The 115,343-nt window shown below is 34.3% G+C and carries 111 protein-coding genes, 1 tRNA gene, 2 pseudogenes and 4 riboswitches (1 of these 118 cut by a window edge); of the genes and pseudogenes, 65 read left to right on the forward strand and 49 right to left on the reverse strand.

Annotated features, from left to right (window positions below; all coding sequences use genetic code 11):
* Positions 1-666, reverse strand: the 5' end (the start) of a protein-coding gene (locus LPC09_RS07460) for a YjiH family protein (protein ID WP_098795338.1). It extends 696 nt beyond the left edge of the window; 666 of the gene's 1,362 nt are visible here — the first part of the coding sequence; the start codon lies at positions 664-666; its stop codon lies off the left edge, out of view.
* A 411-nt stretch (positions 667-1,077) separates the two neighbouring features.
* On the opposite strand from LPC09_RS07460, the gene LPC09_RS07465 reads away from it, so the two are divergent.
* Complete coding sequence (locus LPC09_RS07465; protein ID WP_098795330.1) at positions 1,078-2,175, forward strand: GntR family transcriptional regulator; 1,098 nt, start codon at positions 1,078-1,080, stop codon at positions 2,173-2,175.
* Between the two features lie 56 nt (positions 2,176-2,231).
* On the forward strand, positions 2,232-2,954 hold the full coding sequence (locus LPC09_RS07470) for an HAD family hydrolase (RefSeq protein WP_098795331.1): 723 nt from the start codon (positions 2,232-2,234) through the stop codon (positions 2,952-2,954).
* Between the two features lie 35 nt (positions 2,955-2,989).
* Here the strand turns inward: LPC09_RS07470 and LPC09_RS07475 are convergent, their stop codons facing one another.
* Positions 2,990-3,247, reverse strand: coding sequence for an alpha/beta-type small acid-soluble spore protein (locus LPC09_RS07475; protein ID WP_098795332.1), 258 nt, complete (start codon positions 3,245-3,247; stop codon positions 2,990-2,992).
* Positions 3,248-3,395: 148 nt separating this feature from the next.
* Between LPC09_RS07475 and LPC09_RS07480 the strand changes: the two genes are divergently transcribed.
* The 3 genes from LPC09_RS07480 (at position 3,396) to LPC09_RS07490 (ending at position 6,228) form a co-directional block, all read left to right on the forward strand.
* The gene (locus LPC09_RS07480; protein WP_098795333.1) at positions 3,396-3,626 is read left to right on the forward strand and encodes a hypothetical protein; all 231 of its coding nucleotides are present in this window, start codon (positions 3,396-3,398) and stop codon (positions 3,624-3,626) included.
* A 173-nt stretch (positions 3,627-3,799) separates the two neighbouring features.
* Positions 3,800-5,002 (forward strand): alanyl-tRNA editing protein, encoded by a 1,203-nt coding sequence (locus tag LPC09_RS07485; RefSeq protein ID WP_231309329.1) that lies wholly within the window; start codon positions 3,800-3,802, stop codon positions 5,000-5,002.
* A gap of 74 nt (positions 5,003-5,076) precedes the next feature.
* A complete protein-coding gene (locus LPC09_RS07490) occupies positions 5,077-6,228 on the forward strand; it encodes a glycerate kinase (RefSeq protein ID WP_098795335.1) in 1,152 nt (383 codons plus the stop codon).
* A gap of 410 nt (positions 6,229-6,638) precedes the next feature.
* On the opposite strand, the gene LPC09_RS07500 is transcribed toward LPC09_RS07490, so the two are convergent.
* The 3 genes from LPC09_RS07500 to LPC09_RS07510 form a co-directional block, all read right to left on the reverse strand.
* Positions 6,639-7,796: an ROK family transcriptional regulator gene (locus LPC09_RS07500; RefSeq protein WP_098795125.1), complete on the reverse strand. Its 1,158-nt coding sequence runs from the start codon at positions 7,794-7,796 to the stop codon at positions 6,639-6,641.
* 368 nt (positions 7,797-8,164) lie between these two features.
* A complete protein-coding gene (locus LPC09_RS07505) occupies positions 8,165-9,067 on the reverse strand; it encodes a VanW family protein (RefSeq protein WP_231309330.1) in 903 nt (300 codons plus the stop codon).
* A gap of 8 nt (positions 9,068-9,075) precedes the next feature.
* On the reverse strand, positions 9,076-9,921 hold the full coding sequence (locus LPC09_RS07510) for a hypothetical protein (RefSeq protein ID WP_098795127.1): 846 nt from the start codon (positions 9,919-9,921) through the stop codon (positions 9,076-9,078).
* Between the two features lie 163 nt (positions 9,922-10,084).
* Between LPC09_RS07510 and LPC09_RS07515 the strand changes: the two genes are divergently transcribed.
* The 7 genes from LPC09_RS07515 (at position 10,085) to LPC09_RS07545 (ending at position 16,648) form a co-directional block, all read left to right on the forward strand.
* On the forward strand, positions 10,085-10,609 hold the full coding sequence (locus tag LPC09_RS07515; protein ID WP_098795128.1) for a CBO0543 family protein: 525 nt from the start codon (positions 10,085-10,087) through the stop codon (positions 10,607-10,609).
* Positions 10,610-10,816: 207 nt separating this feature from the next.
* A complete protein-coding gene (locus LPC09_RS07520) occupies positions 10,817-11,791 on the forward strand; it encodes a bile acid:sodium symporter family protein (RefSeq protein WP_231309331.1) in 975 nt (324 codons plus the stop codon).
* Between the two features lie 92 nt (positions 11,792-11,883).
* Positions 11,884-11,984, forward strand: a riboswitch (TPP riboswitch).
* Positions 11,985-12,123: 139 nt separating this feature from the next.
* Positions 12,124-13,416 (forward strand): acetylornithine deacetylase, encoded by a 1,293-nt coding sequence (locus tag LPC09_RS07525; protein WP_098795130.1) that lies wholly within the window; start codon positions 12,124-12,126, stop codon positions 13,414-13,416.
* Positions 13,417-13,454: 38 nt separating this feature from the next.
* Positions 13,455-14,129, forward strand: a complete 675-nt coding sequence (tenA, locus tag LPC09_RS07530; protein ID WP_098795131.1) for a thiaminase II — start codon at positions 13,455-13,457, stop codon at positions 14,127-14,129.
* Complete coding sequence (locus LPC09_RS07535) at positions 14,122-14,892, forward strand: ABC transporter ATP-binding protein (RefSeq protein ID WP_098795132.1); 771 nt, start codon at positions 14,122-14,124, stop codon at positions 14,890-14,892. The genes tenA and LPC09_RS07535 overlap by 8 nt, the downstream gene beginning before the upstream one ends.
* Complete coding sequence (locus LPC09_RS07540; RefSeq protein ID WP_098795133.1) at positions 14,889-15,641, forward strand: ABC transporter permease; 753 nt, start codon at positions 14,889-14,891, stop codon at positions 15,639-15,641. The genes LPC09_RS07535 and LPC09_RS07540 overlap by 4 nt, the downstream gene beginning before the upstream one ends.
* Positions 15,638-16,648 (forward strand): ABC transporter substrate-binding protein, encoded by a 1,011-nt coding sequence (locus LPC09_RS07545; RefSeq protein ID WP_231309332.1) that lies wholly within the window; start codon positions 15,638-15,640, stop codon positions 16,646-16,648. Before LPC09_RS07540 ends, LPC09_RS07545 begins: the two co-directional genes overlap by 4 nt.
* Positions 16,649-16,770: 122 nt before the next feature.
* Here LPC09_RS07545 and LPC09_RS07550 read toward each other — a convergent pair.
* Positions 16,771-16,856, reverse strand: a tRNA-OTHER gene (locus LPC09_RS07550).
* Between the two features lie 85 nt (positions 16,857-16,941).
* Complete coding sequence (locus LPC09_RS07555; RefSeq protein WP_231309333.1) at positions 16,942-17,694, reverse strand: SurA N-terminal domain-containing protein; 753 nt, start codon at positions 17,692-17,694, stop codon at positions 16,942-16,944.
* A gap of 385 nt (positions 17,695-18,079) precedes the next feature.
* Between LPC09_RS07555 and proC the strand changes: the two genes are divergently transcribed.
* From proC to LPC09_RS07575, 4 genes are all read left to right on the forward strand, one after another.
* Positions 18,080-18,928: a pyrroline-5-carboxylate reductase gene (gene proC, locus LPC09_RS07560; RefSeq protein ID WP_098795136.1), complete on the forward strand. Its 849-nt coding sequence runs from the start codon at positions 18,080-18,082 to the stop codon at positions 18,926-18,928.
* An 84-nt stretch (positions 18,929-19,012) separates the two neighbouring features.
* A complete protein-coding gene (gene proB, locus LPC09_RS07565) occupies positions 19,013-20,143 on the forward strand; it encodes a glutamate 5-kinase (protein ID WP_231309334.1) in 1,131 nt (376 codons plus the stop codon).
* 14 nt (positions 20,144-20,157) lie between these two features.
* Positions 20,158-21,420, forward strand: a complete 1,263-nt coding sequence (locus LPC09_RS07570) for a glutamate-5-semialdehyde dehydrogenase (RefSeq protein WP_231309335.1) — start codon at positions 20,158-20,160, stop codon at positions 21,418-21,420.
* A 170-nt stretch (positions 21,421-21,590) separates the two neighbouring features.
* Positions 21,591-21,923, forward strand: coding sequence for an antibiotic biosynthesis monooxygenase (locus tag LPC09_RS07575; protein ID WP_231309336.1), 333 nt, complete (start codon positions 21,591-21,593; stop codon positions 21,921-21,923).
* Positions 21,924-22,056: 133 nt separating this feature from the next.
* Here the strand turns inward: LPC09_RS07575 and LPC09_RS07580 are convergent, their stop codons facing one another.
* On the reverse strand, positions 22,057-22,218 hold the full coding sequence (locus tag LPC09_RS07580; RefSeq protein WP_231309337.1) for a DUF1540 domain-containing protein: 162 nt from the start codon (positions 22,216-22,218) through the stop codon (positions 22,057-22,059).
* 207 nt (positions 22,219-22,425) lie between these two features.
* Between LPC09_RS07580 and LPC09_RS07585 the strand changes: the two genes are divergently transcribed.
* Positions 22,426-22,803 (forward strand): P-II family nitrogen regulator, encoded by a 378-nt coding sequence (locus LPC09_RS07585; RefSeq protein WP_231309338.1) that lies wholly within the window; start codon positions 22,426-22,428, stop codon positions 22,801-22,803.
* 3 nt (positions 22,804-22,806) lie between these two features.
* Complete coding sequence (locus tag LPC09_RS07590) at positions 22,807-24,111, forward strand: ammonium transporter (RefSeq protein ID WP_231309339.1); 1,305 nt, start codon at positions 22,807-22,809, stop codon at positions 24,109-24,111.
* Between the two features lie 61 nt (positions 24,112-24,172).
* Here LPC09_RS07590 and LPC09_RS07595 read toward each other — a convergent pair whose 3' ends face one another.
* Entirely contained in the window at positions 24,173-25,255 is a 1,083-nt protein-coding gene (locus LPC09_RS07595; protein ID WP_231309340.1) for a copper resistance D family protein, read from the reverse strand.
* Between the two features lie 3 nt (positions 25,256-25,258).
* Positions 25,259-25,852 carry a copper resistance CopC family protein gene (locus LPC09_RS07600; protein ID WP_231309341.1) on the reverse strand — a complete coding sequence of 198 codons (594 nt, stop codon included), beginning with the start codon at positions 25,850-25,852 and terminating at the stop codon, positions 25,259-25,261.
* Positions 25,853-26,077: 225 nt separating this feature from the next.
* Between LPC09_RS07600 and LPC09_RS07605 the strand changes: the two genes are divergently transcribed.
* Positions 26,078-26,182 (forward strand): YjcZ family sporulation protein, encoded by a 105-nt coding sequence (locus LPC09_RS07605; protein WP_121661060.1) that lies wholly within the window; start codon positions 26,078-26,080, stop codon positions 26,180-26,182.
* A gap of 135 nt (positions 26,183-26,317) precedes the next feature.
* A pseudogene (locus LPC09_RS27560) lies at positions 26,318-26,389 on the forward strand (YjcZ family sporulation protein); the annotation flags it as partial.
* A 168-nt stretch (positions 26,390-26,557) separates the two neighbouring features.
* Here LPC09_RS27560 and LPC09_RS07615 read toward each other — a convergent pair.
* Positions 26,558-26,776 (reverse strand): hypothetical protein, encoded by a 219-nt coding sequence (locus LPC09_RS07615; protein WP_231309343.1) that lies wholly within the window; start codon positions 26,774-26,776, stop codon positions 26,558-26,560.
* Positions 26,777-26,964: 188 nt separating this feature from the next.
* Between LPC09_RS07615 and LPC09_RS07620 the strand changes: the two genes are divergently transcribed.
* Together LPC09_RS07620 and LPC09_RS07625 are read left to right on the forward strand one after the other, a co-directional pair.
* Positions 26,965-28,002, forward strand: a complete 1,038-nt coding sequence (locus tag LPC09_RS07620) for a M42 family metallopeptidase (RefSeq protein ID WP_231309344.1) — start codon at positions 26,965-26,967, stop codon at positions 28,000-28,002.
* Positions 27,999-28,865, forward strand: a complete 867-nt coding sequence (locus tag LPC09_RS07625) for a PhzF family phenazine biosynthesis protein (protein ID WP_231309345.1) — start codon at positions 27,999-28,001, stop codon at positions 28,863-28,865. Before LPC09_RS07620 ends, LPC09_RS07625 begins: the two co-directional genes overlap by 4 nt.
* Positions 28,866-29,201: 336 nt before the next feature.
* On the opposite strand, the gene LPC09_RS07630 is transcribed toward LPC09_RS07625, so the two are convergent.
* From LPC09_RS07630 to LPC09_RS07640, 3 genes are all read right to left on the reverse strand, one after another.
* Positions 29,202-29,492, reverse strand: a complete 291-nt coding sequence (locus LPC09_RS07630) for a YxcD family protein (protein WP_231309346.1) — start codon at positions 29,490-29,492, stop codon at positions 29,202-29,204.
* Positions 29,480-29,920 (reverse strand): hypothetical protein, encoded by a 441-nt coding sequence (locus LPC09_RS07635; protein WP_231309347.1) that lies wholly within the window; start codon positions 29,918-29,920, stop codon positions 29,480-29,482. The genes LPC09_RS07630 and LPC09_RS07635 overlap by 13 nt, the downstream gene beginning before the upstream one ends.
* A 223-nt stretch (positions 29,921-30,143) precedes the next feature.
* A complete protein-coding gene (locus tag LPC09_RS07640) occupies positions 30,144-30,659 on the reverse strand; it encodes a GNAT family N-acetyltransferase (RefSeq protein ID WP_231309348.1) in 516 nt (171 codons plus the stop codon).
* Positions 30,660-30,956: 297 nt separating this feature from the next.
* Between LPC09_RS07640 and LPC09_RS07645 the strand changes: the two genes are divergently transcribed.
* Genes LPC09_RS07645 through LPC09_RS07655 form a run of 3 tightly spaced genes read left to right on the forward strand, consistent with a single transcriptional unit; the run spans position 30,957 to position 33,319 of the window.
* The gene (locus LPC09_RS07645; protein WP_231309349.1) at positions 30,957-31,829 is read left to right on the forward strand and encodes an ABC transporter ATP-binding protein; all 873 of its coding nucleotides are present in this window, start codon (positions 30,957-30,959) and stop codon (positions 31,827-31,829) included.
* A gap of 18 nt (positions 31,830-31,847) precedes the next feature.
* Entirely contained in the window at positions 31,848-32,642 is a 795-nt protein-coding gene (locus tag LPC09_RS07650; protein ID WP_231309350.1) for a DUF2705 family protein, read from the forward strand.
* 38 nt (positions 32,643-32,680) lie between these two features.
* Positions 32,681-33,319, forward strand: a complete 639-nt coding sequence (locus LPC09_RS07655; RefSeq protein WP_231309351.1) for a TetR/AcrR family transcriptional regulator — start codon at positions 32,681-32,683, stop codon at positions 33,317-33,319.
* A gap of 110 nt (positions 33,320-33,429) precedes the next feature.
* Here LPC09_RS07655 and LPC09_RS07660 read toward each other — a convergent pair whose 3' ends face one another.
* On the reverse strand, positions 33,430-35,097 hold the full coding sequence (locus LPC09_RS07660; RefSeq protein ID WP_231309352.1) for a ribonuclease J: 1,668 nt from the start codon (positions 35,095-35,097) through the stop codon (positions 33,430-33,432).
* Positions 35,098-35,286: 189 nt separating this feature from the next.
* Here LPC09_RS07660 and LPC09_RS07665 point away from each other — a divergent pair, with 189 nt between their 5' ends.
* The 3 genes from LPC09_RS07665 (at position 35,287) to LPC09_RS07675 (ending at position 40,967) form a co-directional block, all read left to right on the forward strand.
* Positions 35,287-36,123, forward strand: a complete 837-nt coding sequence (locus LPC09_RS07665) for a tyrosine-type recombinase/integrase (protein WP_231309353.1) — start codon at positions 35,287-35,289, stop codon at positions 36,121-36,123.
* A 335-nt stretch (positions 36,124-36,458) separates the two neighbouring features.
* Entirely contained in the window at positions 36,459-39,236 is a 2,778-nt protein-coding gene (locus tag LPC09_RS07670) for a bifunctional diguanylate cyclase/phosphodiesterase (RefSeq protein WP_231309354.1), read from the forward strand.
* A gap of 87 nt (positions 39,237-39,323) precedes the next feature.
* Entirely contained in the window at positions 39,324-40,967 is a 1,644-nt protein-coding gene (locus tag LPC09_RS07675) for a thiamine pyrophosphate-binding protein (RefSeq protein WP_231309355.1), read from the forward strand.
* Between the two features lie 90 nt (positions 40,968-41,057).
* Here the strand turns inward: LPC09_RS07675 and LPC09_RS07680 are convergent, their stop codons facing one another.
* Positions 41,058-41,654: a class D sortase gene (locus tag LPC09_RS07680; RefSeq protein ID WP_231309356.1), complete on the reverse strand. Its 597-nt coding sequence runs from the start codon at positions 41,652-41,654 to the stop codon at positions 41,058-41,060.
* Positions 41,654-42,610, reverse strand: a complete 957-nt coding sequence (locus tag LPC09_RS07685; RefSeq protein ID WP_231309357.1) for a processed acidic surface protein — start codon at positions 42,608-42,610, stop codon at positions 41,654-41,656. The genes LPC09_RS07680 and LPC09_RS07685 overlap by 1 nt, the downstream gene beginning before the upstream one ends.
* 162 nt (positions 42,611-42,772) lie before the next feature.
* Between LPC09_RS07685 and LPC09_RS07690 the strand changes: the two genes are divergently transcribed.
* From LPC09_RS07690 to LPC09_RS07705, 4 genes and pseudogenes are all read left to right on the forward strand, one after another.
* Positions 42,773-44,104 carry a spore germination protein gene (locus LPC09_RS07690; RefSeq protein WP_231309358.1) on the forward strand — a complete coding sequence of 444 codons (1,332 nt, stop codon included), beginning with the start codon at positions 42,773-42,775 and terminating at the stop codon, positions 44,102-44,104.
* Between the two features lie 67 nt (positions 44,105-44,171).
* Complete coding sequence (locus LPC09_RS07695; RefSeq protein WP_231309359.1) at positions 44,172-45,263, forward strand: GerAB/ArcD/ProY family transporter; 1,092 nt, start codon at positions 44,172-44,174, stop codon at positions 45,261-45,263.
* A complete protein-coding gene (locus LPC09_RS07700; RefSeq protein ID WP_231309360.1) occupies positions 45,260-46,378 on the forward strand; it encodes a Ger(x)C family spore germination protein in 1,119 nt (372 codons plus the stop codon). The genes LPC09_RS07695 and LPC09_RS07700 overlap by 4 nt, the downstream gene beginning before the upstream one ends.
* Before the next feature lie 54 nt (positions 46,379-46,432).
* A pseudogene (locus LPC09_RS07705) lies at positions 46,433-46,892 on the forward strand (YmaF family protein).
* A gap of 29 nt (positions 46,893-46,921) precedes the next feature.
* Here LPC09_RS07705 and thiC read toward each other — a convergent pair.
* The 5 genes from thiC to LPC09_RS07730 all read right to left on the reverse strand — a co-directional run bounded on the left by thiC (position 46,922) and on the right by LPC09_RS07730 (position 51,041).
* Positions 46,922-48,679 (reverse strand): phosphomethylpyrimidine synthase ThiC, encoded by a 1,758-nt coding sequence (gene thiC / locus LPC09_RS07710; RefSeq protein ID WP_231309361.1) that lies wholly within the window; start codon positions 48,677-48,679, stop codon positions 46,922-46,924.
* A gap of 130 nt (positions 48,680-48,809) precedes the next feature.
* Positions 48,810-48,925, reverse strand: a riboswitch (TPP riboswitch).
* 91 nt (positions 48,926-49,016) lie between these two features.
* Entirely contained in the window at positions 49,017-49,667 is a 651-nt protein-coding gene (locus LPC09_RS07715; protein ID WP_442920019.1) for an MOSC domain-containing protein, read from the reverse strand.
* Between the two features lie 93 nt (positions 49,668-49,760).
* Positions 49,761-49,931, reverse strand: a complete 171-nt coding sequence (locus LPC09_RS07720; protein ID WP_231309363.1) for an aspartyl-phosphate phosphatase Spo0E family protein — start codon at positions 49,929-49,931, stop codon at positions 49,761-49,763.
* A gap of 251 nt (positions 49,932-50,182) precedes the next feature.
* The gene (locus LPC09_RS07725; protein WP_231309364.1) at positions 50,183-50,521 is read right to left on the reverse strand and encodes a MerR family transcriptional regulator; all 339 of its coding nucleotides are present in this window, start codon (positions 50,519-50,521) and stop codon (positions 50,183-50,185) included.
* 247 nt (positions 50,522-50,768) lie between these two features.
* Positions 50,769-51,041, reverse strand: coding sequence for a hypothetical protein (locus LPC09_RS07730; protein ID WP_231309365.1), 273 nt, complete (start codon positions 51,039-51,041; stop codon positions 50,769-50,771).
* A gap of 173 nt (positions 51,042-51,214) precedes the next feature.
* On the opposite strand from LPC09_RS07730, the gene LPC09_RS07735 reads away from it, so the two are divergent.
* The gene (locus LPC09_RS07735) at positions 51,215-51,400 is read left to right on the forward strand and encodes a Fur-regulated basic protein FbpA (protein ID WP_231309366.1); all 186 of its coding nucleotides are present in this window, start codon (positions 51,215-51,217) and stop codon (positions 51,398-51,400) included.
* 54 nt (positions 51,401-51,454) lie between these two features.
* Here the strand turns inward: LPC09_RS07735 and LPC09_RS07740 are convergent, their stop codons facing one another.
* Positions 51,455-52,207 carry a nucleotidyltransferase domain-containing protein gene (locus LPC09_RS07740; RefSeq protein ID WP_231309367.1) on the reverse strand — a complete coding sequence of 251 codons (753 nt, stop codon included), beginning with the start codon at positions 52,205-52,207 and terminating at the stop codon, positions 51,455-51,457.
* A 136-nt stretch (positions 52,208-52,343) separates the two neighbouring features.
* Between LPC09_RS07740 and LPC09_RS07745 the strand changes: the two genes are divergently transcribed.
* Complete coding sequence (locus tag LPC09_RS07745; RefSeq protein WP_231309368.1) at positions 52,344-52,802, forward strand: MarR family winged helix-turn-helix transcriptional regulator; 459 nt, start codon at positions 52,344-52,346, stop codon at positions 52,800-52,802.
* Positions 52,803-53,304: 502 nt separating this feature from the next.
* Here the strand turns inward: LPC09_RS07745 and LPC09_RS07750 are convergent.
* Complete coding sequence (locus LPC09_RS07750) at positions 53,305-54,744, reverse strand: DDE-type integrase/transposase/recombinase (protein WP_098795475.1); 1,440 nt, start codon at positions 54,742-54,744, stop codon at positions 53,305-53,307.
* Between the two features lie 164 nt (positions 54,745-54,908).
* On the opposite strand from LPC09_RS07750, the gene LPC09_RS07755 reads away from it, so the two are divergent.
* Complete coding sequence (locus tag LPC09_RS07755; protein ID WP_231309369.1) at positions 54,909-58,175, forward strand: efflux RND transporter permease subunit; 3,267 nt, start codon at positions 54,909-54,911, stop codon at positions 58,173-58,175.
* Positions 58,176-58,218: 43 nt separating this feature from the next.
* On the opposite strand, the gene LPC09_RS07760 is transcribed toward LPC09_RS07755, so the two are convergent.
* Positions 58,219-60,045 (reverse strand): DNA ligase D, encoded by a 1,827-nt coding sequence (locus tag LPC09_RS07760; protein ID WP_231309370.1) that lies wholly within the window; start codon positions 60,043-60,045, stop codon positions 58,219-58,221.
* Between the two features lie 88 nt (positions 60,046-60,133).
* On the opposite strand from LPC09_RS07760, the gene LPC09_RS07765 reads away from it, so the two are divergent.
* Entirely contained in the window at positions 60,134-60,652 is a 519-nt protein-coding gene (locus tag LPC09_RS07765; RefSeq protein WP_231309371.1) for a D-glycero-alpha-D-manno-heptose-1,7-bisphosphate 7-phosphatase, read from the forward strand.
* 195 nt (positions 60,653-60,847) lie between these two features.
* Entirely contained in the window at positions 60,848-66,484 is a 5,637-nt protein-coding gene (gene pulA, locus LPC09_RS07770; protein WP_231309372.1) for a type I pullulanase, read from the forward strand.
* Positions 66,485-66,650: 166 nt separating this feature from the next.
* On the opposite strand, the gene ku is transcribed toward pulA, so the two are convergent.
* Entirely contained in the window at positions 66,651-67,556 is a 906-nt protein-coding gene (gene ku / locus LPC09_RS07775) for a non-homologous end joining protein Ku (RefSeq protein WP_098797749.1), read from the reverse strand.
* A 117-nt stretch (positions 67,557-67,673) separates the two neighbouring features.
* Entirely contained in the window at positions 67,674-68,453 is a 780-nt protein-coding gene (locus tag LPC09_RS07780; RefSeq protein ID WP_098797750.1) for an undecaprenyl-diphosphate phosphatase, read from the reverse strand.
* A 93-nt stretch (positions 68,454-68,546) separates the two neighbouring features.
* On the opposite strand from LPC09_RS07780, the gene LPC09_RS07785 reads away from it, so the two are divergent.
* The 3 genes from LPC09_RS07785 to LPC09_RS07795 all read left to right on the forward strand — a co-directional run bounded on the left by LPC09_RS07785 (position 68,547) and on the right by LPC09_RS07795 (position 71,640).
* Positions 68,547-69,176 carry a DedA family protein gene (locus tag LPC09_RS07785; RefSeq protein ID WP_331275807.1) on the forward strand — a complete coding sequence of 210 codons (630 nt, stop codon included), beginning with the start codon at positions 68,547-68,549 and terminating at the stop codon, positions 69,174-69,176.
* Positions 69,177-69,754: 578 nt separating this feature from the next.
* Positions 69,755-70,501 carry an RNA polymerase sigma factor SigI gene (sigI, locus tag LPC09_RS07790; RefSeq protein WP_098797751.1) on the forward strand — a complete coding sequence of 249 codons (747 nt, stop codon included), beginning with the start codon at positions 69,755-69,757 and terminating at the stop codon, positions 70,499-70,501.
* The gene (locus LPC09_RS07795; RefSeq protein WP_098797752.1) at positions 70,498-71,640 is read left to right on the forward strand and encodes an anti-sigma-I factor RsgI family protein; all 1,143 of its coding nucleotides are present in this window, start codon (positions 70,498-70,500) and stop codon (positions 71,638-71,640) included. The genes sigI and LPC09_RS07795 overlap by 4 nt, the downstream gene beginning before the upstream one ends.
* Before the next feature lie 33 nt (positions 71,641-71,673).
* On the opposite strand, the gene LPC09_RS07800 is transcribed toward LPC09_RS07795, so the two are convergent.
* The gene (locus LPC09_RS07800; protein ID WP_231309373.1) at positions 71,674-71,874 is read right to left on the reverse strand and encodes an alpha/beta-type small acid-soluble spore protein; all 201 of its coding nucleotides are present in this window, start codon (positions 71,872-71,874) and stop codon (positions 71,674-71,676) included.
* Positions 71,875-72,053: 179 nt separating this feature from the next.
* Positions 72,054-72,737 carry a DUF1836 domain-containing protein gene (locus LPC09_RS07805; protein WP_098797754.1) on the reverse strand — a complete coding sequence of 228 codons (684 nt, stop codon included), beginning with the start codon at positions 72,735-72,737 and terminating at the stop codon, positions 72,054-72,056.
* Between the two features lie 207 nt (positions 72,738-72,944).
* Between LPC09_RS07805 and htpX the strand changes: the two genes are divergently transcribed.
* From htpX to LPC09_RS07825, 4 genes are all read left to right on the forward strand, one after another.
* The gene (gene htpX / locus LPC09_RS07810; protein WP_231309374.1) at positions 72,945-73,823 is read left to right on the forward strand and encodes a protease HtpX; all 879 of its coding nucleotides are present in this window, start codon (positions 72,945-72,947) and stop codon (positions 73,821-73,823) included.
* Between the two features lie 233 nt (positions 73,824-74,056).
* The gene (locus tag LPC09_RS07815; protein WP_098797756.1) at positions 74,057-75,403 is read left to right on the forward strand and encodes a TrkH family potassium uptake protein; all 1,347 of its coding nucleotides are present in this window, start codon (positions 74,057-74,059) and stop codon (positions 75,401-75,403) included.
* Between the two features lie 225 nt (positions 75,404-75,628).
* Positions 75,629-75,781, forward strand: a complete 153-nt coding sequence (locus LPC09_RS07820; RefSeq protein WP_098797757.1) for a hypothetical protein — start codon at positions 75,629-75,631, stop codon at positions 75,779-75,781.
* 2 nt (positions 75,782-75,783) lie between these two features.
* Positions 75,784-75,963: a hypothetical protein gene (locus tag LPC09_RS07825; protein ID WP_098797758.1), complete on the forward strand. Its 180-nt coding sequence runs from the start codon at positions 75,784-75,786 to the stop codon at positions 75,961-75,963.
* Between the two features lie 32 nt (positions 75,964-75,995).
* Here LPC09_RS07825 and LPC09_RS07830 read toward each other — a convergent pair whose 3' ends face one another.
* Both LPC09_RS07830 and LPC09_RS07835 read right to left on the reverse strand, forming a co-directional pair.
* On the reverse strand, positions 75,996-77,762 hold the full coding sequence (locus LPC09_RS07830) for a B12-binding domain-containing radical SAM protein (RefSeq protein WP_098797759.1): 1,767 nt from the start codon (positions 77,760-77,762) through the stop codon (positions 75,996-75,998).
* Positions 77,763-77,981: 219 nt separating this feature from the next.
* Complete coding sequence (locus tag LPC09_RS07835) at positions 77,982-78,992, reverse strand: acyltransferase family protein (RefSeq protein ID WP_098797760.1); 1,011 nt, start codon at positions 78,990-78,992, stop codon at positions 77,982-77,984.
* A 457-nt stretch (positions 78,993-79,449) separates the two neighbouring features.
* Here LPC09_RS07835 and LPC09_RS07840 point away from each other — a divergent pair, with 457 nt between their 5' ends.
* Complete coding sequence (locus LPC09_RS07840; protein ID WP_269217425.1) at positions 79,450-81,639, forward strand: PAS domain-containing sensor histidine kinase; 2,190 nt, start codon at positions 79,450-79,452, stop codon at positions 81,637-81,639.
* 27 nt (positions 81,640-81,666) lie between these two features.
* Positions 81,667-82,158 (forward strand): methylated-DNA--[protein]-cysteine S-methyltransferase, encoded by a 492-nt coding sequence (locus LPC09_RS07845; RefSeq protein WP_098797761.1) that lies wholly within the window; start codon positions 81,667-81,669, stop codon positions 82,156-82,158.
* 367 nt (positions 82,159-82,525) lie between these two features.
* Here LPC09_RS07845 and LPC09_RS07850 read toward each other — a convergent pair.
* The 4 genes from LPC09_RS07850 to LPC09_RS07865 form a co-directional block, all read right to left on the reverse strand.
* Positions 82,526-83,877 (reverse strand): IS1182 family transposase gene (locus tag LPC09_RS07850; RefSeq protein WP_176551265.1). Its coding sequence is split into 2 segments (ribosomal slippage): positions 82,526-83,310 and positions 83,310-83,877, totalling 1,353 coding nucleotides; the frame shifts between segments, so codons are not numbered across the junction.
* A gap of 162 nt (positions 83,878-84,039) precedes the next feature.
* A complete protein-coding gene (gene mtnA, locus LPC09_RS07855; protein ID WP_098795969.1) occupies positions 84,040-85,092 on the reverse strand; it encodes an S-methyl-5-thioribose-1-phosphate isomerase in 1,053 nt (350 codons plus the stop codon).
* A 78-nt stretch (positions 85,093-85,170) separates the two neighbouring features.
* The gene (mtnK, locus tag LPC09_RS07860) at positions 85,171-86,373 is read right to left on the reverse strand and encodes an S-methyl-5-thioribose kinase (protein ID WP_098795968.1); all 1,203 of its coding nucleotides are present in this window, start codon (positions 86,371-86,373) and stop codon (positions 85,171-85,173) included.
* Between the two features lie 96 nt (positions 86,374-86,469).
* A riboswitch (SAM riboswitch) is annotated at positions 86,470-86,615 on the reverse strand.
* A 156-nt stretch (positions 86,616-86,771) separates the two neighbouring features.
* Positions 86,772-87,560 (reverse strand): carbon-nitrogen family hydrolase, encoded by a 789-nt coding sequence (locus LPC09_RS07865; RefSeq protein ID WP_098795967.1) that lies wholly within the window; start codon positions 87,558-87,560, stop codon positions 86,772-86,774.
* Between the two features lie 104 nt (positions 87,561-87,664).
* Here LPC09_RS07865 and LPC09_RS07870 point away from each other — a divergent pair, with 104 nt between their 5' ends.
* From LPC09_RS07870 to LPC09_RS07890, 5 genes are all read left to right on the forward strand, one after another.
* A complete protein-coding gene (locus LPC09_RS07870; RefSeq protein WP_098795966.1) occupies positions 87,665-88,846 on the forward strand; it encodes a pyridoxal phosphate-dependent aminotransferase in 1,182 nt (393 codons plus the stop codon).
* A 74-nt stretch (positions 88,847-88,920) separates the two neighbouring features.
* A riboswitch (SAM riboswitch) is annotated at positions 88,921-89,027 on the forward strand.
* A gap of 181 nt (positions 89,028-89,208) precedes the next feature.
* On the forward strand, positions 89,209-90,450 hold the full coding sequence (mtnW, locus tag LPC09_RS07875) for a 2,3-diketo-5-methylthiopentyl-1-phosphate enolase (protein ID WP_098795965.1): 1,242 nt from the start codon (positions 89,209-89,211) through the stop codon (positions 90,448-90,450).
* A complete protein-coding gene (locus LPC09_RS07880; RefSeq protein WP_098795964.1) occupies positions 90,447-91,112 on the forward strand; it encodes a 2-hydroxy-3-keto-5-methylthiopentenyl-1-phosphate phosphatase in 666 nt (221 codons plus the stop codon). Before mtnW ends, LPC09_RS07880 begins: the two co-directional genes overlap by 4 nt.
* Entirely contained in the window at positions 91,109-91,732 is a 624-nt protein-coding gene (locus tag LPC09_RS07885; RefSeq protein WP_231309375.1) for a methylthioribulose 1-phosphate dehydratase, read from the forward strand. The genes LPC09_RS07880 and LPC09_RS07885 overlap by 4 nt, the downstream gene beginning before the upstream one ends.
* A gap of 58 nt (positions 91,733-91,790) precedes the next feature.
* A complete protein-coding gene (locus LPC09_RS07890; RefSeq protein ID WP_231309376.1) occupies positions 91,791-92,333 on the forward strand; it encodes a 1,2-dihydroxy-3-keto-5-methylthiopentene dioxygenase in 543 nt (180 codons plus the stop codon).
* A 42-nt stretch (positions 92,334-92,375) separates the two neighbouring features.
* Here LPC09_RS07890 and abc-f read toward each other — a convergent pair whose 3' ends face one another.
* Positions 92,376-94,070 carry a ribosomal protection-like ABC-F family protein gene (abc-f, locus tag LPC09_RS07895; protein WP_231309377.1) on the reverse strand — a complete coding sequence of 565 codons (1,695 nt, stop codon included), beginning with the start codon at positions 94,068-94,070 and terminating at the stop codon, positions 92,376-92,378.
* 291 nt (positions 94,071-94,361) lie between these two features.
* Positions 94,362-94,868: a GNAT family N-acetyltransferase gene (locus LPC09_RS07900; protein WP_176551002.1), complete on the reverse strand. Its 507-nt coding sequence runs from the start codon at positions 94,866-94,868 to the stop codon at positions 94,362-94,364.
* Positions 94,869-95,019: 151 nt separating this feature from the next.
* On the opposite strand from LPC09_RS07900, the gene cbpA reads away from it, so the two are divergent.
* Positions 95,020-95,655 carry a cyclic di-AMP binding protein CbpA gene (gene cbpA / locus LPC09_RS07905; RefSeq protein WP_098795959.1) on the forward strand — a complete coding sequence of 212 codons (636 nt, stop codon included), beginning with the start codon at positions 95,020-95,022 and terminating at the stop codon, positions 95,653-95,655.
* 142 nt (positions 95,656-95,797) lie between these two features.
* Here cbpA and LPC09_RS07910 read toward each other — a convergent pair whose 3' ends face one another.
* Positions 95,798-96,568: a divergent polysaccharide deacetylase family protein gene (locus tag LPC09_RS07910; RefSeq protein WP_098795958.1), complete on the reverse strand. Its 771-nt coding sequence runs from the start codon at positions 96,566-96,568 to the stop codon at positions 95,798-95,800.
* A 299-nt stretch (positions 96,569-96,867) separates the two neighbouring features.
* Between LPC09_RS07910 and LPC09_RS27310 the strand changes: the two genes are divergently transcribed.
* Complete coding sequence (locus LPC09_RS27310) at positions 96,868-97,116, forward strand: aspartyl-phosphate phosphatase Spo0E family protein (RefSeq protein WP_269217426.1); 249 nt, start codon at positions 96,868-96,870, stop codon at positions 97,114-97,116.
* 48 nt (positions 97,117-97,164) lie between these two features.
* On the opposite strand, the gene LPC09_RS07920 is transcribed toward LPC09_RS27310, so the two are convergent.
* A complete protein-coding gene (locus LPC09_RS07920) occupies positions 97,165-97,896 on the reverse strand; it encodes a ZIP family metal transporter (protein WP_098795956.1) in 732 nt (243 codons plus the stop codon).
* 300 nt (positions 97,897-98,196) lie between these two features.
* Between LPC09_RS07920 and LPC09_RS07925 the strand changes: the two genes are divergently transcribed.
* Positions 98,197-98,658, forward strand: coding sequence for a MarR family winged helix-turn-helix transcriptional regulator (locus tag LPC09_RS07925; RefSeq protein WP_098795955.1), 462 nt, complete (start codon positions 98,197-98,199; stop codon positions 98,656-98,658).
* A 71-nt stretch (positions 98,659-98,729) separates the two neighbouring features.
* On the opposite strand, the gene motB is transcribed toward LPC09_RS07925, so the two are convergent.
* The 6 genes from motB to LPC09_RS07955 all read right to left on the reverse strand — a co-directional run bounded on the left by motB (position 98,730) and on the right by LPC09_RS07955 (position 104,463).
* Positions 98,730-99,491, reverse strand: a complete 762-nt coding sequence (gene motB, locus LPC09_RS07930; RefSeq protein WP_231309378.1) for a flagellar motor protein MotB — start codon at positions 99,489-99,491, stop codon at positions 98,730-98,732.
* Positions 99,484-100,284 carry a flagellar motor stator protein MotA gene (gene motA / locus LPC09_RS07935; RefSeq protein WP_231309379.1) on the reverse strand — a complete coding sequence of 267 codons (801 nt, stop codon included), beginning with the start codon at positions 100,282-100,284 and terminating at the stop codon, positions 99,484-99,486. The genes motB and motA overlap by 8 nt, the downstream gene beginning before the upstream one ends.
* Positions 100,285-100,467: 183 nt before the next feature.
* Complete coding sequence (locus LPC09_RS07940; protein WP_098795951.1) at positions 100,468-100,668, reverse strand: hypothetical protein; 201 nt, start codon at positions 100,666-100,668, stop codon at positions 100,468-100,470.
* Positions 100,669-100,799: 131 nt separating this feature from the next.
* Positions 100,800-101,069 (reverse strand): hypothetical protein, encoded by a 270-nt coding sequence (locus LPC09_RS07945; protein WP_098795950.1) that lies wholly within the window; start codon positions 101,067-101,069, stop codon positions 100,800-100,802.
* Between the two features lie 108 nt (positions 101,070-101,177).
* Positions 101,178-102,197 (reverse strand): potassium channel family protein, encoded by a 1,020-nt coding sequence (locus tag LPC09_RS07950; protein ID WP_231309380.1) that lies wholly within the window; start codon positions 102,195-102,197, stop codon positions 101,178-101,180.
* Positions 102,198-102,339: 142 nt separating this feature from the next.
* Positions 102,340-104,463 (reverse strand): ATP-dependent Clp protease ATP-binding subunit, encoded by a 2,124-nt coding sequence (locus LPC09_RS07955; protein ID WP_231309381.1) that lies wholly within the window; start codon positions 104,461-104,463, stop codon positions 102,340-102,342.
* Between the two features lie 279 nt (positions 104,464-104,742).
* Between LPC09_RS07955 and LPC09_RS07960 the strand changes: the two genes are divergently transcribed.
* The 4 genes from LPC09_RS07960 (at position 104,743) to LPC09_RS07975 (ending at position 108,712) form a co-directional block, all read left to right on the forward strand.
* Positions 104,743-105,771: a YkvI family membrane protein gene (locus LPC09_RS07960; RefSeq protein WP_231309382.1), complete on the forward strand. Its 1,029-nt coding sequence runs from the start codon at positions 104,743-104,745 to the stop codon at positions 105,769-105,771.
* A 109-nt stretch (positions 105,772-105,880) separates the two neighbouring features.
* On the forward strand, positions 105,881-106,615 hold the full coding sequence (locus LPC09_RS07965; protein WP_098795947.1) for a metallophosphoesterase family protein: 735 nt from the start codon (positions 105,881-105,883) through the stop codon (positions 106,613-106,615).
* Between the two features lie 460 nt (positions 106,616-107,075).
* Positions 107,076-108,419, forward strand: coding sequence for a hemolysin family protein (locus LPC09_RS07970; RefSeq protein WP_231309383.1), 1,344 nt, complete (start codon positions 107,076-107,078; stop codon positions 108,417-108,419).
* Positions 108,420-108,592: 173 nt separating this feature from the next.
* A complete protein-coding gene (locus tag LPC09_RS07975) occupies positions 108,593-108,712 on the forward strand; it encodes a DUF6254 family protein (RefSeq protein WP_231309384.1) in 120 nt (39 codons plus the stop codon).
* Between the two features lie 26 nt (positions 108,713-108,738).
* Here LPC09_RS07975 and LPC09_RS07980 read toward each other — a convergent pair whose 3' ends face one another.
* The gene (locus LPC09_RS07980; protein WP_231309385.1) at positions 108,739-110,076 is read right to left on the reverse strand and encodes a DUF2254 domain-containing protein; all 1,338 of its coding nucleotides are present in this window, start codon (positions 110,074-110,076) and stop codon (positions 108,739-108,741) included.
* 301 nt (positions 110,077-110,377) lie between these two features.
* Between LPC09_RS07980 and queC the strand changes: the two genes are divergently transcribed.
* From queC to queF, 4 genes are read left to right on the forward strand one after another with little or no spacing between them, the layout of a single operon-like run.
* Positions 110,378-111,040: a 7-cyano-7-deazaguanine synthase QueC gene (gene queC / locus LPC09_RS07985; RefSeq protein WP_098795944.1), complete on the forward strand. Its 663-nt coding sequence runs from the start codon at positions 110,378-110,380 to the stop codon at positions 111,038-111,040.
* Entirely contained in the window at positions 111,037-111,474 is a 438-nt protein-coding gene (gene queD, locus LPC09_RS07990; protein WP_098795943.1) for a 6-carboxytetrahydropterin synthase QueD, read from the forward strand. Before queC ends, queD begins: the two co-directional genes overlap by 4 nt.
* Positions 111,475-111,476: 2 nt before the next feature.
* Positions 111,477-112,205: a 7-carboxy-7-deazaguanine synthase QueE gene (gene queE, locus LPC09_RS07995; protein WP_098795942.1), complete on the forward strand. Its 729-nt coding sequence runs from the start codon at positions 111,477-111,479 to the stop codon at positions 112,203-112,205.
* 23 nt (positions 112,206-112,228) lie between these two features.
* Entirely contained in the window at positions 112,229-112,726 is a 498-nt protein-coding gene (gene queF / locus LPC09_RS08000) for a preQ(1) synthase (protein ID WP_098795971.1), read from the forward strand.
* Between the two features lie 145 nt (positions 112,727-112,871).
* Here queF and LPC09_RS08005 read toward each other — a convergent pair whose 3' ends face one another.
* Both LPC09_RS08005 and LPC09_RS08010 read right to left on the reverse strand, forming a co-directional pair.
* Positions 112,872-113,021, reverse strand: coding sequence for a hypothetical protein (locus LPC09_RS08005; protein WP_176551001.1), 150 nt, complete (start codon positions 113,019-113,021; stop codon positions 112,872-112,874).
* A gap of 115 nt (positions 113,022-113,136) precedes the next feature.
* A complete protein-coding gene (locus tag LPC09_RS08010) occupies positions 113,137-113,301 on the reverse strand; it encodes a hypothetical protein (RefSeq protein ID WP_176551000.1) in 165 nt (54 codons plus the stop codon).
* Positions 113,302-113,412: 111 nt separating this feature from the next.
* Between LPC09_RS08010 and LPC09_RS08015 the strand changes: the two genes are divergently transcribed.
* A complete protein-coding gene (locus LPC09_RS08015; protein ID WP_098795941.1) occupies positions 113,413-113,598 on the forward strand; it encodes a hypothetical protein in 186 nt (61 codons plus the stop codon).
* Positions 113,599-113,645: 47 nt separating this feature from the next.
* Here the strand turns inward: LPC09_RS08015 and LPC09_RS08020 are convergent, their stop codons facing one another.
* Entirely contained in the window at positions 113,646-113,834 is a 189-nt protein-coding gene (locus tag LPC09_RS08020) for a YkvS family protein (RefSeq protein WP_098795940.1), read from the reverse strand.
* 285 nt (positions 113,835-114,119) lie between these two features.
* Between LPC09_RS08020 and LPC09_RS08025 the strand changes: the two genes are divergently transcribed.
* Both LPC09_RS08025 and LPC09_RS08030 read left to right on the forward strand, forming a co-directional pair.
* Positions 114,120-114,971 (forward strand): patatin-like phospholipase family protein, encoded by an 852-nt coding sequence (locus tag LPC09_RS08025; RefSeq protein ID WP_098795939.1) that lies wholly within the window; start codon positions 114,120-114,122, stop codon positions 114,969-114,971.
* Positions 114,972-115,093: 122 nt separating this feature from the next.
* Positions 115,094-115,288, forward strand: coding sequence for a hypothetical protein (locus LPC09_RS08030; protein ID WP_098795938.1), 195 nt, complete (start codon positions 115,094-115,096; stop codon positions 115,286-115,288).
* Positions 115,289-115,343: the final 55 nt, after the last annotated feature.

Raw genomic sequence — 115,343 nt, forward strand, 5'->3', positions numbered from 1 at the left:
GGTTGTACCGATGACCGCTGCTTCGCGTTTTGTATAATAGCCATCTTCATATTGTTTATTAGTTAAAAGTACTCCTATCGTACCATCACCGAGCCAAGAGGCTAAGCAATCAATAGATGATCGTCCAGGAAGTGTGAATAGTGGTCTCATTACTTTTGTGAAAAGTGCTCCACATAACTCTAATAATCCAAAATCGAGAAGCAGCGGTAGAAGTATACCTGCAAAGAGAAAGACTGAAAACAAAACAGGAATTAAATCGTATAAAAGCAATCCACCTGTATTTTCACTCCACACAGCGGAAGGACCTATACGAAATAAAGCAGATACTGAGAAAATCATCCCTAATACTCTCGTTATTTGCCAAATCCAGGAAACATTAAAAAGTTTATTTAAAAATGATTGGTTGATTATTTTTTTTGGTTGAAAAACCTTCGTATACAAAGAGACTACAGCAGTTAAAAATATAATAAATGTTGCGATAAAGGGTAATGTTTCTCCGAGAAGAGTTTGAATAAAATTTGCTAGTAGAGCAACTGTAACAGATATTTCTCCGTTAATTGATATAGGAATGACAAAAAGTAAAATTCCTAGTAATGATGGAATAATGAACTGTAAATAATCGATTGTCTTATATGTATTTCTTTGCTCAACTTCCTTTTTTAACATTTTTTCCACAAAAACACCTCTCCTTTTATACGTGTTCTCCGACGTATTAACTAATCTTAAATATGAAGCTTCTTAAGGTCTTTATCGTATATTTGATAAAAATCCTTCTTAATCTCTAAGTAAACCTAATATCGTATTTCTACTAAATATCATGCAATTTTTATGCCAAGAAAGAACCAATCTATTTTCTCACTTATTTTATTTGAAAGAAAGATAAAATGCCAAATAAGGTGGCATTTATGTGCAAAAAAATTTTGCTGATGAAATGTTTTCTTTTAAAATAAAGTGGATATATCTAACAGTTTGCTATAATAATTAACGTTTTATTAATAGTCCTTAGTAGTATATAATAATGAAAGCAGTTGTACGAATAAGTTATACGGTAACATACAAGCTGAAAGTGGTGACATAATGGCGCAACAAACGAAAGTCGGGATGGTAAAACAAAAAATTAAAGAATGGATTAATGAGGGAAAGGTTTTACCAGGGGAAAAGATTTATTCGGAAAATGAACTTGTCAAAATGTTTGAAGTTAGTAGACATACAGTTAGACAAGCTGTAGGAGATTTGGTACATGAGGGGTATTTATATCGAGAACAGGGTGCAGGAACGTTTGTCGCAAACCGCAGAACAGAAGCTAAACGTATGCCTCCAACCGGTAAAAATATTGGTGTTATAACAACATATATTACTGATTACATATTTCCATCCATTATTAAAGGAATTGAATCACATCTCTCACAACAAGGTTATTCGTTAACCTTTGCTTGTACTGATAACAATCCTGAAAAAGAAAGGCAATGCCTTGAAACAATGATAAATAGAAATGTAGATGGCTTGATTGTAGAACCAACTAGAAGTAGTAGTTATAATCCAAATTTACATTACTATCTGCAAATGGAGCAAAATAATACACCTTTTTTAATGATCAATCAGTACTACCCACAATTAAATCCGCCGCATATTATTTTAGACGATGAAAAAGGTGGATATATTGCAACAGATCATCTTATTGGTCTAGGTCATCGAAAGGTGATCGGCTTATTCAAAAGTGATGATATTCAGGGTTTAAATCGTATGCAGGGGTTCATTAGAGCTTTTAGAGAAAAGAATATTGCGTTCTTTCCTGAAATGATTATTACGTATACAACAGAGCAAAAAGAAGAGGAGTTTCTAAACAAACTTAAAGGTGTTCTATTATCTGGCGAAAGACCAACTGGAATTGTGTGTTATAACGATGAGGTAGCTATTAGTGTTCTTAATTTATTGCGTGAACTAGGACTAAAGGTTCCTGAAGATATTTCTATTGTAGGTTATGATGATTCTTATTTAGCTGAAGCTTCTGAGACAAAGATTACGTCTGTAACTCATCCGAAAATGGAAATGGGAGTTGAAGCGGCAAAATGGGTTGTTTCTGCAGTAGAAAATAGAGATAAAGCTGGTACTTATCAAAAAGTTTATCAGCCTGAATTAGTTATTCGAAGTTCAACCAAAGCTATTTCAAAATAAAGCCTACTCTTTTTTTATTATTTAAAAAGGGATATAGAGATACGGGAGTGCGGGATATGAATAGTATAAAAAATTCTGAAGCAGTTTTTTTCGATTTGGACGATACTTTATATGATTCATTATTGCCTTTCCAAAACGCCCTTGAATATTATCAAGTTGGTTTACCTCGTTCAAAGGCAGAAGAGTTTTATAAAAAAGTCAGACATTATAGTGACCTACTTTGGAAGGAACATGTAAAAGGTGAATTAAGTCTTGAAGAGTTAAGAATACAACGACTAACACGTACATTCTTAGATTATCAAATATCTATTACAGACGATCAAGCATTGGCTATACAAGAGCGTTATGAACAAGAGCAACAACAAATAAAGCCATTTGGAACTGTTCTCTTATTGTTAAAGCAATTAATAGAAACTAAACCGTTTGTTGGAGTTATTACAAACGGACCTGTGAACCATCAAATGAACAAGTTAAAGGCACTAAAAATAGATCAGTTAATTCCAATTGAGCACATTTTTATTTCAGATGGAATTGGAATGGCTAAGCCTGATAGCCGTGTGTTTGAACATGTTCATACGAAAATGAATATTAACCCAGGTAAATGCCTGTACATCGGAGATACTTGGGAAAATGACATTGTTCCGCCGATTGAAGTAGGATGGAAGTGTGTTTGGTTTAATCATCGAAATCGACAACCACAAACAAAGCATGTACCAAATGAGATTATTATGAATGAAAAAGAGTTTTTACTTTTTGATGAAAAACAAGGGCGTAATTAAACCCTTGTTTTTTGTTTTTATAAGAAAATAATGATTCAATTTCTTTCATTCTTCAACTGTTGCTCAGCTAGCTTAATCATTTCTCGGACCATATCGCCACCAAGCTTGCCACCAACTTTACCGGCTTGTTTGGATAATAACTTTCCATTGTCCCCCTCATGCAAAGGAATTCCTAATTCTTTTGCTGCTTCATATTTAGCCTGCTCCGGTTTAGTTGTATTTGTAACTCTTGCTTTTAATTGGTTTACTTGTTCTCTTGCCTCAGGGACAAGTAACTTATTTCTATTTGCCATTATATAACCCCCTTGATATCAGTTTCCCTATCGTAAGTTTTTTCTATGAGAAAATATTTTATTAATATTTTTCTGTCATAAATGAATGATTTTTATTACTTAATAAGTCAACAATAAAAAATAGTAATAAGAAAAAGGAGGATTTTCATTGAAACATTGTCATGATTTTTTAAAAAGTAAAAGGTGGCTTGATCAAGACCTTGATTCAAGATATATAAATGTTGAGCATCCTTATGCGATATTGCTTTCAGAAGATGAGGGTCAAATCACATTAAGAGGAAATGCAGGGGACGATAACGGTCAAAACGGAGAAGAAATATTCACGTTTACATCTTTAGAACAATTACAGGAGTGGTTTGAGAATAATATAGGTGAGTAGTCCCGAAGATCTCTTGTTCTTATGCTATAGTAAAAATAAAGAAAACTTGTCAATTGATAGGCGTGTGTTGGATGGTACCAATACACTTTATTCTTAATATTGAAGATTACGTGTTTCATGATTTTTTCTGACAAAGTTTTCTTAAATAAGAACTGTAGAAGAGAGTGGGCTATATGACTAAAAAGCTATACTACGATGATGTTTATCAAACTGAATTTTCATCGAAAGTGATTAAGAGCAACCATGATGAATCCGGCTATTTTGTTGTATTACAAGAAACTGCCTTTTATCCAACAGGTGGTGGGCAACCATTTGATAAAGGAACATTACATGATATAAACGTGCTAAGGGTGGAAGAGGTTGATGGTGAGATTCGTCACTATATGGAAACTAGTATAAATGTGAAAGAAGTAAACGGTGTGATTGATTGGGATCGAAGGTTTGATCATATGCAACAACATGCCGGGCAACATATTCTAACTGCGGCTTTTGAGGACAACCTAGGCTATAAAACATTAAGCTTTCACCTTGGTGAAGAAATATGTGCGATCGATCTTGATACGTCATCCCTTACAGATGAAGAAATACATATAGCGGAAACATTGGCAAATAAAATCATCTTAGAGAATAGACCCATTTTGACAAAATGGGTGGATAAAAAAGAGGAATTATCAGGTTTCCACCTTCGGAAAGAATTAGCCGTTAGTGAAGACATTCGTCTTGTGATAATTCCAGAATATGATTACAACGGCTGTGGTGGAACTCACCCTAGATCAACAGGTGAGGTTAGCTTATTAAAAATACTAACAAGTGAAAAACAGAAAAAATATACGCGTGTTCAGTTTGTTTGTGGTGGTAGAGTAACAAGACAGCTTCATCAAAAAAATGAAGTAATACAAACATTGACAACACAATTAAGTGCTCGGCAGGAAATGATTCCTAATGCTGTTTTAAGGCTTTTACATAATACTAAGGAATTAGAAGAGCAGGTAAAAGACTTATCAAATAAATTAATTCGATATGAAGTAAAAGAAAGATTAGACAATGCGGTAAAATGGAATGGATTTTTTTTAATTTCTACCATATTTCAAGATCGTACATTAAGTGAATTGCAAACTTTAGCAAGGGACTTAATTACATATCCAGATGTTATTGTTATGTTTATAACTGAACATCAAGAGAAGCTACAACTTGTTTGTGCTAGAAGTGAAAATACTAACATTAATGTGAATTCTGTCTTAAAAGAGGTATTATCGTTGATTAACGGTAAAGGTGGAGGAAAGCCTTTCTTTGTACAAGGAGGCGGAGATCGACTGTTACCACCAGATCAGGTGATGGAAGAGCTAATGAGAGTGTTAACTCATCAGGTATTGTAAGGTGATTTAGCCTAAGTGTAAGAGTGTGCTTCAATGACTGTTTTAACAATAGAATTAAAAAGGAGACGATCAAGTTGAAAATAATCGTTGCTCCAGATTCATTTAAAGGATCAATTTCAGCGTATGATATTTGTCAAGCCGTTAAAGAAGGAATTCTACGCGTTCATCCAAATGCAAAAATTTGTCTCCTGCCTCTAGCTGATGGAGGGGAAGGGACTGTTGACAACCTGGTGGCTGCGTGTAATGGTCAGTTGAATCGTGTTAATGTCCGTGGTCCTTTAAATGCAGAAGTTAATGCAGTTTATGGGGTTTTAGGTGATAAAAAAACAGTTGTGATTGAGATGGCACAAGCATCAGGACTTCCCCTTTTAAAAGATACAGAAAAAAATCCGATGATTTCAACTAGCTTTGGTACTGGTGAACTAATAAAGCACGCCTTAGACGCGGGTTATCGTCAATTCATTATTGGACTTGGTGGTAGCACAACAAATGATGGTGGTGTTGGAATGCTTAGGGCACTAGGAGTAGAATTCTATAATAGCTTTAATGAAGTCCTAAAAGATGGTGGTGCTTCCTTAATAGATCTTGCGTTTTATGATGACACAAATTTAGATCCAAGATTATTTGAGTCAACAATAACAATTGCTAGCGATGTAACAAATCCTCTTTGTGGACCGAATGGTGCATCAGCAGTTTTTGGACCTCAAAAAGGAGCCACACCAGAAATGGTACATCAGCTTGATCAAGCTTTGTTTCATTTTAGTGAAATTGTGTTAAAGCAAAAAAATATCAATATGAGAGAGTTTGTTGGTGGAGGTGCTGCTGGAGGTATGGGAGCTGCACTAATTGCCTTTTGTAATGCAAAACTAAGATCAGGAATTGATGTAATATTAGAAGTAAGTCAGTTTGATAATTTGCTAGATCAAACTGATTTACTTATCACAGGTGAGGGGAAATTAGATTCGCAAACATTATCCGGGAAAGTAATAAAAGGAGTTGCGAATAAAGCTAGAGAAAAGAAGATTCCAGTTATAGGTCTCTGTGGAACAATTCAACTGAGCCAAAAAGAGCTAGATGAATTAGGAATATATGCTGCCTTTTCAATTGTTCCTGGCCCTTGCTCCTTAGAGGAAGCTTTTGAACATTCTGCCCAGTGGATTGCTGATCGTGCTGAATCTATTATGAAATTGCTTACCTTACCTATAATCACTATTAAAAAGAGTTAATAGGCAAGCAACATGAATTTATAAAAAGGTTTATCCCTAAAGTAATGGGGTGGAAAAATCTCCTATTGCATTCACCTACAATTTCTAGTATTATAACTATACAAGCTGCGCTGTACGCATTTTTTATAAAGTTTTAACCTTTAAGCTGAAATAGGGAGTTTTACATTGAAGACGGACTATCAAGCCTCCATTATGAAGAGGACGATATGAAACCTTCTGCGAACACCCACTTGTAGGAGTGGTGGTTTAAAACTCTATAACTTACGATGCGGCAATTGCGGCACCTTACTTTAACATTTAATCCGGTTCCCAATGGGAGCCGGATTTTTAATTTTGTCTATAGTCTGAACCGATTCTATGAATTGGTTTTCTTGACGTTTTAACTATTTAGGAAAATAACTTGAAAAGATTTAATAATCCTGTAATTCCCGTTGTATAAAGCTCTCGGTTGTAATGGCTGCTACACCTAAAGCTGCCGAATGGGTTGAATGCTTAGAAAAACTAATTTGTAGGTCTTGCTGTTGAAAAGAAAGTGAATGTGAATAAATAATATCCAACATGGATTGCTTTATCCATGTTTGGGCCATTGCTAAACGATTTCCTATAATAATTTGTTCGGGGTTAAATGTGTTTATAATATTGTTGATTCCGTATCCTATATATTGGCCTGTTTCTTTAAAAAGCGCGATTGCTTTTTCATCTTGGTTTTGTGCTTTGTCTATTAATGATTCAAGGGTCGAATCAGAGCCTGCACTCTTTAAAAGAGCGTGTTCAGATGCATAAGCTTCCCAACATCCTTTACTTCCACAGCTACAAGGGATTCCATTCATATTGATGACCATATGTCCCATTTCGCCAGAGAAACCATGAAGACCTTGATACAGCTCATTATTTAATATAAGTCCAACACCAATTCCAATTCCTGCGCTTACATAAACAATATTCTTATAATCCTGACCAACTCCAAATTGCTTTTCTCCATATGCTCCAGCATTCGCTTCGTTCTCGACGATAACAGGAATCTGAAATTCTTCTTCTAAGAGGGTTTTTATATCGCTGTTTTTCCAACCGAGATTTGGAGCAACTCGTATTTCACCTTGTTTATCAACAATTCCAGGTATGCCTAAGCCGATTCCTATGATTCCGTAAGGTGTTTTAGGGAGTTCTTTTATTAAAGAATGGATTACCTGTTTAATTTGTTCTGTGACTTCTATGAAAGTGTGTTCATTTACTTTTACTGTTTTTTCTAATAGTATCTTTCCTTTTAGATCTGTTACAACCCCCAAGATATAATTAACACCCAAATCTATGCCAATAGAATATCCAGCATTCACATTGTAATGAAGAAGTACAGGTCTTCTTCCTCCGCTAGATTCTCCTGGTCCTGATTCATAGACTAAATTCTTAGTTAATAGCTCATTAACAAGAGAAGAAACAGTTGCTTTATTTAAACCTGTTTGTTGAGCAATATCGGCCCTAGAAATGGGCTCTTCATTTGTTATTGTTTGAAAAACAAGCAAGGTGTTATTTTTCTTCACAATTTGTTGATTCCATGTAAGTTGACTCAATTTTTTCACCTATTTCCAAAGTTTTCGGATAAATATAATTATAATACAAACTTAGTTTAATAAACAGACGAACTTTTTCACCTTCATATCATAAACTAGTTTCCTTATTTATAGGTTCTGGTAAGTTATAAGTTAAAGTTTTTTTATACGATCAAGGAAATATGCAGCAAGTATATTTTCAATACATATCTTTGCAAACACATATGTAATAGAATAAGAGGTTTATATAGTAAGGGTCACTTAAACAGGATTATAACATGAACAAAGAACTTTTATTCATTTTTATTCTATTTAGTTGAAATGCATAAGGAATAAAGATCAGAATTCTAATTTGTAAACAGATCTTTATTCCTTTATTTGAATCACTATTATAATCTTTCCTCTTTTGGTAGTTGATTTGGAGCACTTTGGATATTTTGTTGCTTAATTTCTAATGTTTCTGAGGAATAAATTTTAATCACTAGTTGTCCCCCGTACACTTTAGATTGAATAAGTAACGGTTGATTATGTTCGTTCTCAAATGTAAAATCAGGTCCATACCAGCTGACAGTAGCATCGCGTTTTGAAGGAACATAAGGGACTATACGACTATGCGAGTATCGTTCAATAATTTTTACTCCGGCTTGATCAACTGCATTAAACAATGTTGAAGAGACTTGACAAATACCTTCACCAATCCCTTCTGAGAGTTCTCCTCTTACAATTACCGGAGCAGGCAAATAGCCTTTTTCAATGGTTCGTTTACCAACAACCGCATTAAATGAAAAAGTCTCTCCAGGAAAAACGACATGGTTATTAATTGCTTCAGATGCTAACTTAATATTATGTGACCGTTCCATGTTTCTACTATTAAAATAAGTTACGTAATGACTAATTAATTTTGCTTTAATAGATGCTAGAAGTTCACTGTCAACCTTTGGATAGACCGTTTTGACAGGCACTTCAATAGAGGTTGAGCCTTTTTGTAAATATGTAGCATAAACAATTGATTTCCATTTTACTTGATCGAGTTTATGCCCCATTTTTTCACTCTTTATTTGACCATGATCATCTAAGTATGCATTAGTAGGTGGTTCATAAACAATTGATTCTAAAGAAGCAGTAAATTCATCTAATTTTTCTTGGTTAATAAATTCTCCTTCAAAAGATGGTAGGGCAAGCTCTGAACGATGAAGAGATGTTATTTCTTTCCCTTCAAATGTTACAGATAAGTTTTCAGATTGAACAGAAGGCTGGATCATTATCATAAAAATGGCTAATAGATATTTCATAGAAAAACTCACCTCCCATTTTCTGCTAACTCAGTTACGAATGGATCTCTCATTACTTTCCATGGAGAAAAGAGTGAAGTTCTTATTAAGGTGAAGGTTTGCGTTATTTTAACAGGACCAACTTCATCTAGGTATATTTTCGTTTCAACAGGAAAGGTCGATACTAAAGGAAAGTCATGGTCTTCTTGACTCTTTTTTATTGTCCATTTCATCCCTTCAATATTGTTGAGGACATTGTAAGAGCCATCATTTTTATTCATATTTGAAATGCTTATTCCTTCCATTAATTCCTTGTCATGATTTTTGGCTGTAATAAGAAAGATATTTAGTATTTCTTCTGCTGAAAGTGATGCTGTATAGTCATCGAATTTTCCAGCAGCTTTTAAGATCATAACATGATGAGAAAGGTCGAATTTTCGGGTGCGATGTGTTGTACTACCAGAGAAATGAATGCAAAAATGTCCGGGAAATCCATTTTGAATTGCCCCCGCTCCGTGTGGCATCCCATGCATTGATGCGGGAATTAACTGATCGTCTATGAGAATAAAAACGGCTCGTCTTCGCCAACTCCATTTTCCGTTATAAATTTTCTTCATAATTTTAGTATCATCTTTCGTTAAGGGTTGTACATCTGCATGACCACTTCCAGCTCTTCTTTGAACTTTAAAGCTTTGCCCACTATCAATATCAATAACAGCAAAAGATGATTTTCTTGGAATAATTTCATTTACTACATCCCAACTTAGCAACACTGGTTGAAAACTAATGTGGGGACGTGGTTGATCATTTGCCGCTAATGCTTGTTTTTGGGAAAGGCAAATAAAAAGAAAAACAAGTAACAATGTTTTTTTCATAAAAAGTCACTCCAAATTAATCTTGTTTCACTTATTTTGTGTAAAAAACTTTATATCATAGCTATATATAAATGGGAATATAAGGTATCAATTGTAAAGAAATGAAACAGAATAAATGAAACGGAGAGTTATACGTAAAAAAAGAAAATATTGGAGAAGTATAATGAATTTTGTTTATGGGTTTCTGTATATATTTGCTGCATGGAAGTGGGGAGATTGGAAAAATTGGAGAAAATATTATCCAACTATCTTATTTTTTATCATTGGTGACTTGTTATATCATTTTTTATTTTATGATTATTTTCCATTATGGAAGTTTAATCCGATTCCTTTTGATGAAAAATTGGGAATTACAGGCACTCATATCTCTTTATTTATCATGTTTATCAAATATCCATGTACAATTCTTTTGTATTTAGGGAATTTTCCTATTGAGCGCTTGAAACGCTTTATGTATATTGGGATTTGGATTTTAATTTATACAGCAAATGAGCTTTTAACACATTCTTTTGGAGGAATAAATCATTATAATGGATGGAATGAATGGTGGTCGGTATTGTTCAATTGTGCTATGTTTTCTCTATTAGCATTGCATCATTATCGTCCATTAATAACATGGATCCTTTCCTTTGTTTTTATTTTGTTTTTATGGACGGTTTTTGGTGTACCGTCATCAGTTTTTCGTTAAAACAAGAAAATGGGTTCAGGATCTTTATTTCATTTTTAAAGAAACAAGATTTTTTGTTCCTCATCAGGATTATTATATACAAGAGGTAGTAGAAAAATATAGAGGAATTAGTTTACTTAATTAAATATTTTCTGATACTCATTCTTCTTAATTCTGTTACAATGTCATATACATAGTTTTTATCAGAATAGATTAGGAGAATGATTCATGCTTCAAACAGTTAATCGGCAGCTGGAAAAATGGATGCCAATCATCACGCCAATAAGCGTAATTATAGGGGTGATGCTGGCTGAAAATCTTTTACCCCTTACATTTTTAATTCCGTGGCTATTTGCGTTTATGACTTTTTCAGGTAGCCTTAACTCCACTTTTACTTCTTTAACAGGAGCATTAAAAAAGCCACTGCCTTTATTCATTATCTTACTGCTGTTGCATATTGTTATGCCGCTTCTTGCTTGGACAATAGGACACGCATTTTTTGTAAATGATCATTTAACAATGACAGGATTAGTGCTAGCTAGCGTTATTCCAACAGGGATTACAAGTTTTATTTGGGTAACAATCTATAAGGGGAGTATAGGCTTAGCATTATCTATTATCTTGTTTGACACAATATTGTCGCCGTTTCTTGTTCCGTTTACTTTATCTTTTCTAGTTGGTCAAAAAATTCAAATAAATACAATGGATATTATGTATGGGTTGTTATTTATGGTTGTTATTCCGTCTATTTTAGGAATGTTTACAAATTTTGTGACAAAAGGGAAAAGTGTTAAAGCAGGGAAAAATCTTGCGCCGTTTTCAAAACTTGCTCTTGCTTGCGTTGTTATGATGAATGGAGCTGTTATTTCTCCCTATCTAAAGCAGTTCAGTTTAAAATTGGTTATGATTGCTATTGTTGTTTTTACACTTGCTTCTTTTGGATATTTCTTAGCATGGATGCTGTCAATTCTGTTAAAAAGAGACCGCGAAACAAAAGTAGTCATGATGTTTACCGGTGGAATGCGGAATATAAGTGCAGGAGCTGTAATTGCGGTTCAATATTTTCCTCCGGCTGTAGCTGTACCTGTAGTTTTGGGAATGTTGTTTCAGCAAGTGCTTGCATCAATCTTTGGTCTTATATTTAATCTTTTTGATCAGAAACAAAAACAACATTTTGAGGGTAATATCCCTGCTTCACAATAAATTATTCTCGTGTATTTTAAAAAGAAGATGTTGCCAAATATTTCTGAGTGTGTTAAAAATAATGTGAATTACTAATTTCATATACGATAGATTTTCACCACTAGGGGAGCTTTAAGCTGAGAGAGGCAGTGCGCCTTGACCCTTATTACCTGATCTAGATAATACTAGCGGAGGGAAGAGGTGTTTGAATAAATAGACTTTAACGAAATTTGGCTATAATTAGTAGCAGTATAACTAATTTTTATACCATTATTCGATTCAAACCACTTCTTTTCTTAAAAAAGAAGTGGTTTTTTTATTTTACTGCATTTTTAAAAAAGGAGGGAAAAACATTGTCTATTCCAATAGAACGGTTAATTAATATCGTTGATGAACGCAAGGAGGATTTGGTTTCCTTATTAAAAAGATTAATTGAATATAAAACACCTGCACCACCTGCTAGAAATACAAATGAAGCACAACAATTTATTGCAGAGTTTTTAGAAGAGAAAGGTTTTACCATTGATCTGTGGGATGTGTATCCAAACGATCCTAATGTTGTTGGTGTGTTAAAAGGGAAGGAACCCGATCTATATAACAGCTTGATTATTAACGGTCATATAGATGTGGCCGAAGTTAGTGAGGATGAAAAATGGGATGTTGATCCGTTTATCCCTGTTGTGAAAGATGGTGTGATTATTGGGCGTGGTGCAGCTGATATGAAGGGTGGATTAGCTGGTGCATTATTTGCTATTCAGTTAATACACGAACATGGTATTACCCTTCCTGGTGATTTGATTTTACAATCTGTGATAGGTGAAGAAGTTGGGGAAGCTGGGACTCTTGAATGTTGTAAAAAAGGATATAAAGCAGATTTTGCTGTTGTGGTGGATACAAGTGATTTACATATTCAAGGGCAAGGGGGCGTTATTACTGGTTGGATCACTGTAAAGAGTGACAAAACGTATCATGACGCAACGAGAAGGCAAATGATACATGCCGGCGGAAAACTTTTTGCTGCCAGTGCTATCGAAAAAATGACAAATATTATTCATGGATTACAAGACCTTGAAAGGCATTGGGCAATTTCGAAAAGCTATCCTGGATATCCTCCTGGTACAAATACAATAAATCCAGCAGTAATTGAAGGAGGAAGACATGCTGCATTTATTGCTGATGAATGCCGTTTATGGATTACTGTTCATTATTATCCAAATGAAACACATGAGCAAATTATAAAAGAAATTGAAGAGCATATTCTCCATGTTGCTCATGCAGATCCTTGGCTAAGAGAGAATCCTCCAACATTTGAATGGGGAGGAAAATCAATGATCGTTGATCGGGGCGAGATTTTTCCGTCATTAGAGATAGATCAAAATCATCCTGGGGTGAAAGGTTTAGCCTCAACCCATGAACAGCTTTTATCAACACAAGCTATGGTTGATGTTTCACCAACCGTAACCGACGGAGGATGGTTAGGAGACGCAGGAATTCCAACCGTCATATATGGACCTGGAAAATTACAACATGCACATGCAGTAAACGAACAACTATCCATTCAAGAACTTGTCGAGTACACAAAGGTCATTTTAGCTTTCATCTATAAATGGTGTCATTCAAAGAAGAGTGACCAAACTGTTGATTAGTTATTACACTTTAAATAATAGAAAGTAGGGGAAAATAAATGAAATTTAGTCAAAGGCTGTACGAAAAGGTTCTACCGATCTGGGAAAGTAATCATAATCATCCATTCGTTAAGGGAATGGGGAATGGAACTCTTGAAAAAGATAAATTTCGGTTTTACATGATACAGGATTATTTGTATTTGATTGAATATGCAAAAGTATTTGCCCTAGGTGCTGTGAAAGCTACAGATTTAAACACAATGGGTAAATTTGCAGCATTACTGAATTCTACTTTAAATGAAGAGATGGAGCTACATCGACAATATGCCAAAAAATTCAAGATTACTGTAGATGAGCTTGAAGAAGCTAAACCTTCTCCAACAACTCTAGCCTATACTCACTACATGCTTCATGTTAGTCAAAATGGAACACTTGCCGAATTGGTATCTGCTTTACTTCCATGTATGTGGAGTTATTGGGAAATTGGTAAAGATTTAAAGAAAATAGATGGTGCAAGCGAACATGAATTTTATGGAGAATGGATTTCGATGTATTCATCTGATGAATTTGGTCAACTAGCTACATGGTGTATTGAGTTAATTGATGAACTCTCAGATGGTAAACCAGAATCAGAATTAGTGAAATTAGAAGAAATCTTTCTAAATACAACTAGATTCGAGTACATGTTTTGGGAAATGGCCTACCACGAAATGATGTGGCCAACAAATGGATAAATCAATTCTTGAATTTAAAAATATAACCTTTCAATATAGGGAGCACCCTAGTGGAGAACCTATCTTGAAAAATATGAATCTACATATTCGTGAAGGAGAATTTATAAGCATTATTGGACCAAGTGGTTCAGGAAAAAGTACATTATTTAAGCTAATAACAGGGTTGGAGCAGCCTTCAGAGGGAGAAATTTTCCTGAAGAATCAACTAGCCATAAATCGACTTGGGCAAGTAGGGTATATGCCTCAGCAGGATTTACTTTTGCCTTGGCGCACAATTATTGAAAATGCATTACTTCCATTAGAGATAAAAGGAGTAAAAAAACACCTGTCTCTTCAAAAGGTTAGTGAATTATTAGAAGAGTTTGGGTTGAAAGGTGTAGAGGATTGCTATCCTGGTGAATTATCTGGAGGAATGCGGCAGAGGGTCTCGTTTTTAAGAACAATATTAAGCGGGTCAAATATTCTCCTTCTGGATGAACCGTTTAGTGCTTTAGATGCTATCACTAGATTATCGTTACAGGAATGGCTACTCTCACAATGGCAAAAAAGAAAAGAAACAATTGTTTTCATAACTCATGATGTTAATGAGGCATTGTTTTTATCTGATCGTATTCTTCTATTTACAGAAACTCCTGTAACGACCTTGAAAGAAATTATAGTTCCACTAGAACGCCCTAGAATCTTAAAAGATTTAAACCGGCCAGAGGTAATCTCTTTAAAAGATGAGTTGCTTGAAGACTTACGAACGAGGATGAAAACATGAGTATTTTTAAAAAATATGGTGCATCCAGTACGTTAACTATTTTACTTCTCGTTGTTTGGGAAATTGGTGCAAGGCTTTTGAATATGGGATTCATTCTGCCAACACCAACTGATGTTGTTTTAAAGATATGGGAATTAAGAGTACCTTTGTTTTTAGAACACTTACCTGCTACATTTCTTATTATCTTGATTGGACTCTCCCTTTCTATTTTATTTGGGGTGGGGCTAGCTGTATGGATGAACATAAATAAAACAGTAGAAAAAACCTTCTATCCTCTTATGATATCGTCACAAACAATTCCAATTATCGCATTGGCACCGATTTTTGTTTTATGGTTCGGCTATACGATTTGGAGTAAAGTTGTTGTAACTGTGCTTATCACCTTTTTTCCAATAACAGTAAATACGTATGATGGCCTTCGTGCAACAACTAAGGAATATAAAGATCTTTTGCGAACCATGGGAGCAACAAAAAAAGACATTTTCTTTAAACTGCAAGTACCTGGAAGTGCATCTTATTTTTTCTCTGGATTGAAAGTGGCTGTAACGCTAAGCGTAATCGGTGCTGCAATTGGCGAATGGATCGGTGCTCAAGCTGGGTTGGGGTATTTTAGCAGAAGAATGATGACTCAGTTTGATGGAGCAGGGGTTTTTGCACCAATTATCATATTATCTGCAGTTGGTATATTATTATTTGTCATCGTAAGTTCATTAGAGAAAAAAACATTAAAATGGAGGAAAACAGAATGAAGAAGTTATTATTAATGTGCCTATGTTTAGTATTTGGATTAATTACAGCTTGTGGTACTAACAACAGCACATCAACAGAAGCAAATGAAGAAACGAAAGATCTAAAGGATGTTAGTATTATGCTTGATTGGTATCCTAATGCTGTACATAGCTTTTTATATATTGCAAAGGAAAAAGGATACTTTGAAGACGAAGGATTAAATGTTGATATTCAATTTCCTGCTAATCCAACAGATCCGATCAACTTGGCAGCTGCAGGGAAAATCACGCTTGGCATATCGTATCAACCAGATGTTATTATTGCTCGTGCCAATCAAGATGTTAAGATAAAATCAGTTGGTGCTATTGTCCGTTCACCATTAAACAGAGTTATTTTTATGGAAGAAAGTGACATTCAATCTCCAAAGGATTTTGAAGGAAAAACAGTCGGATTTCCTGGTATTCCGCTAAATGAATCATTAATTCAGTCTATGGTTAAAGCTGATGGTGGAAACCCTGAAAATGTTGAAATGATAGATGTTGGCTTTGAATTAGGCTCTTCTATTGTTAGTGAAAAAGTAGATGCTGTTATTGGGGCATATATAAACCATGAAGTACCTGTATTAGCTTATGAGGGACACAACACACGAAATATTAACCCGACAGAATATGGAGTTCCTAGTTATTATGAGTTAGTTGCAGTAACAAGTGATAAAACATGGGAAGAAGAACAAGAAAGTATTGCAGCCTTTTGGCGTGTTGCTACAAAAGGCTATGAATTTACAGCAGAACATTCTGAAGAAGCTTTAGAAATTCTTCTAAATAATCAAGATGAAGCAAACTTTCCTTTAGTAAAAGAAGTGGAAACAGAAAGCTTAGAAATATTATTGCCACTGATGAAATCTGAGAATGGATTTGGAAGTCAGGACCAAGAGCAATGGGAAAGCACAATAAGCTGGATGAAGGAAGCAGGTTTAATTACTACAGAACCTGAGGCTGAAGATATATTTGTGAATATTAAAGAGTAACTTTATAATGGCGTACTCCTTAGTTTATTGAGGAGTACGCTTTTATAATATAGTGTTTTAAACACATCATAAGAGAGAATCCAAGAAAGCTGTTTTACCATAACCCCTAGTGTAACTGAAAAAGGACTTGGTGGGATTTGAACCCACAAGATGTACAACAATTTACGACAAAACTGTTGACTGCTCTAACCACTTGAGCTACAAGTCCAATTATATTATGTTCATAATAATTCATTTTATAACACCAAATAAAATAAATAAAAAAGAGATGTGGGATTCACATCTCTTAGCAATTAAATTTTTAATTCAACGTCAGCTGCTTTACGAAGTTCTTCCACTTTTGTAGCTACTTTTTCTTGTGTTTTTTGTTGTGCAAGATTCGCTTTTAAAGTATCTTTTACATCCTCGAATTTTGGAGTTTCCTCAGATTCACCAGCTGAACTTACCATTGAATCATAATATTCTTTTATTTCTTCATCTTTTACTTCTTCTACCTTCAAATCATTTTTAACAAATTGATCATATTTTACCGTATCTTCAATTTGTTCTTTTAGCTTGTCCAAGGTTAAGTTATTCGTTTTTAACGCTTCCTCAAATTCTTCTTCGGTTTTATAGCTAGCTTTTAAAGTTTCTAACTGTTTGTTAATTTCTTCTTCTGAAGCTTCATAGCCTTTTTTGTCGATTTCTTGTAATAATAATGTTTGTCCAACAAGACTTTCAAGCGTATAGTCTTTAATTTGCTTTGCCATATCATCTGTTGTTAAGTCTTGTCCTAATTGTGAAAATTGCATTTGAGAAATACTTAAGGCGTCATTATATTGATTTCCTTTGATTTCCTCACCATTTACAATAGCAACAACTTTTCCTTCTTCCACTTTTTGAGCTTCAAGCTTTTTTTGCATTTCCTCAGCATCTACATCAGCTGTTTCTTCTGTTGCTTTTTCAGATGTGTTAGTTTCTTCACTAGCTTTTTCCTCATCGTTATTACACGCTACAAGAGAGAGTGAAAGCAACCCGATTAAAACCGTTAATAAATATTTTTTCATTTTGTATACCCCTTTCGTCCCTATAGAAGGACATATCTTATGTACATAATTGGAATTGTATAACAACTAAAGGAAAAATAAAAGGTTTACATATAAACCATACAGATTTTCAAAGAAAGTTTACACATTTAGGCTGATGGGTGAATATCATAAAAATTTCGAATAATAACTCAAAACAAATCCTTAAATAAACGGATAAGAAGCGTTAAAGTCGTCTGAGAAGCTTTTAAGAGTAATTACCTATTGATGGTAACGCTTACACTAACTAATTGGAAGAAATACTCACAACATTTCTCTAAGACCTTGATTATGAAAATCATCATGTTAGTATTAAATCGTGAGTTAAAAATACGAACAAAAATACGAACGATATTGGAGAGATGAGATGCTACACGATAAGACAGTTGCATTTTTAGGCGCAGGTTCGATGGCAGAAGCTATGATATCAGGATTAGTCAAATCTGAATTTCCAACAGAAAATATCATTGCGACAAATCGTTCCAATGAAGAACGGTTATCTGCACTAAACGAAAATTATGGTATCAAAGGAATCAAACTTAAAGATTTACCGTTTGACCAAATAGATGTCTTTATATTGGCAATGAAGCCAAAAGATGTTGATACAGCATTAAAGGGTATTAAAGATCATATCAAACCAAATCAACTCATATTATCAGTTCTAGCTGGAATTACAACAACATATCTTGAAAAAAACCTTCATAATGGCCAGCAAGTAGTTCGAGTAATGCCGAATACGTCAAGTGCGATCGGTGAGTCAGCTACTGCCATATCCCCAGGTCATGAAACATCAGAAAACAATGTTCGACTAACTCAAGATTTATTAGGTTGCATCGGTGAAGTTTATACAATAGAAGAAAAAGATATGGATATCTTTACTGGTCTAGCAGGAAGCGGCCCAGCTTATTTCTATTATTTGATGGAGCATATGGAAAAGCAAGGATCACAAGCAGGCTTTGACTTGGAAACAACAAGAGAAATCATTGCTCAAACGATTGTTGGTGCAGCCAAAATGGTTCAAGAGCAAGATTACACGCCTACTGTACTAAGAGAAAAAGTTACTTCACCAAACGGTACAACAGCAGCTGGATTAAACGCATTGGATGAAAATGGTGGGGGTAAAGCCATTGCGAAGGCAGTTGAGCATGCAGCAAAACGTTCAAAAGAAATTAGTGAACAGATTCAAGAGAGTTTACTAGTTAGCTTATCAAAATAAATGAGATTTTGTTTACGAAAATGAAAGACTAATAGAGAGAAACAAAGAATTTGAGAGAGATAAATACGACTCAGGAGTGATATCATGACGACCCTAGACAACGAAAAAAAACGGGTTGTAATAAAAGTAGGAAGCAGTTCTTTAACAAGTCGACACGGGGAAATTAGTCGACGTAAACTAGAGAAATTAGCTGATGAAATTGCCTTACTAAAGGACGAAGGACATGAAATTGTCTTTGTTTCTTCAGGTGCTGTTGCAGCAGGCTATCGTAAGCTAGGTTGTATTGACCGTCCAACATCTTTACCTGAAAAGCAAGCTGCTGCTTCAATTGGGCAAGGATTATTAATTGAGGCATATTCAGAGATCTTTCTATCACACGGGTATGTGGCATCACAAATCTTAATTACACGAAGTGATTTTTCGGATGAAAAACGCTACAACAATGTACGAAATACACTAAATGTTTTATTAGAACGTGGCATTATTCCAATTGTTAATGAAAATGATACCGTAACAGTTGATCGCTTAAAGTTTGGTGATAATGATACATTGTCTGCAAAAGTTGCTGGCTTAGTGGAAGCAGATCAATTAATGATTTTATCTGATATAGATGGTTTATACGATTCAGATCCTCGAAAAAATGAAGAAGCAAAATTACTTGAGAAAGTATATGAAATTACTCCTGAAATCGAAGAGGGAGCTGGGGAGTCAGGCAGCAATGTTGGAACAGGTGGGATGAGATCCAAAATCGATGCTGTTAAAATTGCTATGGCTTCAGGGATTTCTACTTTTCTAGGTAAAGCAAGCTTACCAAATATTCTAGGAGATGCTGTTCGCGGGGAAGCAAAGGGCACTTATTTTGAAGTAACAAATGAGACGGTGAATTTAAATCAGAAAAAACAATGGATTGCCTTTCACTCAGGTCCTGAAGGTGAAGTTACCATTAACAAAAATGTTAGAACGTCCATTGTTGATCACAAACATAGTATTTACTCATCGGATATTGAAAAAGTAGAAGGACAGTTTGAGAAGGGTGCTGTTATTCGAATAATTGATCATAAAGGAGAAAGAATTGGTCTTGGCGTGGTCAACTTTTCAACAGAAGATCTAGAAAAAATGACAAAGGCGTCAGACGAAGGTGTGAAAAAGCAAGAGGTTGTCCATTTTGATGATCTAGTATGTGAACTTGAATTATCGTTACCTGTAGGAGTATAAAAAGGAGGAATTAGATGTCTGTAACAAAAGAACAACCAAACGTCGAATCACAAGCAATTGCCGCAAAAAAAGCCGCAAAAAAATTAAGTTTATTATCAACTAAAGAAAAAAATGAAGCATTACACATTTTAGCTGACACTTTAGATAAAAACACACAAGTTATTCTTGAAGCAAATGAGCTTGATCTACAAGCAGGCCGTGAAAAAGGCTTTGATGCAGCATATATGGACCGCCTTGCCCTTTCAAAGGAACGTATCTATGATTTTGCTGAAGGCTTGCGTCAAGTAGCAAAGTTAGAAGATCCGACAGGAAAAATTCTTTCAAATTGGACTCTTGAAAATGGATTATTAGTTGAAAAGGTAACTGTGCCATTAGGTGTTATCGGTATGATCTATGAAGCGCGACCAAATGTCACAGTAGATGCAACAGGTCTTGCTCTTAAATCCGGAAATGCCATTGTATTAAAAGGCGGATCATCTGCTTTATCATCAAACAAAGCAATCGTGCAGGTTATGCATGAGGCATTAAAAGAAACAAAAATCCCACAAGAAGCTGTACAATTTATTGCCAGCACAGACCGTGAAGCAACACAACAACTGTTCACTATGAAAGAACATATTGATGTGTTAATTCCAAGGGGTGGGGGTTCACTAATAAATGCAGTTGTAAATAATGCTACTGTTCCAGTACTTGAAACAGGTGTCGGAAACTGCCACTTATATATTGATGTTGAAGCAGATGTTGAAAAAGCATTAAACATTCTTGTTAATGCAAAAACGGACCGTCCAGCTGTATGTAACGCGTTAGAAACGGCTATTATTCACGAGTATTGGCTAGAAAAGAACCGAGATATCCTTGTGAAAACTCTGCAGGAGAATGGAATTACAGTCCATGGAGATGAAACAGCTTTAACCTATATCCCTAACTCGGTACTTGCAAACGAAGAAGACTGGGCAAATGAATATTTAAGCTTGGACTTAGCTGTTAAAACAGTTAGTAACGTTGAAGAAGCAATTGATCATATTGAAGAATACGGTACAAAACATTCAGAGGCGATTGTAACTGAAAACAAAGAAACAGCCAAAACATTTATGAGCTTAGTAGATGCTTCAGCTCTTTATCACAATGCGTCTACTCGCTTTACTGACGGTGGAGCTTTAGGGTTTGGCGCTGAGATCGGTATTTCCACTCAAAAGCTCCATGCGCGTGGACCAATGGGATTACCGGCTTTAACAACAGTGAAATTTATGATGTCGGGTAATGGGCAGACAAGATAAGTGAAAAAGAAGTGACCGAAATCGGTCACTTCTTTTTCATTTGAGCAAGAATTGGCTTTCTTTCCTTTTCTTCATTATTCTATTTGAAATATCCACTTAATAATAGACAATGATAATCATTATCGCTTATAATATTAGTAGAACAAAAAATAATTGATTGGAGAGGTTACATGTTTGTTCAAGTGAAAAAGATTACAGTCACAGAGGGAAATTCAGCCCAAGTTGTTGATCGATTTAGTAAGCCTGGTATTATTGAAGAGCAAGAGGGCTTTATTGATGCAACAGTAATGGTGAAAAAAGTCAGACGTGGTGAAGAAGAGGTAATGGTCCAGATTCGTTGGAAATCAGAGGAATATTGGAAGCAATGGGAAAAAAGTGAGGCTCATATCGCCGGTCATAAAGCCAATAGAGGTAAACCAAAGCCAGAATACATTGTAAACTCAGAAGGTGGTTTATATAACGTAGTAAGCGTTAAAGAAGCAAAAGTTAATATAGAAGGTTAGTCAATGTCTTATGATGTTGGCTTTTTTTATTGCTGGAAAAGTTTTTTTACCGATGATGAATAATAATGATAATTATTTTCAATAATAGTAGTGAAAAGAGACAACCACGGTCATGGTTGCCTCGAAATACATATTAAAGATCAGTTGGTTCAAATGTTTTACAATCAGTTTCTCCACTGCTTGATGCATTCTTTTCTTTATGATTTACTACATAAATTTGAGATGCACCACATTTGTTTTCATTTTTGATGTTATGAACACAGCTGCTTACTTCACATAATACGTCTAGTGCCATTATAAAACACCTCCTTCATTGTTAGGATAAACAAGTTCGATCTATCCTATTCAGTATAAGAGGTGTATTTTGATTTTTAGTGAATGTATAGTAGTGCTGAATTTATCTGAAAACTTTTATTTTTTAAGTATTGACTCTTAAGTTATCGATGTTATAATCAATAACATACAATGTTAGAAAATCTAACAGATAATTAGGGTGATATTGATGAAGAAGATAGAAGCGATAATAAGACCACAGAAAATTTCTGAAGCAATAAAGGGATTAAAGAACTTAGGAATTACTGGATTTACAGTTTCTCAAGTTGTAGGAAGAGGGAAGCAAAGAGATACAAAGGGAGTTTATCGTGGCAAAAATTATAATGTGACGTTGCACCCAAAAATCAAACTTGAGATTGTATTATCTGATCATATGGTGGAACCAACTATAAAAACAATTATTTCATCTGCGCAAACAGGTGAAGATGGTGATGGCAAAATCTATGTATATCCTATTCTAGAAGCCTATAATATTCGCACAGGTGAACCGGATGTTTCAATTGATGATTTAACTATAAGAGAGTTTCCCGCTAAGGAGGGAATGTAATCAATGGAGCTTATTCATTTAAATACTGTTTGGATTGTTATAGCGGCAGCAATGGTTTTATTTATGGAAGGTGGATTTAGCTTATTAGAGGCTGGTTTAGTTCGTACAAAAAATGCTGTTAATGTAACGATGAAAATTTTTGTTGACTTAACAATTGGGGCTTTAGCGTTCTGGGTTTTTGGTTTTGCCATCATGTTTGGAGATAGTGCATTTGGGTTTATAGGAACAAGTTTATTTGGAAGTCCTGAGAAAATTTCTTTAGGAATAGAATTACCAAGTGAAGCATTTGTTCTTTTTCAAATGGGGTTTGCTGTTGCATGTATTTCGATTATTTCTGGTGCTGTAGCTGAACGTATGAATTTTAAAGCATATATTGTAGCAGCTGCACTTATTACGTTAATCATTTACCCATTGTCAGGTCATTGGATCTGGAATGGTGAAGGGTGGTTAGCTCAGCTTGGAATGAAGGATTTTGCAGGCTCCGCTACAATTCACGCAGTTGGAGGCTTTGCTGCATTAGCAATGGCTAAGATTTTAGGTCCGAGAAAAGGAAGGTTTAATTCTGATGGGAGCGTCAACGTATTTGCACCAAGTAATATTCCGTTAGCATCGAGTGGTGCGTTTATTTTATGGTTTGGTTGGTTTGCCTTTAATAGTGGTAGTACATTAGATGCTTCTAATACATCTTTAGCATCCATAGCAATTAATACAATGTTAGCGGGGGCAAGTGGTGGAACAGTTACATTATTATTAACAATGAATAAATTTGGAAAAGCTGATCCGAGCATGACAATTAACGGTGTACTATCTGGTTTAGTTGCTATTACAGCTGGCTGTGCCTTTGTTAATCATTGGAGTGCGATTATCATCGGAGCAATTAGTGGTGTAATTGTTATTTATGCAACATTACTAATTGATAATCTCAAAATTGATGATCCAGTTGGAGCGGTTGCGGTACATGGTTTTAATGGTTTATTTGGAACTATTGCCGTTGGTTTGTTTGATACAACAGCCGGATTATTTACAACAGGCCAAGTTTCTTTATTAGGCGTTCAACTATTAGGTGCAGTTGTTGTAGCGGTCTGGGGGTTGATTGGTGGTGCAGCAATAGCGAAAATTTCAGAGGTAACTGTTGGCTTACGTGCTACACTAGAGGAAGAAGAGGAAGGATTAGACATGTCTTACCACGGAATTCCTGCTTACAATGAATTAGAACGATTTACAGATTTACCAACAAGTTTATATAATTTTGAAGAAACAACAGGTATTACTGTTGCAAGAACAGATCAAAAGAAAATTGTAGGATAATAAAAAGGCGAACCAAGTTTAAAATGGTTCGTCTTTTTATATTTTGTGGTCTAAAATTTTCTTATTTAATAAGAATCGAAAACATTAGCCCTAGATAGGTAGAAATAATAAAGACTATTCCGAAAGCTAAAGCAATAAACGGAGACATCTTTTTATAAAAGCTAATAAGAAGCAACCCGATAAAGATGACTCCAATTATAAGTAAAATGACAGCTTCTAGATGAAAGGAAAGTTGTACAATGAATGGAGCGGTAATGTTTTGTCCAATTAAGTACTCTATCCATGGTGCTGGTCCTTCTTGAATTAATGTCGCGTTTACTTGGTGTGGGGGAGGTAATGTTCCCAATACACCTGTGATGAAAAATACAACCATTAAGATAATTGTCTCTGATTGTACCCATTTTATGGGGTTAAATTGATCATTTGTTTTTGTTTTTCTTGCTAAAAATCCATTTATTAATGCAAAAGCAAGAATAGGAATAATACTTAAATGTTTTAAAAGTAACATCTGTCCATAGGTGAGTACCCATGAATTGGCGTAATCTCTTGGCTCAACAACAAAAAACATAAGGAAAATGCCTGTTATAGTTACTGTGAAAAACAGAATTACAGAAAAAGGGGTAAACCATTTTAAAAACAAATGCCAATCTTTAACTTCTTTAGAAAGCCATCCAACATGTAATAGCACACCAACCCACATCGTGATCATTAAAAAATGAATAGCGTGTGAAAATAATCCAGGCCAAAGATTAAGTGTTGAAGAATGGCTAGCATAGCCTACTGAGAAGATCATTAATAGTAAGAAAAATGCTTGAATATATTTAGAGCCCTCAACATAAAGAGTCATCCACAATAAAACTGCAAAGAAGCTTCCGTACAACCAAGCGATGCCAACCTGAAACTCAGTTAATATCGAATAGGAAGTTAAGCTTATTAACCCATCAGGAGAAAAAAATAAAATAACTTGTAATACAGGAAGAAAAGTTAAAACAATAATTCCTAATACAGCTAATAGTAAGCTTTGTTTAGTTACGGTTATAACAGGTTTGTGTGTTTGTGGAACAAATTGTAATACAACATGTCCAACTAAAAAGGAAAAAAGCATATACGATACATATTCAGTTACTGGAATTAGTTGACTCATCATTTACCTCTTTTTACGAAATAAGATCCATACCCCGCTAATTAATATAATTATTAAGATAATAACTGAAATAGTGACGAAAGAAGAGTTATTTGTTGTTTCTTCAACGCTTGTTTCAGTTTCAGGTGAAGCTTGCTCTTCTTCAACTGATGAAGCTTTTTCATTGTCATTTTGATTTGACCCTTCAACAGATGGTGCTTCAGCTTCCTTATCAGATTCTCCATTTGTAGTATTACTTTCTTCTGTAGCTGGGAGATTTACAGTAAAGGGAATTTCTCCTGTAAGTATGTGACCATCCTTTGCTGCAATCTTCCAAGATAACACATAGCTTCCATTTGTAAGTGGACTATTTAATGTCCCAATTAGCTTACTACCTTGAACTGTTACAGTATCAAAGGATTGCTCTTCATTTTCTTTTGTTAAGGTCAATGTACTTTGGTCTTCAATCTCTCCTGCAAATTCAATAAAAAGCTCTGTTAGTTCTTGCGTGATTTCCTCACCCTCAGTTGGAGTTGAAGTTTTAACAGTTGTATGTGCTGAAACTGCTAAAGGAAAAATTAATAATAAACTGAGTAGCGATAGCATTATGATCTTCATATCAAAACATCCTTTATTTAGTTATTTCTGTTACTCATTTTAGCATTGAATGCATTCTTCAGTCATAAACCATTTCTGACAAATTAGCAAACAAAAACTTCTCAGAGGGGTTTCTTTAGATAAAAATAATTATTTAAAAGTTTTTTTGAAGAACTGTGCGGGTGCCCTTACAGACAAGTCCCCAGATACATATTGTAATAGTACAACGAAAGGGAGGTGTTGTTAATGAGTGGTGCAACTCCAGGCTATGGCTACGGTGGTGGCTTTGCGTTAATCGTTGTGTTATTCATCCTACTAATTATTGTAGGCTCTGCTTACGTTGGTTACTAAAAATTGATTCGTAAAAAAATCGTTTCTATAAATATTTAGAAGGAGGAATTTAGAATGGGTTACGGATACGGTTATGGCTATGGCGCAGGATTTGGCGGTTATGGTGCAGGATGTGGAACAGGTTATGGCTACGGTGCAGGTAGAGGCTTCGCGTTAATCGTTGTATTGTTCATTTTACTAATTATCGTTGGTGCTGCTTGGTTATAAGATCGTCAAAGGGAGAGGGTCTGAGTTAGTCAGATCCTCTTTATTAAAAAGATACTACATAAATTAGAATTTTACACTAGGTAATAGGTTATCAAATTACTTTAAGAATGGATCATCTTAAAATCTAAAAAACCTCGCTTCCATTATTAGAAACAAGGTTAATTGTCTTTACGATGTTTTTTTCTCTTGCTCTATAAAAATAAGCGATTTTCTTTTAACCCAATAATGGAAACTGTCTAAAGGGAAAATCCCTCTTCTTTTTGAATTGTTCATTTGTATTACAACACTGTCGTTAGAAATGTCAATAATTCTTAATCTTTCAGAGTTGCTAATGTTTGGTATGAAATTTCCTCTTAATTCAAATTCCATATTAATATGTAAATCCATATTTCCTTCCCTCCTAATAAAAATATGTTAAAAAACTAACGTTAAGTTTCCCAATTAATAATAAATTATCCTAGGTTAAGAGGAATATTATTAAAAGTAAACTAGGACTTGCCTTATGCGAGTTTTATTTGTTTCTTAACTAAGTTACAATCGTATTATAATAACACCCATAAAAAGGAGAACGAACGATGAATGATACAATTCAGTTAATTAAACAACTAGTTGAAATACCAAGCCCTTCTGGGAATACAGCTAAAGTCATTTCATTTGTTGAGGAGTATTTAAAGTCTTTGAATGTACAAATGATAAGAAATAACAAAGGCGGATTGCTGGTAACCATACCAGGAAAAAACAATTCACAACATAGGATGTTAACGGCTCATGTAGACACCCTAGGTGCTATTGTAAAAAACATTAAATCTAATGGCAGATTAATGATTGATTTAATAGGCGGTTTTAACTATAACTCTATAGAAGGTGAATATTGTCAGATTGAAACAACTACTGGGAAAACCTATACTGGAACAATCCTTATGCATCAAACTTCTGTCCATGTTTATAAGGATGCTGGTAAGCTAGAAAGAAATCAAAAGAATATTGAAGTAAGGATAGATGAGGAAGTACATAATGCAGATGATGTAAGAAATCTTGGTATTGAAGTTGGCGATTTTATTTCATTTTATCCAAGAGTAGAGGTAACACCTAGCGGATTCATTAAGTCTCGTCATTTAGATGATAAAGCAAGTGTGGCGCTTTTATTGCAACTAATTAAAAGAATAATAATGGAACATATTAAACTGCCTTATACAACTCATTTCCTTATTTCGAATAATGAGGAAATTGGATACGGTGGAAATTCGAATATAGCTAGTGAAACAGTTGAATATTTAGCTGTGGATATGGGTGCAATTGGGGATGGCCAAGAAACAGATGAATTTACAGTTTCAATCTGTGCAAAAGATTCAAGTGGACCTTATCATTTTGGTCTTCGGAAAAAATTAATTGAGTTAGCAAAACAAAATCAAATTAAATATAAAGTTGATATTTATCCATATTATGGATCTGATGCTTCTGCTGCGATACGATCAGGACATGATCTTATTCATGGATTAATCGGACCAGGAATTGATGCTTCACATGCGTTTGAAAGAACACATATTTCATCTTTGGAGCATACTTCAAGCCTACTTTATCATTATGTTCAATCGGAGTTGACAGAAGCGTGATCTATTATGTTGTTGATGTTTTTGCTGAAGAAAAATATAAAGGAAATCAGTTGGCAGTTTTTCGGAATGTAGGGGACTTGTCCAGTGAGGAAATGCAGAAAATTGCGAAGGAAACAAATTTCTCAGAAACAACTTTTATTGAAACTGATGAAAAAATGGATGGAGGATACTGCGTAAGAATTTTCACACCTAATGAAGAAGTGCCGTTTGCAGGACATCCAACATTGGGAACTTCTTACATCATTCGCAATGAGATTATGGAAGAACTTGAACAAGAAGTTGTACTAAAGTTAAAGGTCGGAGATATCCCTGTTTCTTTTGATAAATCTGAACTACTTTGGATGAAACAAAATGAGCCGAGCTTTGCTCAAACGTTTACATATGAACAATTGAGTGAGGTACTTAACTTGGATGTAGCTGATTTTGATGACAACTATCTCATTGAGGATGTATCAACAGGACTCCCCTTTATTATTGTTCCGTTAAAAGGGTTAACTGAAGTGAAAAAAGCCAAAATTAATCAAGAAAAACTACTCGAATTAACCGAAAAAACTAGAGCGAAAGCCATTCTTGTTTTCAGTAAAGAAACCTACCATAAAGAACATCACCTAAATGCAAGAGTGTTTGTTGATGTTTTCGGTATACCCGAAGATCCTGCAACAGGAAGTGCTACTGGTTGTTTGGCAGGTTACTTGCTAAAACATCAATATTTTCAAACAAACTCATTAGATATTAAAGTTGAGCAGGGGTACGAGATTCAAAGAGAATCTTTGCTTCATATTCGAGCAGAAGAAAGAGAAGGAAACTATAATATTCATGTTGGAGGAAATGTCGTTAAGGTCGCAAAAGGTGAATGGTTTTAGATTTCATCTAAACTAAAAGAGTTCTCTTTCCTAAAACTGAAAGAGAACTCTTCATAACTTACCTATAAATTTATATCTTAGTCATAAATTTATAGGTGATAAATGTTCCGCCTAGCAGAAGAGCAGATAATAAAAGGACAAATCCTAAACCGATTTCATCAATTAACGTTAAAAGGTAAATGATTAGTACAATATCTGTAATAATAGAACCGATAAATAGTACCCTTGGGGATCTAATGCTTTACTATCTCCTTTAATTTTAGCGTGCAATCATAACAATTATAACGAAGATTCATGTGAAAATAAAAACCGAGTGGCTTTCAACCACTCGGTTTGTTAGTTAATCAATGAAATTATTCCCTCATCTTCATCTAATACTAGTTCTATTGCAGCAGCAAAAGGATCTATATTCATTTCTGTTTCTAACCAAAAACGTATGGCCTCTATCAAATTGGCTGTAATCAATATTTGCTTTCGGTCATGTATATATGCTTCAGCTGAAAAACCATAATCATCATCATATAATAGTTCGATCTCAACCTCTTGAGGTTTTATTTGTCTTTTATGAGCAATGTGTAAACATAAGGCATTTACAATGTTTTGCTCAGAAAGCTTTATTTGCCCCATATTGTATCTTCCTTGTGTTTACGCTTATTTTTATTTATAAAGTAAGCAAATACTTTTCGGATAATAAAAATAACGGCAATAATGGCTAGAATATTAATAGCTAGGCCAATTAATGAACCTAAAATTCCAAGATTACTTAACAATCCCCCAAGTAATAAACCAGCTAACCCACCTAAAAATAAACCTTTCATTAAACTACCGGCTTTTGGTTTTGTAGTAGTGTTACTTTTTGTTGTTGTAGAGGATTTTTGCTGAGTATCATCTTTTTTGATGAGTGACGGGCTGTTTGTATTTGAGTTAAACGATTTTTTACCAGATTTGTAGCCCTTCGCACTTACTGTTGTAACATGATCTCCAACTAAGAATCCACTTATTGGAGTGAAAAGTAAGGTGATAGCGAGCATGGCTGAAAATAATTTCTTAATCATGGTGTATGTTCCTCCCTTTAAAAATAAGCAGTCACTTTTTGTGACAATTAGTACTACGGTCTATCATATAGAAAGGTTTCATTTTTGAAAAGTTTTTTTAACAATCTTTTATTCCATCCTTGTAAAAGGGGAGTATGTCAAGAGGAAGAGGAAGTTAAAAACAAAAAAATAGATCATTTTGATTCAGTTGAAGACGTTAACTGATTCAAAATGATCCATTTATTTATCTATACCACATAATTTCACCAGATTTATGGTCATAATTAATTTCAACATGAAAATCATGTTTTTCATAAAAATGAACAAGTCTGTCAACATGATCCCAATCTCTTTTTGCGATGTCACCTGTAATTTTAGGGATGTTTTGCTCAATTGCAAGTTCTTTTAAGTAGTCCATACATATGGAACCATAGCCTTTATTTGCAGGTCCTTTAATATCGCCAATGTGGATCGTTTCATCATCAACATAAGTTGCGTGTATTGAAAAATCCCACTTACCTTTATAAGAGGTCTCACAGTCGCATAACATAATTTTGCAGGATTGGTCGTCTTCTGGAGTATAAACGATAACCAATTTATCATCTTTTGTTTGATCAACACCTAGTACCTTGCTTTTTTTAGCAATTTCTTTTAAATTGTCCTGCATTCTAAAAACTTGAAATTCAAGATCCTCTAACTCTTCTTTTAATTCTTCTGGGTTATCAGTACGATGATCATCTTCTAATAGTTTAGTAAACATCATTTTCTCTCCTTTCATAGTCATATTGGATTTTGCGGGTATATAGAGGTTGTAAAATTATATAGCTTCATAATCTCATAATCTATATAAAATGGTGTCTTCTCATTTTATTCATGTATGATAAAAAATGTTGCAACAAACAGTGTAATATTATAAAGGGTATTAAAAATATAAGCAAGAGTTTTAGTGAGAAAGATGTAGTTATTTTTTCTTTGTAACACATTGACTAATCAGTCAATGTGGATTAAACTGATATTGACTGATTAGTCAATATGACCTCGGATAGGAGGAAGTTATATGAACATAATTGAGATAAATAATTTGACCAAAAGCTACAATAAAAACAGAGGAATTGATGGTCTTACCCTTTCAATTAATGAAGGAGAAATTTTCGGTTTTATTGGACCAAATGGGGCAGGAAAAAGCACCACAATACGAACATTGTTAAATTTTATTCATCCAACAAGCGGAACAGCCAAAATCTTTGGGAAAGATAGTGTAAAAGATTCGAGGGAGATTCGAAAAAATGTTGGTTATTTACCATCTGAAGTTCACTACTATGATGATATGAAAGCTTTAGATTTACTTGAGTATTCAGCTAAATTTCATCAATATAAAAATAATCAACGAATAGTGGAATTAGCAAAGAAACTCCATTTAGACCTTAATAAAAAAATAGAAGATCTATCGTTTGGAAATAGAAAAAAAGTTGGAATTATTCAAGCGCTTCTTCACGAACCAAAATTGCTTATTTTGGATGAACCAACAGGGGGTTTAGATCCATTAATGCAACATACTTTCTTTGAACTATTAAAGATTGAGAGGGATAAAGGAACTACCATTTTCTTTTCATCTCATATCTTAAGTGAAGTTCAGAAAATGTGTGACCGTGTTGCGATTATTAAAGAAGGTAAATTATTAAAAGTAGAACGAGTTGAGAAGTTACTTAAAAATAATGTAAAAAAAATAAGCCTTACCATTCAAGCTGAAAATGAGCAAGCAATTGAAGAGATAGAGGGAATGAATAAAGTAAAAAACGGTGATGATTGGACCTTTTTGTATAGTGGCGACATAAATAGACTTCTTCATAAGATGTCAACACTACATGTGAAAGATTTATTAATAGAAGAGCCTTCTTTAGAGGAAGTTTTCATTCATTATTATGAGTAGGAAAGGGAGGGAATTTAAATGATATATCAACGGGAGTTAAAGAAAAACTTAAAATCACTTATTATTTGGGGGATTGCATTAAGTGGAATCATTTTAATGACACTTAGCATTTATCCTCAATTTACTCAGGATCAAGAAACAATGAAGGAATTGCTTAATGCTTACCCGGATTCTTTTAAACAAGCATTTGGAATGGATCGCCTTGATTATGGATCTTTACTCGGATTTTATGGAGTTCAAGTTCACTTTATGACAACGTTATTTGGGAGTATCTTTGCGGTTATGTTAGCTTCAAATATTGTCGCTAAGGAAGAAAATGAAAAAACAATTGAATTTTTATTATCAAAGCCGATTACTCGTATGCAAATTATGACTGAAAAGTGGCTAGCTGTTATGACAAATATTGCTCTGTTAAATATAATCATTATGGCGATTTCTCTCATTGGCTTTCAATTTGCTGATGATGATCCGTCAATGAAAACGTTTATATTACTTGTTTTAGCAACTTTTCTACTGCATATTACATTTGCAGCTATATCATTCTTACTTTCAACGACAATGAAAAAGGCTAGAACAATCACATCTGTTTCATTAGGCTTGGTTTTTTTATCATATTTTTTAAGTGTAGTATCTGGTATTACCGAAAACTTAGAAGGACTCAAATATTTTAGTTTCTTCAAATATATCGATGCTGCTGACATTATTGCAAATCAATCAATTAAACCACTTTATCTATGTATCATGTTAGCTATAGCTACTATAATGATTGTGTTAAGCTATGTTGCTTATCATCGAAAGGATATTGCTGTATAATCAGACAAAATGATAGTAATTAATTTGAGGTGTACACATTGTATTCTGCATTTGAAAAATTACCTGATGAAAAGAGAGAAAAGATTTTAACAATCTGTATCGAAGAGTTTTCAAAAACCGGTTATGAAAAAACCTCAACTGAGACAATTACTTCAAAAGCTGGTATATCAAAAGGAATTCTTTTTCATTATTTTAAAAGTAAGAAAAACCTTTATTTATATGTTGTTGACTATTGCAGGCAGCTAATCGGAGATAAGATTATCGAAGAAATAAAAAAGGTTAAGACGGATGATTTTTTTGAAAGAATAAAAGAGGTTGTTCTCATTAAACAACGAATTCAATATAATTTTTTAATTGAAACAAAACTCGTTACAAGTGCTACTCTTCATCCACCGGTTGAATTAAAAGAACAATTACAGAATTTGTTACAAAAGAATACTGATCAATATAGTGGAGAATTTTTAGCGAAGCTGTTAGATAAACAATTATTAGAAGGTCAACCCTCACCTGAAAAAATAATAGAATTAACTATGCTTGCATTAGATTCTGTTACTAAAAAATATGTTCATCTTTTTGAAAGTAAACAGGTAGAATTTGACGATATACTAGAAAAAATGATGCCGGAACTTGATGAATATATTGATATTATTAAATATGGTGTGTATGGAAGTCGTTGATATGAACTTCACCATGTTGGGAAAAGATCAGTAGCGATACTGTTCTTTTTTGTTGGTTTCAATCTACAAAAAATCGGGTGGTGCCAGGCACCACCCGAACTGCTATGCTTTTACACTTCTATAATGATAGGAAGTATCATAGGTTTTCTTTTTGTCTGCTTATATAAATGCTGACCAATTGTTTTTTTGATGTTTTGTTTCATGACGTTCCATTGGTGAACTCTTTCTCTTTGTAGATCTTTAATGATTCGTTCTACTTGACGGTTAACATCTTTTAAGAGGTCTTCAGAGTTTCGGGCATAAACAAATCCTCTTGAAATTGTGTCTGGTCCGGAAATGATTTTTTTATCAGCTTTACTTAAGGTAATCACAATAACAAGCATACCGTCTTCGGATAATTGTTTTCGATCTCTTAGAACAATATCACCTATATCACCCACGCCAATTCCGTCCACAAATGTGTTACCTGCATGCACTTTTCTAGTTTGACGGGCTTCTTGGTTTTCAATGTCAACCACATCGCCCAGGTTTACGATAAAGGTATGATCTTTTTCTACTCCAACCGACTCAGCTAATAAACGGTGTTGATGTAACATTCTATATTCACCATGTATGGGAATAAAATACTTTGGCATTATTAATGTAAGCATAAGCTTTAGATCTTCTTGATAACCATGTCCTGAAACATGCATTCCTGTAGAACTTCCTGAACCGTAAATAACTTTAGCCCCCAGTGTAAACAAGTTGTCAATAATCTTCGAGACATTCCGTTCATTACCAGGTATTGGAGAAGCTGCTAATATGACAGTATCACCTGCAAGTATTTCTGCGTCACGATAATTTGAAGTGGAAAGTCGAGCAAGTGCAGCTAGTGGCTCTCCTTGACTACCAGTACATAATATAGCGACCTTTTCCGGGGCGAGCTCATTTATTTGACTAGGTTCGATCAACATACCCTCAGGAATGGTTAAATAGCCTCGTTCAATAGCTACATCAACCACATTCACCATACTTCTACCTAGAAGTGCAAGCTTTCTATTGGTTTTGAGTGCAGCATCAACGACTTGTTGAACACGATTAACATTTGAAGCGAAGGTGGAGACAATGACTTTTCTTGTGGCTTTAATAAAAGCTTCCTCCATATGCTCGCCAACCATTTTTTCTGATGGAGTTAAACCCGAACGTTCTGCATTAGTACTTTCTGATAAAAGAGCTAGAACACCTTTTCTACCAATCTCAGCCATTTTGTGGATATCTGAATGTTGATCATTTACAGGAGTTAAATCGAATTTAAAGTCTCCAGTATGTACGACAACTCCTTCAGGTGTGTGAAAAACAATTCCCAAACAGTCTGGAATACTGTGATTAGTTTTAAAGAAGCTTAAGGAAATTTTATTGAATTCTACAGTAGATTCAGAATCTATTTGAATCAATTCAGTATCTCTTACAAGATTATGTTCCATTAGCTTTAATTCAATTAAACCGAGTGTAAAACGTGTTCCGTATATAGGAACATTCAATTTCTTGAGAAAGTAGGGAATACCTCCAATATGGTCTTCGTGGCCGTGTGTTACAACTAACGCCTTTATTTTTTCTTTGTTTTCTTCTAAGTAGGTTAAGTCAGGAATGATTAAATCAATTCCTAATAGATTTTCATCTGGAAATTTACCTCCGCAATCGACTACAATGATTTCATCGGCATATTGAATCACATACATGTTTTTCCCGATTTCATTCACGCCACCAAGTGCGAATAATGATAATTGATCCGTGGCCATCATATGTCCTCCTATGTAAATAGTATTCATATTATGCCAATAATGTGGTTGTTTATTTGTTAATCGTAAAAAAACTAAGTTGTTTTCTTAATTAAAGGAAAAAATTTTGCAGAGAAGTTGAGGTAACTGAATTTCTGTTATATAATAGGTAAGAATCAAATATTCTAAAAATTAGGACGGTGATTCAATATGAACACTGAGAAGAATATGATTGAGGAATTTAGTATTTGGCAAAAACAACTAGGAAAAGCTGAAGGTACAATCAAAACTTATATTGGTGTACTAGAAAAATTCGAGGCTTGGTTATCATCAAAAGGTAAATCACTAAATTCAGTCTCTAGGAATGATGTTCAGTTATATATGGATGAACTTGAGAATCAACAAAAAACGGCTGGAACAATTGAAAAATATTTAGCGGCTATTAGTGTTTTTGTTCGTTTTATAGACAAGTCTGAAATTGTTTTGGATATCAAGCGTAAAGAGAAGATTAAGGATACAAGCATTCCTGAATCTCTGGAAGAAAGTGAAGAGAAAAAACTATTACTTGAAGTTAAAGCAGATGGTAATCTTCGCAATATAGCGATTGTTTATACATTATTATATACGGGCATTCGTATATCTGAACTATGTGCTTTAAATTTTGATGATATTCAAGAGGTTGATGGAAAAAAGAAATTATTAATAAAAGATAATGATGGTGAGATTGATCGTTTTATTCCATTAACAACAGATGTAAGTTATCATCTGGAGAATTATATTGATTCTTTAACTATTAAAAAAGATGCCATTTTTGTATCAAGTGTGAATAAGCGGCTCTCTACTAGAGCTGTGCAGTATATGTTACAAAAATATGATGTTAATCCACATAAGCTTCGTCATACATTTTGCCAGAAGTTAATTAATAAAGGAATTAATCTTCATATAGTTGCAAAATTAGCAGGTCATAAAGACGTTAATGTGACAAAAAGATATGTTGGAAATACACAGCCAAATTTGGATAATGCAATTGATCAAGCTTTTTCATAGGATACACACGGATGCTTTGTCATGGATAAACCACGTTATATAACGTGGTTTATTTTTTGCCAAACTAATTTTAGGGAAATTGTTGTCGTAGGAAAAAGCAGATTGTTTTTCAATTAAATAACATACTAACCATTATGGATATTTATTCCCTTTATACTATGACTATTGAACTATTCGATTGTGGAAATTTGGTGCTTATGACCTTTTTATTATTGGTGCTAATATAATATGCTTAATTTAATAGAATTATAGTTTGTCGATTTTTAGAAGATTTTTTTATATAAACTAGAATATGCTGTCAAATACATAGGTTGTTTGTCATTGGGGGGATATTGATGATTGAAGAACACACGAGATACTCTCGTCTCGCACATATTACAAAATTAATTAATACAAAACTAGAATTACATGAAGTGTTAGGGCATGTTGTAACGGCCATATCTGAGGAAATCTTCCAGTGTGATTCAGTTGGAATATACCTCCCTCAAGAAGATGGGACATATCGGGGGTTTGTTGGTAAGCCTGAGTATATTAATGGTGCCACATTGGATATGCATGTAATTGATCCTAAGAAAGACATCCTTGCAAATGAGGTTCTTGAAACAAAGGAAAGTATTTATATTCCTGATACGTCAAAGGATTCTAGGCCTGACCGTAGAGCGGTCGAGGCCTTTAAAATAACTTCTCTTTTAGCGCTGCCTATTAATTATGAAGATGAAGTATACGGGCTGGTGTTTCTATTTAACTATGGAGTTTATATGAATCTTAAAGATACTGAGATTCAGGCAGTAGAAGCTTATGTGAATATGGCTGCAGTTGCTATAAGAAATGCGAACAACCTGACAAAAAAGGAAAATCTTATTTCAGAAAAACAGCTTCTTATTGATGTTACAAAGGAACTGTCTCTTTGTTCTACTTTAAATGAAGTATTGGATAAATGTTTTTCATATGTAGGAATAGTCTTAAAGAATAAAAATATTGGGGCTCATTTATTAGATCCTGTTGCAGAAAAGCAAATTAAGCCAGCCAGTCTTAGTAAAGGAAGCGATTGGACAGAAGAAGACTGGATGAAAACTCATAATGTTATAAACATCGACCATTCAACAGATAAACTTTTTCAAGAGGTTATAAAAACGAAAAAGGCTGTGTTCATCCCGGATGTTTACTGCGACCCACGTCCTAATCATGAGGCGTGCCGTTCATTTGGTATTAAAGGTATTCTTATGCTGCCAATTGTAACAATGGGTGAAATATTGGGATTACTTGCTATTGTAAATCTAGGACAAAAAGAACGTGTTTACACACAAGCTGAAATTCAGTTAGCACAGTCTATTGTTGAAGCGACTGCGTCTGTTTTATCACATATCATTTATATGGAGAAACAGGAACTTATCATAAAGAAGAGAACCTGTGAGTTAACAGAAAAAAATACGGAGCTTGAGGATGTTGTTGGAGAATTACAACGTTTAAGTCGTGAAAAGGAAATGATTCTTAATTCGGCAGGAGATGGAATTGTTGGTGTTAACATTGAAGGTAACATCTCTTTTTGTAATCCAGCTTCCGAAACAATATTAGGTTATAGTGAAAAGGAATTAATCGGTAAACCGTATAAAATCTTTTTTCATAAAAGTGATCAAACTCTACATAAGCAGGGGAATAAGGGTAACGGTGTAACAACCTATACAGATGCAATATTTATTCGTAAAGATGGATCAAATTGTCCGGTTGAATATTCCTCAACGCCAATTAAAGAAGAAAAAAAGCTAGTTGGTTACGTTGTAACATTTAAAGACATTACGTACCGAAAACAAATGGAAGAGAAAATAAACTATCATGCTTATTATGATAGTTTAACAAATCTTCCTAATCGACTGTTATTAAAAGATCGACTTGATCAAGGATTAGTATATGCACAGTTGCACAAAGAAAAACTGGCGGTGCTGTTTTTGGATTTAGACCGATTTAAAACCGTTAATGATATGCTTGGCCATAGCTATGGTGATTTATTATTAAGAATGGTAGCAAAAAGATTAAAAGAATGTGCTTACAATGGCTGCACGGTTTCACGTCAAGGTGGAGATGAATTTACTATTATTTTACCTGTAGCACGAAATGAATTCGCGATAAGGGAATTCGCGGAAAATATTATCTCTGCTTTTGAGGAACCTTTTGATCTTAATGGAAATGAGATTTTTGTTAAGGCGAGTATCGGCATTAGCTTGTTTCCACAAGACGGTGAGAAAGCTGATGACTTAATTAAAAAAGCTGATACAGCCATGTACAAAGTGAAGGAACTTTCAGGAAATGATTATCAATTTTATACTTCGGCAATGGACAAGCGGACAATGGATAATGTGAAACTGGAAACGTCTTTATACCGAGCGTTGGATCTTAATGAATTTCTTGTCGTATATCAACCGCAATTTGATTATAAGCATAAGAAAATTATTGGAGTGGAAGCACTTCTTAGATGGAACCACAGTTCAAAAGGAATGATTCCACCAGGACAGTTTATTCCACTTGCCGAAGAAACAGGGCTTATCGTGCAAATAGGTGAATGGGTACTTAAACAATCATGTAAACAACTTAAGGAATGGCAAGATAAAGGATTTAAACATTTCACAATATCTGTTAATGTATCGGCTCAGCAATTTAATAAAAAAGACTTTGTCACTATGGTTAAAAATATCTTAGCAGAAACACAACTTGATCCTAGCTATCTAGAGCTCGAATTAACCGAAAACTTGATTATCCAAAATACTGAGGAAACTCTATCTAAGATGTCTGAACTTAAAAAATTAGGAATTAAGATTTCAATTGATGATTTTGGAACAGGATACTCATCATTAGGATATTTAAGGAACTTTCCAATCAATACGTTAAAAATTGATCGATCTTTTATTAATGATGTTTGTCACGATTCAAAAAATGCAGCAATAACCAATACAATTATTACATTAGCGCACAATTTAAACTTACATGTTATTGCTGAAGGTGTGGAAACCAAAGATCAAATTGATTTTCTCTCATCAAGTAATTGTCACCTTGTGCAAGGTTTCTATTTTTCACCACCTATAAAAGCAGATGATTTTTTTGAAAAGTACTTAAATTAGTTTTTACTATTTAATAAGATGAAAAGAGGTGTTGCTCTCTTTCATCTTATTAAATCAATTGTACTTTTTAATAGTCAGGAGGATAAAATGAAGGCAATTCGAGCTGTGCTTAATTATTTACAAAATGGCGGAGTGAAATATATATTTGGAATTCCAGCAGGTTCTGTGAATGCGTTTTTTGATGAGCTGTATGATCTCCCAGAGATAACTCCTATTGTTACAAAGCATGAAGGTGCTGCTTCATATATGGCTGCTTCTTATGCAAAATATTCTCAGAGTTTAAGTGTTTGTATAGGATGTAGTGGACCAGGTGGTACAAACTTAGTTACAGGTGCAGCGAATGCAATGCGAGAGCATTTACCCGTTTTGTTTATAACAGGTGCTGTTCCTGTAAATACTGTTGGACTTAATGCTTCGCAAGAGCTAAATGCACAACCAGTATTTGAACCGGTTACGAAGTTTAGTGCCACTGTAAACCGTTCTGATGAACTTATGGACATTGTTGAAGAAGCGGTGAATATTGCCATGTCAGGTGTTCCGGGGCCAGTTCATGTTGCGATCCCAATAGATATTCAGCTTGAAATGGTTGATGAAAATATTGAAATTCCTGGATTCCCAGTCATGAAAAAGGTTGTTCCTCAACAAGAGATTGTAGAAAAAACTGCCCAAAGGTTACTACACCATCAAGATGGAATTATTTTTGTCGGACAAGGAGCAAGACAAGCTGTTGATGAAGTAATTGAATTAGCAGAGCTACTAAATATGTCTATTATTTGTTCTCCGCAAGCAAAAGGTTTAATGGAAGACAGTCATCCGCTGTTTAAAGGAGTATTTGGTTTTGCTGGTCATGAGAAGGCTTCTGAAATTGTTAACGAAAGCCAAGGGAATACTCTTCTCATTGCTGGTTCAAGCTTAGGTGAAACTGCCACAAATAATTGGAATGTTAATTTAACAAAAAATAGAGAAGTTATCCAAATTGATTTTGATTCAACTGTTTTTGATCGCAAATACCAAGTTAATATACCTATAGTAGGGGATTGTAAGTTAACATTACGTGCAATCATTGAAGAGGTGAAAAAGCATGTTAATGATCAACATGTTTATTTCAAGAAAGAAGAGTTTTTCGAACTTGAACATCATTTAAATGAGTTTAACTCTCAAAATGTGTTAGTAGCTCTACAAAGAAGTTTACCAGAGTCTACTCGATATACAATTGACATTGGTGAATTCATGTCATATGTTATTCATTACATGAAGGTAAAAGAGCCTGATACATTTGATATTAATGTCCATTTCGGTGCCATGGGTACTGGAATAGGAACAGCAATAGGAAGTAAATTAGCTGAACCCGAAAGAGATGTTGTCTGCATAACAGGTGACGGTTGTTTCTTTATGCATGGCATGGAAATATTAACAGCAAAGGAATATGAGCTACCTATCCTTTTTGTTGTGATGAATAATGCACGTCTTGGGATGGTTTATCATGGTCATAATTTACAATACCAACGTTCGCATTCACGGTTCGAACAAAAAGCAGTGAGTATTGCTACATTAGCAGAATCAATGGGTATATCCAGTGCATGTGTTCAACGAATGGAAGATTTAACACCAGAACTCATTCTACAGCTACAGTCTGAAAAGGGCCCATCTGTATTGGAAATTCAACTTGTTGATCAAAATATTCCACCAATGGGTGATCGAGTAAAATTTCTTTCATCGTTTGGAAAATAAGAAACTCTATAGGTGGTTAATAACATTCACCACAACGGTATTTGACAATAAAAAGCTGACGGTATTTCTTTCGTCAGCTTTTTTACTATTTTATTGTTCAATTTTTGGCTTTGTAATTAACTCGGCTTCAATAATGTATCGTTGTGGTGCTGGTCCGATATAGGTGAAAGGATAGCAGGTTGTAAGTGTTAACGTACTTTTTGGTTTCGGAACTATTACCGTTTTATCGTTTTTATTGACAATTCTAATCTTTTTAATTTTGTAAATAAAAGATACATCTGATCGATTCACGATTAGTTTATCTCCAACGACTAAAGAATCTAGTTGACGAAAAAAGGTATCGCGATGTGCCGATAAGACTGAGTTACTATCCTCACCAGGTAAGGGTGTTGATGATATATGACCAACACCCTTTTTAAGGATTTCCTCACTTGCCCCCTGAAATATAGGCAATGTTCTATCGAGCTTAGGAATAGTTAATATTCCTAGTTTTGTACCTTCTTCAGGAGGATCTTGATTGACAGTTTTTATTGTTTTACCTTGTTGAGGTGGAGAATAGGATGCTTTTACCTCTTGTTCGTTTATCGATTGAAATCCAATTGTAATCCAATAGGTTTGATAGATAAAAACGGTGATTCCAACTAAGATTAGCCCGATAGATAGATAAGAGACAATCCTAGTAACCATTACTTAACCTGTTGAGATCTTTTTGTTAAGAAAAATCCTGTTATTCCCACACCAATAGCTAATAATCCGAGAAGCATATTCATCCATAATGAAGAAGCTGTATCCGGTAATCGATTGTGTAGAAGGTTAGTTAACTCTCCTGCCATATCTCCTACTTCCGCAAGTTCAATACCAGATTCAATAAAGAATTCAGAGCTTAACATATCTTCAGATAAACTCATATCTAAAAGCATGTCTCCATTTGTGTTGTATAACTCTATTGTTAATGTATTACCGTATAGCTCTTCCATATTCATTAGTTCTTTAAAAGTAACCTCTGTTCGCACTCCATTGTTATCATCTAAATAGAAGCGTGCATCTAATTGTAAAACATTCATCATATCTTGAAGGATTGAAACTAATTCATCCTGTTGTGCATCAGTTAAAACTGTCATATCTTCCATCATTAAAAATGGATCAAGCCTAGTTATTATGCCTTCCATTTCTTGCTCTAGCTGTTGTTCATCAAGTGCCATGAAATGATTAAATAAGGAGTCTACTTCTTCATCAGTTAAACCGATTAAAGCTAGAAATTCTTCAATCTCTGCCATTTCTCCATCATGATCTAAATAAAAACTTAAGGCAACATCAAGATCTTCAATGAAATAATAATCATCAAGAGTTTCACCAAATTCTGCTAAAACAACATCCATTTCTTGTCTGGTCATTTCATAAGAAGCTAATAATTCAGCTAGGTTTTCATCAGTAATCGGAGTACCTAACATAAAACGAAGATCTTCTGCTGTTTCAAAATCATCTAAACTTAATTCATAATACTCAAGATAATCTATTAACTCTTGTTGCGACCAGCCTAATTCGGTTAATATCTGATCAATATCTTCCTGAGGTGGTGCAGCAAATGCAGGTTGCTGTGTTAAACAAAACAATGCAACACATAAAACAATTATTTTTTTCATGAAAATTCCCTCCAAAAATAGTAGATGATGGTAGTATTAGAACAATTTCCATAACTATTCATAAATAGGGAAAAAACTACAGTTATTCACTTAATATGTATGATTTTCCACCTAGAGGCAAAAGCTATAGAAAACGCAGCATCAAATGAGGGGAACTTTGTTATGAATAGTGAAAAAGATCAGGTTGTAGCTACTATTAAGGAGGAACTTAAGGGTTCTTCAGACTTGGTGATTCAGCAATTGGATGCGAAAGAGAAAAAATGCGAATTTTATTATATTAGCAGTATTTGCAATAAAAAAAAGATACATGATGATATTTTAACGCCCTTTTTTGAAGTAGAAGATATGAAAAGCTACAAAGATTACTTATTATCATTATCCGGGATGAAAGAATTAAATAAAGAAGATAATCCTGTTGATTTATTAATACGTGGTTCTATGATTATCTCGATTGAAGAGATGCTGTTAACAATGGAAATAAAAGAGTTTGTAAACAAGAACATACCTGAGACAACGATTGAAACAACGATCCAAGGGCCTCAAACAGGATTTAGTGAAGATTTGGAAACGAATATAAATATTCTTCGACATCGCTATCATCAACCAACACTGGTGATAGAAGATGAAAAAGTTGGTAAAAAAACACAACTAATTATCAATATTATCTACGATAGTAAAGAGGTTGATTTGGATGTGTTGAAGGAGTTTAAAGACAAGCTGAAAGGCATCGATAAGGATGTTGTCCAATCAGCTGGCCAACTTTCGAGATTGATAAGTGGAAAAAAAGCAATATTATTCCCGACCGTTGTTATATCAGAACGACCTGATCGAATTGCCTATAATTTATCAAAAGGTAAAGTAATTGTTTTAATGGAAGGGACTAGGTTTGCACTCATTTTGCCTTCTGTATTTTATGACTTTATGAGCTCGATGGATGATTTGTATCAAGCTAAGGGGATTTCGAGGTTTCTTCTCTTATTAAGGTACTTAGGTCTTGCCATTGCTCTTCTGCTTCCTGCAATTTATGTTGGAATTACTGCATTTAATCCTGAGTTGTTTAGGGTTCAGCTCGCTCTATCAATTGTGGGTAGTCGTGCATCTGTTCCATACCCAGCTTATATTGAAGTGTTATTCATGCTAATTATGATGGAGTTATTAACTGAGGCAAGTATTAGATTGCCAAAAGCGATAGGACCAATGGCCACAACAGTTGGAGGTGTTATTTTGGGGCAGGCAGCTACAGAGGCGGGTCTTGTAAGTAATATCATGATTATTATTGTATCAGCAGTTGCTATTTCTAATTTCGTGATCCCAATAAATGAAATGGGTTTTGCGATGAGAGTGACAAAATATTTTCTCTTAGCGATGGCAACCTTTACAGGATTAATCGGGGTTATAGTAGCTTTAATAGGACTCATTTTTTATCTAGTTAGTTTAAATAGTTTTGGTCAGCCTTATTTAGGAGTCTTTTTGAAAGAAAACATGAAAAAATGAAAAACAGGATACTAAGTAATTAATTGTGAGCATTTTTTATGCAAACTACAAAGCTAGGAAGATGATTATGTCTAAGCGGTTTATCTATGTCATGTTAATTCTTAACATGCTTACAAATATTGTAGCTTATGTTCCAATGGTGTTAATTGAAAATCGAAGTAATGGCTCAGTATTAGCTATGATCTTGGCTGTACCGACCGGGATTATTATTATCTACTTTTTCACAAAGTATATGAGCAATTTTCCATATATGGGATTACCTGAAATACTTGATAAATATGCACCTAAATGGTTTCGCTTATTTTTTCTGTCTGTTCAAGGTGTTTTATGGTACGTAGCGGGATTAGTTACGTTAGTTGCTTTTACTAATATCTCAAAACAATATATTAATCCTGATATGGATGAACTCCTGATTATGCTTACCTTTTTAATTGTCATTGTATTTGGAACAACATTACCGTCAAAAAAGGTCTTATATGCAACTGAAATTATTTTATTGCTTAATCTACCGTTTATTGCATTTATCATATTTAAGTCATATTTCAATGATGATTTAATGTGGGATTCAGTACGAATTACTATAACACACTTTCAAGACATCCCAAGCTTCGAATCAACTTCAACAGCTACATTTGTTTACACAGGTTACACCAATCTAGTTATTTTTAATCGTTTATATAAAGAAGTTAGAGTGAAATATTTATGGGCAATCGGTATACTAGGATTTTTCACTTTAATCACTACTTTTATCATTCCTATTGGTCTAAATGGATTTGATGGAGCAGAGTCTTTTACATTTCCTTGGATTGCTACGACAGAAGCGATAAGAATTGAATTAGGTTTTATTGAGCGAATAAGTTTTCTTTTCCTAGGATTATACATTAATGTTTCTTTAGCAAGTGTTATCCTTCATTGGCACGTAGGATTAGAGCAGTTAAAGGCCATTTTTCCAACTTTTAAATTTAAAAAAATAGATATAAAGCCATTTGTTATAGTTGGAGTTTTTGCTGTGTTAGCTATAATTGTTCAGCAATTTTTTCAGGAGAAAACAGTAGGAGAGATTGCAAAGGTGTGGATGATGCTCTTGTTACCTGCCCAGATTGCGGGCTTAGTCCTTTTGAAAATATTATCAATAAGAAAGGAAAAGCTCTTGAAATGAAAACCAGAATCTTAATGGTTGTTGCTGCTGCGCTCCTGTTCTTAGGTGGATGTGGTTATAAAGATATTGACCGCCGTTTTTTTGTTGTTTCGATAGGAGTGGACAAATCTGAAGATAAAGAGAATATGTATGATATCACCTTAAAGCTTGCGGTCCCATCTAGTGAAACAAAAACAGGAAGTAGTGAATCGCTAATAATGACCGAGTCTTCAGAAACGATCTCTGAGGCGGTAAGAATTATTAAGTCAAAAGTAGATAAAGAGTTAGATTTTAGTCATACAAAAATGATTATATTGGGTGAAAATGTAGTTGAAGACGACTTAACAAATATTTTAGATTGGTTTTATCGTAGACGTGATATTCAAGCTATTGCTTGGACAGCGGTAGGAAGTCCAACTGCTCTTTCAGTACTTGAAGTTGAACCTCCTGGAGAAAGAGTACCATCAAATTCATTATTGTTGAGTTTTGGAAACTTCGGAACAGAAACTCCCTATGTTACATCTGTTTATATTTTTGATTTTAGGAGAAGACAAACAGAAAGAGGGATTGATCCATTTCTACCAATTATTAAAACGGAAGAAGAAGCTTTCTCTATTAATAAAACAAGCCTGATATCAAATATGAAACAAGTCTTAGTTTTGTCTGAAGAAGAAACAAAATATTTTAATATGTTAAGAAATAGGGCTTCGAAGTTCGATATTAAGGTAGAAAAAGAGGGGAAACCCTATTTTGTTTTTTCAACAGATAAAATTAACGCAAGCTTTGATTTGAAAAGTAAAAAAAACAAAAGAGCTGCTATTTCTTATGATGTTCAACTAAGTGGGATTGTTGAAGAAGCTTTTGAAACGTTAGATGAAGGTCAGGCTAATGAGTATGAAAAAACGGTTAAAATTGAAGTTGAAGAACAAATTAGCAGCATGCTAAACAAGCTTCAAAAGGAAGAAGTAGACCCACTTGGTTTTGGATTAAGGTACCGTGCAACCGAAACAGGAAATGAATCTAATAAAGTAGAGAAGTGGGATGAAATGTATCCTGATGTTCAATTTAAAGTAAATGTATCAGTGGATATGAAGAATGTAGGCATTATACATGATCAGGAAGGTCATCCCGAATAAATATAGAGACAACTTTCCATCAGCTATGAACTTTCATATGAAAAAGTATGTAGCTTGACGGAGGGATTTTATGATAGTAATTGGAGCAGATAAACCACACCATGCTCACCGATTTTCAGCTATCACAACGAAATATCGGGAACATTTTCATATAATTGACGGATTTACAAGGGAAGTAAATGGTAATAGCTTTGATCGCCATAGCCATTTATATCGGGGAATTACGTCTTTTGAAAATAAACATTATCATCGATTTTATGGTGAAACAGGCCCTGCTATTCCATTACCGGGTGGAGGTCATTATCACTTATTTGAAAATCGAACTTATTATAATTATGACGAGCCGATCGATATTGAATATGGTGGTGTGCTGTATGGAGAAGGGGAACGTTCAAAACACGATCACCGATTTAAGGGAAGAACATATGGGATTGTGGGGGAAGATCCGCTTGCGAGAATGTCGTGTACGGGAATTACGACAAAATTAATTGACCATAAAGGCATCATGAAATAAGAGGCGGGTTTCCCCACCTCTTTATTTTCTTATCTATAAATCTTTGAACCACCGTCAATAAATTCCTTTGCCTTTTCTTTCATTCCCTCAGTTAATAACTCACGCTCAGTTTTACTTGAGTTATTACCTAATTCTCTAATATCATGTGATATTCTCATAGAGCAAAATTTCGGTCCACACATTGAACAAAAGTGAGCTGTTTTTGCCCCTTCAGCAGGTAAAGTTTCATCATGGTATTCTCTTGCTCTTTCGGGATCTAAAGAAAGATTAAACTGATCATTCCACCTAAATTCAAAGCGTGCCTTTGAAAGAGCGTCATCTCTGTTTTGGGCACCGGGATGGCCTTTTGCTAAGTCTGCAGCGTGTGCAGCAATTTTGTAGGCAATTACGCCTTCTCGAACATCTTCTTTATTTGGCAAACCTAAATGTTCCTTTGGTGTTACATAGCAAAGCATAGCTGTTCCAAACCAGCCAATCATCGCAGCACCTATAGCAGAAGTAATGTGATCATAGCCTGGAGCAATATCAGTAGTTAACGGACCTAAAGTGTAAAAAGGAGCTTCTTTACAAATCTCCTGCTGCTTTTCAACATTCTCTCTTATAAGATGCATTGGAACGTGACCAGGACCTTCAATCATTACTTGAACATCATAGTTCCATGCAATTTTTGTTAATTCACCCAAAGTTTCCAGCTCAGCGAATTGGGCTTCATCATTTGCATCGGCAATAGAACCAGGTCTTAATCCATCACCTAAAGAAATGGAAATATCATATTTTGAGAGAATTTCACAGATATCACGGAAGTGAGTATATAAGAAATTTTCTTTGTGATGAGCTAAACACCATTGTGCTAAGATAGAGCCTCCTCTTGATACAATTCCTGTGGTCCGCTTAGCTGTTAAAGGGATATATCTAAGAAGAACTCCAGCATGAATAGTAAAATAATCAACCCCTTGTTCAGCCTGTTCAATTAGCGTGTCACGATAGACTTCCCATGTTAAATCTTCAGCAATTCCATTTACTTTTTCCAATGCTTGATAGATAGGTACAGTACCAACAGGAACAGGGGAATTTCGGATAATCCATTCACGGGTTGTATGAATGTCTTTTCCAGTTGAAAGGTCCATTATCGTGTCTGCTCCCCACCTGGTTGCCCATGTCATTTTTTCAACTTCTTCTTCAATTGAAGAGGTAACAGCAGAATTCCCAATATTAGCATTAATCTTAACATGAAAATTTCTCCCGATAATCATTGGCTCAGTTTCGGGATGATTAATGTTAGCCGGAATAATAGCACGGCCTGATGCAACTTCTTCACGTACAAATTCGGGGTCCATTTGCTCCCTGATCGCAATAAACTCCATTTCAGGTGTAATAACCCCGTTTCTAGCGTAATGAAGCTGTGTTACTCGGTTACCGTCTTTTGCCACCAAAGGGTGTATGTGATTAGAGGGAAAGACCTCAATGTTTGTATGGTCACTAGAAGCTTTATATCCGTTATCTTCGGGCTTAGTTTCGCGTCCCTCATATTGCTTAACATCATTACGAGCAAGGATCCATTTTTCTCTCACTCTTGGTAAGCCTTTTCGAATATCAATTTCAGCAGTTATGTCGGTGTAAGGTCCACTCGTATCATAGACTTGAACAGGTGGATTAACTTCTTCAACATATGTATTCTTCGTTATGCTCTGGGAAATTTCCCTTACAGGAACTTGAATGTCAGGATTACTACCTTGTACATAAACTTTTTTACTTCCGGGAAATGGCTGTTTAATTGTTATCTTCATGCTTTCTCCTCCTTGAAATGAAAGTGATCGATTCAACATCAGCGGAAGGCAAATAAAAAACGGGTTCTGAAATTCAGAACCCGTTCAATGGTAGTAGGTAAAAATTGTAAAAGGGTGCGCGCATATCCCTTTACAATTGTCGCTACTTCCCTACGCTGGTATCATCCAGATCAGGTTCAAAGGGTCAAAGAACTTCAAACGCGTTCCTCTCTCAGTCCAGGCTAATGGACTCCCCTAGTAGAAAATGGTAATTTAATTAAAATCAGTTATAATCATATCATAATTGTTCATGTAGTCAACAGAATTTTTTGAAAAATAGGAGGGATTTGAGTTACCCTTATCTTTTCATCAATTGTCGATGGAGCTTCTCCATACGGACCTGCCATTCTTCAGAAAGTTCCCTAAGAGATAAAATCTTTTCAATTTGGGATAGATTCTCTTTATGATGGAAAAATGTATGGTGAATGGCAGCTACTGAAATGCCTGCAGGATGTTTTTTTATCAGTTTAATACTTGAATCCGAAGAGATCCTCCCTACCTCTAAAACACGAAAGAAATAACCGGTAAAACCATGTTCAACGATCTTATTTAATATTGTGTTGATATTGGTATATTTGTTAATAGTTGAACATGGGAATCTTCCTTGTGAAACTTGAACTACAACTTCACCAATTTGATAAATATCGCCTACGCAAACATCTGTTTCTTTCATACCTGAAACTGTTAGATTTTCTCCAAAAGCCGCCTTTGGTAAAGATTGTTTGTAAAGATTCTCCCAAAAATCATAATGTTCGTAGGGATAAACACAAATTACACGTTCAGACCCTCCATGGTAATCGTGGTTTGCTACATCATCGTCTAAAATATGGCTTGATTTTACCTCAAGTTTTTCTACTTGATTTTTACATATCCCTGAACGAAATTCTTTTCCTTTATGTATAAGTGTTGTTGGTTTTCCTTTACTAAGCCAAATAATTTTTTGATTCAATAGTATCACTTCCTCATGTATTTATCATTGTGTCTATAATAGAAAAAAATACACCAAAACCTTATTAAATGGTGTATTTTTAAGAAAGCTATTTTATTTTTTCTTATTAAGAGGTGAAGGATTATTTTTGTTCATTTCAATATTTAATAATTCATCTAAGTTTTGACTAGCAACCAATGTTCGATGTGAACTAATTCCATCTTCTTTGGCGATTGAAAACATTCTTTTTCGGTATTCTTCTATAACTGCATCTAGCGATTTCACACTGAACACCTCGCAATTTACATATATAGGTGGTAAAAAGTCCTATTAAATCTATTATCGGATATTTTTGTCAATTGTAAATAGAGAAATATGCTTTTAATGTATAATTTTTTGAAAATATTAAAAAAAGTAGGGTTAACAAAAGTGGAATGAGGAGATAAGGGGAAATATCAACTGTTATGTTTTATTGAGGGAAGCTAGAATTAATCGCTGCAGCAATATTATTATGTGTTGTCTGCAGCGATATATGATTAATTCCTACCACGTCCAAACCTAAATTGTGCATTCAACTGACCTTGTAGCATTTTTTTTCTAACATCTGCTTCACTTTCACGTTTCCTTTCTTTTAATCTCATTTCTTTTAAGATTTCAGTAGTTTGTACACCGTCCTCTCGTTTATCTGCAATGTCCATTAGTGTCTCAATATCAGAAAACGAATATTTTCTAGTTCCTCGTTCATTCCGATATGGAGCAATTAGTTTTCTTTCTTCATAATATCGAATTTGTCTCAAAGTTAATCCAGTCAACTCACTGACAGTCCCAATTGAGATTACCTTTTTATCCTTGTATGAGCGGTCTTGGTGATTCATTGCTCCACCCCTTAAAACATTCTTTTTACAAGTATATCCTGTTATGTAAGGAATGGCTTTTGTTTTGTTAGAAAATCTAACATAAAAATATGAAGATGCAAAAAGGGTGTTAGGAATCTTTACAGTGAAACTGAATCTTCTTTTAGATGAGGATAAAATGGGGATGACCACAAAATGGATTTTTAACATGTTTGCTTTAGAATATACCGAGTATTGTTGATTCTTGTTTCCTTAGAAAGATGAATTTTTACCCTATGAATTCTTTATTGGAACCATGGGGAAACCCGTTATTGAGTTGCACGAGGATTTGCTTTGAAAGAGAGCTTAAAAAGGTGAGTGGAAATATAGAGGTTACCTCTTCATATTGATTTGTTTCAGAATTGTAAATTGTTAGGATGTCAATTTTCTCATTATTAAAGATTGCCATGTATAGTTGCTGAGCTTTCGGCTCATTTTGGTTAAGGTAGAATACTTTTGTTCTTAAATAATCTGCCTTCTTTGCTATAACTTTTATTTTCACAAGTTTCAACTCCTTAAAGTGTTGAAACTATTCTCGACAAAATTTAAAGAATTTAATCAAATTAATACAATCTTAATAACTCGAAAGAAAATCTTAACATTACATTAATCGTCACATAATATTTTTGAGGTAAAGTAAGAAAGGTAAAATTATTAAATATGGAGATGAGTGCTATGAGCAAAATGTTACAAACTGCACTTGAGGAACAAAGAAATTATTACTCTCAAAAACTACTTGCAATTGGTGTTTATAATAGTCAGGTTATGAATAAGATGACGCTAACCGAGCTTAAAAATGAATATAATTATTTCTATCATAATGTTCCGAACGTAAAGGTAAAAGGGAACTCCGCAGGGTGATAGGGAACGAGAGCTCCACTTAATAAAAAAAGAGCTCTCTATACATATAAGTACTTATTCTTGAATGGAGTTAATAAAAAAATCATTGAATGGGTCGGGCAATATTGTCTTAAGTGTTGGAAATTCTTTCTTAATTTGATCGAGACTTTCTATTGAGGAATGGATATAGGTATCAAGAATTTCTGAATGAAAATCATGTTGATCATTTTTTTTGCAGCGTATTAATCTGTCAATTTCAGTCAGTACAAGATTATCATTTGAACATTCCTCAAAGATCCATTTCTCTCCTATTTGTGGAAACTCACGATGATTAACAATCCAAATACAGCACGCAATTGGTTTTATTACATTTAAATATAGTTTTGTTTTTGATTTATTCGTTTCAAATAAAGAATGATGATTTCTTTTAGCCATACTTAAATAATGATGAAGAACGGAAACTGGCGAAAAAGAAAGTTTAGAAAGTTTTCTTATTTCTTTTATAAAAAAAGGGTGAGTAAGATAGATTATTGGAGAATGTATCCACTCTAGTAATGTAGGATTAGATTTCAAAAGTAGTTGTAGAGCTTTTTTTATATCCCATCCAACATATTCCTCGTTATCTTTTGTAGAAAAGTCTAAGGTGTTTTTTCCTTCGGTAAGCTGCAAGTACCAGTTCATTTCTCGTTTATAAATAAAGCGAACATCAAAATCACTAAAAGATGTGTTCATGTTCCATGCTCTGCTTCCAGATTCGCAGGCATATAGAATTGTAATGTTTTGGTCTTTTTCTATTTTCCCTAGTGTTTCTAGTATTTTTTTATTCATAAGTCACCTCAAGATATATCTTTTCTTCTTTTTCTCCGTTAACACCTTCAAATATTCAATGATTAATAGTAAAATAAAAAAGTATCTAAAAATTGAATAGTTATCTATTGTTAATTTTGAACAAGAGGGCGATGGAATGAGATCATTTACTGAAGAAGAATTACAAAATGCATTAGATTTATTTCGTGTATTTGCAAGAGCTTTTAAAAGTATTTCCGAGCATTCTATCCGGGATAGTAAAGAGCACGGATTTAATCCAACAGAATTTGCTGTTTTGGAATTATTGTTTACAAAGGGGCCGCAAAAATTACAGCAAATTGGTTCAAGGTTGTTACTTGTTAGTGGAAATGTTACGTATGTTATTGATAAACTTGTAAAAAACGAGTTTATCTATCGGGAACAGGATCCTAAGGATAAGCGTTCAATTTACGCTAAGCTAACTGACAAAGGACAAAAGTATTTAGAAGAAATTTATCCTATACATGCTATACGGATTGCGCGTGCATTTTCAGGTCTTTCGGATGAAGAACAAGAACAATTGAAAGCGTTATTAAAAAAGGCTGGAGTTCATAGTCAACATTTGCTATTTAGATAGACATAATGTTAATAATTTTTGTAAACGTTTTCTAGGAGTGACTCATATAAGTCACTCCTTTTTATTTCTTATAAGAAAATCAGTAAATCACTAAGCTCTTTATTTGCCATGGTACGAGTAGTAACGTATCTTAATAATTAAATGTTACAAAAAGAATGCATGATTCAAAACATGTTAAAACTTGAAATAGCAATTGTAAGAATTTATATTGAGTTAGGATATTACATAATTAATCTTACTTTTATTGGTAGTGTCAAAAGATTTATGAAAACTACCTAAAGGGTTAGCTTCTCTCCTATTTACTGGATGGAGATGCGCCGCAATCTCTCTTGACAAACACGCCAATGGTTTGTGGATTGTTTAACAAGGGCGAAGGGAACAAAAGAAGGCATACCAAATAAGCCCTTGGTTGTTTCCATTTTAAACCATTGGCAAGTTCGGTTTGTCAAGAGTTCGCTCCGCCGATTGCTGAATTAGCTTAAGGGCTCAGCTAAACAAAAAGTTAGGCTTGTCTTTGTTCTACTATCCATTGTTGTGCTAATCCAATGAGCTTTGTCCAACGTGCTGGCATTGTTGGAAGCCCCTTGAGTTCTGGATTCACTACGGGCACTTTTCCTTCTAAGGCGGCATGCGGACGCAAAAAGTTAAAGTAGGCCGTAAATAAGGTGACGTATGAAATGGAACCATGTTCAGAGCCGAATCCATGAGTGGAGCGATAATTGCCCTTAAAGGTGCGGTTAAGTCTCTCAATTATTTGTTTCATTGGTCTATATTCGGTTGAAACAGGGTCCTCATTGGTTAATCCAATGACCTGCTTCACATCGAATAAAATCTCATGTTGAGCGAAGAAATGTTGGGCTAAAAGATAGATTGGATTCCCGTCTACCACAAAGGTCAGATTTTCTGGAATCTCTTTCATCTTGATTAAGACCTCATCAATTGCTCGAATGGCTGTTGCTGTGTCTCGATTAGGCGACACCGGATACGAAAGAATAATCTTTTTCACGGCGTCAAAAAAGAAAAATAAATAATGCCATCGACCGTTTACTCTGATATACGTTTCATCACCGCAGAATTGGTCTGAAAGTTCATAGGGATAGTGATCCACATAAGGTTTAAGTAATAAAGCTACGCTATTTTCGTAGTTCAATACAGTCTGATGTGAAATCATCACTCCGTGTACGTCCTGCATAATCGCAGCTGTTTTACGGGCCGAAAGGCCATAGTTTACATGATAGGTTAGGATCAATCCTAATGTATGTGGGGATGCATAAATCTTTGATAAGTCCACGGCCGGCAGTTCTGGTGATTCCTTAGATAACGGCTGGAAATCGATATAAAACTGACGGAAAATGTATCTCAATTTAAATGCTTGAGGGTCCTTTTTGAACCTTTTCTTTTCTTTTGAAGTCATCCCATTGAGCTTCTTTTGATAATAAGAACAGTCATTGTTCTTGCACTTAAACACGTGAAAATCTTTTCTTTCTTTTATTTTCTCGAGAGTCTTGGAACAATGAGGACACTTCAGGATGGCCTCCTTAGAGTAACGGTTCTTTTCACTGAAAAGTTCTGTACACACCTTGCATTGATACTGACCTTTATCTCCATTGTTGGCATAAAGATAATCCGATGGAGCACCACACTTTGGACAGTTCATGGCTTTAGGTACGGAAACTTTTGCATTCTTACGCCTTTGAACAGGTTTGAGAGCTTTCCCGTTCTTCTCTAGATATTCACTAAGAAGAACTCGATAATCAAGCTGTTCTAGAACTTCAATGACCGGAAGGTCATCCACTTGAAGTTTTCGATAAGGTTTATTTACGGGCTGTTCAGTAGGTTTATCGAACATGCTTTTACCAATCAATAAAGTAAGCAATGTTCGAATGAGTTGTTCTTGATAGTTTATAAAAGTTAATAAATAGGTTATAATTTGAGGGTACAAATTGTCACTTCCATTCTTGGTTGTTGGGTGTGTGGTAACCTCAATTATCCAAAGAATTTAGGGGGTGGCAATTTTTTTGCCTATAAAGCCCTCTATGGAGATATTTTATAACCTATTTCTTATAGAAGTTTTGACAATACGCTTTTATTAGAGAGGGGTAAAGAATGAAAATAAGTTCTTTTTCAATAAGAAGACCTGTGTTCACTATTGTGACAATGATCCTTGTATTAATACTTGGTGCTGTTTCTGTTATTAATATTCCCCTGAAGTTAATACCTGAAATTAATCCTCCTATTGGTGTAGTCGTGACCAATTATCAAGGTGCTGGTCCAAATGAGGTTGTTGAAAAGGTATCAAAACCATTAGAAGAGGCACTTTCAACAGTACAAGGAGTGGACAAAATTACATCCACCTCACAGGAAAATGCAAGTTTAGTCATTATGCAGTTTTCTTGGACAACACATATTGATGATGTTCAGGATGAAATTAGGACGAAAATGGAGGATACACCACTTCCTGATGATGCTGGTGATCCACGTTTCTTAAAGTTCGATCCATCACAGTTTCCGATTATTCAACTTTCGTTAACATCAAGTGAAAACGCTGATCAGCTACAAAAGCTTGCACAACAATTAGAACAGGAATTAACCAAAACAGAAGGTGTAGCAAGTGTAAACCTCTCAGGTGTAACTACAGATGAGGTTAGTGTTGTCATTAATCAAGAAAAGTTAGAAGAATATGCAGTTAGTCAATCAGAAATTGTAGATGTTATTAGAGCTAACTCAGTAACAACACCTGGCGATCCTGTTGTCACAGAAGGCAAACAGCTAACAACCAGGGTCATTAGCAGTATTGATTCTGTTGATGTATTAAAAGGTCTTGTAGTAAAAAAGAACCCAGCAAATGGAGATAATATAACAATAAATGATGTAGCAGCTGTTGCTATTACACCACAAAAATCAAATACCATTACCCGTGCAAATCAAGAAGCTTCTTTATTAGTAAGTGTACTGCAACAATCGGATGCCAATACTGCTGCTGTTTCAGATGCCTTTCAAGAAAAACTAGATGAAATGCTATCAGAGGAAGAGTATGAATCTATTGAAGCGGACATTATTTTTGACCAAGGAGATTATGTTGACCAGGCTATCGGTAACATGGTCAATACTCTACTAATCGGTGGACTTCTAGCCATGCTGATTTTATTTATCTTCCTTAAAAGTGTAAAAAGTCCTTTAATCATTGGGATAGCCATTCCATATTCCGTTATTGTGACCTTTGTGTTAATGTACTTTTCAAATTTCACCCTAAATATCATGACCTTAGGTGGTTTAGCACTAGGAATTGGTATGCTTGTTGATAATGCCATTGTTGTAATAGAAAATATCTATCGACACTTATCTATGGGAAAGAACCCAAAAGAAGCAGCCTATCAAGGAGCAAAAGAGATGGGACCTGCCATCATTGCATCTACTCTAACAACGGTTGCTGTGTTTTTACCTGTTGTCTTTATAACGGGAATCATTGGAGATCTTTTTACAGAATTTGCGTTAACCATTGCCTTTAGCTTATTTGCTTCATTATTTGTTGCGTTAACAATTGTTCCAATGCTCGCCAGTCAATTATTAAAAAAGCCGCGTGAAAACATAGAGAAGGTTCGTAGAGAGTCATCATTTATGCACTCATTAGATGGAACAATAAGGTGGGCACTCCGAAATCGTGCACTAGTTTTGGTTTTAACGTTAATGGTTTTTGCTGGTAGTTTATATGGATTCACAAGGGTAGGAGCAGTCTTTCTTCCAAATACTGATGAAGGGTTTTTTACTATTGATGTTGAACTCGAAAACGGTACTGCTTTATCGGCAACAAGTGAAGTTGTTGATTCGATAGAAAAAGAGCTAGAAAAAGAAGAAGATGTTGATTTATATGTAAGCTTGATTGGCTCAACACAGGAAGAATCCTTTAGAGGATCTGGAAGTACCAATATAGCCGAAATCTATGTGAAATTAAAAGAATTACAAAATAGGGATGTATCTACTTTTGATTTTATTGATGATATAAAGAAGTCTTTAGAGCAAGCAGCGAATCAGGTAAATAATACAGCTGAGCTTTCTTTTAACACCCAATCATCAACAGGTTCAACACCTAATACTTTGAGTTTTCATGTTAAAGATACAAATGAAACTCGCTTAAAAGAATCTATTGCTAAAATAGATGAAGCGCTACTCGATATTGAAGAGGTAGCGGAGTTAAGCAATGATCTAACTGAGACTGTTGAAGAAATACAGATTAAGGTAAATCGCGAAAAAGCACTTGAAAATGGATTAACTCCTGCTCAAATTGGAATGGTTGTAAATGATGTAACAAGAGGAACAGACGCTATTCAAATGACGAATCAAGAGAACAACGAGATTTATACAGTAAATGTACGGTATGAAGATTCTGTTCGTGAGAATATTGATGCATTAAAACAATTGCTTATTAAAAAGCCGGATAATAGCTTTGTTAATCTAGGTAATGTGACAACTATTGAAGTTGGAGAAGGCCCGGTTTCTATTCAGAGAATCGATAAACAACTAGCTGTACAATATACATTACGGTATGAGAATACAACAAATTTAGGTGATATTTCTACTGTTGTTGATGAAGAAATAGAAGAGCTTGATCTGCCGGAAGAAACAGAAATTGAATTTGGCGGTGATCGAGAACTTCTAGAATCTTCAATGGATGATATGATCCTGGCATTTGTTCTTGCAATCGTCTTTATTTACATTGTCATGGCTGCACAATTTGAATCTTTCAAATATCCATTTGTTATTATGTTTACCGTTCCATTAATGTTGATTGGAGTAGCAATTGCGTTAGTAGCAACTAACTCTCCAATTAGTTTAACAGTTGTTATTGGTCTTATTGTATTAGCTGGTATTGTGGTTAACAATGCAATTGTCATTGTTGATTACATTAATCAGAAAAAAGCAGAAGGATTTAAAACATATGATGCCCTTGTGGAATCTGTAAAAGTAAGAATACGTCCTATTCTAATGACGGCACTTACGACCATTCTTGGACTTGTTCCACTAGCTCTTGGTCTAGGTGAAGGAACCGAAATTAACAGACCGATGGGAATAACAGTAATAGGTGGACTTATCTCAAGTACTTTCCTAACATTGTTTATTATTCCTATTGTGTATAGTTTATTTGATAGGGAAACTAGAAGAATGAATAAAAAATATGTAACTCCAGACGGTCAGTTGATTCCAGCTTATTTACTTGAAGATAAACTAATTCATGAAGATAGACAGGAAGAAATCGAAAGCTCACAAGATAATAAAGAGCAACTTCCCGCGCCACCAAACCCTTCTAAATTTGAAAAAGAAGATATGGTGAATATGCTCGAACAAATCATTGATATTGTGAAAGATAAAAAATAGAGGACAAATGGGGCGTAGATCCCATTTGTCTTTTTTTTGTATCTCAACCGATTTGATCGATTAATGAGCGTAACATATCATCTTGTGGAGATTCTCCATATTTTTCAAACGGACAGCCTGAGTTTTTCACTCTGTTTAATACATGTTCTATTGTAAATTGTTCAACAGAAAGTTGTGGAGTAATTTCCTCCCAATATAGAGGGGCAGCGATATATGCACCTTCTTTTTTACCTCGAAGAGAATATGGAGCAATAATTGTTTTACCCTCGGCGTGTTGAATATAATCCACATACAACCGGTTTCCACGATTTTTCTTCATCCGTTCAATAGTAAAATCATCAGGAAAACTTGTTACCAAAAATTCAGCAATAAAACCTGTGAACTTTCTTGTTTCTTCATAAGTTAGAGAATTTTTGGAAATAGGTATATGGATTTGTAATCCTTTATTACCTGATAATTTTGGAAAGGTTTTTAACTGAAATTTGTCAAAAATCTTTTTCATTTCTAATGAAGCTTTAATAGCTAAGTGAAAGTATCCTTTAGAAGGAGGATCTAGATCAAATACGATTTCAGTTGGGTTACTAGTATCGATTGTTTGAAATGGTATATGATATTCAAATGCTAATTGATTCCCCAACCAAATTAATGTTGATAAATTATTACAAACTATATAATCAATATCCTCATGTTTTTTTGTTTGTATAAAGTCAGGTGCATAGTCAGGGCAATTTTTTTGATAAAAGGCTTCACCGAACATTCCATGTGGAAAACGGATGACAGTTAACAGTCGATTTTGTAAGAATGGCAGCATATATTGAGAAATTTGATATAAATAACTTAAAAATGTCTCCTTTTTTAAGTCAACCGTTTCCCATAAAGGTTTGTCTGGATGTGTGATTGAAATTTCTTGATGAATAGGTGCAGTTTTAAGTAAAAGCATGTCCCATGTACAATCTTCCACATGATAATCAAATCGAAATGTAAAAAAAGACGGTTCTCTTAGCTGATCTTTATATAGGGATAAAAACTGTAATTCAACCACAATTGCTGGTTTAATCTCAATAAAATTAGCTGTTTCCGAATGTTTGTTTTCTCGGATAATTTGCAGAAGTGCATCGCGTTCTTGACTGGAAATTCCATGAGAAAACACTCCTACTTGTATAATGTTATTTTTTGAATAAACCCCAACATGAAAGTAACCATTTTCTTTATCATAACCAGTAATAAAAAAACAGGCTCTTTTATAATTCTTAATTTTTAGCCACTGCTTCGTCCGAACGCCTGCTTCCCATTTTCCTTTTTGCTGCTTCGCAATAACGCCTTCTCCATCTTCTAACTTCATCTCTTTCCAAAGGGTTGAATAATCGGTTGTACAGGGAACATACTGTAAAAGATTAGAAGTTTTAGTATCAACAGTAGTACCGAGCTTTAACGCCTTAAAAAGATTTTTCAACTCAGACTTTCTTTCTTTGAAAGTATTTGATTGTAATGAATTACCTTTTAATTCAAGTAAATCAAAGGCTAGAAATCGACAAGGATGTTTCTCTGCTTCATGAAGTATTTTTTCCTTGTTTTTTAACCTGCCTCTAATTTGAAGCAATTCAAAGTTTGAAAAATGGGGAGTTTCAAGATAAACGAGTTCTCCATCCAATGTAATTGGTAAAAATGGCTCGAAAGCTTTATGTAGTTTTTTAACTTCATTTATAATTTCTGGAAAGTTGTCATTTAGTGATTTTTCATTTCTACTCATTAACTCAATGGAGGTGTTTGTAATAGTTAATATCGAGCGAAATCCATCATATTTCGTTTCGTAAATCCAATCTGAACCAGTTGGAATATCTGCGTGTAATGTAGGAAGCATTGGTTTCATGATTTTCCCCCTAAAAGTTGATAATCGTAAGTATCTAATTCTTAATATGGACAGATCTAGCATGAAACATGAAAGGAGAGAGGTATTTTTGAACAAAGCTGTATTTTTGGATCGAGATGGTGTAATTAATGAGGTGTTAACCAAACGGGTAAAGTTTGTTAATAAACCAGAGCAAATGTATTTGCTTGAAGGTGTTGGTGAAGGGATAAAAATGTTAAACGATGCAAACTTTTTAGTCTTTGTTGTAACAAACCAAGGTGGAGTTGGATTGGGGTATATGAAGGAAGAGATGTTAAAAAAGGTACATGAAAAAATGAAGAAAGATATTAATGAGTACGGTGGGAAAATTGATGATATTATTTATTGCCCTCATAAACCACATGCCGGCTGTGCTTGTCGCAAGCCGGAACCTGAGATGCTCCATACACTTGCGAACAAGCATCAAGTTTCTTTAAAAGAAAGTTACATGATTGGTGATCGTGATGTTGATATTATGGCAGGGAAGCAAGCCGGAGCAAAGACAATTTTAATTGGAGATGAAGAAGGGTTAGCGGATAAACATTTTCCCTCTTTGTATGAAGCCGCAGAATGGATTATTGCTCACTAAAAAGCGATCGGATGTGTTCCGGTTGCTTTTTATTATTCAGAATATTATTGCAACCTTTTTTACTACATGGTATTCTATTAACGTGAAAACGCTTGCAACAAAAGAGATTTCGGGAATATTGAAATCTTTATTATTTTTAATTTTTGTGCAAACGTTTCCGCAATTAACGACAAAAATTAGGGGAGGTAAAGAAATTTGAACGTAAAAGAAAGAAGATCATTAACTTATTTAGTTGTATTTGTTATGTTTTTACAGCTGTTTTCGGGTCTTTTTCCTTATGCAAACGCTAGCGCGGAGGTAATTAGTCCTGTCATTGAAGAAGATGGCAGTGTAACATTTCATTACAATCAGACAGACGAATCATCGGTATTTGTCATCGGCAGTTTCAATGGATGGGATTTAACAACTGCAGTTGAAATGAAATTAGAAAATGGGGTCTTTTCTGCTACTATTTCAGACCTGGAGCCAGGAAAATATGAGTATAAGTTTCTTATTAATAATCGTACATGGGATGAAAGCAGCACCGATCCGCTTAATCCAAATACAGCTGAAGGAAATTCTACCTTTACGATAGAATCAACAGAGCCTGTGAACGTTCAATCAGCTCTAATGGACTCATTTAGTGAGATTCTTGTTACAACAAATAAGAATTTTGGTGAGAAGGAATTTGTTTTAACAGATGTTGCTGAAAATAAGGTTATAGAAACAACTGTAACAAAAGTGGATGATAAGAAAGTCAAATTGATTCTTACTGATGAATCAAGTGTAGATGTAAGAAAAGTGTATAAAGTATCATTAGGTGGTTCTGAGGGTACAAAGGTAGTAATGCGTAACATATTAAATGATGACCGCTTTTTTTATGCCGGAAATGATTTAGGATATACGTATTCTTCTAGTAAAACAACTTTTAAACTTTGGGCACCAACTGCAACAAAAGTAAGTCTAGCAATCTATGAAGAAGCAGGTACCTATGAAGGTCCTTTTGTTTCTGACCATACAGGCGGTACAGAAAAGCTCATGACGAGAGCGGACAATGGTGTTTGGTCATTAACAGTTGATGAAGACTTGAAAAATAAATACTATATGTACAAACTCGATTTCGCTGATGGAACTTCTCATTATGCTGTTGATCCATACGCACGCTCTACTTCTGCTAATGGACAAAGAGCTGCGATTGTAGACTTAGACAGTACTGATCCAACGGGATTTGACCCTGCAGATAAACCTGCAGTAGTTTCTCCAGCTGATGCCATTATCTATGAACTTCATGTAAGAGATTTCTCAATCGATGAGCAATCTGGTATGGAGAATAAAGGGAAATACTTAGCTTTTACCGAGACAGGTACAACAGGTGCTAACGGTGTAAAAACAGGTGTGGATTCTTTAAGAGAATTGGGTGTTAACTATGTTCACTTATTGCCAACGTATGACTTTGGATCAGTGAATGAATTAACGGTCAACGACCCAAATTCTTCGGATGTTAAGTTTAACTGGGGCTATGATCCAATTCACTTTAATGTACCAGAAGGCTCGTATTCTAGTGATCCTATGGACCCGACTAGTAGAATTAAAGAATACAAGAGAATGGTTCAATCTTTACATGATAATGGAATACGTGTTATAGCAGATGTTGTTTATAATCACACTTATATGAATGAATCAACACAGCTTGAAGGAAGCTCACCCTTTAATCTTATTGTGCCTGGTTATTATTATCGTACAGATGATGCTGGACATATTACAAATGGATCTGGTACAGGTAATGAAGTGGCCTCTGAGCGACCAATGGTCCGTAAGTATATCAAGGATTCTGTGCAATATTGGGCGACTGAATTTGGAATTGATGGATTCCGATTTGATTTAATGGGTCTCATCGATCAAAAAACAATGCAGGAATTAACGAAAGAACTACAAAACAAAGTAGATCCTAATGTGTTAATTTATGGAGAGCCATGGACAGGTGGTTCAACTAGTCTTCCATCTTCTATGCAGCACGTTAAAGGCTCTCAAAAAGATCAAGGATATGCTGTTTTTAATGATAATATTCGCGGAGCTATTAAAGGTGATAGTGATGCAGCTGGAACTGGCTTTGCAACAGGTGCTTCTGGAAAAGAGGGAGACATTGTTGAAGGTGTAAAAGGAGCAATTGATCAGTTTACAAACAAACCACAGGAGAGCATCACATATGTAACTGCACATGATAACTTGAACCTATGGGATAAATTAATGAGAGTGGCTGGTACTGATACGGATCATGAATCAGATCAATATGATCCTCATGCAGTTATTACAGAGGAAGATGCTTTAACGAATGAATGGGTAAAACGTAGTCTATTAGCAAATGGAATTGTATTAACTTCACAAGGCATTCCATTTCTTCATGCTGGTGAAGAGATGCTTAGAAGTAAATATGGTGTTCATAATAGCTATAAAAGCCCTGACAGTATCAATAAGATTCGTTGGGAATTAAAGAACGACTATCAATCTGTTTTTACTTACTACAAAGGATTAATTGAACTACGTAAAAAACATGCTGCTTTTAAAATGGATTCGAAGGAAGAAGTACAATCACATTTACAAGTACTAAAACAGAATGAAAATGTTGTGGCATATCAACTAAAAGATCACGCGAATAATGATACATGGAAAAATATCGTTGTCATTTATAATGCAAATAAAACGGCAAAAGAGGTAGTATTACCTGTAAACGGAAATTGGAATATTGTGGTTGACCATACATCAGCTGGTACTGAAACAATTCGTACGGTTAATTCAGGCAAAGTAACTGTTGAAGGTCTTTCCATGATGGTTCTTTATGATCAAAAAGAAGCAGAATACACACCTGTGCCGACAAGTATTGAAATAAACCCTGATGTTTTTGCTATTAATCCTGGTGAAACAAAAGGTGTTAGTGCATATGTGAAGGATCAAAACGGACGTGTAATGTTAGGTGAAGACTTAACGTGGACTTCTTCTAATGAAGCAGTTGCAAAAGTTAATAATGGTCGAGTTGTTGGTGTAACAGAAGGAACTGCCATTATTACCGTAAAAGCAGGAGAGATTCAAGCGAAAATTGAAGTAACGGTTGCAACACTTCTACCGGATACAATTTCAATTGTCGGGAATGACTCAGTATTTGCAACATATTCAACACAACTATCAGCTCATGTAAAGGACCAATTTAATCAAGATTTATTAGATTCAAAAGTAACATGGTCATCCTCTGACAAAACGATTGCAACTGTTGACAATAGCGGAAAGGTGACAGGAATCAAACCAGGTAATGTTGTTATTACAGTTACTTCAGGAGCTGCACAAGCAACTTTTGATATAAAGGTTAAGGAAAATGTTAAACGTTATGTGCGTATTAAGTATGTGAGACCTGACGGTGATTTCACTGGTGATTTTGGTGCTTGGAACTTGTGGGTTTGGAATACAGGTGTGAAAAACGACCAAATTGACTTTGAAACAATTGAAGGTGATACAGCTATAGCAAATGTTGAAATTGCACCTGAAACCGAGTCAATTGGCTTCTTAGTAAGAAAAGGAACAGATTGGAACACAGCTAAGGTTTCACCTGATAGTGATGACCACAACGTGACGATTAATCGTGATGATATGATAACAAAGGTAACCGTTGTGACAGGTGTTGCAGGTCAAACAGTTGTACCAACTGTGAAAGGTCCTGATTTACAAGATGGAGATGCTACGTTCTATTATAGAGATGAAGAACTTTTCCAAAATGATGAAATGCATACGATTGATGATGTGAGGGTAAAAGTTAATGGACAAGAATATCAAATGGATTATAGTGAACAAAATGAGTATTTTATTTATAAATTAGAGGATTTAGAGGAAGGTTCATATGAATATTCCTTTTTAGTGACAACAGACGGTGAAACCAAAGAAGTAACCGATCCAAAGAACACGAAAAATGGCAAATCAATCATTACTTATACTCGTCCAGACTTAAACATTGAAACGAAGGTTTCTCCTTCTGAAATCACATATGATGAAAACACTGTTTTAAAAGTAAATGTAACATCTGAGGATCAAGTTAGCATAAAAGAAATTACGGCTGATTTGTCAGCATTGGGTGGAAAGAACAAGGTTGAAATTGATCCAACAATAGGTGCTGTTTCAATAGGTGCTAACGAGTCGGTGACAGCTGGAGAAAAGGAAATTGTCATCAGTGTAGTTGATGAGTTCGGAAACACTCACAAAAAAACAGTGATCGTAACGATCAAGCCAGAACAAGTTGTAGGAGATAAACTAGACTTTGATTGGGATGAGGCACGAATTTATTTTATGCTAACAGACCGTTTTAAAGATGGTGATCCATCTAATAACGGCGGAGTAGAATATGATCCAACACACTCAGAAGCATATCATGGTGGTGACTTCCAAGGGATCATTGATAAGCTAGACTATATTGAAGACCTTGGTATTAATACAATCTGGATATCACCAATTGTTGATAATATTGACTTCAATAAAGGATTAGATTTCAACACGACAGAAGGGCTTAAAGCAAAACAGTATGGTTACCACGGATACTGGGCAAAGGATTTTACAACGTTAGATGAGCATTTAGGTGATATGAAAACTTTCCAAAAACTTATCGAAAAAGCACATGATCGTGGAATAAAAATTATGCTAGATGTGGTTGTAAACCATGCAGGATATGGAATGGATGGGGAAGTATGGGAAACTTGGAAAGCAGATTCTGATCATCTTCCAACTGAAGAAGAATTAGCTGAATTTAGCGGTATGCTTCGAACAGTCGATGAAGATCCTACAGTACGTGGTGAACTAGATCATTTACCAGATTTTAAAACAGAAGATGCTGCAGTGCGCCAACAAATCATAGACTGGCAAACAGCTTGGCTTGAAAAAGCGAAAACGAGACGTGGAGATACAATTGACTTCTTCCGCATTGATACAGTTAAACATGTAGAAGATGCAACATGGCAAGCATTGAAAAATGATTTAACTTCTATTGATCCTGAATTTAAAATGATTGGAGAATATTGGGGAGCAAGTATCAATAATGACGGGGGATACTTAGGAACTGGTCAAATGGATTCACTATTAGATTTTGATTTTAAAGAAAAAGCAAAATCTTTTGTAGATGGTTCCATTGATAGTGTTGAAACATATTTACAAGACAGAAATAAACAACTTTCAAACACAGCAACATTAGGGCAATTTCTAAGCAGTCATGACCAGAATGGTTTCTTAACGGAATACGTGAATGGGGATGTTGGGAAGCTGAAGGTTGCATCTGCTCTACAAATTACATCGAAAGGTCAACCTGTTATTTACTATGGTGAAGAACTAGGACGATCTGGGAAATCGGATTGGGAAAAAGATACGGATGGAAATGTAGTGGCATTTGGTCAAAATAGAGGTGATATGCCATGGGAACTTTATGAAAATAAAGATCCTGAAGCAATGGCTCTACATGATCATTACTCTAAACTTCTTACTATTCGTAAAGATTTTTCAAAGGTCTTTTCAAAGGGTACAAGAGAAAAAGTTGCTGGTGGAGACTCTGATAAATACATTGTTTTCTCAAGAGAATATGATGATGATCGACTGTTAGTTGGCCTTAATACAACATCAGAAAAGAAAAAAGCAACTTTTAAAGTGGACTTTGCTCCAAAAACAAAGTTAACAGATCTTTACAGTGGTAAAAAATACAAAGTTAGTAAAAATCAAGAAATAACGATAGAACTACCTTCAAAAGATCAAGGTGGAACAGCCATTTTGGCAGAATTTACTCCAGGTAAATCAAATAAAAAACAAAAAGATCATAAGAAAAATAAATAAATGGCAAAATGTTGATTGATACTAAAGAAGTCTGATGAGATTTTCATCAGACTTTTTTCGATTAAGAACAAGAAGCTGTGAAGATAAAGTTCCTGCACTGGGGAGGATCTTTCTAGCTGAATTTAGTGACTAATGGAATCTTATAAAGACCCTTTTTTTAGAATATTTAAGCTTTTTTACGTACTGTTTTTGTTTTCTTTCCAGCTGTAGCTGCATTGGTTGTTGTTGCAGTAGATACAGCAAGATCGTCTCCTGCAGCTTTTGCTTGTTTTGCGGGTTTTGCTTTTGGTTGTGGTTTTTTCGTTTTTTCAATACTAGCCTGAAGGGCGCTCATTAAGTCGACTACATTTTGTCTAGGAGCTGCTTCTGCTGCAGGAGTTTTTCCTTCATTTTGATTTACCTTACGTTCAATTAGTTCTTGAAGCGCTAAACGGTAATCATCTTTGTATTTTTCAGGTTCAAATGTTGTTGTTAGTTGATCAATTAGCATGATGGCAGTTTCAAGCTCTTTTTCACCAACTTCAACTTGCTCGGGAACACTCGGTACTTCTTTTACATTTCTTACTTCATCAGGATAGTGAACAGTTTCCATAACAATGCAATTTTCATAAACTCGAACCATTGCTAGTTGCTGTTTTGAACGAATTGTAATCTCAGCAATCCCAATTTTTCCGGACTTTGTTAATGCTTCACGAAGAAGACCGTATGCTTTTCCACCGTTTTCTCCAGGGCCAATAAAGTATGAACGATTAAAATAAATAGGATCTATATCATCGATACTAACAAAGTCAATAATTTCAACTGTTTTGTCTTCATGCTCATCTTTCAATTCTTTTAATTCTTCCTCAGTTAGAACAACATATTTTCCCTTAACATATTCATATCCCTTTACAATTTCATCTGGAGTAACTTCTTCATCACAATTCGGACATGTTTTTTCATATTGAATTGGGGAGTGACATTTTTTATGAAGAGTTCTAAGTTTTATATCCTTGTCTTCAGTAGCTGCATAAAGCTTTATAGGAATATTAACGAGTCCGAAGCTAATTGAACCTTTCCACATTGTGTGCATCTACGATCCCTGCCTTCATCAAATGTTTATTTAGTATTTAGCTTCAGTTTTATACAGTGTTTTCATAAGTAGAAATAGCTACCAATTAAAAAAGAGCAGAAACAGTCCTGCTCAAAGTTAAAATGTCCCCATTTGTTGAAGTGCAATAATAACTACACCGAGAATCCAAACATACACAGCAAATAATTTTAATGACTTGTTCTTTACGAATGAAATCATAAACTTTACAGCAATATAGCCAAAGATAGCAGAAGCAAGCGTTGCGATAAACATGGATGTTAAACTTATTTGTGGGACATTTCCAGATACCATATCCTTTAATTGGTAAATAACTCCTCCACAAATGGCCGGAATAGACAGTAGGAAGGAAAAGTAAGCAGCTGCTTCTTTGTCCATTTTTCGCATTAGAGCTCCAACTATGGTCATTCCAGACCGAGATATGGCTGGGAAAATCGCAAATGCTTGAAAGCTACCAATAAAAAAAGAATCAAAAAGAGAAATGTCTTCTACTTTTTTTGCTCCATTTTTAATGGAATCAGCAAACCATAAGAAAGCACCTGTTACTAGAAATTCCCATCCAATTGTAACGCCTGATTTAGAAATGCTATCAAAATAGTCACTAAACAAGACACCAGCAATAACGGCAGGGATTGTTCCAATAACTAGAAGAGCAGTAATACGGCTAAAAGGATTTTTAATTAGTTTTAGTAAAATATCTTTATAAAAAACAACTAAAGCGATAAGTGTACCAAGATGGAGCATGGTGTCTAAAAATAAGCCCGCTTCTTCCAGTCCAAAGAAATTGCGGCCTAAATATAAATGCCCCGTGCTACTAATCGGAATAAATTCAGTTAAACCTTGGATAATTCCTAATATGATTGCTTGAAGCCAATCCATTTTTCATACCCCCCATTAAAACAATGCTTGTCTGTATACATGAATATGTGTAATATATAAGCTTGTAGAACAACTTATTGGAAAATAGGTGATATAGTGGAAGAATTAATTCTTTCTATACTTGAACAGTTTAAAGAACTTTCTTATTTTGGAATTATGCTGGCATTAACGATTGAATTTGTACCAGCTGAGTTAGTACTACCTCTTGCTGGTTATTGGGTTTATGAAGGTGATATGACATTATGGGGGACTGTTCTTGCAGGGACAGTAGGTGGAACGTTCGGGCCATTGACTCTTTATGCTGTTGGAAGATATGGTGGACGACCATTTATCCTTAAGTTTGGAAAATACTTTTTCATTAATGAAGAAAAGCTTACTAAAGCAGATGAATTTTTTGAGAGGAATGGTGCAATGGTTGCTTTTACAGCAAGATTCTTACCTGGAGTAAGAACGTTGATCTCCATTCCATGTGGTATGGCAAAAATGAATGTTTGGGTTTTCTCTATCTATACGTTTGCTGCAATGCTGCCGATTACTTTTATTTATGTTTATCTCGGATTAAAGCTAGGCGAAAATTGGAAGAACGTAGGTGAGCTTGCAAACCAATATATCCTTCCTGCCGGTATAGCAGTTCTCGTTATATTCGTTGCTTATAAATTAATTACTCGTAAAAAAAAGAAAACTTATAGTGAACAACATAAAACAGCTTCAAAAAAACATTAGAATAGATTGACTATAAAATTCAACGGCATTGTTGCCATGATCGGAATTTAAATATGCTCAGGAAGACCTTTGCCTACATTGGCAAGGGTCTTTTTTGTTGTCTCATTTGTAAACAAGGGTAAATAATAGAAGTTAATTAATAAATGAGTGTCACGAAAACCTTGAAAATAATTATTCAATATGTCAAATGTGTAACAAATTATAGGTCTTAAATCCTTAAAATGAAAAAAAACTATAAAATTTAATTTCTACACCCTTAAGTTAAAAAAAGAATTCGAAACTATGTATTGAAACGAAAAAACACTAAGGAGGATTTGGTGAAACCGCATTGCATCAAATGAAATACATGTGTAATTTATTGGAAATCGGCGATTTCTCTGAAAAAAAGTTCATATGATCTGCTAAAATGCATTTATAGTCTGATTTAATATCAATAGGTCTAAAGTAATTTGTTTTGTAACAATTGACTTTCTTTTGTAGAAATTCAGAAAGATAGTTTCATATATCTTCCTTTGCGGTCCCTCTATAATTTAGCTATTATAGACAAAGTAATATAGGGGAAACAGAGGTGAACCGCCATGCTTAGCCTTTTGTTTAGACTAGGTAAGAAAAAGCGAACATTAGAAGAAACGGTTCTCCTAATTCAAAAAGGAGACCTTCAATTACAAAATGAATTAATTGAACAATATAAGCCATTTGTTGCTAAAACAGTATCATCTGTTTGTAAAAGATATATTAGTGAAAATGATGATGAATTTAGTATAGGTTTAATTGCGTTTAATGATGCTATTGAAAAGTATTCTACAGATAAAGGAAGCTCTCTGTTAGCATTTGCAGAATTAGTTATAAAGAGAAAAGTGATTGATTACATTCGGAAGGAAGCTCGTAATCCTTACACGGTTAACTTAGATCTGCAAGAGCACGAAGAAGGAGAGTATTCTCAAAGTAAAATTGAATCAGATTTATCAATTGATGAGTACACGAAGGCAATTGAACAAGAGCATCGAAAAGAAGAGATTATATTTTTTCAACACTGTTTAAACGATTTTAATCTAACCTTTGCTGAAATATTAGATCAATCACCAAAGCATTTTGATGCACGTCAAAATGCCATCATGGTTGCAAAGGAAGTCGTCAAGGATGATGACCTACGACATCACCTTTTTACTAAAAAACAACTTCCGGTTAAGCAACTAGAAGCAAAAGTAGCAGTAAGCCGTAAGACAATTGAGAGAAACAGAAAATACATCATTGCAATGGCCATCATCCTTTCAGGGAATTTCGTCTATTTAAAAGATTATATTAAAGGGGTGCTAGATTCATGAAAAAGGGAGTCGTCGTAGAATATAGTGATGACTTTGTTACGTTGCTCACCCCGGATGGGCAATTTTTAAAAGCTAAGAATAATGAAGGTGTCTATGAATTAGGTGAAGAAATATCTTTTTTTCCTGTAGTGGATAAACGTGAAGAAGTTATCAGAAAGAGAAAAAGAAATCACATCCTCAGCTATTTTAGTACTCGTATGGCTAAGGCAGGGGCTATATCAGCAATTGCTATCATATTTTTTATGATCAGTTTTCTTCCATTTTTTCAAAATGATCAGGTATATGCCTATATGTCTATTGATATAAACCCTAGTTTTGAAGTGGGTGTTGATGATCAACTAAATGTGATTTCTTTAGAACCACTAAATGACGAGGCTAACAAGCTAATGAAAAAGGTTTCGGACTGGGAGAATAAACCTTTTGATGAGATTGTTGATCGGATCGTTGGTGAATGTAAATTAGAAGGGTACGTTTATCCTGGTAAGGAAATTGTTATAACGACAGTGGTTAATGAAGAAGATAAAAAGGCGCAAAATAAGCTTCAAGAGGATATTAGTAAAATCCAATCTTCGTATGAAGAAGACCAGATGATTGTTAAAACAATTGAAGCTGATCAAGAAACTAGAGAAAAAGCTCAAAAACAAGGGGTTTCGACTGGTAAATATATTGAATTAACTGAAAAAGAGGTAAAACCAGTTAAGGAGAAAGAGACAACACCAGTGGAACAAAACAATACTCCTTCAACCCAAGAAAAAGAAGATACAACAACTACTGATCCAGTAAAACAGGAAACTTCAACAACAGTTGAAGAAAATCAACAAACAAAAAATGAACTAAATTCAAAAGCAAAAGAAAAGTTAAATGAAGTGAAAAATGAGTTAAAAGGGCAGAAAAACGAACAAAAGCAAAATAAAGGCAATCAAGTAAGTAACAATAATCGTGACAAACAAAAACAGAAAAACAACAATCGACATAATCAAGATAACGTTGACGATGATCGTGATAATCGAAAAGACAGAAAAGATAGAGATCATAATGATGATGATCGGCATAAAAGATGGAACTCGAATAGAGATAAAGATAAAGATCGAGATGATCGTGAAGAAAGAAAAAGAAACAACAACCGCGATGATGATTAAGGCTGATCCTAATGGACCAGCCTCTTTGCCATATTATTCAGTTCTATGTCCGTTTAGTTGTGATTGTGCTTGTGCAACTAAACGCTTAGTAATTTCGCCACCAACAGATCCGTTTGCACGGGAAACTGTATCTGAACCTAGGTTTACACCAAATTCATTTGCAATTTCATATTTAATTTGATCCAGAGCTTGCTCAATCCCTGGTACAAGTAACTTATTGCTGCTTCTAGCCATTTGGAACACTCCTTTAGATGATTGTTCTAAGCTGATAAAGTATTCGATTTTTCAGCCTTACTCATAAGGTATCTTTCATTGTTAGTTTCTATACTGGAAAAGTTTAGACTAACTTGATGACTTTTTTATAGGTAAATTATTTCTTACTCCTAATGAATTAATATACATGAGCTTCACGATTAATTGTGTCTTTCATTCAAATATACTTGTGCTCTTGTTTGTAAATGAGAAGCTGTTACTGCTAAAACAGTTGTTACAAGAATTCGTTCGATCGTTTTCCACTGACTTTCAGTAAGTTCACTAAATTTCTTTGGTATTGCGTTTACTTCTTCTACTATTTGTTGTTCCAGTGTTTGACCTCTAAGTGGGAGTTTTTCCAGTTTCTCAAGAATTGTTCCATACATTTCATAAAACATAATCGGGCTGATTAAATCATCGCTTCGATCTGAAAGAGTGTTAAAAACTTCTGTAAGGACCTTTCGAATTTTTTCGAAGTCAAATACATATTTTAAATCTTTTACAATCAATAGCATAGCTGCTTGGTCAATTGAATATTTTTTACCAAGTTCAGGAGGCCCGATTAACTCTTTTACATCTCTTTTAATCCAGTTTTGAATGGATGTTGATTTTAAAGATGTTAATTCACATAAATTTGCTAGTGACACAATTTCATTTGTAGATAAGCCAAACTCCTGTAAATTTCGCCGTTTACTAGCTTTTATTAAAAAGGCGGGAATATGTATATCAATTGGAGAAGTAAAGTTTGATGCTTTTTCTATAATAAGTAAAGGAGGCTGTTTGGACTCGCCTTTAAGTGAATATAATAATGCTGTCATTTCTTTACGTGTTAATTGTATAGTCATCTTGACACCTCTTTTTTAGTGGTCTCATCGGAAAGTATAATGTGATTTCATTTTAAAAACCTGTGGACATACCTCGATGTTAAATATGTAACAAATTAGTGAACAATTTGTAAAGTGTAAATAAGTATCTTGCTTTTACACATAAAAGTTTCTATAATTTTATTATAGTATAAGTTCATGTGAACTTGAAATTATTTGGAGGTATTTATGGCTAAAAGAATTTTTCTATTTCTTTTATCAAATATTCTAGTCATTACAACGATTGGAATTGTTTTATCACTCTTTAACGTTTCTCCCTATCAAAATGTAAATGGTAATTTAGATTTGGTTAGTCTTTTAATTTTTAGTGCTGTGGTAGGTTTTACTGGAGCATTCGTATCACTTGCCATTTCTAGATGGATGGCTAAAATGATGATGGGTGTCAAAGTAATTAACCCTGATGGCCAACTATCGCCTTATGAAAGAGATCTTGTTGAAAGAGTGTATCGATTGTCTCGAGCTGCTGGTTTAACAAAGATGCCTCAAGTAGGTATTTATCAATCACCTGAAGTAAATGCTTTTGCGACAGGACCTTCAAAGCGACGTTCTTTGGTGGCTGTATCAACGGGACTTCTTCAGGAAATGGATGATGATGCAATTGAAGGTGTATTAGCTCATGAGGTGGCTCACATCGCCAATGGTGATATGGTTACAATGACGTTGCTACAAGGAATTGTCAATACGTTCGTTGTATTCTTTGCACGTATTGCTGCATGGGTAGCCTCTCGTTTTGTACGAGAAGACCTGGCACCAATTGTTCATTTTATTGCAGTGATCATTTTCCAGATTGTATTCTCCATTTTGGGAAGCCTGGTTGTTTTCGCATTCTCTAGATATCGTGAATATCATGCTGATCGTGGTGGAGCTGATTTAGCTGGCAAGGATAAAATGATACACGCGTTAAGATCTTTAAAACATTATACTCAACGAGTTAGAGATGACCAAGCATCTTTATCAACTTTAAAAATAAATAGTAAAAAAGGGATGTCATTATTCTCAACACATCCCGATCTTGATGATCGTATAAGTCGATTAGAAGCTAAATAAATTAAAAAAAGAATGACAATGGAAGTGCCGTTGTCATTTTTTTTTTGTACGATTTGAATCTATTTATTTTTATTGGATGAATTTGTGAATAACAAATGCCTTGTTATTAGTGCTTGAAGATAAAGCGAGTTTTTCTAATAAAGCACTTTTCATTTAATCGTTTTTTCTTTATGATTATAGGACTTAGTTTTTTATATAGGAAATTGTTTTTGCAGGATAGGAATGAAGAATGAATGAATAAATTAAAACTTCGAATACAATCTTTAACCCCGGTACAATTAATTGTTTCATATTACTTTTTAGCTGTTACAGTTTCTGTTCTTTTATTAAGTTTGCCTGTGGCACATAAACCTGGTGTTGAGTTTGCTTTTATCGACAGGCTCTTTACTGCTGTTAGTGCAGTTAGTGTAACAGGTTTAACTGTAATGTCTACTGCAGACACATTTAGTGTACCTGGTATTTTTATATTAGCCTTTGTTTTACAATTTGGCGGGATAGGCATTATGACACTAGGAACATTTGTATGGCTTATTGTGGGAAAGAAAATAGGGCTAAAAGAACGCCAGCTAATCATGACTGACCAAAATCAATCCAACTTATCTGGTATCGTAAATTTAATTCGGCAAATTATTGTACTCATTCTTATTATTGAATTAATTGGAGCATTAATTTTAGGAACTTATTTCTTAAAATACTATCCAACATGGCAGGAAGCATATCTGCATGGATTTTTCACTTCGATTAGTGCAACAACAAATGGTGGCTTTGATATTACTGGTCAATCTTTAATCCCCTATGCTGATGATTATTTTATTCAGTTTATTGTGATGATTTTAATCATTTTGGGTGCAATTGGTTTTCCGGTATTAATTGAAGTGAAAGATTTTCTTTTTAATAAAAGTCAACGATTTCGTTTTACGTTGTTTACCAAAATAACATCCATTACCTTTTTTGCTTTAATTTTGGTGGGCACAATTACAATTGCTGCTCTTGAGTATGCTTATTTTTTTAAAGGAAAAGAATGGCATGAAACGTTTTTTTACTCTCTATTTCAATCAACAGCAACCAGAAGTGGTGGTTTAGCAACAATGGACGTTAGTATGTTTACAGATACGACGATTTTAGTTATGTGTGCGTTAATGTTCATTGGGGCATCTCCAAGCTCAGTTGGAGGGGGAATTCGAACGACAACATTTGCTTTAAATCTTTTATTTCTTTTTCATTTTGCAAGAGGAAATAAGTCAATTAAGATTTTTAAAAGGGAGCTTTATGAGGAAGATTTAATGAAGTCAGTCGTAGTGACAATGATGGCATTTCTAATTTGTTTTTTTGCCCTTGTCATATTAACGATAACAGAGCCTTTCGATTTTATTAAAATATTATTTGAAGTTTGTTCAGCATTTGGTACAACAGGACTATCGATGGGAATCACACCTGAATTAAGCTCAATTGGTAAAATTGTTATTATGATCTTAATGTTTATCGGTAGAATTGGTATACTTACGTTTTTGTATCTTTTAGGAACAAAGGAAAGGAAAGCAAATTATCATTATCCAAAAGAGCGAGTAATCATTGGATAAATTGCGAAGGATTGATGCATTGAGCATCAATCCTTTTTGAATTTTCCTTTATAGTTTAGCTAATCATTGTTATAGCTTACATCTTTATCGGGATTATGGAAGGCATTGGCGTTAAACATATTTTCCGTTTTCTACCTATGATAGAAATGAGAACTTCAGGTAAAAGTAAAAAAGTAACATAATAACAAAGCTTAGATAAAAGCTTAAAATATGAGGTGATTCGTTTTGAAAAGAAAAGCGTTTAGAAATCAAGCTACAAAAAATAATTTTACCCCTACTGAAAGCCTACCCGATACTGAATTTGCAGAAATTAACGATGATCAGGATCTGATGAAGGGTGCAAACCGTAACTCTAAACAAGGAAAGCAAGGGAAGTAAAGATGACAAAAAAGAAAAATATGAAAAGTAAAGATATGCAAAATCATAAGAAACCGATGGAGACTGACATATTACAAGAAGAATTTGGTCAAGAAACTGGTGATGTTAACGCATCAAAGCTTTATGAGGCAATAGCAGGAAACGAAAAAAAAGAGAAAAAAAAAGGTGAACAAAAAAAATAAAATAAAAAGTGAGAGATAAAAAATCTCTCACTTTAGCTAACCATTGTATCAAGCTCACTTGAAAGTACTGTATAAACAGTTGTTTTAGAATGAATAGCATCATAATGAACAATTACAAAAGAGTTTTCATTTTTAATTTTACCCGTCTTCAAGTAATGATCTAAATTAAACGGCAAAGTTTCTAGTACAGTATGCTTAAATAAATCCTTTTCAGAGAACTGTTTTTTAGCAAATTCTTCTCCTAATAGAAGAGGGTTTTCTAGTACTGAGTGATAAATCTTACTTCTTTCTTGCTTTGATAATGTGTCACTCCACCATGGCTTACGAGGTTTATAATTTTGGTTCCGTAAATAATCAAACTTCATAAAACCGCTGGCAATTGTTAAATCGCTTCTCTTAATGCTTCCGAGGAAATCATATAAGTGTTTGAATAAATCTTCAAGTTGATGACCAATTCTTGTCCATCCTTTTTTATCCCAATATGTTCCGAAATCTTGAAAGAAGTCAAATGGTGTTGAGAAAAGATGTGTTACTAAATATTCAATTGTTTCATCCATTCGATGGTCATTCCAGTATTTTTCCAATACATCTTCAACTTGTTTAATTTTCGTAATATCTTCAAAGGAAAGAACATTGTTTTTAAGAATTTCATAAGGAGAATGATCCATATATACATATCCATGATGTTCAGCTCGAAGTCGTAATCCTGTGCCTCTAAGCATTTTTAAGAAACCAAGTTGAAGCTCTTCAGGACGAAGTTCAAATACATCATTAAATGTTTTCTTAAAGGAATCATAATTTTCCTCAGGCAGACCAGCGATTAAATCAAGATGCTGATCAATTTTTCCGCCTTCTTTTACCATTGTCACAGTTCTCGTTAGCTTATTAAAGTTTTGCTTTCTCATAACAAGTTCGTTTGTAGCATCATTTGTTGACTGAACACCTATTTCAAAACGGAACAAACCTTTTAGAGCATGATCATTCAAGAATTGAATTACTTCTGGTCTCATGATGTCTGCTGTAATCTCAAACTGAAAAACAGTACCTGGTTTATGCTCATCAATAAGAAATTGAAACATTTCCATTGCATAGCTACGACTTATATTGAAGGTACGATCAACAAATTTTATTGTTTTGGCACCATTCTCCATAAGAAAGCGAATATCTTCTTTCACTTTTTCACGATCAAAATAACGAACTCCAACTTCAATGGAGGAGAGGCAAAATTGGCAGCTAAATGGACAACCACGACTAGTTTCGATATATGTTACGCGTTTTGAAAGGTGTTGTAGATCTTCTTCAAAACGAAATGGAGAAGGTAGAACCTTTAGGTCAAGTTTATTACGTTGCGGTTTAATCTGCACCTTGCTTTCCTCACGGTAAGCTATCCCACTTACATTTTCAAAGTTTTGATCCCCACTCAATTCATCCAGTAGCTGTTTGAATGATTGCTCTCCCTCACCAATGATAATGAAATCAACCTCTGGGATTTTATCCATCCATTCTTTAGTATCGTAAGTAACCTCAGGGCCACCTAAAACAATAATTAAAGAAGGATTGATTTTCTTAAGCATTTTAATCACTTTTATTGTTTCTTCAATATTCCATATATAACAGCTAAAACCGATAACTTCAGGCTTTTTAGCGTGTAAATCTGTTACGATATTCATGGCAGGATCTTTTATTGTGTATTCTGCCAGTTCAACTTCGTATTCAGGTTGTGCATAGGCTTTTAAGTAACGGATTGATAGGCTTGTATGAATATACTTAGCATTAAGCGTTGATAAAACAGTTTTCATTTTCGTATACACCACTTCAATTATTTTTTATACATAAGCTTGTTGTGCTTTTGATACAGTAAAGACAAAGAAAGGGTTAGTTCCCCAATTACATATTGTATCATAAATATTCTTAAAAACGTATATGTGTCATGTGGGCATGTATCCATAGTATGGAAAAGTTCTTTTGAAAACAAACCTAAAAAAGAACAAGCATAATACTTGTTCTTTAGGAAGTGTTTATTTGTTAAGTGACAGGCTCTTTAAGTAATAGTGAATACCTGAAGGCTTTATTTCTATAAAAGGACTAGTTAATTCTTTTATTATCTTAGTTGACAAAATGGATGTAAGGAGAATTGATAATGTTGTTAGCAGAACAATACTTTGAAAATCTCCCATCCAATCTACTGCATCGGTGTTTCTCATGTATTGAATGATAAAACCATGTAACAAATAAACATAGAACGTTCTAGTGCCCCATTCCGTGAAAAAGGTCTGTTTCGTAGGAATCAATGCCAAAAAGCTAAGAGAAGTTACAAGTGTTAAACAGTAAAATCCTAGTCGTATAAATGCACTGCCTATTGATAAATCACCGAATTGTGCATATGACTTTGAACCAAATAGCCATTCATAATCAAAATCAGCAAAGAAATAAGTAATAAAGGTGATAGATAATAGGAAGAATGCGATTCCTCTAACATGTGCCTTTGTTATATAATCAAAATGCTCTCTTTTAAGGTAAAAGCCAATTAAGAATAAGGGGAAGAATACAAATGTTCTAGATAGACTTAAGTAATTGCTTATATCTTCTAAATACCCAACTGAAAGTCCAATAACAAAGGCAATCGCAAGCGACCATCTGGCGGAAAGCTTCGTTGCTCCAAATAAAAACAGATTCCAGAAAAATAAACTAACTAAAAACCATAAAGACCAGTGCGGATCTAGTGGATCAAGCACATTTGCATTCTGTTTCTCAACAAAAAAATAATAAACAGAATAGATTCCCTGAAAAATTAGATAAGGTATTATTAGCTTTTTAGCGATTTTGCTTACATATCCTTTTTTCTTAAACCCTTTTGCGAAATACCCTGAGATAAGGATAAAGGCAGGCATATGGAAGGTATAGACAAATTTATAAATGGTCAACATAATTGGACTTTCATCTATAAATGGCCGGATAACATGACCAAAGACAACTAAAAAAATTAATAAAAACTTTGCATTATCAAAATAGCTAACACGATTTTTCATGCGCTCACCTTTCCTTCAGAAGTTTTAAATCGAAAACTACCCTTCTTTTCCCGATTTTGACATACGTTTAAACGGTACCTTTGTATCATTTTTTATAAAAGTTTCTACTGCAAAATTGAAGCTAGACTCATTTTTAGAAAATATAAGTAACTTCTTAGACATTTGATTTATTAGTTTAGGTGTTGAAAAAACTAAATATTTACTGAAAAAATCCTTACTAAAGTATGTTTCGAATCAATCTGCTTCTTTTTTAGGGACGTAATAAAGCTGTCATCTTTTTGTAAGATAGATGACAGCTTTTTCCTTTAAATGAACAGTATTGTCGAAATACCTTACTATATTACAACCTTCACAGTAAAAAAGAAACATTTTCTATCATTTTGTAGATAGGTGAAGGACAATGCCATAACTTGTAGAATACATGATAGTAGAAAGTTCGTGATTAGGGGTGAAAAGATTGAAGCAAACGATGGAGGATCGCGAAATCGTTGCCTTAAAAGCACAATTGGCTCAAGTAGAAAAAGAGAATGAAATGTTAAAATTTAAATTGCTTCAGCATGAAAATATACTAGAAGGTGCATTGGATGCTGTTGCTATTTTTGATGAAAATATGAGATTTATAGATGTAAACTCCGCCGCGTGTCATATGTTTCAATTGCAGAAAAAAGAGTTATGTAAACGAAATCTCTATGATTTTTTATCTCTTATACCAAGCAATCAAATAAGAGAAGTTATTGATGCTATTTATCAGGATGATCCAATTAGGAAGGAATTAATTGTCAAATTAGATAATGGACAGGTCAAATTTTTGGAAATCTCATTACGTAAAAATGCAATAAACGGCTATGATCTTGCTATGATTAAAGATGTTTCATTTAAGAAAATGCTTGAGCGTGAACGTACAATTAATGAGCAGCTTTTTAAAGATTTATTTCATCGTGCAGTGGATGGAATTGTCATCTTTGATCAAAAAGGTGATTTTATAGATGCGAACGGTTCTTTTTGCTCAAGCTTTGAAATAACGAAAACGCAGTTGAACTCTTTTGGTCTTGAAGATTTTATTGATGAGCAAGAGAAATATAGGCTCGATAACCTGTGGAAGATGCTAAAAGAAAATGGAAGCGCAAAGGGGGAGCTTCCTGTTATCTTAAAAGACGGTAGTAAGAAAATCTTCGAGTTTACAACAACTTCAAACATTATTGATGGCATTTACATGGCCATTATGAGGGACATTACAGAAAAAAGATCTATGGAAATACAGCTGTATAAAAGTGAGGAACGTTTTCGAGAGGTTTTTGAAAATGCGATAGACGCAATTATGATTTGGGATAAGCATGGTCAAATTTTGAAGGTGAACCAGGCAGCAAGCCGTACATTTGAATTAAATGAAGCAGAGCTTGTTCGTCGTAATATATTGGATTTTGTTGATCAAACCTCTCTAAGTTTTCTTAAAGTAAAAAAAGAATACTTTAAAATAGGCGCAATAAGAGAAGAACTTCTTTTTCATATGCCTAATGGACAAAATAAAGAGCTAGAGTTTACTTCTAAAATGGATATACTTGATGGTCATCATTTAACGATTTTTCGGAATGTTAGTGAACGAAAACGAATGGAAAAAATATTAAGGGAAAGTGAACATAAATTTCGAAGTATTTTTGATGGTGCAATGGATGGAATTATTTTATTTAATCATTCTTTTGAAATCATTGAAGCAAATGAAACAGCAAAAAAAATACTAAATTTAAATTCAGAAGATATCAAATCATCTAGAATATGTGATATTCTGTTTTCACATGCTCATGTAGACCCTGACACCAAAACGCTTGAGTCATATGAAGAAAATATACAAGAGATCATGTATATGAATGAAAATGGAATTGAAATGATCTTAGAAATTGCTCTTAAGAATCATATTGATGAAAATATGAATCTGGCTGTTTTTCGTGATGTAACAGAGAAAAGAGAGTTAGAAGAACAACTTAGAAAGTCAGATACATTAAATGTAGTTGGAGAACTAGCAGCGGGTATTGCCCATGAAATTCGCAATCCAATGACTGCATTAAAAGGATTTATTCAGCTGCTAGAGGGAAGTGTTAAAGAGGACTTTTCTATGTATTTTAATGTCATTACATCTGAGCTAAGTAGAATAGAGTCCATCATTACTGAATTTCTAATTTTAGCAAGACCTCAAGCTATTCAGTATTCCAATAAAGATATTGGAACTATAGTAAAAGAAACAATGGAATTGCTAAATGCCCAGGCCATTTTAGTAAATGTCCAGATGAAACTAAATATAGAACAAAACCTGCCATTGCTATTCTGTGAACCAAATCAACTGAAACAAGTTTTTATCAATGTGTTAAAAAATGCGATTGAAGTAATGCCAGATGGAGGCCAAATTGATGTTACAGTTAAACGAAAGAATGAAGACCAGCTATTAATTTCCGTGAGAGACAGGGGATCGGGGATTTCACAGGATAAAATAAAGAGACTAGGTCAACCATTTTACACAACAAAGGAACGTGGAACAGGGCTTGGTTTAATGGTAAGCTATAAAATAATTGAGGAACATCAAGGTCAAGTTGAGGTTGAAAGTGAAGAGGGGAAAGGGACAACATTTCATATTACCCTTCCGATTACACAGTAAAAAATTTAGTGAAGAGGGGATACACAAATGTTTTATACTTATTATGACTCCCCAATTGGTAGACTTACAATTGTATCGACACTTAGGGAAATTACCCACTTATTTTTAACTACAGAACATTTTAAAGATTTTCAAACTGTAAATAAGCTTGTGGATGATCCACAACATCTTATCCTTCGTGAAGCAGTAAAACAGCTTGATGAATATTTTTATGAAGGAAGAGCAAATTTTGACCTACCATTCGAGATAAAAGGCACTGACTTTCAAAAAAAGATTTGGGCTGAGTTACGTCAAATTCCGATAGGACAAGTTTGTAGTTATCAGGACATTGCCATCAAAATTGGTAACAAGAGTGCTGTACGTGCTATTGGGCAAGCAAATAAAGCAAATAGATTGCCAATATTTATTCCATGTCATCGAGTTATAGGGAAGAATCAGAGGCTAACCGGTTATGCTGGAGATAAAAATGATTTGAAAGCTAAGCTTTTAACTCATGAGAATGTTTCATTTAAACATTAATATGGTTTTAAAGGGAACAACTAACTACTTGTCACATTTTTTCCTTTGCAACATATTATTTGAGTAAGAGAAAAAAATGTATAAGGTAAAGAAAGGGGCAAGTTATATGTGGAATCAAAGCAAACGTCCAAAAAAAGTTCTCTTTTACACTTCTATATTATCAAAACTTCATATTCTTTCAGAAAAGGAAAAAAACATCTTAATTGAAAAACAAAAAAGAACAAAGCACTAGTGTTAACTAGGCTTTGTTCTCAGCTTGTAGAGAAAGTGGGTGTTTTTCTCTACAGGCTTTTTTATTTTCTAAAAATGTTTTTATAAATAGTAATAATTTTCTTAAGCCAACCAAAAGAAAAAGCTTCTCACACACCTAGCTTAACTTAGCTAGGTGTGTGGCAATCTTTTTCATATTCTGGCAAGCAGCGGTGAGAAGCACCTGCTCACTTGCATTCCTTAATCCCCGTAACCGGCAGTAGCGAAGCCCATGCAATTCTTTTGAATCTGCAAAGCTTCGCTCTACCTTTTCTTTTCTAAATTTATATAGTTCTTTCCCAGATGGGGAAAGGCGATTTAATCTAACTTGATCTTTATGATCTTCCCAAACATGTCGAGTTACTACTTTTTGGTTGTTTTTCGACCTTGTACACTGTGAGAGTAGAGGACATGTTGCACATTTCTTGGGATCAGATTTATATTCTCGATATCCCTCTCTTGTAGTTGTTCGATAAGTTAACTCATCCTTATTTGGACAAATATATAGATCATTCTCTCTATCATATGTAAATTTCCATTTAGGAAACAAACCTTTGGTTGGTTTAAATCTTCTATGAGCAATTACTCCAAATATGTTTCTATCCGATAATCCCTTACAAACAGCACTAGTTAGATATCCTGAATCCAAAGCTGAAGCTTCTACTTTAAAACCAAATCGCTCGATTTGACGGTCAAGTCTTGATAAATAAGGAACAGAATCATGGACATTACCTGGTGTAACATACGCATCAGTTATAATATTGAATTTAAAGTCTGTCGTTCGATGATCTAGGTAACAGAACATTTCCTGTTTGTTATCTCTAGACATAAATCCACTTTCAGGATCTGTTGAACTTACACGTATTTCCTTAGTTTCCTTCACCTCCTCTCTTTCTTTCAGAGCTTTTTTCCATGTTCTTTACGATCTTGTTCAATAGCTTTATTTAAGTCTTCAATATAATCTCTAGTCTCAACCTCAACCGTTTCTCTAGTGAATTTGTGTTTATTCGCATTAGCTTTTAAATGAGTAGAATCTGTAAAGAGAACTCTTCCTCCTACCATACGATGTTCCATTGCCTGAAAGACAATCTCATCAAAGATTTCTTGGAATATATTTGTTTCTTTATAACGAGTTCTACGATTCCAACTTATTGTAGAATGATGAGGAACTCGATCAGATAATTTCAATCCTAAAAACCATCTATAAGCAATATTCATTTTAATTTCTTCTTCTAATTGTCTCTCAGAGCGAATTCCATATAAATAGCCAACAAACATCATTTTAAAAAGAACTAAAGGATCAATTGAAGGGCGTCCATTATCCTCACAATAATAAGGTTTTACCTTTTCAAGAATGAATGAAAAATCTATATATTTATCTATTTTTCGAAGCAGATGATTTTCAGGAACAAGGTCATCTATTACTATAAATTCAACTTCATTTTGTGTGTTTTCTCTTGTATTGAACATAAATATCACCATCCCCAATTTGTTATATATATTATACCAAATTAACGCGGTGAAAAGTAAAAGTAATCAGACAAAATAATAGGCTGCCGAGGTTTCTCGACAGCCTGAGAACAAAGCACTAGTGTTAACTAGGCTTTGTTCTTTTTTGTATATAGATGGATATTAAATAGAGAATAATCTTTTAATCTCTACCGTATATTCTCCAGTTATAATTCCTTTTTCCGTTATGATACCTGCGATTAAATCATTAGGAGTAACATCAAAAGCAGGGTTAAACACTTTCACATTTTTTGGAGCAACTTGAATGCCGTTAATTTGAGTAACCTCTTCTGGATTGCGTTCCTCAATCGGTATTTGATCTCCGTCTGTAATAGAGGGATCAAATGTAGATAGAGGTGCAGCAACATAAAAAGGTATGTTAAATGATTTTGCCAAAAGTGCTAGATTAAATGTTCCAATTTTATTCGCTGTATCACCGTTCGCTGCAATACGGTCTGCTCCAACAATAATTGCAGTAATATCCTTGGACTTTATCGTATGTGCTGCCATATTATCAGTTATAAGTGTAACATCGACACCCGCTTGCATAAGCTCCCAAGTAGTTAAACGTGCTCCTTGTAAGACGGGTCTAGTTTCACATGCGTAAACACTTAAGTTAATATTTTTCTCTTTGGCTAAGTAAAAAGGAGCAAGTGCTGTACCATACTTAGCAGTTGCTATGGATCCTGCATTACAAATCGTCATTATTCTGTCTCCATCTTTGAAAACGCTCAATGCATGTTCACCAATTAATTGACAAACCTGTTCATCTTCTTTTTCAATTAAGATGGCTTCTTTAAGGATTGTTGATTTTGCTTCATCTATCGTTTGAGCATTTGCCACACTTTTCATAAGTCGATCTAGTGCCCAAAATAAGTTTACAGCAGTTGGTCTTGAGCTAGCCAGATAATCATGATTTTTTTGTAAATTTTGATAAAACTCTTCAAGTGATTTTGATTGATCCTGCAATGCTGCTAGAGCTAAACCATATGCTGCAGTTATTCCGATAGCAGGAGCACCTCGAACTTTTAAAGATTGAATAGCTTCCCACACATCTTCAATGTTTCTTAATTCAAGGTATTCTGTTAATTGTGGAATCTTTTGTTGGTTTAATAAAGAGATATAATCTTCCTTCCAGATGACGGAACGAGGAATGACAAAATTTTCGTTTAACATTGTATGAAAAAAACTCCTTTTAAAAAAATGTGCTCAACCAGTATTAGAATATGAAAAGTTTTTTATAAACATTTGTTTTTAAATTACTGATAAAGCAGTTTGGTTAACACGGTTTCTAATTTGTTGCGTGTTTTTAATTGCTTTTCTATTTACAATAAGATCTCTGCCAAGTTTTAAGGCAATTTGCTTTGTTGATATTTTCTTTTCATATGGTTCAATTGTGTCAAGGTCAGCTACATGGGCTAGGCCAATGGATCGTCGGATTAATTCGCATCCTGCATAACCAGTAGCTTCTTCAAAGATCTGTTCTAAAACATAACCTAAGTAGCCATCTAAATTCGTATAAATTTCTAAACCATCATTTTCCCATGCTTTTGAAAATTCTTTTACAAACACATTCCAAGTCGTTTCAATATGGTGGAAAAGAATTTGTTGTTTTTTCGGTTCACGAGATAGTGCATTAAAAACTAAATTTGCAAATACTTGACCAACATCAAAGCCGATAGGGCCGAAGTAAGCAAACTCAGGGTCAATGATTTTTGTTTCTTGTTCATCCGCAAAAATACTTCCAGTATGCAAATCACCATGTAAAAGTGCTTCAGCTTTTGTTAGAAAGATTTGTTTTAGTTTAGCAACTTCAAGTTTTAATTCATGGTCCTGCCAAATTTGTTCTACATCTTCTTGAAGCTCTGGTTCATAATCGTTTGTTTCATGATCGAAGAAAGGATCAGTAAAAATTAGATCTTCTGTTATTTTACAAAGATCAGGGTTAATGAATTGTTGAACCAAAGATTTTTTATAATGTTGATCCATGCCATAGTCAGATGTATAAAACAGTGTTTTAGCAAGGAATTCCCCAACATGTTGAGATAAAAGTGGTAAATCTTTTCCGCTAATAAAGGCTGCTCTAGCAATTTCAAGATGTGAAAGATCTTCCATAATTGTTATGGCCAATGACTCATCTGAATAGAACACTTTTGGTACATATTGTGGAACAAATTCAGCTTGTTTAAGAAGTGCATTTGTTTCGATTCTAGAACGATCAAGAGTTAGTGGCCAGCTTTCACCAACTACTTTCGCATATGGTAATGCTTGTTTAATGATGATGCTTTCTCCGTTTTCTGGATCTTTCACTTTGAAAACTAAGTTTAAATTTCCATCGCCAATTTCATTACATGTTAGTTGACTATTTTCAGGAAGCAACTGCAATTTCTTTGCTAAGGCAATTGCTCCGTTTTCAGTTAGTGGTTCGTAAACAGGTGATTTTTTATGTGCACACATTTATTTATACCTCCAATTAGTTGTTTTTGGAGGCTTTTCTAAAATAAGAAAAGCCTCTTTCCAGATTGAAAGAGGCTTGAAGTCATTGCTTCGCACCTCTCATCTTTCAGAAAGATATTCTTTCTGATGGAATTAGCACCGTGCCCAACTGGAAGTTCCAGGTATTATTTCACATAGAATGAAATATGGTCGGTTGCTGCGGCGTCATTGGGCCAAGTCCCTCTGCCAACTCTTGATAAGAGATTTTTTAGTAAAACATAAGTATATGTTTAACATATTAAGTATTCAAAAAATTAATGCTTTTCTAGAAAAATATATTGCTTGATTAGGATATTACCAATGATACTTTATCTTTGTCAATACATTATTGGGAATTGCCTAAATATTTGTGAAGTTTTTTATTGATAGTATTGCGGTAGACGGTCATCAAAGATTGGGATTTGACTGCGGACCTTTTTAACAACTTCAGCATCTAATTTGGCCGAAATAATTCCGGCTTTTTCGGTTGCTTCAGCTACGATCTCACCCCATGGGTCAATGATGAGAGAATGTCCTGCAAATTCATTATTAGGATCAGATCCAGCACGGTTACATGCTACAACATAACATTGATTTTCAATTGCTCTGCTTAGCAATAATGTTTTCCAATGATGCAGTCTTGGCATTGGCCACTCAGCTACAACAAATAATACTTCTGCACCTTCTGTTGTATGAGCGCGTATCCATTCTGGGAAACGAATATCGTAGCAAATAACTCCTGCACTTTTCAGTCCATTTATCTCAAACAAACCTTTTTCAGTTCCGGCCGCTAAATAATGATGTTCATCCATGAGCTTAAATAAATGAAGTTTGCTATATTCATGGATAAACTCACCATTATTGTTCACAATATACATCGTATTTGTTACGCTATCCTTGCATTTTTTTGCAATAGAGCCACCTACAAAGTGAACATTATACTTTTTTGCTAAGTTACTTAGGAATGTCTTTGTTCTTTCGCCATCATGATCAGCAATTTCATCTAGGCGGGTTAAATCATAGCCAGTTGTCCAAAGTTCAGGAAGAACAATGATGTTCGGGTTCTCCTGTTCTACTGCTAATGCTACTTTTTCTTCTACTTGTTGATAATTAAAGTCAGGATCACCAAATTTAATATCAAGTTGAATACATGCAATGATAGGTTTCATTTTTTAAGTCACACCTTCATTTATAAATTTTACTTTACAAGTTGATTCTAACAATATATGATTTGTGACTAGAATTTCAAGAATTTTTTGAGTAGGTGTAGAAAATGAAAGTTTTTGAGCAATCCCATTTATTAAATACATTACCGAAGCAGTTTTTTGCCAATCTTGTTGCAAAAGTAAATACAATTGTTGAGCAGGGACATGATGTTATTAATTTAGGACAGGGTAACCCTGATCAACCAACACCAAAACATATCGTTGAAGCAATGGAGAAAGCTGTTAGAAATCCTCAATATCACAAGTATTCACCATTTCGTGGTCAAATGTTTTTGAAGGAAGCCGTCGCTACCTTTTACAAAAGAGAGTACGGAGTGGAGATAGATCCTGCTAGTGAGGTAGCGATTCTATTTGGAGGAAAGGCTGGGTTAGTTGAGGTTCCGCAATGTTTGTTAAATCCTGATGATGTTGTTCTTGTACCAGATCCTGGATACCCCGATTATTGGTCTGGAGTCGAGTTGGCACGTGCTAAAATGGAAGTTATGCCTTTATTAAGCGAAAATCAGTTCCTGCCAGATTACAAGAGCTTGTCTAGAGATGCTGTAGAAAAGGCGAAACTTATGTTTTTGAATTATCCTAATAATCCAACTGGTGCTACGGCAAATGAAAGTTTCTTTGAAGAAACAGTTTCATTTGCAAAAGAAAATGATATCTGTGTGGTTCATGATTTTGCATATGGAGCAATTGGCTTTGATGGAAAAAGGCCTCTTAGCTTTTTACAAACAACCGGTGCTAAAGACATTGGTATTGAAATCTACACATTCTCCAAAACTTATAATATGGCTGGTTGGAGAATTGGTTTTGCTGTTGGAAATCCTTCTGTTATTGAAGCTATAAATTTATTGCAAGACCATATGTATGTAAGTGTATTTAGTGCAATTCAAGAAGCAGCTGCACATGCGTTACTTAGTCCGCAAACATGTGTTGAAGAACTAAATGCTCGTTACGAATCTCGGAGAAATGCTCTCATTACAGCTGTTCGTGAGATCGGTTGGGATGTTAAGGCACCTGCAGGATCGTTTTTTGCTTGGTTGCCAGTTCCTAAACAATTTGATTCTTCTGAAGAGTTTTCTGATTTTCTGCTTCAACATGCACGTGTCGTTGTTGCACCAGGAGTTGGTTTTGGGGAATATGGTGAGGGATACGTTAGAGTTGGTTTATTAACTTCTGAGGACCGACTTAGAGAAGCTGCTGAGAGAATTAAAGCTCTTAATCTTTTTAAGGCTTGATGCCCTAGTTTTTCTTCTTGACAGTAGAAGTGAGATCTGTCATAATCCAAATTAATTTCAAAATGAACGTTTCGTTCTTATCAAGAGCAGGTGGAGGGACTAGCCCGATGAAGCCCGGCAACCGACTTAACCTAGGTTAAGCACGGTGCTAATTCTTGCAGCATTCGCTGATAGATAAGGAGATTACTTATTACTTATGCATTTAGTAACCTCTTTGATCTGTCAAAGAGGTTTTTTTATTTTTATAAACAGAAAAAAATAGAAATGGAATGTTATGCATAAACTAAATAAAGATGATAGAATTAGTACGATAAATAGAAAGATTCAGAAAACGTGATGATATATAGAAAGTAGGGTTTTAAGTGAGTGAAGTCATTGCTACATATCTTGTACACGAAGCTAAAGGAGATTTACATAAAAAAGCAGAAGGAATTGCTTTAGGGTTAACGGTAGGTTCCTGGACAGATCTTCCATTACTTGAACAGGAGCAACTGAAAGCTCATAAAGGTCGTGTTATAGAGGTCAGTCAGCTGGAGTCTTGTGACAAAACAAATCAATTTTTAGGAAAAAACGTAACAAAAGGAATAATCAAAATTGCTTATCCAAGCTTAAATTATAGTCATGATCTCCCAGCTATATTAACAACTGTTTTTGGGAAGTTATCTCTTGACGGAGAAGTAAAATTACTTGATTTAGAGTTCTCAGAAGATGTGAAAGCCGCGTTTCCTGGTCCGAAATTTGGTGTAAAAGGAATTCGGGAATTAGTGGGTGTTTATGATCGCCCTTTATTAATGAGTATTTTTAAGGGTGTAATTGGTCGTGACTTACAATACTTAAAAGATCAGTTAAGACAGCAAGTTTTGGGTGGGGTTGATTTAGTTAAAGACGATGAAATTCTATTTGATAATCGATTAACTCCATTTGAGGAGCGAATTCTTTCAGGTAAAGAAGTATTAAATCAGGTCTTTCAAGAAACTGGACATAAAGCTTTATATGCTGTGAATTTGTCTGGTAAAACATATGATCTTAAAGATAAAGCTAAAAAAGCGTCTGAGCTTGGTGCTGATGTTTTATTGTTTAACGTATTCGCATATGGGTTAGATGTATTACAAAGTTTAGCTGAGGATCCAGATGTAACCGTACCTATTATGGCTCACCCTGCTGTGAGTGGAGCTTCTACTTCATCTAGCTTATATGGATTTTTAAGTTCACTTTTACTAGGTAAGCTGCTACGAATAGCTGGTGCGGATTTCTCTTTATTCCCATCTCCATATGGAAGTGTAGCATTAGATAGAAAAGAAGCCCTAGGTATTGCAGATAACTGTCTAAAGAAAGAATCTTTTAAGCAATCGTTTCCGGTTCCTTCAGCGGGAATTCATCCAGGTTTAGTTCCGTTGCTTATGAATGATTTCGGAATAGATTCAATAATAAATGCTGGTGGTGGTGTTCATGGTCATCCAAATGGAGCCATTGGCGGTGGACAAGCATTTCGAGCAGCAATTGACGCAACTCTAGCAGGTACTTCCTTAAAAGAAGCAGCAAACGTAAATGAAGATCTTAAACTTGCCATTGATCTTTGGGGTGTCAAAGAGGTGAGTAAATGAGTAATCGAGTAATTATATGTGATTTTGATGGGACGATCACAGAGACTGACAACATTATTGCAATTATGAAAAAATTTGCTCCACCAGAATGGGATGCTTTAAAAAATGACGTTTTATCGCAACAAATTTCTATTCAAGAGGGTGTTGGCAAAATGTTTCAATTACTACCATCTTCTTCTAAAGACGAAATTGTGAAATACATTTTAGATCATGCGCAAATACGTTCTGGCTTCAAGGAGTTTATTCAATTTACTAGAGAGAACAATATCCCTCTTTATATTGTTAGTGGAGGAATTGATTTTTTTGTTTATCCTCTACTTCAAGGATTAATAGAAGAAGAAGAACAAATTTATTGCAATAAGGCAAATTTTAGTCATGAAAACATTCAAATAGAATGGCCTTATAGTTGTGATAACTCTTGTACGAATGATTGCGGTTGCTGTAAGCCGTCACTTATACGTAAGCTAACAAATTCTAATCAAGAAAAAATTGTAATTGGAGATTCCATTACAGACCTTCAAGCTGCAAAACTAGCAGATTATGTAATAGCAAGGGATTTGCTATTAGAGAAATGTCAGGAACTTCATTTACCACATCAGCCCTTTACAACTTTTTTTGATGTGATTAATATCTTAGAAAAACTTGAGGAGGTGAGGGCATGACAATTATCAACCAGCGGTGGGAGGAATTAGCTGACATAAAGCGGGTGTTAGCAAGACGAGATTGGTTTCCAGGTACAAGTGGGAATCTTGCGATAAAAGTAAGTGACGATCCTATCGAGTTCCTTGTTACAGCAAGTGGTAAGGATAAGACGAAGGAAACAGATGAGGACTTTTTACTTGTTGATAGAGAAGGAAAGCCAGTTAAGGATACTCACCTAAAGCCTTCTGCAGAAACATTATTACATGTAGAGATATTTAATAAAACAAAAGCTGGTTGCAGCCTTCACGTCCATACAGTTGACAATAATGTTATTTCAGAACTCTACGGTGAAAAAGGAAAGATTACATTTAGAGGACAGGAAATTATTAAAGCATATGGCTTATGGGAAGAGGATGCTGAATTTACAATCCCAATCATCTATAACTATGCTCATATTCCAACTTTAGCTGAGAGCTTCAGTGAGTTTGTAAAAGAAGATGCGGGGGCAGTTCTTATTAGAAATCATGGAATAACCGCATGGGGAAGAGATGCATTAGAAGCGAAGAAATATTTAGAAGCAAGTGAATTTTTATTTTCCTATCATCTGAAGCTGTTAACATTAAAAGTAGTTTTGGCTTAATGACACTAGGTAGGAAAATATTATATAAAACTATACTATATGAAGGAGGAGAAAGATTATGGCAGTAATTAAAGTTAGAAATACAAATGAAGTAATTGAAGGTCAAGAACAGGTTTCAAATTTTTTAGAGAAACAAGGTGTTCTTTATGAACATTGGGATATGAGCAAACTTCCTTCACACTTAGTTGAAAAATTTGTTCTTAGCGATGAAGAAAAATCTGAAATTTTATCAGCATATAAATCTGAAATTGAAGATTTAGCTGAAAGAAGAGGATATAAGACTTGGGACATCGTGGCATTATCAGATGCAACACCAAATCTTGAAGATTTGTTAAAAAAATTCGAAAATGTTCATACACACACTGAGGATGAAGTACGTGCTATTACTGCAGGTCATGGTATTTTCATTATAAAAGGTGATGAGCAAACTGGTTACTTCGATGTAGAATTAGAAGCTGGTGATGTTATTTCAGTACCAGAGGGTAATCCTCATTTCTTTACATTAATGGAAGACCGTCAAGTTGTGGCAGTTCGCTTATTTATTGAGACAGAAGGATGGGTGGCACATCCATACCAAGAAAAACAAGAATTAAATAAATAATAGAGAACAAGCGTAGAACTAAATATTCTACGCTTGTTGCATTTACCTATTCATTAACTCACGTCTTCTTTTTGTGAGTAGCTGGAAGGAATTATCTAGTTCATGATATTTCTCTGATTCTGGAGTTAATAAGCTTAATTCACCAAGTATAGCTGAAATCTCAGTGTTGACTACAAGTAATTCTTCTTCAATTGATTGGTTTTTATTACTCTTTTTTGTTTGTTGCTTCTTAACCTCATATTCTTCAATATTCATTTCTATTCGCTTTATCTTTTGTTCTTCAAAAACAAGTAATTTTTCGCACACAGAATTTAAAAAGTAATAGTCATGTGAAACTACTAGGATTGTACCAGGAAATTCGGATAATGTTTGCTCTAACTGATTACGGCTTGCTAAGTCTAAATGATTTGTTGGTTCGTCAAGAATAAGTAAATCATATTCATCTAATAAAAGGTTTGTAAGCTTTACTTTAGTCCGCTCTCCTAAACTAAGACTATGAATAGGTTGATTTAGCTTACTTGCTTTTATCCCCATATTTGCTAATGTAGTTCTTGCTTTTAATAAGTTATCTTTATTAGTGAGATTTAATGCATCATGGACAGTTTGAGATAATGGCATATCTGCCACATCTTGACTAAGATAAGCGATCTTAAGAGATGGACTCTTTGACAAGTCACCATTAGTAATAGGTTCAACACCTATGAGCATGCGCAAAAAGGTTGTTTTGCCACATCCATTTGGTCCAACAAGACCTATTCTTTCTCCATGATTTATATAGAAATAGCTGCTCTTAAACAGCGATACCGATTGAAAGCTTTTTGAGAGATCTTTTGCCTCAATCAGTCTTTTTCCATGTTTTTTATTTCCTTCAAATTGAAACCTGACACTCATTTCTTCTAATGGTTTATCTATTTTATTTTTCTCAAGCTCTTTGTTAAGTCTTTTCATTTTAGATTTTATGGCTTTGTCTAATTTCTTAGCCTTTACACCATGAAACTCCTTAAAGCCTTCTTGGTCTCTCATTGTTCGATGAGCCTTGCCGGACCATTGCTTTAATTGGGTCATTTGGCTTTCAATTCGTTTCTTTTCATGTTGTTGAATATTATAATGGTGAAGCTGGTCTTCTCGAAATTTTTCCTTTTTTTCATAAAAAGTTGAGTAATTTCCATCATAAACAGTTAATTTGCTATTTTCGATGTCAAATATTTTCGTTACTGTTTTATCTAAGAAATAACGGTCATGAGAAATAATGATAACAGCTCCATGAAACGATGCTAACTTTTCAACAAGCCAATTTATTCCATACAGATCAAGATGATTTGTTGGTTCATCTAGGATTAATATATCTGGATGGGTTGACCATACTTCTGCTAAGGAAAATTTTAATTTTTCTCCACCACTTAAATGATTCATTCGTTCCTTTTCCCAAGTATGAACTTTTTTTAATCCTAGCTCACTTGCTTTTTCCATGAATTCACCAGATAAAGAACCAATATCATTCATCATATATTCAATCGATTGTTTAAGGTATCCGATTTTTATATGTTGTTTACAATGAACCGTTCCGCTGTCAGCTTTTAAGCTTCCATAAATAATATTGGCAAGTGTTGTTTTGCCTGCGCCATTATGACCAACAAGACCAATTCGATCATTGTGGTAGATATCAAAAGTAAGATCCGTAAATAGTTCTTTTTCTCCATAACTTTTTGAAATATTTCTTGCTTGTAATGTAAACATAAAAAAACCTCCCTATTCCTAGAGAGATTAGTCAAAAAGATATACAAAACCAGTATACCGAAATAAAGGTATACTATAAAAGAAAGCATACCAATTTTAACGACTAAAGGAATGTATATGTTAACATGCAGACTAATCCAATTCTCTAGGTAATATTAAAATTCAATTAAAAATGAATTATTAATAGCCAGAAAAAAAGATTAGAACTTCATTGTTTCAACATACACCCTTTCAGTTAAGATATGTTTATTATATGTAGGATTTGGTAATATTGCAACCTTCTTCAAAAAGTTATTTTAACAATATATAATCAATTGTTTCTGATGTTTGCTCAACAACTTGCATACCGAGTTTTTCGAGAATTTTAATAGAAGGAAGATTGTTTTTGAGAACATTTGTAGCTGTAATTCCTTTAACACTTTTTTGTTGAAAGGCCCAATCGATTAATGCTACGGCCATCTCTGTTGCATATCCTTTGCCTTGGAATGTATGGTGTATACCATATCCGATCTCAATAAGACCCTTCTCATCTGGAGGCATTTTAAATCCCATTGTTCCGACTACTGTATTTGATTCAAATTCAACGATAAAACCGTACCATTCAGCCAAGTCAGGATTAACCATCGTTTTATGGAGACGAATTGGTAAAACTCTTTCTGTATAAACAGGCTCAAGAAAATCTTCTAATACATGGGATTGTATAACTTTTTCAAGTGAAGATATGTTGTTTAATGCCGCTTCAATGATTTCTGAGGTCATTGGTTTTAAACCTAATCGTTTTGATTTAACAATATACATAATCTCTAAGTTCCTTCCCATACTAAATGTTAGAAATCATAAATATATTATAAATTAAAATGAACATAAAAGTTTTTTTAAGAAAACTTTGAATTTTCTTTACTAACAAAGAATGCTGTGATAAATTTCTTGTTAAAAGGGGGTTGTATAAATGAAGGTTAGATATCATTATGTACAGAAAGCAGACGTGAAATATTGTGATATTAGCTGTACAGTAAAAGAAGCATATGATTATCTAAAGGAAACAGGTTACCGTTCTATTCCGGTTTTAAAGAAAGATGGTAAAATCTTTGTTGGTTTTATTTATAAAGTACATTTGCTTGAGCATTATGTAGAGCATAATGGTAAAGAAAGTGATCCGATTGAACCGTTAGTGCAGAATCAAGATGCTTACATATACGAAGAGGATTCATTTTTCAAGACATTCTTAACGATTCGACGACTTCCATTTTTAGCAGTAATAAATGAAGAGAAAGAATTCTCAGGAATTATTACCCATTCAAATATAATGGATGTCCTTGAAGATTCATTTGGGATGAAAACTGGTGGTGTCCTTCTTACAGTTGGAACTAAGGAGCATAAAGGGGCTATTAAGGACTTAGTAACTACTGTTAAGGATATTAATATAGAAGGCCTGCTAACGATGGATAATGGTGATAAATATATCAGAAGAATTATTCTAAATTTATCAGGTGATTTATCTGAGAAAAAATTGCAGAAGGTTATTAAAAAATTAGAGGATAAAGAATTCAGAGTTACCTCTGTTGATCGTATTGATCATAAATAGGTAATGGACTACAGAAAGGGCTACAGTTGATAGCCCTTTTTTTATAAGAAGGTTGTTTCGAGTATGGAAAAGAGGTAGTCAAAATTGGGAATGTTTCATAGGTTATGAACTACCTAGAGCTCACTTACCGGGTTTGAAGTAATCATTCCAAATTTGTTATGTCTTCAGGATCAAAGAATAGTTTAGAAAGTGTAACCGTTTCTGCTTTTTCTTTCACTAAAGGCACGTATTGCTTTAAAACGGATGCTGTTTTTTCTCCAGCTATCCCAACATGCCCTATTGCAATAATTTCATTATCTTTTTCAATTCGATTCATTAGTAAATTAGCTTGTTTCGTAATGTGACTTGTTGTATATTGTTCATCAAAAAATAGCTCATTCTCCAAATAAGGAACCTCTAATTGTTTTGCAATTGTTTCAACAACACTTTTTCCTGTAGTTTTGCTATCTAAATAATAAAGCCCTCTTTCCTTACATACCTCTAATATAATTTTCATTACCCTAGCATCTGCTGTGGCTTTAGATCCCATATGATTGTTCATTCCAACAGCATGGGGGACATCATCAATTGCATCATTTACTCTTTTTCTAATTTCTTTATTTGATAAATCAGTCGTAATAGCTCCGGGGCCAAGCCAACTCTTTTTTCCATGTAAAGGCTCCATTGGAAGATGCACAATGACCTCATGGCCTTTTTCATGGGCTAGATTTGCGTCTTTTTTTGTTGTAGGTAAAAATGGCATAACCGCTACAGTTAATTGAATAGGTAAAGAGAGGATTTGTTCAGTACCTTTCATTCCATTACCTAGGTCATCAATAACTATTGCTACCTGTCTTTCAATTGAGCGTGATTGAGCAAATATTGCAATAGGTATAGAAAGAAGAAGAATCAAACTAATCATAAATTTTTTCATGGGAGTGTTCTCCTTTACTTGTATATATGTATAGGTTAACCACGCTTAATAAAAAGATGTGTTTATAAAGGTGAGAAAAAGGTAGTTTAAAGTAAAGCAGATGTGGGAATAAAAATAATAAGAAAAAGTTTTCAATTTTGTCATATTTAAAGGTGAAAAAAATGTCTAAAATTGCGATAGTCTTTACACAAGTGCAAAGTTTTGTAATAATTTCTTACAAGATTACTTGTGTGGGATAATATCAAGAACCGTTTAACTTTAGATTATCGCAAAATTGAATAACTAGGAGGGGCTCTGAGATGAATAATAATTCTTTAAAAACAAAGCTTCTTGAAACAATTAATATAAAAAGAAAAGAAATGATTGAAACGGCTAATAAAGAAGGATATACAAGTGAATTGGCTGTTCAATGTAGTCAAGATTTGGACTTGCTTTTAAATGAATATCAACAGATTCTAATAGAAGAGAAAAAACCTAAAGTTGTCCCTTTTCATGACTTAGTTCATTCAATGAAATTATTTACGTACACAGACAGATATTCTTATTAAAATAAAAAATACAGTGGACAAGCACTGTATTTTCTTCGTGTTATTGCATTAAAAACTATTTATAAGAATAACCATGCAAAGAATGCCAATAATAAATGAGTATGTCGCAAATTGTTCATTTCCATCTCCATGAGATTCCGGAATTAGCTCTTTGTAGATGATAAACAGCATCGCACCTGCTGCAAAAGCTAATCCATATGGTACAAGAAAGGCGACAAAGCTTGTTAAATAAAAACCAAGTAATGATGCTACAATTTCCACAGCACCTGTTGCTGTAGCAATTAAGAATGCTTTTCCTCGATTTATATTTTGATTGATTAAGAATAGAGCAACCAAAAATCCTTCCGGTGCATTTTGTAGACCGATTGCAAAGGCTATTAGGTTTCCTGTCTCACTAACAGATGAAGCATAACTAACTCCAACCGATAACCCTTCTGGAATATTATGCAAGGTTATTGCTGCAATAATAAGCATAGCTTTTTCATCAAATTTAATTCCACTTTTGGTATGTTCCAAATCAATATGAGGAATGGCTCTTTCAAGTGATGTTAAAATAAGTACCCCAAGAAATAAACCGATGGAAACTTCCAATATCCCCCCATAATTTAATGACTCAGGAATTAAGCCTAACATGGCAGCAGTCATCATAATACCGGCTGTAAAGGCTAATAAAATATCTCTCCAACGATGCGTAATCGTTCTTTGAAGAAATAGGATAGGTACTGCACCTAATCCTGTAGATAATGCAGATAATACACTTCCCAATAAAACATCTGACATATGTGATTGCTCCTTCTAAAATGGATACACTTTGCTTTAGAATCGTAATTAGAACTATTATAACTGAATTAGGTAACCTAAGGAAGAATTCGCTTAAATAGAAGGTCATTTTTACCGAATTATACGATAAGCAAAGAATGAAAAAATCACTTGCTGTTGCAGGGCTCAATAAAGTATATGAATAGGTGGGCTATTTGTTCCAATAATTAAAAGATGATTTGACTTTCTATACAACATGTTCTATTATAATGCTAATTATTTATTTTGAATTCAAGATATATGAAAAAGGATTGAGATGAATTGGAAAAAACAAAGGGAATAGAAGAGTCTTTAAAGTTTTTTATTGTGCTATCGCGTGCCCACAGAGCATTTAACGATGTCGTTAATAAACATATATCAACATTTAAATTAAACCCGACAGAATTTGCTGTTCTAGAGCTTTTATACCACAAAGGAGATCAGCCTTTACAACAAATAGGTGGGAAAATACTGTTGGCAAGTGGGAGTATCACATATGTAGTAGATAAATTAGAGCAAAAGGGCTTACTTATAAGAAAGGCATGTCCTAATGACCGAAGAGTAACACATGCTCAGATAACGGATAAGGGAAAAGAACTAATTGAAGAAATATTCCCCCCTCATCAAGAAAAAATTGATGAAATTGTAAACGTATTGTCTGATGAAGAAAAGGCATTAGTCACAGAGCTTCTTAAAAAAGTGGGTTATCATGCTAATGATTTATTGAAAACTGAAAAGCATTAACTAAAGATTACTTTTAAAACATTAAAGCGGGTCAATCCTACATTGGATTGACCCGCTTTTCTTTAAGCATATTATTTTTGCTCGTAAGGAAGAACGAGAATTTCAACACGTCGGTTTTTTTGACGTCCTTCACTTGTCTCATTTGTAGCTACCGGTTTATATTCACCAAATCCTTTAGCACTGAAGGCTTTAGGATCCAATTTATCATTTTCAATTAATATTTTCATAAAATTAACGGCACGCATAACACTTAAATGCCAGTTTGAATCAAATTCAGAGTTATTGATTGGTATATCATCTGTATGACCACTCACGATAATATTACGAGGTGGGTTCATGATAAGAAGATCAGATATTTCTTTAGCCAGCTTTTCATCTTTCGCACGAATATCTGCGCTTCCTGAGTCGAAAAAGATATCATTTAGTAATGTAATTAGTAAACCTTCATCAGTAAGAGTTGTACCTAACTTTGCTTGAAGGTTATTTTCCTTAATGTACGTGTTGATTTTTTCTTGAATTTTTTGTAAGTTCTCTTGTTCCATTTTTTGCTGAGCAGCTTCTAATTGTTCTTTCGATGCTTCATCTTTTTGAACATTAAGATCTTCTAACTCGCTTTCAGGAGTAGGGCTTGGGTATTCTAATACACTTGTTCCTCCATCGAAAGCTGCATTTAATGATTTCGCCACTTGCTGAAATTTTTGCGCATCAACTGAACTCATCGCAAATAACACGATGAAAAGTGCCAGAACGAGAGTTAGTAAATCGGCGTAAGGAACAAGCCATGATTCATCCATATGTTCATCATGATGCTTATGCTTTTTCTTTTTAGCCATTTACACTCTCTCCTCCAGTAACAGCAGCATCTAATTTGTTTCTTTCAGTAACTGGCAAATATGTTGCTAGCTTTTGCTCGATTGCTTTTGGTGCTTGTCCTTCTAAAACAGAAAGTACACCTTCTATCATAACCTGTTTTACTAGTGCTTCTTGCTTAGACTTCCTCTTTAATTTATTTGCAAATGGATGCCATAATACGTATCCTGTAAAAATACCCATTAATGTGGCAACGAATGCCGCACTTATCGCATGTCCTAATGCATCTGTATTACTCATATCGGAGAGGGCAGCAATTAAACCAACTACCGCTCCAAGTACTCCAAGTGTCGGTGCATATGTTCCTGCTTGTGTGAAAATAGATGCTGACCCTTGGTGACGCTCTTCCATTGCTTCAATTTCTTCTGACATAACATCGCGAATAAATTCAGCATTTTGTCCATCTACGGCCATAAGTAAGCCGCTTTTTAAGAAAGGATCCTCAACATCAGCAAGTTTTGCTTCAAGTGCAAGTAACCCCTCTTTACGAGCAACTTGTGCCCAATCAGAGAATAAGGGGATTAACTCCTGAATTGAAGGAGTTTTTTGTTCTTTAAAGATAATGCCAAATAGCTTAGGCACCTTTTTGATTTCACTAGTTGGGAAAGCAATAATAACAGCCGCTGCTGTACCCAAAAGAATAATTAATATTGCGGCTGGGTTAATTAATACTGTGGGACTAACACCTTTCATAAACATCCCAACACCTACTGCGATTATCGCAAGTAATATTCCTATTAATGACGTTTTATCCATCGTAAATCACCATATTTCCTCATTATTTTCTTATCTCTTATATCGGTAAGATTTATTAAAATTTTAGGTTTTGTTTCAAGAAGTTGTGAAAGAAATTTCTTAGCAACCGAAAAAGAGGGGAGATGTGGGGACTTTGGTCTAAAATAAAGTTGTTTATCTACATTTCTAAATAATAAAAAGCTATCAATTCTCATCGATAGCTTTTCTTAGTAGCCAGTTTTTAAAGTTAACATATCTTTTTGTATTTGATAGACAATTATATCCGAAAGCTGCTCTGGCATTTTCATTTTCTTCAAATTGTGATGCTCTTACAATCGATTGTTTTTCAAGTAGTGCACTTTGTAATTCAAATAATTGTTTTTGTGTATACTCATTCATAAACATCTTTTCTCATCTCCCACAAATTCTCTTGTTATCTTCATCATAGAGGAAAATTGTTCCAACTACTTCCGTTACAAGATGGAAAAAGAATCGTAAATGTGGGTGAGAAAAAATCAGTCTTCTGACCGATAGAATTAACTTAACATCTTAGAAATACCAACATAATAAAGAGGAAGAATCGTAATGACAAGATGGCTATAGAAAAATAAACGGGAATAGTAGGTCGATTTTGTTTCAAAGGCAATTGATGCTAATAATGCCCCTAGTAAACTTGTACAACAAAACAGGCTGATTCCAAACCCTTCACCAAGTCGTGCATGAAAAAGAATAAAGCCAAGAGCTGACCCATTAACTAATAAAAGAAAAAAGGAGATTAATAGGAAAAAATTTGAACTTTTTAGCATGTACAACACCTCTCATAGCATGTATATGTATGAGAAACAACAGCAATGACAGAGAAGAGAGATCACAAGAAAAAGAGTCACTTTCCCTTAGGAGAAAGTGACTCTTAATTATGAAACAATATCAAAATATGTTTCATCGTTACAAATAATAAACAATTTTGCATCGCTTGGAATAGGTTGATGAAGCTTGCTTATAATGGACATATCATTTCCGTTGGAAAGAAGAATGGCCCCTTTTGCTGACAAAGCAATGCTTGCATCTTGATACGTTTTCCACTCTGATTTTTTAGAAATAGAGTAAAGGTCATATCCCTCATGACTTGTTAGTTGGCGAATAATTTCACTAGAACCATTAAACAAAATAGACCTAGCGGCTAAATGGGCAGCGGTGTCATTTGCGGTAATATATTCGTTCACATTAACATGGTTGAAGGCATGAATATGATTTGAATTGGACACTTCACAAATCGTATAAATATGCTGAATATGTTCTTTTTCAATTCCTTTTATCATAGAAGCAATTAATAGTGTATGTCCATCTGCCTGTGAAGCTGTTAGAACATCATCTGGTGAAAAAACCATAATAGATTTAGAACTTAATATATTAGCTTGATAAAGAACATCAATACTTGCAGGGTTTCCATTTACAAATTCAACCCGTTCGTGTTGAAGTGGGATTTTTGAAATGTTTTCATCAACAATGACAACTCGAACATGCTCAAAAGTCTTTAAAAGCTCTTCTAAAGTAATGGCAGCTTTTTTTGTCCAGTTAATTAATAAAATGTGGTTCTTCGTTGTGATTTTCAATTTTCCTTCCTCCTTTAAGCGATTTCTGATACTAAAGAAGTCAATTACTTTACCAATGAAGATACTCATTAAGCCAATTCCTACAATGTACAGAAACATAGCGAAAATTTTTCCGTTTACAGTTGTAGGTGAAACATCACCATAACCAACTGTTGCAACAGTCGTCATTGTCCACCATAATCCTTCGAAAGGGCTTGTAAAAGTTTCTGGTTCAATATAATAAACAATATAGCTGCTTGCTAATATTAACGATAATGTTGCAAAAATAAGTATCCAGTTGTTCATATGTATGACTTTCATAAAGAATCGAATTAAAAACACAGGGAACACTCCTTTCGCTCAGTCTAGAACAATCAGTCATAAGAAAATCTTAACATATTTAAGTATATATAAAATATGAAATTGGTTATCTATTGGAAAAAAAGATACGGGACAGTCCTTGTTTGGACTGTCCCGTATCCTTTTATTTAACTGCAATCTTATTGTCAACAACATCTACATCGATTTGTGTTATATTTTCTTGATCTAAAAGAAGATCAGTTATTTGATCTTCTACATGCTCTTGTATGACACGGCGAAGTGGGCGGGCACCAAAGGCGGGGTGAAAGCCTAGTGCAGCAAGTTTTTCCTTTGCCTCATTAGTAACAGTAATTGAGATATTTTGTTCTGATAATGTTTCAGCTAGCTCTTTTATCATTAATGTAACAATTTTTAAGAGATCTTCTTTTTCAAGTGAAGAAAACTCAATGATATTATCAAATCTATTAAGAAATTCTGGTTTAAAGAATGAACCAAGTGATTGTAATAGCTGGCTTTCTTCTACAGCTGTGTTTGATGATGTTTCAAATCCAACGGTTATACGTTTTTCACCTACGCCTGCATTACTTGTCATAATAATAACAGTATCCTTAAAGCTGACGGTACGACCTTGACTATCTGTCAATCTGCCATCCTCTAAGATCTGTAGGAACAAGTGTTGCACATCTGGATGAGCTTTCTCAATTTCATCTAATAGAATTATACTATAAGGATTGCGGCGAACTTTTTCAGTTAGTTGACCGGCTTCATCATGCCCTACATAACCTGGAGGAGAGCCAATAATTTTTGAAACAGCATGTTTCTCCATATACTCACTCATATCTAGGCGTATCATTGAGTCTTTTGAGCCAAAAAGTTCTTCTGCTAAAGACTTTGTTAATTCTGTTTTACCAACACCGGTTGGTCCAACGAATAAGAAGGAACCAATTGGTCGAGCCTTGGATTTAAGACCAGCACGACTTCTTCGGATTGCTTTTGATACTTTACGAACAGCATCTTCTTGTCCAATGACTTTTTCTGTGAGACTTTTCTCTAAATGCTTCATTTTTGATTGCTCATGACTTTGAAGCTTTCCAACTGGAATTCCTGTTTTCTTTGCTATAATGGATTGAATGTCCTCTATAGAAACAACAAGCTTTTCATTTGTTGATTTTTCACTATTTAACTGCGATTCAAGATGAGCTTCTTCATCTCTTAATTTAGCAGCTAATTCGTAGTCTTCGTTTTTAGTAGCTTCTTGTTTTTTTAGTGAAATATGTTTTAGACGTTCTTTTATCTCTTCATCACTTTCATTTTTTAACATTAAGTTCTTTTTAGAACCAGCTTCATCCAACAAGTCGATTGCCTTATCAGGAAGATATCGGTCTTGAATATAACGATGTGAAAGGGAAACGCAGGCTTCAATAGCTTCATCTGAATAAGATACATGATGATATTGCTCGTACTTATCTTGAATACCTTTTAAGATTTCAATCGCTTTATCAATTGTTGGTTCATGAACCATTACTGGCTGAAAGCGTCGCTCAAGTGCAGCATCTTTTTCAATTTTTCTATATTCTTTTAATGTTGTAGCACCTACAACTTGAAGCTCTCCTCTTGCCAGAGCTGGTTTTAGGATATTACCTGCATCCATTGAACCCTCTGCTGAACCAGCCCCAACAAGCTGATGAATTTCATCTATGAATAATATAATGTTTTTACGATTTTGTAGCTCTTCTATAATCTTCTTCATTCGTTCTTCAAATTGACCTCTAATCCCTGTATTTGCAACAAGTGATGCTACATCTAAGAGATAAACCTCTTTATTTGTAAGCTTTGTTGGAACAGAGCCGTTTGCAATCTTTAAAGCAAGACCTTCCACGACAGCTGTTTTTCCTACGCCTGGTTCTCCAATTAACACGGGATTATTTTTGTTTCGGCGGTTTAATATTTCAATCATTCGATCAACTTCTTCTTCACGGCCAATCACAGGATCGATTAAGCCTGCTCGTGAAGCATGAGTTAAATTACGGCCAAGTTGGTCTAGAATCCCACCACCGCTGGATTGAGTTTTTGGTTGAACGTTTTCCGCTGATGATGCTTGTTGTTGAAGTCCTTTCATAAATTGTTCAAATGGAAACGAAGGAAATCCTCCTGACAATCCTGAAGGGATAGCTTGTTTATACGTTGAATAGCAGTCATTACATAATGTTAGTTGCTTATGTTGATTATTTATTTGAACGTTTAAATGAACTGTAGCTTGTTTTGATTGACAATTTTCACACATCATCTTTAAAACTCCTTTTCATTATTAATTTATATAAAAAAGATTTCAGCGAAAGAGTTTGATCTTTATTGACCAATAGGATAAAAAGAAAGAGGTCTCATGTTTGACCTTCTTTGATCATAGTATACTTTGACCTTTTTTGACTTTCAAGTGTTTTGCCTACAATTTAGTAATGGGATTTTCTTACAGGAATTTTTAAAAAGGTTATGAAAATGAAGTGAATCATCTCTATTTACGCTCATATAATGATACAAGCTGTTTATCTATAGTGAGGTGTAAAGGATGAGAAGATCTTGGATTGCCTCGTTTCAAGTCGCTGCTGTTTATGTAGGAACAGTAGTAGGAGCAGGGTTTGCGACTGGACGAGAAATAGTTGAGTTTTTTACAAAATACGGTGTTTTTGGACTTGCAGGTATTTTATTAGTGGGTTTTATTTTTGTTTATATTGGGACGAAAATGCTCATCCTATCAAAGCGAATTAACGCAGCTTCTTATCAAGATTTAATGATCTTTTTATTTGGTAAGAAAATAGGAAGATTTATAAATATTTTTATGCTTATCATATTATTAGGATTAACCTCTATCATGTTGTCGGGTGCAGGAGCGATATTTAAAGAACAGCTTGGTCTTTCTGTAAGGTTAGGTGTTATTATTACGATTTTATTAACAATAGCTGTTATGTTTTTTGGTATTAAGGGGTTATTTAGTGTAAATATCATTGTAGTACCAATGCTGATTCTATTTAGTACCATTCTAGCTGTTCAATCTTTCTCTATTGAAGCTTTAAGTGTAATGCCCGATAAATCATCTGCCACATTTAAATGGATTCTTTCTGCTGTTTCTTATGCAGCCTTTAATTTAACAATGGCTGCAGCTGTTTTAGTGCCTTTAGCAAATGAGATCAAAGATGAGAAAGTCTTGAAACGGGGAGGGATCCTTGGGGGAGTCTTTTTAACAGCAATTCTAATTAGCAGTCATATTGCTCTTTCGACTCTTCCTAACGTTATGGATTATGACATACCGATGGCTGAGGTAATGAAAACAACTTTTTATGCCATTTATTTTATTTACATAGCTGTCATATATGGTGAAGTTTTTACCTCAGTTATAGGCAATTTATATGGTTTAGAAAGACAAATAGCATCGTTTCTCAATATACCTAGTATGATTATTGTTTGCTCAATACTATGTGTAGCCGCTTTTATAAGTAAATTTGGGTATAGTTCATTAATTTCTACATTATATCCGATCTTTGGATATGTTTGTTTAGGAGTACTTCTGTTATTAATGATTAAAAAAGTTCCTAAGTAGCATATCCAATTTTAACGACCGTGGTTGATGCTTGTATTGTCATGCTATTTCAACACGGTCGTTAATGCTTTATACTAATAGGACAAGTTGTGTAATGTGGAGGGCGAATATGGAACGAATTGCAATTATTTCGGATATTCATGGAAATATTCCTGCGTTAGATGCAGTTTTAGATGACATAAAACAAAAAAAGATTCAACGTATTTTTTGTTTAGGAGATTTAGTTGGAAAAGGACCTGATTCTTATGAAGTGATACAGAAAATAAGACAAAGCTGTGAAAAAGTTATAAAAGGAAATTGGGATGACTTCATTACAAAGGAAACTGAATTTGAATCATTGAAGTGGCATCAACATCAATTAACGGTGGATCAAAATCTTTATTTGGAGTCATTGCCCTTTTCATTTGATTTTTATATGAGCGGAAAACTGATCCGATTATTTCATGCCTCACCACAGAGCGTTTATACAAGAGTTCAGCCTTGGGATTCAATTGAGACACGATTAGGTATGTTTACTAATACGGAATACACTGGAATAAGCACTTATCAACCGGATGTTGTTGGTTATGGTGATGTTCATCATGCCTTTATTCAATATTTAAACGGGAAAACACTTTTCAATACAGGTAGTGTAGGTAATCCTTTAGACCTCACTCAGGCTTCATATACGATCGTCGAAGGGGAATATGATTCTAAAAGGGAGGCAGGATTTAGTATTACCTTTGTACGTGTACCATATAATATAGAAAGAGCTATTCAATTAGCTAAAGACGTAGAAATGCCTGACCTAGAGCCATACATACAAGAGTTAACAACAGCAAAGTACAGAGGTTTAAAAAATTAGATAGAGGTAACTACCAAAAAAAGCAATCAAAACAATCTTGATTGCTTTTTTATATGTAAGGGTTAGTAAAATTTATAGGTGTCCTGGAAGGTTTTATTGAAAGAGGGTTTGAAAAAAATATGTAAATCCTGGTAAATTTTTAAATATGCTCATTTACGGTCAAATAATGTTGTTTTTCATTGAAAAAGGTATTATTAAACGAATTATCACATAATTATTAAGAAAATCACCAAAGTGTTACGTTTGACTGTATTGTTTCTTTCGTATTATGATAACTTTAACTAAAACTGTGGGGTGATAATATGGGGCAGTGTTAAAAATGAATAGTATTGTTATCGCATCCCTTATTGAACTCCAAGCGGACGCTGATAATAAGAATAGATGTATATAGGTTTTGTGTTAGACTTAACTCTCAGGAGGTGACTCCTTTTCCGTTTTTTGACGGAGAAAGGAAGCTTATTTGGACATAGTAAATTTGTTGCTTGTTGCAATTTTAATCGCTCTTACGGGTTTTTTCGTTGCTTCTGAATTTGCGATCATTAGAATTAGGAGCTCTCGTATTGACCAATTAATTGCAGAAGGAAACAAAAAGGCAAGTGCCGCGAAGAAAGTCATTAATAACCTTGATGAATATCTGTCGGCTTGTCAATTAGGAATAACCATTACTGCTCTTGGTTTAGGTTGGTTAGGTGAACCAACCATAGAACACATGTTAAAACCAGTGTTTCAGCAGTATGATCTACCTTCATCCGTATCAACAGTGTTATCATTTTCAATTGCGTTTGTGACGATTACATTTTTGCATGTGGTTGTAGGTGAATTAGCTCCAAAAACTGTAGCCATACAAAAGGCTGAAGCTGTTAGTTTATGGTTTTCTAAGCCATTAATGGCATTCTATATTATAATGTACCCATTTATTTGGGCTTTAAACGGATCTGCTCGATTTATTACAGGATTATTTGGTTTTAAGCCTGTATCGGAACATGAAATGGCGCATAGTGAAGAAGAGCTTAGAATCATTCTTTCTGAAAGTTTTAAAAGTGGTGAAATTAATCAATCTGAATTTAAGTATGTGAATAAAATATTTGAATTTGATAACCGAATTGCGAAGGAAATAATGGTGCCTCGAACGGAGATTGTTTCGTTATCGATTGATGCTACAATTCAAGAGCAATTAGAAATTATTAAGGACGAAAAATATACACGATATCCAATTGTAGATGGTGATAAAGATCATATCGTTGGAATTGTAAATATTAAAGAAATATTCACTGACTTAATACACTTTGAAAATCAAAAAACGTTTACAATTGATAAATATGTAAGACCGATTATTCAGGTGATCGAATCAATACCTATCCATGAATTGTTGCTTAAAATGCAAAGAGAAAGAATTCATATGGCCATATTAATTGATGAATATGGTGGTACAGCCGGGCTTGTCACGGTTGAGGATATACTAGAAGAAATTGTTGGAGAAATACGTGATGAATTCGATGCTGACGAAGTTCCGCTTGTTCAAAAATTAAATGATACAAAATATATCATTGATGGCAAAGTGTTAGTTAGCGAAATTAATGAGTTATTAGGTCTTGATATCGATGATTCTGATGTTGATACTATTGGCGGGTGGATGCTTACAGAACAATATGATATCCAAAAAGGTGACTTTATTGAATTTGGATCACATATGTTTAAAGTACATGACATGGAAAACCATCACATTCGTTCCCTAGAAATAACAAAGGTTCCACAGGTTTTACCAAACCCAGCGCTGCTTGATAAGGGAGTAGCCACTTCATAACAAAAGAGCCTACAAAAAATGTAGGTTCTTTTTGTTATTTAAGATCAACTATACTCTCTTATCCCCAATAAATGGTTACAGATCTAAGAATGTTTAAGAATGAAAGATCTTTAAAAGGTAAAAATATAAAAGCTTCGGGATTGAGGCTAATATGCTGAAAAGGGGTTTTTAGTATGACACAATCAAAATCACAAAAAGAACGTCAATGGGCGGTTCGAAAACAATCTCAAAATCCTCACGGTAAAGTAAAATCCTTTGATCAGCTTTTAGAAGAAGCAGGTAAAAAAGAATAGAAATAGAAAGGTGGGGAAATTTCACCTCACCTTTCTTTAAGAAGTATTTCTTGTGTTTTCTTTTGTTTATTACATTCTTTTGCTATCGATTTTAATAGCTTATTTAAAAAATCCCGATCTTTTGACAACCACTTTACTTCGTTTAATCCTTCTACAATATAAAAGGAAAAATCCCAAACAGAGTTTCTGATGTATTGTGTATTTCCTTGTGCAATAAACGAAAGGGCTTTTAATATTGAAGCCATAACAGAAACATCTTCTCTAGCATAATAACGAATTTGATAAAAGCATTCATATAGATAGTCATCAAAAGATGGCTTTTCAAAAATCAGCCGCAATTGGTGATGTTCATCATAATGAAAAGGTGTAGCTAAATGTTTCTTTCCTAATAATGACAAGATTTTTGCTAAATGATTGATACTATTTATCGCTGTATAAGGATCGTTGATTCCTGGTGAAACAGCTCTTAGTGCAATTTCAACTAATTTTTGCAAACCAAAATGAACATCCTGAACAGGCTCTTGATCGGATGAAATTGTTATAAAAGTTGAAAACATTTTTGATTTTGAGACATCTTTAAGGCCCCAGATTGAAAAAAGAACGGTATCTTCATCAACATACTTACCAAGATCTTGTTCTAGTTTTATAATTAAATCATCTTTTGATGCTTGAGAAATTATCTTTTCAAGTTCAATGTACTCAATATATCCCGAACGCTTGCTGTAAAGGGAGTAAGGCTTAACTGTTTGAATTTCATCATATTCCCAATTCTCCCATGGTGGGTCCTCCCTAAATTCCTGTTCATCAACAAAATGCTTATGAATAGATGTAATTGTTTTTTTCGTGATATTGAAAATTAAGTTACTTACTTTTATCCATGTTGTAACATGATGAATAAAAAAGACAAACATTCCCAAGCAAATGATTGACACGAATATGGCTAGTGTTGGAACAATAAAAAGTGTACTGTTATCATTTTTTCGTACTAACAATAATAAAATAATTGTATAGATAAAACCTCCAATAAAAATTCCGAGTACACGCTGTGTATGATGATCCGTAATAAAATTTTGTAATGTCCTGGGAGAAAACTGTGATAAATAGGTTGTTAGGACTACAAGAATTGATGAAAATGTAATAGTTGTCATCGTTAGTAAGGAAGTTGCTAAAGAACTTAATATTGTTTGTGAAAGGTTCATATCAGATAGAAAAAGATCTGGAATTTTTGTATAAAAAGGTTGATTCATCAGATAACGATCTAAAAACATGCTTAGTACGGCCAAAATAAAAGCAAGAATTCCATATACTGTTGGTAAATACCAAAAGCTGGATCGAACCCGAATAATGAGTTGTTTTAGTGACAAAAGAAAGCCCCCAATCAATAAATCCATTGCAAATTGAATTTATTCGTGATATATTTTCTTAGTTGAAAATTTAACAGTAAATCCGATTTTAGACGTAAAGAAATCGGGAGAGGTTCTAGCACAACCCTCTATAAAAAACTACGATATCTTTGATATAAAGTTTTATATAGAACAATGCTGGACACCTCGAATTTTTTATTCGAAGGTGTTTTTTCTTTACCATATTACAAATAACGAACATATAGATTTTTTAAGTTTGTGTTATTTACCAATTGTTATTCATAGGAAAGGAACGTTTAGAATGAAAAATGAAAAAGCAGTCGTTGTTTTTAGCGGCGGTCAAGATAGTACAACATGCCTATTTTGGGCGCTAAAGCAATTCAAGGAAGTGGTGGCTGTGACGTTTAATTATAACCAACGCCACAGCTTAGAGATTGAGGTTGCAAAATCTATTTCTAAGGAACTTAATGTTAAGCATCATATTTTAGATATGGATTTACTGAACCAGCTTGCACCTAATGCATTAACAAGAGCTGATATTGAAATTGAACAAAAAGATGGTGAGCTTCCATCTACTTTTGTACCTGGTCGTAATCTACTGTTTTTATCGTTTGCAACAATTTTAGCAAATCAAATAGGTGCAAAACATATTGTAACAGGCGTGTGTGAAACTGATTTTAGCGGGTACCCAGATTGTCGAGACGCATTTGTTAAATCGTGTAATGTAACTTTAAACTTAGCATTGGATAAGCCATTTGTTATTCATACACCGCTAATGTGGATTAATAAAGCAGAAACTTGGAAGTTGGCTGACGAGCTTGGTGCGTTAGATTATGTTCGAGAAAAAACATTAACATGTTATAACGGTGTGATCGCAGAAGGCTGTGGTGATTGTCCAGCTTGTGAGTTAAGAAGAAAGGGACTTGAGGAATATCTAGTTGAAAAAGGAGTGAGTGTTAAATGATTCAGCAGATTTATCCGCAGGTTCAGCATTCTTATCAATTTGAGTTAAACAAGGATATGCATATAGCAGCGGCACACTATATCCCGCATGAAGATGCTGGGAAATGTCAAAAGGTCCATGGTCACACATATTTTGTCAATATTACAATTGCTGGTGATGAACTTGATGAATCAGGTTTTCTTGTAAATTTTGCTTCACTAAAGAAACTTATTCATAACCGCTTTGATCATTCGCTTTTAAACGATCATACTGATCTTTTTTCAGAGGAAGACTCTAATTATTTTCCAACAACTGAAGGAGTAGCCAAAGCAATTTATGAATTGATTCAAGATGAGCTTGATACAAAAGCAAATAAAGCACAATGTGTCCAAGTTTTTGTAAGAGAAACACCTACAAGTTATGTAGTGTTCCGTCCTAAGCGCAAGGAGGGATAGGAATGAAGAAAATACCTGTACTGGAAATTTTTGGTCCAACAATACAAGGTGAGGGTATGGTTATAGGTCAAAAAACAATGTTTGTTCGAACAGCTGGCTGTGATTATTCATGTAGTTGGTGTGATTCAGCTTTTACATGGGATGGATCAGCCAAAGAGGACATTAGACAAATGACAGCTACTGATATTTGGAATGAATTAGTTAAATTAGGCCAAGACCGATTTTCACATGTGACAATATCGGGAGGAAATCCAGCATTGCTTGGAAATCTTCAAGAGCTTATCTCTTTATTGAAGGAAAAGAGGATAAAAATTGCAATTGAAACTCAAGGGAGTAAATACCAGGAGTGGCTAAAGGATATTGATGATTTAACAATTTCTCCAAAGCCACCTAGCTCTGGAATGAAAACAGACTTTGAAAAACTAGACTTTATTATTACTGAATTAGATAGATTAGAAAGATCCCAAAGTATTAGTTTAAAAGTTGTTATTTTTAATATAGAAGACATTCAGTATGCTAAAAATGTTCACCTTCGCTACCCTAACCTTCCATTTTATCTTCAAGTCGGAAATGATGATGTACTTGGAGGAGATACGGAAAAACTCGTGCAGAACCTCTTAGAAAAATATGAGTGGCTCATTGATCAGGTGATAGATGACAAAGACTTAAATGATGTTCGAGTATTGCCACAGCTTCATACGCTGGTCTGGGGAAATAAACGAGGTGTTTAATGTTGAAAGAGAGGGAAATATTTATGGCTGGAAGAAAAAGCGACGAATTACAAGATGTTACATTACTTGGGAATCAAGGAGTAAACTACTTGTTTGAATATTCACCACAAATCTTAGAGACTTTTGATAATAAACATCCGAATCGCGATTATTTTGTTAAATTTAATTGTCCGGAGTTTACTTCACTATGTCCGATTACAAATCAACCTGATTTTGCTACAATTTATATTAGTTATATTCCTGATGTTAAAATGGTTGAAAGTAAATCTTTGAAATTATATTTATTTAGTTTTAGAAACCACGGTGATTTTCACGAAGATTGTATGAATATAATTATGAATGATTTAATTGAGTTAATGGATCCACGATATATCGAAGTATGGGGTAAGTTTACACCACGTGGTGGGATTTCAATTGATCCTTATACGAATTATGGTAAGCCTGGTACAAAGTATGAGAAAATGGCTGAATACCGTATGATGAATCATGATCTATATCCAGAAACAGTTGATAATCGATAGAATTTTGGTTTAATAAGGTGTGTCCTATGGACATGCCTTTTTCAATTATTTGTTTGATAAAAGTCACTGACTTGATTAAAAAGAGGAAAACTGACTTGGTCATGAGGGGAGAAATAGTTATATTTATAGTGAATTTGTATTTATATCAGACTATGTTATACATGCCGATAAATTCAATATTTAACTCTGTTCCAAGGACTTCTCTAAGTACTTTAATTTCTGCTATAGCTTCCAAAATATGGTTAGCATTAATGATTAGTTCTTTTGAGTCGATAGAGAATACAAATTTCTTCATTTCATCGTCCCCTTTAACTTGTTTTCATTATGATATGTTAGAAAATCTCACAATGCTAGAGGTGTGTAAGAGAATCTGACAATGATTTTAAAGATAAGAAACAGCGCATGGAGCGCTATCTCTTGTCTTTGTCTTTGTCTTTGCCTATGTTTTGAATAGCTTCAGTTATGGCATTAGACACTTGATCAATTGTTTCCATCATTCCACCGTGAAGCTGACCATCAGCACCAATTTCATTCTTTTTCTTTTCTGAATCAATTGGATTAGAAATTCTCGCCATATTTTCACCCCCTAATTCTTATGATGTGTATTGAATGCGTATTTAATCTAAATATTTTCCTTGAAAGTGAAATATGATAGAACTAAGGTGAATGGAAGGAGGTTTTCGGTTATGCAATTTGATGAAGCAGCAAAGCTACGAAAAGAATGGTTGGAAAAAGGTGGACCAGATTGTCATCATCCTGAACTTGAGCAACGCTACCTAGGACAGTATGCAGGTGATTATGCATGTACCGCATGTGGTGAAACATATATATCAGTACCGAATAGGCTTCAAAGTAGTGAAGCAAAAAAATAAAAGGTAAAACGCGAAGAAATCGGTTTCTTCGCGTTTTACCTTTTTAATTAAGAAAAAGAGTCTTTAATAATTTTATAGTTTTTATGATTAACAACTGTACGTCTATCAAGATCTAAGTCTTTAAAATTTTCCATATATGTTAAATCAACAATGACGGAATTTTCATTTACTTTTTCAACAACACCTGTTAAACCATCTCTGAATTCTATGATACTACCTACTTTAGCGATCTTCATTGCCTCGCTCCTTTACATATTCTTCTATGATTAGTTTATTCACTAATCTTTCTCGTATACGCTTACGCCTTGAGCTTTGGCGCAATTTAAATTTTAAAAATTCTCTATTAGAATTATTTAACACTATTTTTGTTAGTAAGTAAAGCCTTTCTACTAAATTTGTTAAAAAATTTACAGAACATGGAAAGTTTTTCGTGAAATGAAAATTAAAATGCTAAGTCAATGATGGAATACTGGGATTTATGGTATATTAATAAAATAATTTTTGTATAGGGAGCGGTCTTTATGGTTGATACAGGTCTTGTATTAGAAGGCGGCGGTATGCGCGGAATTTATACTGCTGGAGTATTAGAGTATTTTATGGAAAAAGACTTATATTTTCCTTATGTTATTGGTGTATCCGCTGGAGCGTGTTTTGGTGCGTCTTATCTTTCTAGACAAAAAGGAAGAAATCGAAAAGTTAACATTGATTTAGTTTCACATCCAAAATATCTTTCTTTTAGAAATTTTGTGAAACAGCGACAATTATTTGGAATGGATTTTCTGTTTGATGAAATACCTAATAACCTTGTTCCATATGATTTTGAGACCTTTTATAACAGCCCGGAAGAATTTGTCGTTACAACAACAGATTGTCATACAGGTCAGCCTCTTTATTTTAGTAAAGATGACTATGGTAAAGATTTGTTGAAGGTTATACGAGCTTCGAGTTCATTACCTTTTATTGCTCCGATTGTAGAATTTAAAGGTAAACATTTATTAGATGGAGGAATTGTGGATTCAGTACCAATCAAAAAAGCTGAAAAAGATGGACTAAAAAAGAACGTAGTGGTTCTTACAAGAGATGATAATTATACTAAGAAAAAATCGAACATTAGGTGGTTATTATCGAGAGTCTATGGACAATATCCAGAGTTGGTAGAATCTGTTTTATCAAGATATAATATGTATAATCAGACAATAGATCACATAAAAGAGGAAGAGAAGAAGGGAAATATTTTTGTTATTCAACCAAGTTCAAAAGTGAAAGTTGGAAGAATTGAAAGAAATCAAACGAAGCTTGAGGAATTATATACACTTGGCTTTGAAGATGCCAGAAGAGAATATAATGAATTGAAAAAATGGTTGGAGGATTAAATGTGGTATTGCTTAACAAATTTATAATAGATCTATGAACCTGATTGATTTAGAATGAATGTGTTATTAGTTTAAGTTGGCATTTAATTCAAGTAAAAAAGATATGAATTGAGGAAAATAAGATGGATGGACAAACTGTTACAGAAATACTAGATAAATTAAGAGACGGAGAATTAAACGAATACCATGTCACAAAAGAACAATTTCTTATATTTCGTGAGGTTCTTGTGAATCGTGAAGATTTTAAACATTTTCGAGGTATTGCTAAACAAGGTGGAAGTGTAATATATCGCTATTTAAAGGAGCCAAGAAGTTAGATCATCTAATTTCTTGGCTCTTTTTTATATGTTTAATAAAATTAAGTAAATATCA

This window comes from Metabacillus sp. B2-18 (genome assembly GCF_021117275.1).
In the GTDB taxonomy this organism is placed as follows: Bacteria; Bacillota; Bacilli; order Bacillales; family Bacillaceae; genus Metabacillus.

Coding starts and splice junctions, on each gene's coding strand:
- LPC09_RS07465 (WP_098795330.1), top strand. CDS start 1,078: ATGGCGCAACAAACGAAAGTCGGGATGGTAAAACAAAAAATTAAAGAA.
- LPC09_RS07470 (WP_098795331.1), top strand. CDS start 2,232: ATGAATAGTATAAAAAATTCTGAAGCAGTTTTTTTCGATTTGGACGAT.
- LPC09_RS07475 (WP_098795332.1), bottom strand. CDS start 3,247: ATGGCAAATAGAAATAAGTTACTTGTCCCTGAGGCAAGAGAACAAGTA.
- LPC09_RS07485 (WP_231309329.1), top strand. CDS start 3,800: ATGACTAAAAAGCTATACTACGATGATGTTTATCAAACTGAATTTTCA.
- LPC09_RS07505 (WP_231309330.1), bottom strand. CDS start 9,067: ATGAAATATCTATTAGCCATTTTTATGATAATGATCCAGCCTTCTGTT.
- LPC09_RS07510 (WP_098795127.1), bottom strand. CDS start 9,921: ATGAAAAAAACATTGTTACTTGTTTTTCTTTTTATTTGCCTTTCCCAA.
- LPC09_RS07515 (WP_098795128.1), top strand. CDS start 10,085: ATGAATTTTGTTTATGGGTTTCTGTATATATTTGCTGCATGGAAGTGG.
- LPC09_RS07520 (WP_231309331.1), top strand. CDS start 10,817: ATGCTTCAAACAGTTAATCGGCAGCTGGAAAAATGGATGCCAATCATC.
- tenA (WP_098795131.1), top strand. CDS start 13,455: ATGAAATTTAGTCAAAGGCTGTACGAAAAGGTTCTACCGATCTGGGAA.
- LPC09_RS07535 (WP_098795132.1), top strand. CDS start 14,122: ATGGATAAATCAATTCTTGAATTTAAAAATATAACCTTTCAATATAGG.
- LPC09_RS07540 (WP_098795133.1), top strand. CDS start 14,889: ATGAGTATTTTTAAAAAATATGGTGCATCCAGTACGTTAACTATTTTA.
- LPC09_RS07545 (WP_231309332.1), top strand. CDS start 15,638: ATGAAGAAGTTATTATTAATGTGCCTATGTTTAGTATTTGGATTAATT.
- LPC09_RS07555 (WP_231309333.1), bottom strand. CDS start 17,694: ATGAAAAAATATTTATTAACGGTTTTAATCGGGTTGCTTTCACTCTCT.
- proC (WP_098795136.1), top strand. CDS start 18,080: ATGCTACACGATAAGACAGTTGCATTTTTAGGCGCAGGTTCGATGGCA.
- proB (WP_231309334.1), top strand. CDS start 19,013: ATGACGACCCTAGACAACGAAAAAAAACGGGTTGTAATAAAAGTAGGA.
- LPC09_RS07570 (WP_231309335.1), top strand. CDS start 20,158: ATGTCTGTAACAAAAGAACAACCAAACGTCGAATCACAAGCAATTGCC.
- LPC09_RS07575 (WP_231309336.1), top strand. CDS start 21,591: ATGTTTGTTCAAGTGAAAAAGATTACAGTCACAGAGGGAAATTCAGCC.
- LPC09_RS07580 (WP_231309337.1), bottom strand. CDS start 22,218: ATGGCACTAGACGTATTATGTGAAGTAAGCAGCTGTGTTCATAACATC.
- LPC09_RS07585 (WP_231309338.1), top strand. CDS start 22,426: ATGAAGAAGATAGAAGCGATAATAAGACCACAGAAAATTTCTGAAGCA.
- LPC09_RS07590 (WP_231309339.1), top strand. CDS start 22,807: ATGGAGCTTATTCATTTAAATACTGTTTGGATTGTTATAGCGGCAGCA.
- LPC09_RS07595 (WP_231309340.1), bottom strand. CDS start 25,255: ATGAGTCAACTAATTCCAGTAACTGAATATGTATCGTATATGCTTTTT.
- LPC09_RS07600 (WP_231309341.1), bottom strand. CDS start 25,852: ATGAAGATCATAATGCTATCGCTACTCAGTTTATTATTAATTTTTCCT.
- LPC09_RS07605 (WP_121661060.1), top strand. CDS start 26,078: ATGAGTGGTGCAACTCCAGGCTATGGCTACGGTGGTGGCTTTGCGTTA.
- LPC09_RS07615 (WP_231309343.1), bottom strand. CDS start 26,776: ATGGATTTACATATTAATATGGAATTTGAATTAAGAGGAAATTTCATA.
- LPC09_RS07620 (WP_231309344.1), top strand. CDS start 26,965: ATGAATGATACAATTCAGTTAATTAAACAACTAGTTGAAATACCAAGC.
- LPC09_RS07630 (WP_231309346.1), bottom strand. CDS start 29,492: ATGGGGCAAATAAAGCTTTCTGAGCAAAACATTGTAAATGCCTTATGT.
- LPC09_RS07635 (WP_231309347.1), bottom strand. CDS start 29,920: ATGATTAAGAAATTATTTTCAGCCATGCTCGCTATCACCTTACTTTTC.
- LPC09_RS07640 (WP_231309348.1), bottom strand. CDS start 30,659: ATGTTTACTAAACTATTAGAAGATGATCATCGTACTGATAACCCAGAA.
- LPC09_RS07645 (WP_231309349.1), top strand. CDS start 30,957: ATGAACATAATTGAGATAAATAATTTGACCAAAAGCTACAATAAAAAC.
- LPC09_RS07650 (WP_231309350.1), top strand. CDS start 31,848: ATGATATATCAACGGGAGTTAAAGAAAAACTTAAAATCACTTATTATT.
- LPC09_RS07660 (WP_231309352.1), bottom strand. CDS start 35,097: ATGGCCACGGATCAATTATCATTATTCGCACTTGGTGGCGTGAATGAA.
- LPC09_RS07665 (WP_231309353.1), top strand. CDS start 35,287: ATGAACACTGAGAAGAATATGATTGAGGAATTTAGTATTTGGCAAAAA.
- LPC09_RS07670 (WP_231309354.1), top strand. CDS start 36,459: ATGATTGAAGAACACACGAGATACTCTCGTCTCGCACATATTACAAAA.
- LPC09_RS07675 (WP_231309355.1), top strand. CDS start 39,324: ATGAAGGCAATTCGAGCTGTGCTTAATTATTTACAAAATGGCGGAGTG.
- LPC09_RS07680 (WP_231309356.1), bottom strand. CDS start 41,654: ATGGTTACTAGGATTGTCTCTTATCTATCTATCGGGCTAATCTTAGTT.
- LPC09_RS07685 (WP_231309357.1), bottom strand. CDS start 42,610: ATGAAAAAAATAATTGTTTTATGTGTTGCATTGTTTTGTTTAACACAG.
- LPC09_RS07690 (WP_231309358.1), top strand. CDS start 42,773: ATGAATAGTGAAAAAGATCAGGTTGTAGCTACTATTAAGGAGGAACTT.
- LPC09_RS07695 (WP_231309359.1), top strand. CDS start 44,172: ATGTCTAAGCGGTTTATCTATGTCATGTTAATTCTTAACATGCTTACA.
- LPC09_RS07700 (WP_231309360.1), top strand. CDS start 45,260: ATGAAAACCAGAATCTTAATGGTTGTTGCTGCTGCGCTCCTGTTCTTA.
- thiC (WP_231309361.1), bottom strand. CDS start 48,679: ATGAAGATAACAATTAAACAGCCATTTCCCGGAAGTAAAAAAGTTTAT.
- LPC09_RS07725 (WP_231309364.1), bottom strand. CDS start 50,521: ATGAATCACCAAGACCGCTCATACAAGGATAAAAAGGTAATCTCAATT.
- LPC09_RS07735 (WP_231309366.1), top strand. CDS start 51,215: ATGAGCAAAATGTTACAAACTGCACTTGAGGAACAAAGAAATTATTAC.
- LPC09_RS07740 (WP_231309367.1), bottom strand. CDS start 52,207: ATGAATAAAAAAATACTAGAAACACTAGGGAAAATAGAAAAAGACCAA.
- LPC09_RS07745 (WP_231309368.1), top strand. CDS start 52,344: ATGAGATCATTTACTGAAGAAGAATTACAAAATGCATTAGATTTATTT.
- LPC09_RS07755 (WP_231309369.1), top strand. CDS start 54,909: ATGAAAATAAGTTCTTTTTCAATAAGAAGACCTGTGTTCACTATTGTG.
- LPC09_RS07760 (WP_231309370.1), bottom strand. CDS start 60,045: ATGAAACCAATGCTTCCTACATTACACGCAGATATTCCAACTGGTTCA.
- ku (WP_098797749.1), bottom strand. CDS start 67,556: ATGCACACAATGTGGAAAGGTTCAATTAGCTTCGGACTCGTTAATATT.
- LPC09_RS07780 (WP_098797750.1), bottom strand. CDS start 68,453: ATGGATTGGCTTCAAGCAATCATATTAGGAATTATCCAAGGTTTAACT.
- sigI (WP_098797751.1), top strand. CDS start 69,755: ATGCTTAGCCTTTTGTTTAGACTAGGTAAGAAAAAGCGAACATTAGAA.
- LPC09_RS07795 (WP_098797752.1), top strand. CDS start 70,498: ATGAAAAAGGGAGTCGTCGTAGAATATAGTGATGACTTTGTTACGTTG.
- LPC09_RS07800 (WP_231309373.1), bottom strand. CDS start 71,874: ATGGCTAGAAGCAGCAATAAGTTACTTGTACCAGGGATTGAGCAAGCT.
- LPC09_RS07805 (WP_098797754.1), bottom strand. CDS start 72,737: ATGACTATACAATTAACACGTAAAGAAATGACAGCATTATTATATTCA.
- htpX (WP_231309374.1), top strand. CDS start 72,945: ATGGCTAAAAGAATTTTTCTATTTCTTTTATCAAATATTCTAGTCATT.
- LPC09_RS07815 (WP_098797756.1), top strand. CDS start 74,057: ATGAATAAATTAAAACTTCGAATACAATCTTTAACCCCGGTACAATTA.
- LPC09_RS07825 (WP_098797758.1), top strand. CDS start 75,784: ATGACAAAAAAGAAAAATATGAAAAGTAAAGATATGCAAAATCATAAG.
- LPC09_RS07830 (WP_098797759.1), bottom strand. CDS start 77,762: ATGAAAACTGTTTTATCAACGCTTAATGCTAAGTATATTCATACAAGC.
- LPC09_RS07835 (WP_098797760.1), bottom strand. CDS start 78,992: ATGAAAAATCGTGTTAGCTATTTTGATAATGCAAAGTTTTTATTAATT.
- LPC09_RS07845 (WP_098797761.1), top strand. CDS start 81,667: ATGTTTTATACTTATTATGACTCCCCAATTGGTAGACTTACAATTGTA.
- mtnA (WP_098795969.1), bottom strand. CDS start 85,092: ATGTTAAACGAAAATTTTGTCATTCCTCGTTCCGTCATCTGGAAGGAA.
- mtnK (WP_098795968.1), bottom strand. CDS start 86,373: ATGTGTGCACATAAAAAATCACCTGTTTACGAACCACTAACTGAAAAC.
- LPC09_RS07865 (WP_098795967.1), bottom strand. CDS start 87,560: ATGAAACCTATCATTGCATGTATTCAACTTGATATTAAATTTGGTGAT.
- LPC09_RS07870 (WP_098795966.1), top strand. CDS start 87,665: ATGAAAGTTTTTGAGCAATCCCATTTATTAAATACATTACCGAAGCAG.
- LPC09_RS07880 (WP_098795964.1), top strand. CDS start 90,447: ATGAGTAATCGAGTAATTATATGTGATTTTGATGGGACGATCACAGAG.
- LPC09_RS07885 (WP_231309375.1), top strand. CDS start 91,109: ATGACAATTATCAACCAGCGGTGGGAGGAATTAGCTGACATAAAGCGG.
- LPC09_RS07890 (WP_231309376.1), top strand. CDS start 91,791: ATGGCAGTAATTAAAGTTAGAAATACAAATGAAGTAATTGAAGGTCAA.
- abc-f (WP_231309377.1), bottom strand. CDS start 94,070: ATGTTTACATTACAAGCAAGAAATATTTCAAAAAGTTATGGAGAAAAA.
- LPC09_RS07900 (WP_176551002.1), bottom strand. CDS start 94,868: ATGTATATTGTTAAATCAAAACGATTAGGTTTAAAACCAATGACCTCA.
- cbpA (WP_098795959.1), top strand. CDS start 95,020: ATGAAGGTTAGATATCATTATGTACAGAAAGCAGACGTGAAATATTGT.
- LPC09_RS07910 (WP_098795958.1), bottom strand. CDS start 96,568: ATGAAAAAATTTATGATTAGTTTGATTCTTCTTCTTTCTATACCTATT.
- LPC09_RS27310 (WP_269217426.1), top strand. CDS start 96,868: ATGAATAATAATTCTTTAAAAACAAAGCTTCTTGAAACAATTAATATA.
- LPC09_RS07920 (WP_098795956.1), bottom strand. CDS start 97,896: ATGTCAGATGTTTTATTGGGAAGTGTATTATCTGCATTATCTACAGGA.
- motB (WP_231309378.1), bottom strand. CDS start 99,491: ATGGCTAAAAAGAAAAAGCATAAGCATCATGATGAACATATGGATGAA.
- motA (WP_231309379.1), bottom strand. CDS start 100,284: ATGGATAAAACGTCATTAATAGGAATATTACTTGCGATAATCGCAGTA.
- LPC09_RS07940 (WP_098795951.1), bottom strand. CDS start 100,668: ATGTTTATGAATGAGTATACACAAAAACAATTATTTGAATTACAAAGT.
- LPC09_RS07945 (WP_098795950.1), bottom strand. CDS start 101,069: ATGCTAAAAAGTTCAAATTTTTTCCTATTAATCTCCTTTTTTCTTTTA.
- LPC09_RS07955 (WP_231309381.1), bottom strand. CDS start 104,463: ATGATGTGTGAAAATTGTCAATCAAAACAAGCTACAGTTCATTTAAAC.
- LPC09_RS07960 (WP_231309382.1), top strand. CDS start 104,743: ATGAGAAGATCTTGGATTGCCTCGTTTCAAGTCGCTGCTGTTTATGTA.
- LPC09_RS07965 (WP_098795947.1), top strand. CDS start 105,881: ATGGAACGAATTGCAATTATTTCGGATATTCATGGAAATATTCCTGCG.
- LPC09_RS07975 (WP_231309384.1), top strand. CDS start 108,593: ATGACACAATCAAAATCACAAAAAGAACGTCAATGGGCGGTTCGAAAA.
- queC (WP_098795944.1), top strand. CDS start 110,378: ATGAAAAATGAAAAAGCAGTCGTTGTTTTTAGCGGCGGTCAAGATAGT.
- queD (WP_098795943.1), top strand. CDS start 111,037: ATGATTCAGCAGATTTATCCGCAGGTTCAGCATTCTTATCAATTTGAG.
- queE (WP_098795942.1), top strand. CDS start 111,477: ATGAAGAAAATACCTGTACTGGAAATTTTTGGTCCAACAATACAAGGT.
- queF (WP_098795971.1), top strand. CDS start 112,229: ATGGCTGGAAGAAAAAGCGACGAATTACAAGATGTTACATTACTTGGG.
- LPC09_RS08005 (WP_176551001.1), bottom strand. CDS start 113,021: ATGAAGAAATTTGTATTCTCTATCGACTCAAAAGAACTAATCATTAAT.
- LPC09_RS08010 (WP_176551000.1), bottom strand. CDS start 113,301: ATGGCGAGAATTTCTAATCCAATTGATTCAGAAAAGAAAAAGAATGAA.
- LPC09_RS08015 (WP_098795941.1), top strand. CDS start 113,413: ATGCAATTTGATGAAGCAGCAAAGCTACGAAAAGAATGGTTGGAAAAA.
- LPC09_RS08020 (WP_098795940.1), bottom strand. CDS start 113,834: ATGAAGATCGCTAAAGTAGGTAGTATCATAGAATTCAGAGATGGTTTA.
- LPC09_RS08025 (WP_098795939.1), top strand. CDS start 114,120: ATGGTTGATACAGGTCTTGTATTAGAAGGCGGCGGTATGCGCGGAATT.
- LPC09_RS08030 (WP_098795938.1), top strand. CDS start 115,094: ATGGATGGACAAACTGTTACAGAAATACTAGATAAATTAAGAGACGGA.